90 protein-coding genes, 2 tRNA genes and 2 pseudogenes (1 of these 94 running past the window's edge) are annotated in these 115,343 nt (G+C 67.6%); 36 read left to right on the top strand and 58 right to left on the bottom strand.

The annotated features are described in order from the left end of the window. Positions 1-73 precede the first annotated feature (73 nt). The 7 genes from AC5Y5B_RS15065 to AC5Y5B_RS15095 all read left to right on the top strand — a co-directional run bounded on the left by AC5Y5B_RS15065 (position 74) and on the right by AC5Y5B_RS15095 (position 8,083). A protein-coding gene (locus tag AC5Y5B_RS15065) for an IS3 family transposase (protein WP_500005725.1) occupies positions 74-1,344 on the top strand; the annotation gives its coding sequence in 2 pieces (ribosomal slippage) (positions 74-347 and positions 347-1,344; 1,272 coding nt in all). 52 nt (positions 1,345-1,396) lie between these two features. Next, positions 1,397-2,392 carry an ERCC4 domain-containing protein gene (locus tag AC5Y5B_RS15070; protein ID WP_500005871.1) on the top strand — a complete coding sequence of 332 codons (996 nt, stop codon included), beginning with the start codon at positions 1,397-1,399 and terminating at the stop codon, positions 2,390-2,392. Positions 2,393-2,854: 462 nt separating this feature from the next. Continuing rightward, positions 2,855-3,859: an alpha/beta hydrolase gene (locus AC5Y5B_RS15075; protein WP_500005726.1), complete on the top strand. Its 1,005-nt coding sequence runs from the start codon at positions 2,855-2,857 to the stop codon at positions 3,857-3,859. Position 3,860: 1 nt separating this feature from the next. Beyond that, positions 3,861-4,709 carry an SDR family NAD(P)-dependent oxidoreductase gene (locus tag AC5Y5B_RS15080; RefSeq protein ID WP_500005727.1) on the top strand — a complete coding sequence of 283 codons (849 nt, stop codon included), beginning with the start codon at positions 3,861-3,863 and terminating at the stop codon, positions 4,707-4,709. A gap of 25 nt (positions 4,710-4,734) precedes the next feature. Further along, entirely contained in the window at positions 4,735-5,655 is a 921-nt protein-coding gene (locus tag AC5Y5B_RS15085) for a ferritin-like domain-containing protein (RefSeq protein WP_500005728.1), read from the top strand. Beyond that, entirely contained in the window at positions 5,652-7,154 is a 1,503-nt protein-coding gene (locus AC5Y5B_RS15090; RefSeq protein ID WP_500005730.1) for a flavin-containing monooxygenase, read from the top strand. Before AC5Y5B_RS15085 ends, AC5Y5B_RS15090 begins: the two co-directional genes overlap by 4 nt. Before the next feature lie 14 nt (positions 7,155-7,168). Further along, positions 7,169-8,083: a MerR family transcriptional regulator gene (locus AC5Y5B_RS15095; RefSeq protein ID WP_500005732.1), complete on the top strand. Its 915-nt coding sequence runs from the start codon at positions 7,169-7,171 to the stop codon at positions 8,081-8,083. Between the two features lie 332 nt (positions 8,084-8,415). Here AC5Y5B_RS15095 and AC5Y5B_RS15100 read toward each other — a convergent pair whose 3' ends face one another. Together AC5Y5B_RS15100 and AC5Y5B_RS15105 are read right to left on the bottom strand one after the other, a co-directional pair. Then, positions 8,416-9,432, bottom strand: coding sequence for an acyl-ACP desaturase (locus tag AC5Y5B_RS15100; RefSeq protein ID WP_500005733.1), 1,017 nt, complete (start codon positions 9,430-9,432; stop codon positions 8,416-8,418). A 172-nt stretch (positions 9,433-9,604) separates the two neighbouring features. Next, positions 9,605-10,957: a salicylate synthase gene (locus tag AC5Y5B_RS15105; RefSeq protein WP_112630542.1), complete on the bottom strand. Its 1,353-nt coding sequence runs from the start codon at positions 10,955-10,957 to the stop codon at positions 9,605-9,607. Between the two features lie 334 nt (positions 10,958-11,291). Between AC5Y5B_RS15105 and AC5Y5B_RS15110 the strand changes: the two genes are divergently transcribed. Next, positions 11,292-11,504 carry a hypothetical protein gene (locus tag AC5Y5B_RS15110; protein ID WP_500005734.1) on the top strand — a complete coding sequence of 71 codons (213 nt, stop codon included), beginning with the start codon at positions 11,292-11,294 and terminating at the stop codon, positions 11,502-11,504. 279 nt (positions 11,505-11,783) lie between these two features. Continuing rightward, the gene (locus AC5Y5B_RS15115) at positions 11,784-13,025 is read left to right on the top strand and encodes a sodium-dependent bicarbonate transport family permease (protein ID WP_112630546.1); all 1,242 of its coding nucleotides are present in this window, start codon (positions 11,784-11,786) and stop codon (positions 13,023-13,025) included. Between the two features lie 17 nt (positions 13,026-13,042). Here the strand turns inward: AC5Y5B_RS15115 and hemW are convergent, their stop codons facing one another. Beyond that, a complete protein-coding gene (gene hemW, locus AC5Y5B_RS15120; RefSeq protein WP_112630548.1) occupies positions 13,043-14,215 on the bottom strand; it encodes a radical SAM family heme chaperone HemW in 1,173 nt (390 codons plus the stop codon). 229 nt (positions 14,216-14,444) lie between these two features. Here hemW and AC5Y5B_RS15125 point away from each other — a divergent pair, with 229 nt between their 5' ends. The 3 genes from AC5Y5B_RS15125 to AC5Y5B_RS15135 all read left to right on the top strand — a co-directional run bounded on the left by AC5Y5B_RS15125 (position 14,445) and on the right by AC5Y5B_RS15135 (position 17,034). After that, positions 14,445-14,510, top strand: coding sequence for an Ms4527A family Cys-rich leader peptide (locus AC5Y5B_RS15125; RefSeq protein ID WP_353852123.1), 66 nt, complete (start codon positions 14,445-14,447; stop codon positions 14,508-14,510). 116 nt (positions 14,511-14,626) lie between these two features. Beyond that, a complete protein-coding gene (locus tag AC5Y5B_RS15130; RefSeq protein WP_500005735.1) occupies positions 14,627-16,294 on the top strand; it encodes a nitrite/sulfite reductase in 1,668 nt (555 codons plus the stop codon). Further along, complete coding sequence (locus AC5Y5B_RS15135) at positions 16,291-17,034, top strand: phosphoadenylyl-sulfate reductase (protein ID WP_112630552.1); 744 nt, start codon at positions 16,291-16,293, stop codon at positions 17,032-17,034. The genes AC5Y5B_RS15130 and AC5Y5B_RS15135 overlap by 4 nt, the downstream gene beginning before the upstream one ends. Positions 17,035-17,162: 128 nt before the next feature. Here the strand turns inward: AC5Y5B_RS15135 and AC5Y5B_RS15140 are convergent, their stop codons facing one another. From AC5Y5B_RS15140 to AC5Y5B_RS15160, 5 genes are all read right to left on the bottom strand, one after another. Further along, positions 17,163-18,248 (bottom strand): sulfate/molybdate ABC transporter ATP-binding protein, encoded by a 1,086-nt coding sequence (locus AC5Y5B_RS15140; protein WP_112630554.1) that lies wholly within the window; start codon positions 18,246-18,248, stop codon positions 17,163-17,165. 8 nt (positions 18,249-18,256) lie between these two features. Then, on the bottom strand, positions 18,257-19,075 hold the full coding sequence (cysW, locus tag AC5Y5B_RS15145) for a sulfate ABC transporter permease subunit CysW (RefSeq protein ID WP_500005737.1): 819 nt from the start codon (positions 19,073-19,075) through the stop codon (positions 18,257-18,259). After that, positions 19,072-19,944 carry a sulfate ABC transporter permease subunit CysT gene (gene cysT / locus AC5Y5B_RS15150; protein WP_112630558.1) on the bottom strand — a complete coding sequence of 291 codons (873 nt, stop codon included), beginning with the start codon at positions 19,942-19,944 and terminating at the stop codon, positions 19,072-19,074. Before cysT ends, cysW begins: the two co-directional genes overlap by 4 nt. Continuing rightward, positions 19,941-20,972 carry a sulfate ABC transporter substrate-binding protein gene (locus AC5Y5B_RS15155; protein ID WP_500005739.1) on the bottom strand — a complete coding sequence of 344 codons (1,032 nt, stop codon included), beginning with the start codon at positions 20,970-20,972 and terminating at the stop codon, positions 19,941-19,943. The genes cysT and AC5Y5B_RS15155 overlap by 4 nt, the downstream gene beginning before the upstream one ends. 333 nt (positions 20,973-21,305) lie before the next feature. Beyond that, a complete protein-coding gene (locus tag AC5Y5B_RS15160; protein WP_112630856.1) occupies positions 21,306-21,497 on the bottom strand; it encodes a hypothetical protein in 192 nt (63 codons plus the stop codon). Between the two features lie 148 nt (positions 21,498-21,645). On the opposite strand from AC5Y5B_RS15160, the gene AC5Y5B_RS15165 reads away from it, so the two are divergent. After that, entirely contained in the window at positions 21,646-23,694 is a 2,049-nt protein-coding gene (locus tag AC5Y5B_RS15165) for a glycoside hydrolase family 15 protein (RefSeq protein WP_112630562.1), read from the top strand. 59 nt (positions 23,695-23,753) lie between these two features. Here AC5Y5B_RS15165 and AC5Y5B_RS15170 read toward each other — a convergent pair whose 3' ends face one another. The 3 genes from AC5Y5B_RS15170 to lepA are packed head-to-tail and all read right to left on the bottom strand — an operon-like array spanning position 23,754 to position 27,140. Further along, entirely contained in the window at positions 23,754-24,497 is a 744-nt protein-coding gene (locus AC5Y5B_RS15170) for a sensor domain-containing protein (protein ID WP_500005741.1), read from the bottom strand. Positions 24,498-24,531: 34 nt separating this feature from the next. Beyond that, positions 24,532-25,290, bottom strand: a complete 759-nt coding sequence (locus AC5Y5B_RS15175) for a sensor domain-containing protein (RefSeq protein WP_112630566.1) — start codon at positions 25,288-25,290, stop codon at positions 24,532-24,534. A 2-nt stretch (positions 25,291-25,292) separates the two neighbouring features. Continuing rightward, entirely contained in the window at positions 25,293-27,140 is a 1,848-nt protein-coding gene (lepA, locus tag AC5Y5B_RS15180; protein WP_500005872.1) for a translation elongation factor 4, read from the bottom strand. 140 nt (positions 27,141-27,280) lie between these two features. Between lepA and AC5Y5B_RS15185 the strand changes: the two genes are divergently transcribed. Continuing rightward, positions 27,281-27,883, top strand: coding sequence for a type II toxin-antitoxin system PemK/MazF family toxin (locus tag AC5Y5B_RS15185; RefSeq protein WP_500005742.1), 603 nt, complete (start codon positions 27,281-27,283; stop codon positions 27,881-27,883). Positions 27,884-27,916: 33 nt separating this feature from the next. Here AC5Y5B_RS15185 and AC5Y5B_RS15190 read toward each other — a convergent pair whose 3' ends face one another. After that, a complete protein-coding gene (locus AC5Y5B_RS15190; protein ID WP_112630874.1) occupies positions 27,917-28,345 on the bottom strand; it encodes a CBS domain-containing protein in 429 nt (142 codons plus the stop codon). A 168-nt stretch (positions 28,346-28,513) separates the two neighbouring features. On the opposite strand from AC5Y5B_RS15190, the gene AC5Y5B_RS15195 reads away from it, so the two are divergent. Beyond that, positions 28,514-29,356: a ribonuclease Z gene (locus AC5Y5B_RS15195; protein WP_500005744.1), complete on the top strand. Its 843-nt coding sequence runs from the start codon at positions 28,514-28,516 to the stop codon at positions 29,354-29,356. 17 nt (positions 29,357-29,373) lie between these two features. On the opposite strand, the gene AC5Y5B_RS15200 is transcribed toward AC5Y5B_RS15195, so the two are convergent. Genes AC5Y5B_RS15200 through AC5Y5B_RS15215 form a run of 4 tightly spaced genes read right to left on the bottom strand, consistent with a single transcriptional unit; the run spans position 29,374 to position 33,611 of the window. Beyond that, complete coding sequence (locus AC5Y5B_RS15200; protein ID WP_500005745.1) at positions 29,374-30,078, bottom strand: hypothetical protein; 705 nt, start codon at positions 30,076-30,078, stop codon at positions 29,374-29,376. A gap of 41 nt (positions 30,079-30,119) precedes the next feature. Continuing rightward, on the bottom strand, positions 30,120-30,959 hold the full coding sequence (locus AC5Y5B_RS15205; RefSeq protein WP_112630726.1) for a transglutaminase family protein: 840 nt from the start codon (positions 30,957-30,959) through the stop codon (positions 30,120-30,122). Further along, a complete protein-coding gene (locus tag AC5Y5B_RS15210; RefSeq protein WP_112630728.1) occupies positions 30,959-31,936 on the bottom strand; it encodes an alpha-E domain-containing protein in 978 nt (325 codons plus the stop codon). The genes AC5Y5B_RS15205 and AC5Y5B_RS15210 overlap by 1 nt, the downstream gene beginning before the upstream one ends. Further along, positions 31,923-33,611: a circularly permuted type 2 ATP-grasp protein gene (locus AC5Y5B_RS15215; protein ID WP_112630730.1), complete on the bottom strand. Its 1,689-nt coding sequence runs from the start codon at positions 33,609-33,611 to the stop codon at positions 31,923-31,925. Before AC5Y5B_RS15215 ends, AC5Y5B_RS15210 begins: the two co-directional genes overlap by 14 nt. Positions 33,612-33,756: 145 nt before the next feature. On the opposite strand from AC5Y5B_RS15215, the gene rpsT reads away from it, so the two are divergent. Further along, positions 33,757-34,017 (top strand): 30S ribosomal protein S20, encoded by a 261-nt coding sequence (gene rpsT / locus AC5Y5B_RS15220; RefSeq protein ID WP_112630732.1) that lies wholly within the window; start codon positions 33,757-33,759, stop codon positions 34,015-34,017. 23 nt (positions 34,018-34,040) lie between these two features. Here the strand turns inward: rpsT and holA are convergent, their stop codons facing one another. The 3 genes from holA to AC5Y5B_RS15235 are packed head-to-tail and all read right to left on the bottom strand — an operon-like array spanning position 34,041 to position 37,477. Continuing rightward, the gene (gene holA / locus AC5Y5B_RS15225) at positions 34,041-35,009 is read right to left on the bottom strand and encodes a DNA polymerase III subunit delta (protein ID WP_500005746.1); all 969 of its coding nucleotides are present in this window, start codon (positions 35,007-35,009) and stop codon (positions 34,041-34,043) included. Between the two features lie 51 nt (positions 35,010-35,060). Next, positions 35,061-36,557, bottom strand: a complete 1,497-nt coding sequence (locus AC5Y5B_RS15230) for a ComEC/Rec2 family competence protein (RefSeq protein ID WP_500005873.1) — start codon at positions 36,555-36,557, stop codon at positions 35,061-35,063. A gap of 50 nt (positions 36,558-36,607) precedes the next feature. Next, positions 36,608-37,477, bottom strand: a complete 870-nt coding sequence (locus AC5Y5B_RS15235) for a ComEA family DNA-binding protein (RefSeq protein ID WP_500005748.1) — start codon at positions 37,475-37,477, stop codon at positions 36,608-36,610. A 190-nt stretch (positions 37,478-37,667) separates the two neighbouring features. Here AC5Y5B_RS15235 and AC5Y5B_RS15240 point away from each other — a divergent pair, with 190 nt between their 5' ends. The 3 genes from AC5Y5B_RS15240 to AC5Y5B_RS15250 are packed head-to-tail and all read left to right on the top strand — an operon-like array spanning position 37,668 to position 40,368. Continuing rightward, on the top strand, positions 37,668-38,828 hold the full coding sequence (locus AC5Y5B_RS15240; protein ID WP_500005749.1) for an acyl-CoA dehydrogenase family protein: 1,161 nt from the start codon (positions 37,668-37,670) through the stop codon (positions 38,826-38,828). A 7-nt stretch (positions 38,829-38,835) separates the two neighbouring features. Further along, on the top strand, positions 38,836-39,942 hold the full coding sequence (locus AC5Y5B_RS15245) for an acyl-CoA dehydrogenase family protein (protein ID WP_112630738.1): 1,107 nt from the start codon (positions 38,836-38,838) through the stop codon (positions 39,940-39,942). Positions 39,943-39,945: 3 nt separating this feature from the next. Next, positions 39,946-40,368, top strand: coding sequence for a PPOX class F420-dependent oxidoreductase (locus AC5Y5B_RS15250; RefSeq protein ID WP_500005751.1), 423 nt, complete (start codon positions 39,946-39,948; stop codon positions 40,366-40,368). 2 nt (positions 40,369-40,370) lie between these two features. Here the strand turns inward: AC5Y5B_RS15250 and AC5Y5B_RS15255 are convergent. Then, a pseudogene (locus AC5Y5B_RS15255) lies at positions 40,371-51,390 on the bottom strand (SDR family NAD(P)-dependent oxidoreductase). 294 nt (positions 51,391-51,684) lie between these two features. On the opposite strand from AC5Y5B_RS15255, the gene AC5Y5B_RS15260 reads away from it, so the two are divergent. The 8 genes from AC5Y5B_RS15260 to AC5Y5B_RS15295 all read left to right on the top strand — a co-directional run bounded on the left by AC5Y5B_RS15260 (position 51,685) and on the right by AC5Y5B_RS15295 (position 64,478). After that, positions 51,685-53,106, top strand: a complete 1,422-nt coding sequence (locus AC5Y5B_RS15260; protein ID WP_500005752.1) for a condensation domain-containing protein — start codon at positions 51,685-51,687, stop codon at positions 53,104-53,106. Positions 53,107-53,224: 118 nt separating this feature from the next. Next, positions 53,225-56,248 carry an MMPL/RND family transporter gene (locus tag AC5Y5B_RS15265; protein ID WP_500005754.1) on the top strand — a complete coding sequence of 1,008 codons (3,024 nt, stop codon included), beginning with the start codon at positions 53,225-53,227 and terminating at the stop codon, positions 56,246-56,248. A 57-nt stretch (positions 56,249-56,305) separates the two neighbouring features. Then, positions 56,306-57,418: an acyltransferase PE gene (gene pe, locus AC5Y5B_RS15270; protein ID WP_112630748.1), complete on the top strand. Its 1,113-nt coding sequence runs from the start codon at positions 56,306-56,308 to the stop codon at positions 57,416-57,418. A gap of 11 nt (positions 57,419-57,429) precedes the next feature. Further along, the gene (locus AC5Y5B_RS15275) at positions 57,430-59,166 is read left to right on the top strand and encodes an AMP-binding protein (protein ID WP_112630750.1); all 1,737 of its coding nucleotides are present in this window, start codon (positions 57,430-57,432) and stop codon (positions 59,164-59,166) included. Between the two features lie 30 nt (positions 59,167-59,196). Next, positions 59,197-59,847, top strand: a complete 651-nt coding sequence (locus AC5Y5B_RS15280; RefSeq protein WP_112630880.1) for a GAP family protein — start codon at positions 59,197-59,199, stop codon at positions 59,845-59,847. 70 nt (positions 59,848-59,917) lie between these two features. Beyond that, positions 59,918-60,976, top strand: a complete 1,059-nt coding sequence (locus tag AC5Y5B_RS15285; protein WP_500005756.1) for an NAD(P)H-dependent amine dehydrogenase family protein — start codon at positions 59,918-59,920, stop codon at positions 60,974-60,976. A 185-nt stretch (positions 60,977-61,161) separates the two neighbouring features. After that, entirely contained in the window at positions 61,162-61,581 is a 420-nt protein-coding gene (locus AC5Y5B_RS15290; protein ID WP_112630882.1) for an MmpS family transport accessory protein, read from the top strand. Continuing rightward, positions 61,578-64,478: an MMPL/RND family transporter gene (locus tag AC5Y5B_RS15295; RefSeq protein WP_112630754.1), complete on the top strand. Its 2,901-nt coding sequence runs from the start codon at positions 61,578-61,580 to the stop codon at positions 64,476-64,478. The genes AC5Y5B_RS15290 and AC5Y5B_RS15295 overlap by 4 nt, the downstream gene beginning before the upstream one ends. Before the next feature lie 106 nt (positions 64,479-64,584). Here AC5Y5B_RS15295 and AC5Y5B_RS15300 read toward each other — a convergent pair whose 3' ends face one another. The 10 genes from AC5Y5B_RS15300 to AC5Y5B_RS15345 all read right to left on the bottom strand — a co-directional run bounded on the left by AC5Y5B_RS15300 (position 64,585) and on the right by AC5Y5B_RS15345 (position 75,328). Beyond that, complete coding sequence (locus AC5Y5B_RS15300; RefSeq protein WP_112630756.1) at positions 64,585-65,418, bottom strand: DegV family protein; 834 nt, start codon at positions 65,416-65,418, stop codon at positions 64,585-64,587. A gap of 5 nt (positions 65,419-65,423) precedes the next feature. Next, the gene (octT, locus tag AC5Y5B_RS15305) at positions 65,424-66,224 is read right to left on the bottom strand and encodes a diglucosylglycerate octanoyltransferase (protein ID WP_112630758.1); all 801 of its coding nucleotides are present in this window, start codon (positions 66,222-66,224) and stop codon (positions 65,424-65,426) included. After that, on the bottom strand, positions 66,214-66,888 hold the full coding sequence (gene gpgP, locus AC5Y5B_RS15310; protein WP_112630760.1) for a glucosyl-3-phosphoglycerate phosphatase: 675 nt from the start codon (positions 66,886-66,888) through the stop codon (positions 66,214-66,216). The genes octT and gpgP overlap by 11 nt, the downstream gene beginning before the upstream one ends. Further along, positions 66,885-67,277, bottom strand: coding sequence for a ribosome silencing factor (gene rsfS, locus AC5Y5B_RS15315; protein WP_112630761.1), 393 nt, complete (start codon positions 67,275-67,277; stop codon positions 66,885-66,887). The genes gpgP and rsfS overlap by 4 nt, the downstream gene beginning before the upstream one ends. Beyond that, entirely contained in the window at positions 67,274-67,942 is a 669-nt protein-coding gene (gene nadD / locus AC5Y5B_RS15320; protein WP_112630763.1) for a nicotinate-nucleotide adenylyltransferase, read from the bottom strand. Before nadD ends, rsfS begins: the two co-directional genes overlap by 4 nt. 52 nt (positions 67,943-67,994) lie before the next feature. Further along, positions 67,995-69,443 (bottom strand): vWA domain-containing protein, encoded by a 1,449-nt coding sequence (locus tag AC5Y5B_RS15325; protein WP_112630765.1) that lies wholly within the window; start codon positions 69,441-69,443, stop codon positions 67,995-67,997. Positions 69,444-69,453: 10 nt separating this feature from the next. Further along, complete coding sequence (locus tag AC5Y5B_RS15330; RefSeq protein ID WP_007769847.1) at positions 69,454-70,329, bottom strand: AAA family ATPase; 876 nt, start codon at positions 70,327-70,329, stop codon at positions 69,454-69,456. 36 nt (positions 70,330-70,365) lie between these two features. Further along, entirely contained in the window at positions 70,366-71,625 is a 1,260-nt protein-coding gene (locus AC5Y5B_RS15335; RefSeq protein WP_165821721.1) for a glutamate-5-semialdehyde dehydrogenase, read from the bottom strand. A gap of 107 nt (positions 71,626-71,732) precedes the next feature. Beyond that, positions 71,733-73,136, bottom strand: a complete 1,404-nt coding sequence (locus AC5Y5B_RS15340; RefSeq protein ID WP_112630771.1) for a mechanosensitive ion channel family protein — start codon at positions 73,134-73,136, stop codon at positions 71,733-71,735. Beyond that, a complete protein-coding gene (locus AC5Y5B_RS15345) occupies positions 73,136-75,328 on the bottom strand; it encodes an adenylate/guanylate cyclase domain-containing protein (RefSeq protein WP_500005758.1) in 2,193 nt (730 codons plus the stop codon). Before AC5Y5B_RS15345 ends, AC5Y5B_RS15340 begins: the two co-directional genes overlap by 1 nt. Positions 75,329-75,484: 156 nt before the next feature. Between AC5Y5B_RS15345 and AC5Y5B_RS15350 the strand changes: the two genes are divergently transcribed. Both AC5Y5B_RS15350 and AC5Y5B_RS15355 read left to right on the top strand, forming a co-directional pair. After that, positions 75,485-76,363: a ribokinase gene (locus tag AC5Y5B_RS15350; protein ID WP_500005759.1), complete on the top strand. Its 879-nt coding sequence runs from the start codon at positions 75,485-75,487 to the stop codon at positions 76,361-76,363. Positions 76,364-76,568: 205 nt separating this feature from the next. Next, positions 76,569-76,976, top strand: coding sequence for a hypothetical protein (locus AC5Y5B_RS15355; RefSeq protein ID WP_112630777.1), 408 nt, complete (start codon positions 76,569-76,571; stop codon positions 76,974-76,976). A gap of 54 nt (positions 76,977-77,030) precedes the next feature. Here the strand turns inward: AC5Y5B_RS15355 and AC5Y5B_RS15360 are convergent, their stop codons facing one another. Next, a complete protein-coding gene (locus tag AC5Y5B_RS15360) occupies positions 77,031-79,073 on the bottom strand; it encodes an NAD(+) synthase (RefSeq protein ID WP_112630779.1) in 2,043 nt (680 codons plus the stop codon). Positions 79,074-79,132: 59 nt separating this feature from the next. Between AC5Y5B_RS15360 and AC5Y5B_RS15365 the strand changes: the two genes are divergently transcribed. Further along, a complete protein-coding gene (locus AC5Y5B_RS15365) occupies positions 79,133-79,678 on the top strand; it encodes a cysteine hydrolase family protein (RefSeq protein ID WP_500005760.1) in 546 nt (181 codons plus the stop codon). A 55-nt stretch (positions 79,679-79,733) separates the two neighbouring features. Further along, positions 79,734-80,582, top strand: a complete 849-nt coding sequence (locus tag AC5Y5B_RS15370) for an SIR2 family NAD-dependent protein deacylase (RefSeq protein ID WP_112630783.1) — start codon at positions 79,734-79,736, stop codon at positions 80,580-80,582. Here the strand turns inward: AC5Y5B_RS15370 and AC5Y5B_RS15375 are convergent. Continuing rightward, complete coding sequence (locus AC5Y5B_RS15375) at positions 80,579-81,856, bottom strand: cytochrome P450 (RefSeq protein WP_500005761.1); 1,278 nt, start codon at positions 81,854-81,856, stop codon at positions 80,579-80,581. The genes AC5Y5B_RS15370 and AC5Y5B_RS15375 overlap by 4 nt on opposite strands. A 106-nt stretch (positions 81,857-81,962) precedes the next feature. Between AC5Y5B_RS15375 and AC5Y5B_RS15380 the strand changes: the two genes are divergently transcribed. Beyond that, positions 81,963-82,613, top strand: a complete 651-nt coding sequence (locus AC5Y5B_RS15380; RefSeq protein ID WP_500005762.1) for a TetR/AcrR family transcriptional regulator — start codon at positions 81,963-81,965, stop codon at positions 82,611-82,613. Between the two features lie 30 nt (positions 82,614-82,643). Here AC5Y5B_RS15380 and proB read toward each other — a convergent pair whose 3' ends face one another. From proB to clpX, 16 genes and pseudogenes are all read right to left on the bottom strand, one after another. Next, entirely contained in the window at positions 82,644-83,747 is a 1,104-nt protein-coding gene (gene proB, locus AC5Y5B_RS15385) for a glutamate 5-kinase (protein WP_500005763.1), read from the bottom strand. Continuing rightward, positions 83,744-85,192, bottom strand: a complete 1,449-nt coding sequence (gene obgE / locus AC5Y5B_RS15390; RefSeq protein WP_500005767.1) for a GTPase ObgE — start codon at positions 85,190-85,192, stop codon at positions 83,744-83,746. Before obgE ends, proB begins: the two co-directional genes overlap by 4 nt. A 62-nt stretch (positions 85,193-85,254) precedes the next feature. Next, the gene (gene rpmA, locus AC5Y5B_RS15395; RefSeq protein ID WP_007769830.1) at positions 85,255-85,521 is read right to left on the bottom strand and encodes a 50S ribosomal protein L27; all 267 of its coding nucleotides are present in this window, start codon (positions 85,519-85,521) and stop codon (positions 85,255-85,257) included. 15 nt (positions 85,522-85,536) lie between these two features. Further along, positions 85,537-85,848, bottom strand: coding sequence for a 50S ribosomal protein L21 (gene rplU / locus AC5Y5B_RS15400; protein ID WP_007769829.1), 312 nt, complete (start codon positions 85,846-85,848; stop codon positions 85,537-85,539). 202 nt (positions 85,849-86,050) lie between these two features. Then, complete coding sequence (gene rne, locus AC5Y5B_RS15405; protein WP_500005770.1) at positions 86,051-88,885, bottom strand: ribonuclease E; 2,835 nt, start codon at positions 88,883-88,885, stop codon at positions 86,051-86,053. Between the two features lie 344 nt (positions 88,886-89,229). Continuing rightward, entirely contained in the window at positions 89,230-89,640 is a 411-nt protein-coding gene (ndk, locus tag AC5Y5B_RS15410) for a nucleoside-diphosphate kinase (protein ID WP_112630794.1), read from the bottom strand. Positions 89,641-89,715: 75 nt separating this feature from the next. Next, a complete protein-coding gene (locus AC5Y5B_RS15415; RefSeq protein ID WP_112630796.1) occupies positions 89,716-90,096 on the bottom strand; it encodes a DUF4233 domain-containing protein in 381 nt (126 codons plus the stop codon). After that, positions 90,093-91,544 (bottom strand): bifunctional tetrahydrofolate synthase/dihydrofolate synthase, encoded by a 1,452-nt coding sequence (gene folC, locus AC5Y5B_RS15420; protein WP_500005773.1) that lies wholly within the window; start codon positions 91,542-91,544, stop codon positions 90,093-90,095. Before folC ends, AC5Y5B_RS15415 begins: the two co-directional genes overlap by 4 nt. Positions 91,545-91,550: 6 nt before the next feature. Then, positions 91,551-94,211, bottom strand: a complete 2,661-nt coding sequence (locus AC5Y5B_RS15425) for a valine--tRNA ligase (RefSeq protein WP_500005777.1) — start codon at positions 94,209-94,211, stop codon at positions 91,551-91,553. A gap of 62 nt (positions 94,212-94,273) precedes the next feature. After that, positions 94,274-95,530: a saccharopine dehydrogenase family protein gene (locus AC5Y5B_RS15430; protein WP_500005779.1), complete on the bottom strand. Its 1,257-nt coding sequence runs from the start codon at positions 95,528-95,530 to the stop codon at positions 94,274-94,276. Between the two features lie 105 nt (positions 95,531-95,635). Then, a complete protein-coding gene (locus AC5Y5B_RS15435) occupies positions 95,636-96,196 on the bottom strand; it encodes a transglycosylase family protein (RefSeq protein ID WP_500005781.1) in 561 nt (186 codons plus the stop codon). Between the two features lie 1,112 nt (positions 96,197-97,308). Beyond that, complete coding sequence (mobA, locus tag AC5Y5B_RS15440) at positions 97,309-97,926, bottom strand: molybdenum cofactor guanylyltransferase (RefSeq protein WP_112630806.1); 618 nt, start codon at positions 97,924-97,926, stop codon at positions 97,309-97,311. A 1-nt stretch (position 97,927) separates the two neighbouring features. After that, a complete protein-coding gene (locus AC5Y5B_RS15445; RefSeq protein WP_112630808.1) occupies positions 97,928-99,028 on the bottom strand; it encodes a 2-oxoacid:ferredoxin oxidoreductase subunit beta in 1,101 nt (366 codons plus the stop codon). Between the two features lie 48 nt (positions 99,029-99,076). Beyond that, positions 99,077-101,029 carry a 2-oxoacid:acceptor oxidoreductase subunit alpha gene (locus AC5Y5B_RS15450; protein ID WP_112630884.1) on the bottom strand — a complete coding sequence of 651 codons (1,953 nt, stop codon included), beginning with the start codon at positions 101,027-101,029 and terminating at the stop codon, positions 99,077-99,079. A gap of 246 nt (positions 101,030-101,275) precedes the next feature. Continuing rightward, a pseudogene (locus tag AC5Y5B_RS15455) lies at positions 101,276-102,542 on the bottom strand (MFS transporter). Positions 102,543-102,564: 22 nt separating this feature from the next. Next, positions 102,565-103,845, bottom strand: coding sequence for an ATP-dependent Clp protease ATP-binding subunit ClpX (clpX, locus tag AC5Y5B_RS15460; protein ID WP_112630812.1), 1,281 nt, complete (start codon positions 103,843-103,845; stop codon positions 102,565-102,567). A gap of 341 nt (positions 103,846-104,186) precedes the next feature. Between clpX and mmuM the strand changes: the two genes are divergently transcribed. After that, entirely contained in the window at positions 104,187-105,110 is a 924-nt protein-coding gene (gene mmuM, locus AC5Y5B_RS15465; protein WP_500005785.1) for a homocysteine S-methyltransferase, read from the top strand. 28 nt (positions 105,111-105,138) lie between these two features. Here the strand turns inward: mmuM and clpP2 are convergent, their stop codons facing one another. The 4 genes from clpP2 to AC5Y5B_RS15485 all read right to left on the bottom strand — a co-directional run bounded on the left by clpP2 (position 105,139) and on the right by AC5Y5B_RS15485 (position 108,069). Next, positions 105,139-105,774: an ATP-dependent CLP protease proteolytic subunit ClpP2 gene (gene clpP2 / locus AC5Y5B_RS15470; protein ID WP_066860217.1), complete on the bottom strand. Its 636-nt coding sequence runs from the start codon at positions 105,772-105,774 to the stop codon at positions 105,139-105,141. Continuing rightward, entirely contained in the window at positions 105,771-106,361 is a 591-nt protein-coding gene (locus tag AC5Y5B_RS15475) for an ATP-dependent Clp protease proteolytic subunit (protein WP_112630816.1), read from the bottom strand. Before AC5Y5B_RS15475 ends, clpP2 begins: the two co-directional genes overlap by 4 nt. Before the next feature lie 114 nt (positions 106,362-106,475). Continuing rightward, positions 106,476-107,915, bottom strand: a complete 1,440-nt coding sequence (gene tig / locus AC5Y5B_RS15480) for a trigger factor (RefSeq protein WP_500005787.1) — start codon at positions 107,913-107,915, stop codon at positions 106,476-106,478. 77 nt (positions 107,916-107,992) lie between these two features. Continuing rightward, positions 107,993-108,069 (bottom strand) — tRNA-Pro (locus AC5Y5B_RS15485). Between the two features lie 149 nt (positions 108,070-108,218). Here AC5Y5B_RS15485 and AC5Y5B_RS15490 point away from each other — a divergent pair. Continuing rightward, a tRNA-Gly gene (locus AC5Y5B_RS15490) sits at positions 108,219-108,289 on the top strand. Between the two features lie 32 nt (positions 108,290-108,321). Further along, positions 108,322-109,512 carry a serine hydrolase domain-containing protein gene (locus AC5Y5B_RS15495; protein WP_112630820.1) on the top strand — a complete coding sequence of 397 codons (1,191 nt, stop codon included), beginning with the start codon at positions 108,322-108,324 and terminating at the stop codon, positions 109,510-109,512. 59 nt (positions 109,513-109,571) lie between these two features. On the opposite strand, the gene AC5Y5B_RS15500 is transcribed toward AC5Y5B_RS15495, so the two are convergent. The 4 genes from AC5Y5B_RS15500 to AC5Y5B_RS15515 all read right to left on the bottom strand — a co-directional run bounded on the left by AC5Y5B_RS15500 (position 109,572) and on the right by AC5Y5B_RS15515 (position 111,986). Next, a complete protein-coding gene (locus AC5Y5B_RS15500) occupies positions 109,572-109,865 on the bottom strand; it encodes an Mtp family mycobacterial-type pilin (protein ID WP_112630822.1) in 294 nt (97 codons plus the stop codon). A gap of 121 nt (positions 109,866-109,986) precedes the next feature. Then, positions 109,987-110,793 carry an Fpg/Nei family DNA glycosylase gene (locus tag AC5Y5B_RS15505; protein WP_500005790.1) on the bottom strand — a complete coding sequence of 269 codons (807 nt, stop codon included), beginning with the start codon at positions 110,791-110,793 and terminating at the stop codon, positions 109,987-109,989. A gap of 18 nt (positions 110,794-110,811) precedes the next feature. Further along, complete coding sequence (locus AC5Y5B_RS15510; RefSeq protein WP_500005792.1) at positions 110,812-111,291, bottom strand: ribose-5-phosphate isomerase; 480 nt, start codon at positions 111,289-111,291, stop codon at positions 110,812-110,814. A 71-nt stretch (positions 111,292-111,362) separates the two neighbouring features. Further along, on the bottom strand, positions 111,363-111,986 hold the full coding sequence (locus tag AC5Y5B_RS15515) for a mycothiol-dependent nitroreductase Rv2466c family protein (RefSeq protein ID WP_112630826.1): 624 nt from the start codon (positions 111,984-111,986) through the stop codon (positions 111,363-111,365). A 91-nt stretch (positions 111,987-112,077) separates the two neighbouring features. On the opposite strand from AC5Y5B_RS15515, the gene pepN reads away from it, so the two are divergent. Beyond that, positions 112,078-114,705, top strand: coding sequence for an aminopeptidase N (gene pepN / locus AC5Y5B_RS15520; protein WP_500005794.1), 2,628 nt, complete (start codon positions 112,078-112,080; stop codon positions 114,703-114,705). Between the two features lie 2 nt (positions 114,706-114,707). On the opposite strand, the gene AC5Y5B_RS15525 is transcribed toward pepN, so the two are convergent. After that, the gene (locus AC5Y5B_RS15525) at positions 114,708-115,175 is read right to left on the bottom strand and encodes a DUF5130 domain-containing protein (RefSeq protein WP_500005797.1); all 468 of its coding nucleotides are present in this window, start codon (positions 115,173-115,175) and stop codon (positions 114,708-114,710) included. Then, positions 115,162-115,343, bottom strand: the 3' portion of a protein-coding gene (gene ctaJ / locus AC5Y5B_RS15530; protein ID WP_112630832.1) for an aa3-type cytochrome oxidase subunit CtaJ. Its footprint extends 55 nt past the window's final position; the window shows 182 of its 237 coding nt (coding positions 56-237); the start codon falls outside the window, past its right edge; its stop codon occupies positions 115,162-115,164. The genes AC5Y5B_RS15525 and ctaJ overlap by 14 nt, the downstream gene beginning before the upstream one ends.

A 115,343-nucleotide genomic window follows, 5' to 3' on the forward strand; every position in this document is an offset into this window, starting at 1 on the left:
AACGCGGTTGACGCAAGTTGAATGAACCGTCCCGGGTTTCGTGCACACCTTCTTCTGAGGGAAGGATGGCACGATGCCGAGCAAGTACGACGAGAACACCAAGGCCAAGGCGGTGCGGTTGGTCCGAGAGCATCGCGATGACTACGAGACCGAGTGGGCGGCGATGCGCGCGATCTCGGCGCGGTTGGGGATGAGCGCGGAGACGCTGCGCAAGTGGGTGCGCCAGGCCGAGGTGGACGACGGTGAGACTGCGGGTGTGCCGACTGAGACCGCACGCGAGCTGCGGGAGCTGCGCCGCAAAACAAAGGAACTTGAGCAAACGATCGAAATACTAAAGGCCGCAACAACTTTCTTCGCGCGGGAGTGCGACCCGCTACACCGCTGATCTCCGAGTTCATCGACGAACACAAGGACCGGTTCGGGGTCATAGCGATCTGCCGCGCCCTGGGTATCCAGGGCGTGGCGATCGCCCCACGCACCTACTGGGCACATCGGTCGTCGGCGCCGTCGAAACAGGCCCTGTGGGACACCACGATCACCGAGATCCTCGCCGGTGTCTACGAGCCCGACGAGCACGGCAAACGCCCACCGGAGTGCCTGTACGGCAGCCTGAAGATGTGGGCGCATCTGCAGCGCCATGGCATCCCGGTGGCGCGGTGCACGGTCGAACGGATCATGCGCAAGCACGGCTGGCGCGGGGCCACGCGCGCCCGGACGATACGCACCACCGAGCGCGATCCGGCCGCCGCGAGAGCGCCGGACCTGGTGCGGCGGCGCTTCCATGCATCGCGGCCTAATGAGCTTGACGTGGCCGACTTCACCTACGTGCCGCTCGATGGCGGCGGGTTCGGCTACACCGCATTCGTAATCGACGCCTTCGCCGGGCTGATCGCGGGTTGGGAGTGCGCGTTGACGAAGAACACCGCGTTCGTCGTGCGGGCGATCCGCCAAGCCACGGCATACCGGGCGCGGCAGGGACATCGGTTCACCGGTGACACGATTCATCACAGCGATGCCGGATCACAATACACTGCAACACATTTCACTGAGACACTGATGCTGTCCGGGCTTGTCCCGTCGATCGGGACCGTCGGGGACGCCCTCGATAACGCGTTGGCTGAAACCACGATCGGGCTCTACAAAACCGAGTGCGTGCGCGAGGGCTCCCCGTTCCGCACCGGACCGATCCGCACCCTCGCCGACCTGGAGAACATCACCTCGGCGTGGGTGCACTGGTATAACACCGCCAGGCTCATGCACCGCCTTGGCCGCCGCCCGCCAGCCGAAGCGGAGGCCGATTACTACGTCCGGCTGCAAGCCGGTGACCCCATCAGCAGTCCGTAGGCTCGGGTCGCGACGAGGGTGTCACCGAACACCGATGGCAGACTCGGGACTTGTGGCGGAGTTGTTGATCGCGGTCAACCCGGACGACGAATCCCGGCTGCGGCTGCTGCTGCGGGTTCCGCTGGCTGGCGGTGACCTGCTGTTTCGCACGTCGGGGACTTGGCCGCGGGAAAAGGCTTTGTTCGCCTACCCGGTAGGGCTGGACGAGTGGCCCGATGATCCGGTGATCGTCGAACGAGTGCCGCTGCGGTCGTGTGCACGGCGCGGCGCGGCGATCGACGTGATCGCTGACCGGTCCCGGCACAACCGCTCCCAGCTCGTGTTCACTCAGGCTCGTGGCCGCGACGTGGTGTTTTGGCAGTCGCCGCGCACCCGCAAGCAGGCGCGCCCGAACGTGCGCACCCCGACCGCCCGCGCCCACGGCATCGAGGAGCTGCAGATCGTTGTCGACAGTCACGAGCAATATGCCTACCGGTTCGCAACCCAGCAGGTCACCACGGTCAAGCGGGCGCTGCCATGTGGGGACTACGGGATCGTCGTCGATGGTCAGCTTGTCGCCAGCGTGGAACGCAAGTCACTGGTTGATCTGGTAGCCAGCCTCACCGGCGGCAAGCTGCGCTACCAGGTCGGCGACCTCGCCGCGCTCCCGCGCGCGGCGGTGGTCATCGAGGATCGCTACTCGCAGCTGTTCAAGCTTGACCGCGTCCGTCCCGCGATGGTCGCCGACGGACTCGCCGAACTTCAGATCCGCTGGCCGAACGTGCCCGTCGTGTTCTGCGAGACCCGCCAGCTCGCCGAGGAATGGACCTACCGGTTCCTCGCCGCCGCCAACGCCTGGGCGATCACCGAACACGCTGCCATGCAACGTATCTCACCGATCAGAGTCGACATCGCTCACCTCGAACAGGCACTCGCAGCCCCGGTCCCATCCACCGCGGAAGTCCGCGCCTGGGCTCGCAGCGCCGGCTTGCCGGTACCCGACCGCGGCCGGCTCCGCCCCGAGATCTGGGCTGCCTGGCACGACACCAACCCGCCGAACCGGACCTAGCGTCTACGGCCGCGTACTACGCTCACCATCAGATCGGGAAGCACACCGGTCACACGAAACGAGGTGTGCATCAAACCCGGGATGGTTCAGAATGCGGTTGACGCAAGCCGCTGACCTGCCCTCGATGATGCGCAGCAATGTCTCTGATGCAAAACATACTTCGCGCGTCCACCAGGGCAAGCCGGGGAGCAAAAGGGGCGTGACAGACGCTCCAGAATCAGCCTGATCAGCGGTTTCTTGGGTAGGCCCAGGTCTGTATCGGCTGACGACTGATCATGTGCCGTTATAGCACCACCACACCAAGGCCTGTCTCATATTCATGTCATATAAGTGACATTGGAATGACACGCAGATTGAGACAGTGACATCGCATTTGAGAACTGACACGAACCGCTTTGTTCCTCGCACACCTACCCAAAGCTGCCATTGACTAATGTCACCATTTGGTGTTGACTGCGTTCTATGACGGACGGCGTTCCGGCTCGCGGATCGTTGCGATCCCGCGGCGCGGCAGCGGTAAGTACGTACACCCTTCGGCCGATCACCCGCGTGATCCCGCCCGAACGGGCATGGGGTCTGTGGCTCTCGCGCCAGATCATCGCCAGCATCATGGGGACGTTCGGCCCCTCGCTCGCAGGCACCCGCGTCGAATCCGTCGACACCAAACTGCCCGACGGCCGCCGCGTCAAGGGTGAATGGGTCTACGGTCCCCGAACACCCACCAGTGACACCGCCCGCTCGTCGACGAGCGAGGGTGCGATCTACTACGTACACGGCAGCGGGTACGCCGTGTGTTCGCCAAAGACGCACCGCCGGTTGACATCCTGGCTTTCGTCCTTGACCGGCCTTCCGGTGTTCTGCATCGACTACCGACTCGCCCCAAAGCATCGCTTCCCCAGCGCGGCCGACGACGTCCGCACGGGCTGGGACTGGCTGGTCGATACGTGCGGCGTTGCGCCGAAACATATTGTGATTGCGGGAGATTCGGCGGGCGGTCACCTGTCCGTCGATCTGCTGCTACAAACCGGGGTCGAGCACCCCGCCGCCATGGTGCTGTTCTCTCCCCTGTACGACCTCACGTTCGAACTGGCGCTCGCCCGTGAGCGAATACGCCCCGACCCCGCCACCCGCGCCGCCAGCGCGGTCCGCCTGGTCGGCCTCTACCACCGCGGCATCGACCTCACCCATCAACGGCTGACGCTCGACGTCGCCGGCGGCCCCGCGCTCCCCCCGACGCTGATTCAGGCCGGTGGCGCCGAGATGCTGCAGGAGGATGCTCGACAGCTCGCCGCCGACATCCGAACTGCCGGTGGCAGATGCGAACTGCAGATCTGGCCCCATCAAGTGCACGTCTTTCAGGCGCTGCCACGCATGACACCGGAAGCCGCCAAGGCGATGGCCTACGTGGCGCGGTTCATCGCGCACGCCCTGCAGGATGCGCGCGCCGTCACCGAGGGAGCCCGCTGACATGCTGGACAGACTTTTCAACCGGTCGAAGACCAGCCGCGGCGCGTTGGCCGTGGTGACCGGCGCCGGAAGCGGCATCGGTGCCGCGTTCGCCGTCGAACTGGCCACCCGTGGCGGCGCGGTGGTGTGCAGCGACATCGACGAGGCGGCTGCGCAGCGCACGGCCGACACCGTCACCGAGCAGGGCGCCAAGGCGGTGGCAATCCGTTGCGATGTATCGCGATTCGAAGACGTGCTGGCGCTGGCCGAACAGTCTCAATCCTGGTTCGCGGCGCCACCCACACTGGTGATCAACAATGCTGGCGTCGGCGCGGGCGGTGCCGCCATCGGCGAAGCGCCGCTCGACGATTGGCTGTGGACGTTGGGCATCAACCTCTGGGGGCCCATCCACGGCTGCCATGTGTTCGCCCCCGTGCTGCGCGAGGCAGAACGGTTACGCGCCCCGCGCGGCATCATCAACGTGGCCTCGGCCGCCGCGTTCGGAGCGGCGCCCGGCATGGCCGCCTACAACGTCAGCAAGGCCGGTGTGCTTTCACTCTCCGAGACCCTTGCCGCCGAACTGGCCGGCACGCCGGTGCGGGTCACGGTGCTGTGCCCCACGTTCGTCAAGACCAACATCCTCGAAACCGGCCGCATCAGCGAGCAATCCAGTGAACTGGCCGCAAAACTGATGCGCTGGACTGGGTTATCCGCCGAGAAGGTCGCGCGGGACTGCCTGGACGCCCACGACCGCGGCGAGCTGTACTGCATGCCGCAAATCGACGCCAAGATCGGCTGGAACATCAAACGCCTTGCCCCGCAGACCTATACGCGTGTCGCCGGCCTGGTATCCCGCATCAACCTGCCCTGATCACCGGAACGAAAAGGAGCCCCCAATGGCCATCGACATGGAAGCCATGCTCGCCAAGATCAAGGATCGCCAGTGGGCGCTCGCCGACATCGACTGGGACGCGCCTGGTGCCGACATGATCACTGATGAACAGCGGCCACAGCTCAAGGCATTTATGGCCGACCTGTGCTGGATCGAGAACATCGGCGCCAGGGGCTTCGCGGCGCTGGCGAAGAAGGCACCCAACCCGACCATCGCCGAGATCTACCGCTACTTCCACGCCGAGGAGCAGCGCCACGCCAATGCCGAACTGGCGCTGATGAAGCGCTGGGGCATGCTCGAGGACGGCGAGATTCCCGAGCCGAACGTCAACATCCGCCTGGCGATCGACTGGCTGGACCGCTGGGCCGATGACATGCCGCTGTCTCTGCTCGGCACCGTCATTCCGATGCTCGAAGTCGCACTGGATGGCGCCCTGTTGAAATTCCTCCTCGATGAGGTGCACGACCCCATTTGTCACCAGGTCTTCGAGAAGATCAACAATGACGAATCGCGGCATCTGGTCGTCGATTTCGAAGTCCTCGACATGATCGGGCACGCGAAGATCCGACGATTGCTAATCGACTTCGTCGGTCACAACGCCACTCCGGGTCTCATCATCGGTGCGATCACCGGTGCCCCGCTGATCAACAGGATCCGCAACGAGATCACCGCCATGGGTATGGAGCCCGAGCGACTTTACCGGGCCGTGAAGCGGTTCAAAGAGCTCGGCGACCGCGGCGAACGTACCAGGCGGGTACCGACTTATCGGTTCCTGAGGCGCTACGCCGGAGTGGTCACCAATCCACGCCACCCGTACCACCTGCTGGCGAATTCGATGGTGTGGCTTTCCGACCGATATCCGCGGCCTCTGCTTCCGCCGGTACCGACTTGGGTTGGAGAACTCACCCACGAGCCGGCGGCGTGACCGTGGCGAACGACCGCGCCCATGCGGCGCTCATCATCGGGGCAGGCTTCACCGGACTGGGGGCGGCGATCCGCTTGGCCGAGGCCGGGGTCGACGACATCGTGATGCTCGAGCGTGCCGACCGCGTCGGCGGGACCTGGCGCGACACAACGTATCCCGGTGCCAGCTGCGACGTCCCATCGCTGCTGTACTCGTACTCGTTTGTCAAGAACCCGACCTGGTCACGGACCTACTCCCCCGCGCCTGAGATCTACCGGCACCTCGAGGACATGGCGGACAGGTTCGGCATCCGCAGCCGCATCAGGTTCGGCCACGAGGTCAAGGGCTTGGCCTTCGACGAGGAAGCAGGCGTCTGGACCGCGACCACCAAGAACCGCAAGAGGTTTCGGGCCCGCACGGTCGTGCTCGCCTCGGGTCCGCTGTCCGACGTCAGCTTCCCCGACATCCGGGGCCTGGATAGCTACCGCGGACACAAGATCCACAGCGCACGCTGGGATCACGACTACGACTTCACCGGCAAGCGGGTCGCGGTCATCGGTACCGGCGCCAGCGCCATCCAGATCATCCCGGAGCTGGTCAAGCGGGCCGGGTTCGTCAAGGTCTTTCAGCGCACCCCGTGCTGGGTGTTACCACGCCTGGACGTCGCCACCCCACCGGCCGTGCAATCGTTGTTCACCAAAGTTCCTGCTGTCCAACAACTTGCGCGCCAGGCGCTGTACTGGGGCCACGAGGCGAGCGCCACGGCGCTGGTATGGGACACACCGCTGACGTCGCTGGTCGCCCGGCTGGGCCGGGCCCACCTGCGCGCCCAGGTGAAAGACCCCTGGCTGCGCCGTCAGCTGACGCCGGACTTCAGGCCGGGGTGTAAACGCATGCTGGTGTCCAGCGACTACTACCCCGCGGTGCAGCGCGACAACTGCAAGCTCATCGACTGGCCGATCGCCACGTTGAGCCCGGTCGGCATTCGCACCAGCGATGGCATCGAACACCACCTCGACTGCATCGTGTTCGCCACCGGCTACGACGTGCATCTGACCGGACCGCCCTTTCCCGTCACCGGGCTCGGCGGCCGGTCGCTGGCCGCCGAATGGACCGGCGGCGCACAGGCTTACAAGAGCATCAACGTGCACGGGTATCCGAACCTGTTCGTCATGACCGGCCCCAACTCCGGGCCCGGCCACAACTCGCTGCTGGTCTACATCGAGGGCCAGCTCGACTACGCCGTGCGGGGCATCACCACCATCCTCAACGACGACCTGCGTTATCTCGATGTCCGTGACGAGGTCCAGCGTCGGCACAACGAGGAACTACAGCGTCGGCTCACCAGGACGACGTGGATGTCGGGGTGCCGCAGCTGGTACCTCACCAAGGACGGCTTCAACGGGTCGATGTACCCCGGCTTCGCCACGCAGTATCTTCGCCAGATGAGGAATTTCCGCTACGAGGACTACCAGGCGGTGGCACGCCGCGCCCCAACGCCGGCCACTGCGTCGGCCTGAAATGCCGCACTGACATGGCCACCGAGCGCGCATCGCGGCCCGAACCCGGCACCATCGGCGGCGTGCTGCACAACGTGCGGCGCGCACCCAAGCGCGTGCGGCGCCAATCGCGGGAATACCGCCAACTCATCGAGGGGGCGGTGTCCCAGCTTTTCGAGTCGGCCGCCCGACACCCGCACGGCGCAGCGAACTCCGGTGAATACCGCATCGACGACCTGGCCCGGCTGGCGGGCACCACGACGCGCAACATCCGCGTGTACCGCGACCGCGGGCTGCTGCCGCCCCCGCTGCGGGTGGGGCGCATCGCTCTGTTCAACGACACCCACCTGACCCGGCTGCGGCTCATCACCTCGATGCTCGACCGCGGTTACAACATCGCACATGTGCGAGAAATGCTCAGCGCATGGGAGGAAGGCAAAAACCTCGGCGACGTGCTGGGCCTCGAAACGGCGATCGCGGGCCCGTGGACCACCGAGAAGCCGGAGAGCATGCCGCTGTCGGAGGCGCAGCGATTGGTCGACGACGCCGATGCGTTCGAACGTCTGGTCGCGCTGCAGGTGATCCGGATCGATGGGACGCAGGCCACCGTCACCCGCCCGAAACTCATCGAGGCGTTCAACGAAATCCGCGGCTACGGCGTCAAATTGGACAAGCTCATCGACCTCCACGAACAGATCGTCCCCGAGATCGACAAGATCAGCGACATGCTGGTGCGCGCCGGCGCGGAACACGTGCTCGACCGGATCAAGCCCGGCGAACCGCTGCCGGAAGACGCCGAGATCGCCGAGCTGATCACCATGTTGGTGCGCTTCCGCACTCAAGCGGTGGCGACCGTCACCGCCACACTCGCATCCTCGATCGAATCCAACATCGAGTCGCTCGTCGGCCGCATCTTGGCCGACTACCTCGAATCGGGCTCGTCGGTCTGAGTCTGGTTCGCGCGCACCTCGGGCCGTGCGCGCGCAAACTAGACGGCGGGCAGCATCAAATAGGAGTACTGACCACCGTGCAGGTTAAGCACGTGTAAGTGCCCGTGCAGGCCGCAGCCGTCGGGTAAGTGAGGGCCAGCATTATGGCAAGAATGACTTTGGACTTACGGCCAGACACAAATACTCCATCCCGTTGAAGTTGGCACAGATGCTAAGCGGGGCACCGTCGGAAAACCGGAAAATGATAGATTTTCGCTGCAAATCCGCAGCAGCCATACAGAATGGCGCGTCGCACCGGCCCGACGGCGGGCGTCAGCAGCGCATGACCGGCGTCAGTGTTGGCTCAGCGTCAGCGTTCCTTTTGTCTGCAACACTTTGCTAGCGGTGATCTTCTCGGTTCTGCGCGCCTCACGCTCGAGGTAGCGCTGCTTGGACTCGTCGAATTTCACCGAAGCGTCCTCGAGTTCCTTGACCAGCAGCGCGAGATCGTCGCGCATCGCGGCGGCCTCACCGGTGAAGTCTTCGCGTTCGAAAATCCGCCACTTCTTCAGGACGGGCAGCACGACTTCCTCGAGATGAATGCGCGGGTCGTAGACGCCACCAACGGCGATGATCACCGCCTTGCGGCGGAACTCGGGCACCGTGAATCCGGGCATCTTGAAATTGCGCAGAATCCGATGCACGGACCTCATCGCCTGATCGGGTGCGATGTCCAAACCCGCGGCGCTGATATCGCGGTAGCAGAGCATGTGCAGGTTCTCGTCGTGCGACACCCTGGCCATCAACTGCTCGGCGATGGTGTCATTGCTGGCTTTGCCCGTGTTGCGGTGTGAGACGCGGGTGGCGAGTTCCTGAAACGAGACGTACATGACCGAGTCGAACAGGCTCTCAGCGAACATGTCGCCCTGCTGATTCTGTCCCGGACTGAAGCCTCTGGTCATTTGCTCGAGCCGGAGCTTCTCGAGCTCCACCGGGTCGACGGCGCGGGTCACCACGAGGTAGTCGCGCAGCGCCGTGCTGTGCCGGGCCTCCTCGGCGGTCCACCGATTCACCCACTGTCCCCACGGACCGTCCATGCTGAAATTCATCGCGATCTCACGGTGGTACGACGGCAAATTGTCTTCGGTCAGCAGGTTTTGCACCATCGCCACCTGCGCGACGTCGGGCAGCGTGCTCTGCCCGGGCTGCCAATCCTGGCCGTCGGGCCCGTAGAAATTCTTCCCGTCCGACCAGGGCACATAATCGTGCGGGCTCCACTCTTTGAACATCGAGAGATGGCGATTGAGCAGGCGCTCGACCACCGGCTCGAGCTCGTGAAGTAGCTGCAGGTTGGTCAGGGGTTTGGACACTTAGCCCTCCCGGTTATCCGTCGCGGTCGTAACGCGCATGTATCTGTGTCATGCGGTTACATAAAGATGGCACGCGAGCGGACCGGGCAAATAGGGCCGAAAGTCCCCACGGCGCCAACCGTGACGCAGAGAACACCCGACCGCCGATCGGGACCGGCTTATCGATTAAAAGCTATTGGCGCGCAATCAAATACGGGGCCAGGGTGGACAGCTTCTCGCAGGTCTCTTCGAACTCGCGATCGGGTGTGGACTCTTCGATGATGCCGGCGCCCGCCCGCAGCCACGTCTTGCCATCGCGCTCGTAGGCCGCCCGCAACGTCAGCGCCGCGTCCAGGCCGCCGTCGGCCGAAATCATCACGACCGCACCCGAATACAGACCGCGTGGTCCCTCGTCGAGGCGCATGATCGCTTCGACGCCACCGGCTTTCGGGATGCCCGACGCGGTGACGGCCGGGAACAGCGCTTCGAGCGCGTCCATCCGGTCGTTCGAGGTGTCGAGCCGGCCGCTGACCGTGGACCCGAGATGCTGCACGCTCCCCCGTTCGCGCACCGTCATGAAGTCGGTGACGACGGCAGTACCGGGCTCGGCGATCTCGGCCATTTCCTGCAGCGAGCTGCGTACCGAAATAGCATGCTCGACAATCTCTTTGGAATTCGATTCCAAGTCGTCGCGGGCTTGACGGTCGCGGACCGCGCCACGGCCGAGCGCTCGGGTGCCCGCCAGCGGTTCGGTCACCACGACGCCGTCGTGGTGGACGGCCGCAACCAGTTCGGGGCTATAACCGACGGCGCGAATTCCGCCCAGCCGCAGCAGAAATGACCTCACCGGTGTGTTGTGCCGGCGAGCCAAGCGATAGGTGGATGGGAAGTCAAGCGGGAAAGGCACTTCGAGAGAGCGCGAAAGGATGACCTTGTGGTAGCGGCCCGCGGCGATCTCGCCGACGGCCGACGCGACCCGATCGCGGTAGCCGGACGGGTCAGCGACCACGTCGACCGCCGAGGCGTCGCGCACGTCGGGCACACCGTCGCCGAGCACGCCCAGGACCTCGTCCCGGTGGTCGGCCGATGTGCCGAACAGGCGGATCCCCTCCCGGGTCACCACGATGCGCCCATGCGGCCAAAACACCCGGGCCAGTGGGGTTCCCGGTGCCAGCCGCTGCTGCAGCCCGTAGCGATACACGCCGAATTCGAAGGCAATCCAGCCGAAGAGCTGGTCGGTCTCCAGCAGCAGCCGGTCAATGGCTTCGCCGAGAACCGGCCCCGGCCGGCCCGACCACTGTTGGCACTGGGTCACGCCGTCGCGGATCACCCGCAGCTCGTCACTGTCCAGCTCGATCATGGCGCGCACGCCGGTGGCGAGCACCCATTCACCGCCGCGCTCGTAGAGCAGATACTCGTCCCCTACGCGCTCGGACAGCACCACGGCCAGCTCGGCCGCCAGGTCCGCGGGATCGATATGCACGGGAAGCGGGATCGACGGCGACTCACAGCCGGCGGAACTTGTCTCGACGCTGACCTCGGTCACGGTTAGTAAATGTAGCCTAACCTATGTAGCTACGCGCAACCGATCCCGCCAACTGATCCCTCGATCGCCGCGTTCAGCTAAAACTTCCGCGGAGTTAAAGCCCCGGCCGGTCCGTGTCCAGCGGGCCAAGTCGGCTGACATGCGGTGGCCTCCGTCGCGTTCCCGCAGGTAATTGGCGCTACGGGGCGCCGACCAGGGGCCCGCCTGTGAAGATCGCCACTCCAAAGGTTTCCCTACCGTTTACGTCGTGGCCGCACAACGTGGCGCTTTGGCGGCCAGACTTTTCCTAGCGCACATTGCACCCTGCCCACACCCGCCGGATTGGAGGAACACGGTGTTCATCATTCGGCTTTTCAACGGCGAGGAAGTGCATGCGAGCGAGGGCGACGAGCTCGAAATCAATCCACAGACCGGGGTGCTTTCGGTTTCCCGGGTCGATGGCTTCGAGGAAATCACTACGCATTTCTCGCCGTCGGCGTGGCTGTCGGTGACGCACCGCAAAAAAGGGGCCGGCGTGCGGCCCTCACTCGTCCCGTCGGCGCGTTGATCCGAATTTGACTGCACAGTAAATGCACAGCACCTTCACACCAAACTCGCGGCACCCGATGCACACCCGTGCGCGGGATTCCTCGCGGTTAATTTCGCTCTGACCAGCACTTTTACCGGGCATTAGCGGATCCCGACACGGCCTTCGCCCTGTGAGCGTTGAACTGGCGACGAGTCGGCCGCGGGGATAAATTCTTGACGGTCGTCGGGATGTTTCGTGGTTGCTCCGCTTGCGGACGGTGCTTCCCCCAGATCAGCGCGCTAACCAACGGAGGCATCGATGCTGCAAGAGTTTTGGCACAACTTCACCCATAACCTGTTCAAACCGCTTCTGTTGTTCTTTTACTTCGGGTTCCTGATTCCGATCCTCAAGGTGCGGTTCGAATTCCCGTATGTCATCTATCAGGGATTGACCATGTACCTGTTGCTGGCCATCGGCTGGCACGGCGGGGAAGAACTAGCGCAAGTCAAGGCATCCAGCGTCGGGGTCATCGTGGGCTTCATGGTGCTGGGCTTCGTGCTGAACTGTGCGATCGGCGGCCTGGCTTACCTGGGCCTCGGCCGCCTGAAATCACTGCGAAAGGTCGACCGCGCAACGGTCGCCGGCTACTACGGGTCGGACTCGGCGGGAACGTTCGCCACCTGCGTGGCCGTCCTGACCGCGGTGGGCATCGCGTTCAACGCGTACATGCCGGTGATGCTGGCCGTGATGGAGATCCCGGGCTGCTTGGTGGCGCTGTATTTCGTTGCCCGACTGCGGCATCGGGGCATGGACTCCGCCGGCTACATGCCCGACGAGGCCGGCTATACGCCGCCGGTCAAGGTCGGCGTGGGACCCGGGACCGCCGCGCGTCCTCCGCAGGGGCAGAGTCTCGAGAGTCAAGAGGAAGCCGGGATCGAGCAGGAGCTGGAGCTCTCGCTGGAAAAGCTGGAGCACCCGGATTGGGAGCCCGACCAGAGCCCGCCGCGCCCCAAGGGCAAGAAGGTGCCCATCTTCTCCCGGGAACTGTTCCAGGAGGTCTTCCTCAACCCCGGCCTCGTCCTTTTGATGGGGGGCATCATCATTGGCCTCGTCAGTGGGCTGCAGGGGCAGAAGGTCGTCGCCGACGACGACAAGTTCTTCGTGATGGCCTTCCAGGGCGTGCTGTGTCTGTTCCTGCTCGAGATGGGGATGACGGCGTCGCGCAAGTTGAAGGACCTGCGCGCGGCCGGTCCCGGATTCATCGTCTTCGGCCTCGTGGCACCGAATGTCTTTGCGACGCTGGGCATTATCGTCGCCTGCAGCTATGCGTCGCTGACCCACACCGACTTCAAGACCGGAACCTACGTGCTGTTCGCGGTGCTGTGCGGTGCGGCGTCCTACATCGCCGTTCCGGCGGTGCAGCGCCTGGCGATCCCCGAAGCGAGCCCGACGTTGCCGCTGGCCGCCTCACTGGGCCTGACGTTTTCCTACAACGTCACCGTGGGGATCCCGCTCTACATCGAGATCGCCCGCATCTTCGAGCGTCTGTTCGGAGTGTGACCACGCCCGGAAGGCCGCTACCCCAATAGCGTTCGCACCACAGCGTCGGCCAGCAGCCGTCCGCGCGGCGTCAGCACCAGCCTGTCACCCTCGGACACCAACAAGCCGTCGACCACCACGCTCTCGGCGCGGCCGCGCTCGGCGGCACTGAGCAGGTCAACCAGAAGTCCTTGGCGCAGACGCGTTTTCAACAGCACGTCTTCGGTGTGCAAGGCGTCGGCATCGAGCCGCTCGAATCCGGCCACCGGCAGCTCCCCGGCGCCCAGCCTCTCCGCATACGCGTTGGGATGCTTGACGTTCCACCACCGCGTCGTGCCGAGGTAGCCGTGCGCGCCCGGTCCGGCGCCCCACCACTGACCGCCGTCCCAGTAGCCCAGGTTGTGGCGGCATTCACCGCCGGGCCGCGACCAGTTGGAGACTTCGTACCAAGACATCCCGGCCTGCGACAACCGCGCATCGACCAATTCGTAGCGGTGGGCCAGCACGTCGTCGTCGGGTGGGGCCAATTCGCCGCGACGGACCCGCCGGGCCAGCGCGGTGCCCTCCTCGACGACGAGCGCGTAGGCGGAGACGTGATCCACGCCGGTCTCCACCGCCGTGTCGACCGACCGCAGCAGGTCGTCGTCGGACTCCCCCGGCGTGCCGTAGATCAAATCGAGGCTGACGTGCTCGAAGCCCGCCGCCAAGGCCTCGCGGGCGGCGGCCGCCGACCGGTTCGGGGTGTGGATGCGGTCGAGGACACCCAGCACCCTCGGCGCCACGGACTGCATCCCCAGCGATACCCGGGTGAAGCCGGCCGCGCGAATGGCGTCGAAGAAATCCGGCCAGGCCGACTCGGGGTTGGCCTCGGTGGTGACCTCGGCGCCGGGAGCCAGCGTGAAGTGGCGACGCAGCATGTCCAGCAGTGTGGCCATCCGGGCACCCCCCAGCAGCGACGGCGTTCCGCCCCCCACGAACACGGTGTTCACCGGGGGCGCCTGCAATCGCGCGGCCGCCAGTTCGAGTTCGGTCCCCAGCGCGCCGAGCCAGGCGTCCGGGTTGACGCCGCCCAATTCGGCCGGGGTGTACGTATTGAAATCGCAATAACCGCAACGTGTTACGCAAAACGGAACGTGCACATAGATGCCGAATGGCCGCCCGGCGACCACCCCGACGCCGGGGAGCTCGACCGGTTTTTCGCGAATGGCCATGCCAAATGATCCCACGACAGGCGGAGTGACCCGGGGTCGTCGATGGCCACTAGGGAACCGGCCCGCACGCAAGGGAACAGTCGCATCAACTTCTAAGGGTTTGCCGGGGAGATTTCCCAGGCTCGGCCGGTAGTTTTAATCACCGTGAGCCAAGATTTGACCTGCTCGCACGGCCCTTCGGCATCCGTGGCACAATGGTGGCGTGACTGTCGACCGGCCCGGCCCCCACATGGTGCTCGTGGCGCGACGGCACATTGATCTCAAGCGCGTTTGCAGCTGTATCTGTCTGCCTTGACGTGGTAGACCCAGGCCCCCTGTGTCTCCAGCTGGCCGATGGTTCCGCGCCGCCTGAAAGTGCCGGTGAACTGTGCTGGCCGCGCTGGCGATCTTTTTAAAGGAGAGAACTTCCCGATGACCACCGCCAGAGCCGCGAAGCCCCGTAACGAGGGCCAATGGGCACTGGGAAATCGTGAGCCGCTGAACCCGAACGAGGAGATGAAGCAGGCCGGCGCCCCGCTGGACGTGCGGGAGCGCATCGAGACGATCTACGCCCAGAACGGCTTCGACAGCATCGACAAGAGCGACCTGCGTGGGCGTTTCCGCTGGTGGGGGCTCTACACCCAGCGCGAACAGGGCTACGACGGGTCGTTCACCGGCGACGACAACGCCGAGTTGCTGGAAGCCAAGTACTTCATGATGCGGCTGCGCTGCGACGGCGGAGCCCTGTCGGCGGCCGCGCTGCGCACCGTCGGCCAGATTTCCACCGAATTCGGCCGCGACACCGCCGACATCACCGACCGTGAGAACGTCCAGTACCACTGGATCGAGGTCGAAAACGTCCCCGAGATCTGGCGGCGGCTGGCCGCGGTCGGCCTGCAGACCGCCGAGGCGTGCGGTGACTGCCCCCGCGTGATCCTGGGCTCGCCGCTGGCCGGTGAGTCGCTCGACGAGGTGCTGGACCCCAGCTGGGCGATCGAGGAGATCGCGCGCCGCTACATCGGCCAACCCGACTTCGCCGACCTGCCGCGCAAGTACAAGACCGCGATCTCGGGTCTGCAAGACGTGGTGCACGAGGTGAACGACATCGCGTTCATCGGCGTCAACCACCCCGAGCATGGCCCGGGGCTGGACCTGTGGGTCGGCGGTGGCCTGTCGACCAACCCGATGCTGGCCCAGCGGGTCGGCGCCTGGGTGCCGCTCGACGAGGTTCCCGAGGTGTGGCACGCGGTGACGTCGATCTTCCGCGACTACGGCTACCGCCGGCTGCGGTCCAAGGCGCGGCTGAAGTTCCTGGTCAAAGACTGGGGCATTGCCAAATTCCGGGAAGTTCTCGAAACCGAGTACCTCAAGCGTCCGCTGATCGACGGCCCGGCCCCCGAGCCGCTCAAGCACCCGATCGACCACGTGGGCGTGCAGCGTCTCAAGAACGGGCTCAACGCGGTGGGCGTCGCCTCGATCGCGGGCCGGGTGTCGGGCACCATCCTCACCGCGGTGGCCGACCTCGCCGAGCAAGCCGGCTCGGACCGGATCCGGCTCACGCCCTACCAGAAGCTGGTCATCCTCGACGTGCCCGACGACAAGCTCGACGAGCTGGTCGTCGGCCTGGAGGCGCTGGGCCTGCAGTCGCGGCCGTCGCATTGGCGGCGGAATGTGATGGCGTGCACGGGGATCGAGTTCTGCAAGCTGTCCTTCGCCGAAACCCGGGTCAAGGCGCAGTCTTTGGTGCCCGAGCTGGAGCGCCGGCTCGCCGACGTCAACGAGCAGCTCGACGTGCCCATCACTGTCAACATCAACGGCTGCCCCAATTCCTGCGCCCGCATTCAGGTCGCCGACATCGGGCTCAAGGGCCAGATGGTCGATGACGGAGAGGGCGGCTCGGTCGAGGGTTTCCAGGTTCACCTGGGCGGAAGCCTGGGCCTGGACAGCGGGTTCGGCCGAAAACTGCGCCAGCACAAGGTCACCAGCGACGAGCTCGGCGACTACATCGAGCGCGTCACACGCAACTTCCTGAAATATCGCGGTGAGGGTGAACGTTTCGCACAGTGGGCTATGAGGGCAGACGAGGACGATTTGCGATGAGCGAACGAACAACCAAGCTTCCAGAAGCCGAATTGCGGGCGCTCGCCGCCCGCGGCGCGGCCGAGCTGGAGGGCGCCAGCGCCGCCGAGGTGTTGCGCTGGACTGACGAGACATTCGGCGGCATCAACGGGCCCCGCGGCTGGGCCACCTGCAATTACGTGGTGGCCTCCAGCATGCAGGAGGCCGTATTGATCGACCTGGCGGCAAAGGTGCGCCCGGGCGTGCCGGTGGTCTTCTTGGACACCGGCTATCACTTCGTGGAGACCATCGGTACCCGAGACGCGATCGAATCCGTATACGACATCCGGGTGCTCAACGTCACTCCCGAACACAGCGTCGCCGAGCAGGACAGGCTGCTGGGCAAGGACCTGTTCGCCCGGGATCCCGGCGAGTGCTGCCGGCTGCGCAAGGTCGCGCCGCTGGGCAAGACGCTGCAGGGGTACTCGGCGTGGGTGACGGGGTTGCGCCGGTCTGAGGCCGCGACGCGCGCGAACGCGCCGGTGGTCGGCTTCGATGAGGGCTTCAAGCTCGTCAAGGTCAACCCGATGGCGACCTGGTCCGACGAGGACGTGCAGAACTACATCGACGAGCACAGCGTGCTGGTCAATCCGCTTATCTACGAAGGCTATTCATCGATCGGCTGCCAGCCCTGCACGGCCAAGCCGCTGGCCGGCGCCGACCCGCGCAGCGGCCGCTGGCAGGGCCGGGCCAAGACCGAATGCGGTTTGCACGCCTCGTAAGAGGCTCACGGTCAACGTGTTTCGCCGCCCCCGGCCGGGTGAGAACCGGGCCGGTGAAAAGCGATAGCGCGTTCGCGGAAAGCAACGGTCGGCCCGGGGTTACCCACGCGGGATAAGGGGCCCATGCATCACGCGGAGGTCAGCGTGCTCTCATCCTGGTCAGCCTCGTCCGCGCCACTTGCGTTGTCGGCCAAGGCGATCGGCGGGACCCTGGTGGCACGCACGTAGACGGTGTCGCCCTCGCGAAGGGCCAGGGCCTCGGCGTCGCCGCGGGTGATCTGGGCGGTGAAGAATCCACCGGTGGCCGCGCTGGTCAACTCGACCCGCACCTCGAAGCCCAGCGTCACCACCCGGTCGACGATGGCGCGCACCACCCCCACGGACTCGGCCGTGCCGTCGCCGCCGGCGATCGCCATCTCGGGGTTGCGGCCCACCCGGATATCGTGCGGCCGCACCAGGGTGCCGTTCAGGGTGGACACCGCACCGAGGAACGACATCACGAACGCGTTCGCCGGGGTGTCGTAGACGTCGGTCGGGGATCCGATCTGTTCGACGCGGCCCTTGTTCAGCACCGCGATGCGGTCGGCGACGTCCAGCGCCTCGGCCTGGTCGTGGGTGACAAGCACCGTGGTCACGTGCACCTCGTCGTGCAGGCGCCGCAACCACGCGCGCAGATCCTCGCGCACCTTGGCGTCCAGCGCGCCGAACGGCTCGTCGAGCAGCAACACCTGCGGGTCGACGGCCAACGCCCGCGCCAGCGCCATCCGCTGCCGCTGACCACCGGACAGCTGGTTGGGATAGCGGGCCTGAAACCCGCTCAGTCCCACCACTTCCAGCAGGTTGTCGACTTTGGCTTTGATCTCGGCCTTGGGTCGCTTGCGGACCTTGAGTCCGTAGGCCACGTTGTCGCGGACGGTCAGGTGCTTGAACGCCGCGTAGTGCTGGAACACGAACCCGATGCCGCGGCGCTGCGGCGGCACCCGGGTCACGTCCCGACCGTAGATGGTCACGGTTCCGGTGTCGGGTTGGTCGAGGCCGGCGATGGTGCGCAGCAGGGTCGACTTGCCCGAGCCGCTGGGACCCAACAGCGCGGTCAGCGAGCCGGTGGGCACGACGAAGTCCACATGGTCCAGCGCGACGAAATCGCCATAACGTTTGTTGGCGTCGCGCACGACGATGGCGATGTCGTCCCGGTTGGCGTGAGTCACGGTCATTCTCCTCGTCAGGCCTGCCTGGCCGCTCGTGCGCGTCGCGCGTCCAGCACCACTTGGAAAACCAGCACCAGCACGGCCACCCCCATCAGCAGTGTGGACAGCGCGTAGGCGCCGTATTCCGCACCGCGGTTGTACCGGTCGGAGACAAGCAATGTCAGTGTCTGCGACTTCCCCGGCAGGTTCGACGACACCATCAGCACGGCGCCGTACTCCCCCAGGGTACGTGCAATCGTCAACACGATGCCGTAGGTCAGACCCCACCGGATGGACGGCAGGGTGATCCGCCAAAAGGTCTGCCACCAGCCCGAACCCAGGGTGGCCGCGGCCTCCTCCTGGTCGGTTCCCAGCTCGTGCAGCACCGGCTCCACTTCGCGCACCACGAAGGGCAGCGTGACGAAGATGCTGGCGAGCACGATGCCCGGCAGGCCGAAGATGATCTTGAACCCGAGGTCTTGTTCCACGAACCCCAGGGCACCGGCCGACCCCCACAACACGATCAACGCGACGCCCACGATGACGGGTGAGACCGCGAACGGCAGATCGATGACCGCCTGCAGCATGCCCTTGCCGCGAAACCTGTTGCGCGCCAGGACCAACGCGGTGGGGATGCCGAAGACGACGTTCAGCGGCACCACGATGGCCACCACCAGCAGCGTCAGGTTCAGCGCCGATATCGCCGCGGGGGTGCTGACCCAGGCGTAGAACTGCCCCAGTCCGGGTTGGAACGTCCGCCACAGAATCAACGCCACCGGAATGACCAGCAGCACGAAGATGTAGGCGAGCGCGACGAATCGCAACCAATAACGCACTCCCGCAGACGATGTCATGCGGACAGCTCCTCCCGCTTGGCCGCATGGCCTCCCACGATCCGCAGGACGAGCAGCACGACAAACGAAATGCCCAACAGCACAATCGATATCGCGGCCGCGCCGGTGCGGTCGTCGTTCTCGATCAACGTGCGAATCCACTGCGACGACACTTCGGTCTTGCCGGGCACCGCACCGCCGATGAGCACCACCGAACCGAACTCGCCGATCGCCCGCGAGAAAGCCAGGCCCGCCCCGGACAACAACGCGGGCAACAGCGACGGCAGCACCACCGAGGTGAAGATCTTGGGGCCGCTGGCACCCAGCGACGCCGCCGCCTCCTCGGCTTCACGATCGAGTTCCAGCAGCACCGGCTGCACGGCGCGCACCACGAACGGCAGCGTGACGAAGGCCAGGGCCACCGCCACACCCCACGACGTGTGCTGCAGTTGCAGACCGATGGGGCTGTGGTTGCCGTACAACGCCAGCATCACCAGGCTGGCGACGATGGTCGGCAGCGCGAAGGGCAGATCGATGATCGCGTCGACGAGGCGTTTGCCCGGAAAGTCGTCCCGCACCAGCACCCACGCGATCACCAGGCCGAAAACCAGGTTGAGCACGGTGACCCCGGCCGAGATCGTCAGGGTGACCCGAAACGATTCCAGCGCGGCATTCGAGGTGACGGCGAGCCAGAAAGCCTGCCAGCCGCCGCTCGCGGATTGCCACGCGATCGCGGCCAGCGGCAGCAACACGATCACCGAGAGCCAGATTGTGGCCGCGCCGACCCGAAGGGCGGTGGTGCCGCGGCCGCGCTCGGGAAGCGGGCCCCCTGGCACGTCGCCGCCGAGCTCAGGTCGGACTGCCAGCGGGTCCGGCGTGATGGCCGTCATCCGGTGGCCTTCGTGTAGATCTTCGTGATGCTGCCGGAGTTCTTGTCGAACAGCTGCGGATCCGCTGTGGCCCAGCCGCCCAGGTCGGCGATGGTCCACAGTTTCGCCGGCACGGGGTACTGGTTGCGGAAGTCGGCGACCACGGCCGGGTCGACCGGGCGGAAACCGGCTTGCGCCCAGACCTTTTGGGCCGCGGCCGTGTATTGGAAGTTTTTGAAGGCGACGGCGGCGTCCAGGTGCCGGCTGGTGTTGACCACCGCCACCGGATTGTCGATCTTGAAGGTCTGCGCCAAGTTGATGTGTTCGACCGGCTTTCCGGCCCGCTCGGTGGCGATGGCCTCGTTCTCGTAGCTGATCAACACGTCACCGCTGCCCTGGACGAAGACGTCGGTGGCTTCCCGGCCCGATCCGGGTCGCAGTTTCACGTGTTCGGTGACCAGCTTCTTGATGAAATCCACCCCGGCGTCGCTGTGTGCGCCGCCTTCGCTCTTGACGGCGTACGGCGCGAGCAGGTTCCACTTGGCCGAGCCGGAACTCAGCGGACTGGGGGTGATGACCTCCACACCGGGGCGCAGCAGGTCATCCCAATCCTTGATGTTCTTCGGATTGCCCTTGCGCACCATCAGCGTGACCACCGAACCGAACGGAATTCCCTTGGTGGCGTCGGTATTCCATTCCTTGGAGACCTTGCCGGCCTTGACCAGTCGAGCGATGTCGGGTTCGACGGAGAAATTCACGACGTCGGCCGGCTTGCCGTCGACGACGCCGCGGGACTGGTCACCGGAGGCGCCGTAGGAGGTGACCACCTGGACGCCCTTGCCTTCGTCGGAGGCGTTGAACGCCGGAATTATCTTGCTCCAACCGGGTTCTGGGACCGAATAGGCGACCAGGGTGATGCTGGTGCGCGCGTTGGCCAGACCACCGCCGCCGACGGCATCACTGGCCCCGCCATGGCACCCGGCGATCAGGCCGGCGACGACGGCGAGGGCGAGGACGGGCCGCCAGCTTGATGCGGTCCTGGTGTCCATGGAGGGCCTTCCGGTGCGAGACGTATGGGAGTCGTGTCCCGTTTCTGCGGAAAGGCACCTAGAACTTCAGGAGAATTCGAAAACTCCAGACCAGACCGCGCACGGGTGTGGGAGTCAGCGACAACAGTGCACGAAGGCATGGCACTCCGAGATGCTCATCGCCACGCGCATGGCGGGAAGCCTAACAGGAATTGACGTTGCCGCCACCGCAGCGGTGGCTGTGCAGACGGCCCATGGCCGTTAGCGGTGCATCGCGTGGGTCACCAGCCACGTGACGACCACCAGCGCCACCAGGATGACCAGAATCAGGGTCACGTGTGACCGAGGCATGCGCTACCCGGGCGTCCCGTCGTGGCGGGCACGGCGCATCAGCTCGATGCCCTTTCCGAGCACGCCATCCAGCAGTGCCGCCGTGGCGTAGGCCACCACCAGCACAGCGGGCATCACCACCAGGGCCTGCAGCACGAAAGGCAGCCCCGACAGCCACAGCTCGTTGCCGTCCCACCAATTGAGGAACGCGTTCACGTGGCTCACCCTATTCGGCCGGGCCGCCGAAGACCATCGGCCCGGCGGGAACGCGCACCGGCACAGGCCCGACGCAACGGACGGCGGCGCGGCACGCCAGCTCGGCGAAACGTTGGACGCGAGACCGCTGAGCAGCGATGATGTCCAGATGGTTCTGCATGCCCAGCCCGAAGACCAGCCGGCCGCACCGCTCGACGCCCTGCCCGGGGAAGAGCGTCAGGCCGCCTCCGCCACGTCGATGTCGTCGTCCATCGACCTGCGCACACCCGGGCCCCTCGCTCCCAGCGCTGCCCTGCGGAACCCGTTCCCGCCGATCGCCGACTACGCGTTCCTGTCGGACTGGGAAACCACCTGCCTGATCTCCCCCGCCGGCTCGGTGGAATGGCTCTGCGTGCCCCGCCCGGACTCGCCCAGTGTGTTTGGGGCGATCCTGGACCGCAGCGCCGGTCATTTCCGGCTGGGGCCCTACGGGGTCTCGGTGCCCTCGGCCCGCCGCTATTTGCCCGGCAGCCTGATCATGGAAACCACCTGGCAGACCCACACCGGGTGGCTGATCGTGCGCGATGCGCTGGTGATGGGCCCGTGGCACGATCTGGAGCGGCGGTCGCGCACACACCGCCGCACCCCGATGGACTGGGACGCCGAGCACATCCTGCTGCGCACGGTGCGCTGCGTCAGCGGCACCGTCGAGCTGATGATGAGCTGCGAACCGGCGTTCGACTACCACCGCGTCGGCGCCACCTGGGAGTACTCGGCCAACGCGTACGGCGAGGCCGTCGCCCGGGCCACCAAGGATCCCGACGCCCACCCGACGATGCGGCTGACCTCCAACCTGAGGATCGGGTTGGAAGGCCGCGAGGCGCGCGCACGCACCCGGATGAAAGAGGGTGACGACGTGTTCGTCGCCCTGAGCTGGACCAAGCACCCGGCGCCGCAGACCTACGAAGAGGCCGCCGAGAAGATGTGGCAGACCACCGAGTGCTGGCGGCAGTGGATCAACATCGGGAACTTCCCCGACCATCCCTGGCGGGCGTATCTGCAGCGCAGCGCGCTGACGCTGAAGGGCCTGACGTACTCGCCCACCGGTGCGCTGCTGGCGGCCAGCACCACGTCGTTGCCGGAAACGCCTCAGGGCGAACGCAACTGGGATTACCGCTACGCCTGGGTGCGCGACTCCACCTTCGCGCTGTGGGGCCTGTACACGCTCGGACTGGATCGCGAGGCCGACGACTTCTTCGCCTTCATCGCCGACGTCTCCGGCGCCAACAACAACGAGCGCCATCCGCTGCAGGTCATGTACGGCGTGGGCGGCGAGCGCAGCCTGGTCGAAGAGGAACTGCATCACCTGTCCGGCTACGACCATGCCCGGCCGGTGCGGATCGGCAATGGCGCCTACGACCAGATCCAGCACGACATCTGGGGCTCCATCCTGGACTCCTTCTACCTGCACGCCAAGTCGCGCGAGCAAGTGCCCGAGACGTTGTGGCCGGTGCTGAAGAAGCAGGTGGAGGAGGCGATCAAGCACTGGCGCGAGCCGGACCGCGGCATCTGGGAGGTGCGCGGGGAGCCGCAGCACTTCACGTCGTCGAAGGTGATGTGCTGGGTGGCGCTCGACCGCGGCGCCAAGCTGGCCGAGCGGCAGGGCGAGAAGAGCTACGCCCAGCAGTGGCGGGCGATCGCCGAGGAGATCAAGAACGACATCCTGGCGCACGGCGTGGACGCCCGCGGGGTGTTCACCCAGCGCTACGGCAGCGACGCGCTGGACGCCTCGCTGCTGTTGGTGGTGCTGACGCGGTTCTTGCCGCCGGACGACCCGCGGGTGCGCAACACGGTCCTGGCGATCGCCGACGAACTCACCCAGGAGGGCCTGGTGTTGCGCTACCGGGTCGAGGAAACCGACGACGGGCTGTCCGGCGAGGAGGGCACCTTTACGATCTGCTCGTTCTGGCTGGTGTCGGCGCTCGTCGAGATCGGCGAGGTGGCGCGCGCCAAACGACTGTGCGAGCGGCTGCTGTCCTACGCCAGCCCACTGCACCTCTACGCCGAGGAGATCGAGCCGCGCACCGGTCGGCAACTAGGCAACTTCCCGCAGGCCTTCACCCACCTGGCGCTGATCAACGCGGTGGTGCACGTCATCCGCGCCGAGGAGGAAGCCGACGGCTCCGGGGGGTTCCAGCCGGCCAACGCGCCCATGTAGCGGCGATCGCGAGGGCGGCGCAGCCGGACGAAGCGGGTCGCCGCCATCAGGTAAGCGCGTTAGCCGCGGGCGTTGAGCTTGTCCATGAGCGCATGGGTGAGATCGATGGCGGTGGTGTTGATGTCGGCGTTGCCCGCATCTCCCGGACCGTAAAAGGGACGGAATTCGACCCTGACGTCGACCAGGTAAGGTCCCTTGACGCCAAGGGCCCGGGCCTCGGGGATGGCGTTCAAACCATCGTGTGGGCCCGACCCCCTCGAAACCGTGGCCGCGACAACCGAATCCGAGACGCGCACGTCGGAGATGGCGTCCGCCCCCCATGCGTCGATCGGCTCCACCATCAACGTGGTCCCGTCGCATCTCTGCCACTGCGCGCTGAACTTCACGAAGAGCGCATCGGCGTCCGCGACCGTTCGCAACTCGACGATGCCTTGCTCGACGCTGTCGACCTTCACGAAATCGCCTTTGTGCACCCATATTTCGGCGGCCGTCTCCTGGATAGGTGCCGAGGCGTACGTGACCCGCTGCATCGGGTGAACGACCCCGATGCAGTCGGCCGGCCGCCCGTTGTCCCAGTTGGACCCCAGTGTGTCGAGTCCGCCGAACTCCGAGTAATGCGGGTAGGGCTGGAACGGCTGCCCGAGCAGCCTCGCCAGCGCGGTGCCGTCGAACAATACCCGTTTGATGGGCGGTACCCGCCCCGCGGACGGCGCCAGAACTGCGGTGCCGGAGGTGGTTTCGGTGCACCCGGCCGTCAGCAGCACCGCGATCAAAGCGGCCAGCGAACGCCAGCTGCTCTTCACTTCGTCCCTGCCCTTCCCGGCGCCCGGCGCGACGTCAGCCCAGGGCGCTGACCCTGTCCATCAGGGCGTGCGCAACGTCGATGGCGCTGGAGTTGATGTCGGCCGAACCGGGATCCGACGACCGCCGCCCGCCGAAGAACACGACCTGCACCTCGACGAGGCAGTTCGACCGGATGCCGATGGCGCGCGCCTGTGGGGTGGGCCGCAGCGGCGGCATGTTGGGCAGTATCGATGTCGCGGTTTTGGTCGCGGCGATGGTGGAGTCCGTGACGCGGACGTCGCTGATGACGTTCGTGGTGCTGATCGGGCCGGACTGTTCCGACGTCGTCATGCCGTTGCACTGCTGCCACTGCCCCGAGAACTGCGCGAACAGCGCCTGGGCCTGCCCGGCCGACGGGAGCGTGACCACACCCTCCTCGACCACGATCACCTGCGCCGGTTCACCGTTGTTCCACCACGATTCGGACGCCACCTCTTGCACGTCGGCGGACCGGTACACGCCCTGCTGCAGCATCGCCGTCACGCCCAGGCAGCCGGCCTGCGACATCGTCCGCTGGACCTGATAAAGCCTTTCGGGCCCACCGAATTCGGCCGGATCCCGCGCCACGAAGGGCTGATTGAGCATCCGCGACAGCGTCGGGCCGTCGAGAAGCACCTGCTTGACCGTCGCGCCGCTGAGCGGTCGGGGCTTCAGGGTGGGCGCCGGCTTCGCCGTGCCCGCCACCACCCCACCGCAGCCCGTCGCCAGCACGGCGACCGCCATCAGCGCCGTCGCTATCCCCCGAATCCGCATGGCTATTTCTTGCCCTTGTCCCCCGCGGCGTCGGCGGACAGCGCCGCGACGAACGCCTCCTGCGGCACATCGACCCGCCCGATGGTCTTCATCCGCTTCTTGCCTTCCTTCTGCTTTTCGAGAAGTTTGCGTTTACGGGTGATGTCACCGCCGTAGCACTTGGACAACACGTCCTTGCGGATCGCGCGAATGTTCTCGCGCGCAATGATTTTCGATCCGATGGCCGCCTGAACGGGCACCTCGAACTGCTGGCGCGGAATCAGCTCTTTGAGCTTGGTGGTCATCTTGTTGCCGTAGGCGAACGCCGAATCCTTGTGCACGATGGCGCTGAACGCGTCGACCGCCTCGCCCTGCAACAGGATGTCGACCTTGACCAATTGCGCCTCCTGCTCGCCGGCCTCCTCGTAGTCGAGGCTGGCGTAACCGCGGGTGCGTGACTTCAGCGAATCGAAGAAGTCGAAGATGATCTCGCCCAGCGGCATCGTGTAGCGCAACTCGACGCGTTCCGGCGACAGGTAATCCATGCCGCCCAGCTCGCCGCGGCGCGACTGGCACAGTTCCATGATGGTGCCGATGAATTCGCTCGGCGCGATGATGGTGGTCTTGACCACCGGCTCGTAGACATCCCGGATCTTGCCTTCCGGCCAGTCCGACGGGTTGGTCACCACGATCTCGGTGTTGTCCTCCTTGACCACGCGATAGACGACGTTGGGTGACGTCGAGATCAGGTCCAGGTTGAACTCTCGCTCCAGGCGTTCACGGGTGATCTCCATGTGCAGCAAACCCAAGAAGCCGCAACGGAATCCGAAGCCGAGCGCCACCGACGTCTCCGGCTCGTAGGTCAGGGCCGCGTCGTTGAGTTGCAACCTGTCCAGCGCGTCGCGCAGATCCGGGTAGTCGGAGCCGTCCACCGGATACAGACCCGAGTAGACCATCGGCTTGGGCTCGCGGTATCCGGTCAGCGCTTCGGCGGCACCGTGCCGCGCCGTCGTCACCGTGTCCCCCACCTTGGATTGGCGGACGTCCTTGACGCCGGTGATCAGGTAGCCCACCTCGCCCACGCCCAGGCCGTCGCTGGCCTTCGGTTCGGGCGAGACGATGCCGACCTCGAGCAGTTCGTGGGTGGCGCCGGTGGACATCATCGCGATGCGTTCGCGCGGGGTGATCTTGCCGTCGACCACGCGCACATAGGTCACCACGCCGCGGTAGATGTCGTAGACCGAGTCGAAGATCATCGCCCGCAGCGGCGCGTCGGCCCTGCCCTGCGGCGGCGGCACCTCGCGCACCACGTGGTCGAGCAGGTCGGCGACGCCGTCTCCGGTCTTGCCCGAAACCCGCAGCACGTCGCCCGGCTCGCAGCCGATGATGTGGGCGATCTCGGCCGCGTAGCGGTCGGGGTCGGCGGCGGGCAGGTCGATCTTATTGAGCACCGGGATGATGTGCAGGTCGCGGTCGAGCGCCAGATAGAGGTTGGCCAGGGTCTGCGCCTCGATGCCCTGGGCGGCGTCGACCAGCAGCACCGCGCCCTCGCAGGCCTCCAGCGCGCGGGACACCTCGTAGGTGAAGTCGACGTGGCCGGGGGTGTCGATCAGGTGCAGCACGTACTCGGTGTCTGCGACCTTCCACGGCAGGCGCACGTTCTGGGCCTTGATGGTGATCCCGCGTTCGCGTTCGATGTCCATCCGGTCCAGGTACTGCGCGCGCATGGACCGCTCGTCGACGACGCCGGTGAGCTGGAGCATCCGGTCGGCCAGCGTGGACTTTCCGTGGTCGATGTGGGCGATGATGCAGAAGTTCCGAATCTGCGCCGGCGCAGTGAAGGTCTTGTCGGCGAAACTGCTGATGGGAATCTCCTGGTGCGTGCAAGCTTGACGGGCGCTTTGCGGCCGTTTCCGGCGCGGTTAGCGGGTATGTCCAGCGTATCCAGACAGGGCCGCCGGGACCTAGTTGGACACAATCGCACCCCGCGGCTCGCGTCTATGCTGCGAATATGTCGTCTCCCCGGAAATCCCAGTGGAGGACGTTTCAGCGGTTCGCGGAGAATTTGGTGTTCAACGGCGCACCGCGCCTGGTCCGGACCGTGCAGAATTCGCAGACCGTGCTGCGCGAGCTGCAGCAGGCCGTGAAGATCACCGCCAACGTCATCGCCGCGGTGGCGCCACCTCCCCCTGACGCGCCCGTCACCGGCCGGCCGGTGACCAGCGGCAGCCTGCCGACCGCGCAGCGGGCCCGCAAACTGGTGTACGCGCCGAGCCTGGACGGTCGGGCCGATCCGGGTGAGATCGTCTGGACGTGGGTGGTCCACGAGGACGACCCGACTCGGGGCAAGGACCGGCCCGTCCTGGTCGTGGGCCGGGACCGCAGCGTCCTGTTGGGGTTGATGGTGTCCAGCCAGGAGCGCCACGCCACCGACCCCGAATGGGTTGGAATCGGTTCTGGCTCTTGGGATTACGAGGGCAGGCAGAGCTGGGTTCGGCTGGACCGGGTGCTCGACGTGCCCGAGGAGGGCATCCGCCGCGAGGGCGCCATCCTGGATCGCGAGATCTTCGACGTGGTGGCCGCGCGGCTGCGGGCCGACTACTCCTGGCGCTGAACTCGTCGCGGGCGTCGCGCCGAGCGGAACCGATCAGCCCTGGGTGATGTAGGACTGCAGCTGCTGCTGCTCGGCCTCGAGTTCTTCCAGTCGGCTCTTGACCACGTCACCGATGCTGACGATGCCGATCAGCTTCTTGCCGTCCAGCACCGGCACGTGCCGCACCCGGTTCTTGGTCATCAACACGCTGATCGCGTCGACCTCGTCGGTCTTCGTGCACGTCGCCAGCATGGACGTCATGATCTTCGACACCGGGCGTGACAGCACGCTGGCGCCGTGGGTATGCAGCTGGCGCACGACGTCGCGCTCCGACACGATGCCGACCACACCCTCGTCGCCGACCACCACCATGGCGCCGATGTTCTGGTCGCTCAGCCCCGCAAGCAGCTCGCGTACGGTCGCGTCCGGGTTGATGGTCACCACCGCCGCGCCCTTGTTCCGCAAGACGTCCGCTATCCGCATCGAGGCCTCCAGCCGGGTTGTGATCCGCTTCACATCAGGCTACGGCTTCCTCGCGCGGCGCAAAAGCCACCAATAGAAGCTGCAAACAGATCGTGTCCTACCGGTGAAGGCCGCGCCGGATCGCGCGATTGGGCCACTGCGAGCACCGCGGGACTGCAAGATAAGGCCATGATCGAGGTCACGCTGCTGGGAACCGGAAGTCCGATCCCCGATCCGAACCGCGCCGGGCCGTCAACTCTGGTGCGCGCCGGCGGACAGGTGTTCTTGGTGGATTGCGGGCGCGGCGTGCTGCAGCGCGCCGCCGCGGTTGGGGTGGGCGCCGCCGGATTGTCGGCGTTGCTGCTGACCCATCTGCACAGCGACCACATCGGCGACCTGGGCGATGTGCTCATCACCCGGTGGATCAGCACCTTCACGCCCGATCCCGAGCCGCTGCCGATCATCGGGCCGCCCGGCACGGCCGAGGCGGTCGCGGCGACGCTCAACGCGTTCCGCCACGACATCGGCTACCGGATCGCCCATCACGCCGACATCAACGAGCCGCCGGCGGTGGATGTCCACGAATACACCGAGGGCGCCGTCTGGTACCGCGACGGCGTCGCCATCCGGGTGGCGCCCACCGATCACCGGCCGGTGGCTCCGACCATCGGCTTTCGCATCGACTATCAGGGCGCCTCGGTGGCGCTCGCCGGCGACACCGTCCCGTGCGCCGGCCTGGACGAACTGGCCGCGGGGGCGGGCGCGCTGGTGCACACCGTGATCCGCAAGGACATCGTCGCCACCATCCCCCAGCAGCGGTTGCAGGACATCTGCGATTACCACTCGTCGGTGGAGGAAGCGGCGGCGACCGCGGCGCGGGCGGGGGTGGGCACCCTGGTCATGACGCACTACGTGCCGGCACTGGTGCCCGGCCAGGAGGAGCAGTGGCGGGCCTTGGCGGCCACGCAGTTCGGGGGGCACGTCGAACTCGGTGACGACCTGCACCGCGTCCAGGTCGACGCAGCCTCGTGACCGCCGGCCGCGGCCGCTCAGTCGGCCGCCGAATCTCGTTGCGCCGCATGGGATAGGGCAACGCCCGCCACCATCAGCCAGGTCAGCGCCAGCACCCGGGCGATGGGCAAGATGACGCCCAGCGCCGGCCAGATCAGCACCGCCGCCGCCAATTCGGCGAGGACGGCCGTCGCCACGCCCATCCGCGCGAGCGGTCCCGGCATCAACCCCCGGGTGAGACCGGGCGCGGCGATCCCGCCGACCAGCAGCCCCAGCGCCACGATGTGCCCCGGGCCGCCGGTGAGAAAGACCAACAAGTAGAGCGCCCGGACCACCGCCGCGTCCGCGGCGACATCCGGTATGGACAACGTCCAACCGAGCAACCCCGCCAGGCCGAGCGCACCGGCGGCCAACGTGCCGCCGCTCAGCGCGACCGCGCCGGAGCCGACCCCGAGTTGACGCAACCGGGCGCCGGCGATCGCCGCGTAGATCGCCAGCGGCACCGCCGACGCGAACGTCGCGACGGCGATGATGCGCACGGCCGCCGGCTGCGCGCGCACGTAGGCGCTGACGGCGCTTGCCGGACCGTAGGGCAACGGCATGACCCCGCCCACCGCTACGCCGACGGCGATGCCCCCGATGAGCAGCCCGATGCACAGCAGCGACAGCGCCGCCAGGGCCGAGCCGCCCCGCCCCGGCCGGTGCGCATCGAGCCGCGCGGCGGCTTTGGCCGAATCGTTCATTCCTGCAACGGTATCCCTGTGTCGACGGACCTCACCCCCGGCTAGGCGAGCCGGGTCACCTCCACGATCACGTCGAGGTCGGTGGCGCCCTCCCCGGAGTAGATGCCCTTCAGCGGGGAAACGTCGGCGTAGTCGCGGCCCACGCCCACGCCGACGTACTGCTCGGTGATCTCGGTGTCGTTGGTGGGGTCATAACTCCACCAGGCGCCCGTCCATGCCTCAATCCAGGCGTGGCTTCGCCCGTCGACGGTGTCGCCCACGACGGCGTCGCGCTTGGGGTGCAGGTAGCCCGAGACGTAGTGCGCCGGAATTCCCATGCTGCGCAACAACATCAGTGACAAATGCACGAAATCCTGGCAGACGCCCTTGCCCGCTTTGAGCGCATCCAGCCCGGACGAGTGCACGCTGGTGGTGCCCGGAAGGTACTCCAGTTCCTCGCGCACCCAATTGGCCGCGGCGACGACGGCTTCGGCCGGCTTGTGCGTCTTGCTGATCTTTTTGCCTACCGCCGCCACCCGCTTGCTGGCCGGGGCGTGCTGGGTGGGGCGCAGCAGATCGTCGTAGCGGTCGATCACCGCCTCGGATTGCAGGTCGCTCCAGCCCGCCTCCGCCGAGAGTGGCTCGGCCCGTTCCGTTTCCACGACCGATGACGACATCACCGTGAGATCGGTGTGCGGTGCGTGCAGGTCGAACGCGGTGACAGCAGTGCCCCAGTAGTCGATGTAGCGGTAGGACCGGGTCGCCGGGATGGTTTCGACGCGGTTGAGGATGACGTTCTGCCGGCTGTTCGAGCGCGGGGTCAAGCGCGCCTCGTTGTAGGAGGCGGTCACCGGCGATTGGTAGGCGTATCCCGTGGTGTGCACCACCCGCAGCCGCCACATCAGGCGTCCCCCTTCCTGCTGATCAACCGGGCGCGCTGGCCCGCGTCCGACCACGCCACCCAGGGCGTCACGTGGAAGTACTGCAGCGCCAACGCCTCTCCGACGTCGCGGCAGGTGCGCTGCAGCCCCGCCAGGCGGTTCTCCAATGATTCCAGCAGCACGCCGGGCTGCACGAATTCCAGTTCGCTGCGGGCCTGGCCGAGCAGTCGCTGCGCCTCGGCGGTGGACCCGATCCGGCTCTGCCGGTGGTGGACGAGCTCATCGAGGTTGTGTTCGGCCAGTCGCAGCGAATAGAACACCGAACGTGGAAACAGCCTGTCCAACAACATGAATTCGACCACGCGGCCCGCGTCCAGCACACCGCGGTAGGTGCGCAGGTAGGTGTCGTGCGCCCCCGCCGAACGCAACAGCGTCACCCACGCCGGGGACGAGGCGCTGTCGCCGACCCGCGACAGCAGCAGCCGCACCGTCATGTCGACCCGTTCGATCGCCCGGCCCAGCACCATGAACCGGTAGCCGTCGTCGCGGGACAGCGTCGAGTCGGCCAGGCCGGCGAACATCGCCGCCCGCCGCTCGATGAACGACAGAAAATCGTGTGGCCCAAGGCGTTTGGCGGCACGCTCGCGTTCGGGCAGGGCGTGGTAGGTGGTGTTGAGGCACTCCCAGATCTCGCTGGACGTCACCTCGCGGGCCGACTTGGCGTTTTCACGCGCCGAGGTGATGGCGTCGACGATCGAGCAGCCGCCCTGGGTGTTGGTGCTGTAGGCCACCAGATCGGTCAGCGACCACACGTCCAGGTCGTGATCCGGCGGGTCGATCCCGAGCACGCGGAGCAGCAGGCGCGACGCCTGGTCCGGGTCGACGCTGGAATCCTCGAGCAATTGGTGTAGCGCCACGTCCAGGATGCGGGCGGTGTCGTCGGCGCGTTCGACGTAGCGGCCGATCCAGTAGAGCGCCTCGGCGTTACGTGCCAACATCGCGGGCCGCCCTTTGCTGTTGTTGTTGCTCGAGCTGTTCGCGCTTGGGCAGTTCGGTGGGCTGCGCCTGCTGAGACGTCAACCGCGGGGCGTCGTCGAGCATCGGGTCCGGCATGGAGGTGGGCAATGACCGCACCACCTCCGCCGCCTCGAGCTCGTGGTCACCGGCCGACGCCCGCGACGCCAGCACCCAGGTGTCCTTGGAGCCGCCGCCCTGGCTGGAGTTGACCACCCGCGACCCCTCGACCAGGGCCACCCGGCTCAGCCCGCCCGGCAGCACCCAGACCTCGTTGCCGTCGTTGACCGCGAACGGCCGCAGGTCGACGTAGCGCGGCGCCAGCGTGTTGCCGATCTGCGTCGGCACCGTCGACAGCTCCATCATCGGCTGCGCGATCCAGCTGCGCGGATCGTCGCGCACCTTCTTGGCCACGGCGGCCAACTCCTTCTCCGAGGCCTCCGGACCGAAGACGATGCCGTAGCCGCCGGACCCCTCCACCGGCTTGAGCACCAGCTCGTCGATGCGGTCCAGCACCTCTTCGCGCTCGTCGTCGAGCCAGCAGCGCAGCGTCTCCACGTTGGCCAGCAGTGGCTTCTCCCCGAGGTAGTACTCGATCATCGTGGGCACGTAGGTGTAGACGAGTTTGTCGTCACCGACGCCGTTGCCGATCGCGCTCGAGATGGACACGTTGCCCGCGCGGGCGGCGTTGACCAGCCCGGCCACCCCCAGCATCGAATCGGCGCGGAACTGCAGCGGGTCCAGGAAGGCGTCGTCGATGCGCCGATAGATGACGTCGACCTGACGCTCCCCCTCGGTGGTGCGCATGTACACCTGGTTGTCCCGGCAGAACAGGTCGCGCCCTTCGACCAGCTCGACACCCATCTGGCGGGCCAGCAGCGAATGCTCGAAATAGGCCGAGTTGTAGACACCCGGGGTCAGCACCACCACCGTCGGGTCGGCCTCGTTGGTGGCCGCGGAGTTGCGCAGCGCCCGCAGCAGATGCGAGGCGTAGTCGTCGACCGCGCGCACGCGGTGGCTGGCAAACAGGTTGGGGAACACGCGCGCCATGGTGCGCCGGTTCTCCATGACGTAGGACACACCCGACGGCGACCGCAGGTTGTCCTCGAGCACCCGCCAGGTGCCCTTGTCGTCGCGGATCAAATCGATGCCGGCGACGTGGATCCGCACGCCGTTGGGCGGGACGATGCCCATCGCCTGGCGGTGGAAGTGCTCGCACGACGTGATCAGGCGGCGCGGGATGACCCCGTCGTTCAATATTTCCTGGTCACCGTAGATGTCATCGAGGTACATCTCGAGCGCCTTGACCCGCTGGGTGATGCCGCGCTCTAGGCGGGTCCACTCGGCGGCCGAGATGACCCGCGGCACCAGGTCCAGCGGGAACGGCCGCTCCTGGCCCGATAACGAGAAGGTGATCCCCTGGTCGAGAAAGGCGCGGGACAGCGCTTCCGCGCGAGCTTTCAGCTCCGAGGCGTCCGACGGCGCGAGTTCGGCATAAATGCCCTTGTACGGGCCGCGCACGGCGCCCTGCGCGTCGAACATCTCGTCGAACGCCATGTCGTAGGCGTCCGAGGACACGTTGTATCCGCCGAAGATGCGCTCAGAACGTGCAGCGCGAAAACCCCGCTTGGTGTGGTCAAGCTGGTCCGGAAGACTCACTGTTCAGATGCTGCCTCAAGTCGACGTTCTGGCAGCCCACGTGTTCCCGTTTTGGGAGAAAACGTAACTCACTGATAACCTGGGCAATCGCTGTGGTGATATCCGGCGCCCCACAAAAACGTCGAATCGAAGAAGGAACTCCCGCGTGGCCAACATCAAGTCGCAGCAGAAGCGCAACAAGACGAACGAGCGCGCTCGCCTGCGCAACAAGTCGGTGAAGTCGTCGCTGCGTACCGCTGTCCGCGCGTTCCGCGAGGCCGCCCACGCCGGCGACAAGGAGAAGGCCGCCGAGTTGCTGGTGGCGACCAACCGCAAGCTGGACAAGGCGGCCAGCAAGGGCGTGATCCACAAGAACCAGGCGGCCAACAAGAAGTCGGCCTTGGCGCAGGCCCTCAACAAGATCTGACGCTGTACCGGCCGGCGCCGCCTCTAGTGGTGGCGCTGCGCGGCTAGCTCGGCGACCTGCCTGACCGCCGATTCCAGGGCGTAGTCGGCGTCCACCACCGCCCCCTTGACGTTCGCATTCAGCGCGGCCACCACCTTCATCGCCGTCGCCACCGAGTCACGCGACCAACGCCGGGCCTGTTTCTGGGCCTTCTGCACCCGCCACGGCGGCATCCCCAGCTGTGACGCCAGCCGGTAGGGGTCGCCCGACAGCGGGCCGACCCGGCCGATCGTGTGGATCGCTTCGGCCAGCGCATCCGCCAGGACGACCAACGGCTCGCCGCGCATCATCGCCCACCGCAGAGCCTCGGCGGCGCCTTCGACGTCGCCGGCCACCGCCTTGTCCGCGATGTCGAAACCCTTCACCTCGGCCTTGCCGCTGTGATAGCGGTGCACCGCGTCGGCGTCGACCGCCCCGCCGGTGTCCGCGACCAACTGGGAGCAGGCGGAGGCCAACTCCCGCAGATCGGAACCGACCGAATCCAGCAGCGCGGTCACCGTCTGCTCGTCGGCCTTCACCCGCAGGCCGCGAAACTCCTTGCGGACGAAATCGACGCGTTCGCTCAGCTTGGTGATCCGCGCGCACGAATGCACCACGGCGCCAAGGGATTGCAGCTCGGTGGCCAGCGCCTTGGCGCGCCCGCCGCCCGAATGCACCACGACCAGCACCACGCCGGTCGGCATGTCACTCGCGGCCGAAACGATCACCGCGGCAGCGTCTTTGCCCGCTTCACCGGCGGCCTCCAGCACGACGATGCGCTCGTCGGCGAACAGCGACGGACTCAGCAGCTCGGCGAGCTCATAGGTGCTGACGTCGCCCGCCCGCATCCGGTTGACCGGAACGTCGTCGGTGCCGGCCCGCTTGCGCGCCGCCCGCAGCACGTCGGCCACCGCCCGCTCGACCAGCAGTTCCTCGTCTCCCAGGACCAGGTGCAACGGCGAAACCTCGCTCACCCCACGATGGTGTCACGCCCCACCGACCGCGCCGCTCGGGGGACACCGGCCCTACCCCAGTCCGGACAGGGCCCACGCCAGCCCCGCGAGCGCCCCCACCCCGGCCACCACGCGAAACGGCCGCCACCGCCACAGCACCACCGCCAGCACCGTGACACCGCCGACGATCAGCGTGCCGGGCATCCCCTCCGGGACCGGCATCGTGGCGCCGGGCATGTTGGCCGCCCAGTGGGCCACGCCGTCCACCCACCACAACTCCGGACCGGTGAACCGGATCAGCAGCCGCGCGGCGCCCGGCCAGATCGCGCAGAGCGTGGCCGCCCCGGTGCCCAGCACGGTGATCGGGGCGATCACTGCGGCCACCACCAGGTTCGCCAGCGCGGCGACCACGCTGAACCGCCCGGAGATCGCCGCAACCAGCGGCGCGGTCACCACCTGCGCGGCCCACGCGACGGCGAGCGCGTCGGCCAGCGGCCTCGGCCACCCCTTGGCCGCCAGGCGCCGCGACCAGACCGGCGCGACGACGATCAGCGCGGCCGTGGCCAGCACCGACAACGCGAACCCCACGTCCACGGCCAGCGCGGGGGCGACCGCCAGCAACACCAACACGCTGGCGGCGAGGGCCGGAATGGCTTGCCGCCGGCGCGAAGTCAGCATTCCCGTCAACGCGATGGCGCCCATCACGGCCGCCCGCAACACGCTCGCCGTCGGCTGCACGACGATGACGAAGGCCACCAACGCCAGCGCGGCGAGCACGACGGCCCCGCGGGGGCCGATCAACCGGGCCGAGAACAGCACGGCGGCACACACGATCGTCACGTTGGCACCCGACACGGCCATCAGGTGCGTCATGCCGGCCGCACGAAAATCGCGGCTGGTGTCACTCGGCACCGCCGACGTGTCACCGAGCACGAGCGCGGGCAGCATCGCCGCCTGCTCGCCGGGCAGCGTGGCGCGGGCGGCGGCGGCGAAGCGGCTGCGCACGCCGTGCGCGGCCGACTGCACCACGCCCGCGGTGCCCATGGTCGGCGGGCCCGACGCGTTGAGCACCGCGACGGTCAGGTCCCGGCGGGTCGGCCGGGTGATCCGCGCGGTGAACCGCACCGGCTGGCCCACCGTCACGGCGGCGAAGTCCGAGGCGCGCGCGAAAACGACGACCCGGCCCGTTATTTCGTCGGCGCGCAGCCGTTGCAGGGCGGCCCGAAACATCAAGCGGCTGCTGCCCAGCGACACCGGGCTCTCGGTGGGGGTGACCGTCACCGGGGCACTGGTGCCGAAGGCCGCGGTGATCGGGTGGTGACCGACCGCGTCGGCGCGCAGCGCGATCGCGAAGCCGTATCCCGTCCCGACCACACCGACAGCGGCGAGGCCCGCGCTGATCGTGCGCAGCCGCGCCGGCCGGCCGGGCCGGCGCGGCGCACGCCATACCAGCGCCCCGGCGGCGACGGTCAACCCGACGCAGCACCAGGCGAGGATCCGTCCGGCCGACCACCAGATGCCACCGGCGGTCACCGCCCAGCAGGCCAGCGCGGCCGGCACCAGGCGCACGTCGACCTGCCCGGACGGCGCTCCGTCCGGACCGGGATTGCGCACGGGGGTCAGACACGGACCAGCGCGCGCAGCTTCTCCAGCCGCGACGGACCGATGCCCTCGACGTCGGCGAGCTGGTCGACGCTGGTGAATTTGCCGTTGGCCTGCCGCCAGGCCACGATCGCGGCGGCGGTGACCGGCCCCACGCCGGGCAAAGCGTCGAGCTCCGCAGCGGTCGCGGTATTCAGGTCGACCGCCTGGCCGGGCTTCGGCTTGACGGATCCCGACCCGGGCGGTGGCGCCTTGGAGGTCGGCGTCGTTGCGGTGGCCACCGAACTACCCAGCGCCGCCGGCTGGCCCGGAACGGGAGCGAGGCCGACCACGATCTGTTCGCCGTCCCCGAGCGGGCGGGCCATGTTCAGGCCGATCGTGTCGGCGCCGTTCACCGCGCCGCCGGCGGCCTGCAGCGCATCGGCGATGCGTGCCCCCGGCGCCAGGGTCACCAACCCCGGCGTGCGCACCAGGCCGACCACGCTGACCACCACCGGGCGGTCGGGGCTCGCTGATTGCACAGCACTCGGGCTCGCCGACGACCTGGGGCCGGCCGTCGACACCTTCTCCACCGGTGGCAGCTTGGCCGACATCACCGGCGCAGGCCGGTCGCGCAGCAAGGTGAACACCGTGACCAGCACCGCCAGCGCCGCCACGATCGCCAGCCCGATGGCGCCGGCCCGTCCGGGGTCGGCCCGCACCCGGGCCACCCAGCCCCGATCCCGCGACGCGTCGGGAAGCCACCGCGGTAGCAGCGAGTTCTGGTCGTCGTCCGGGGCATCCCCCGTCGAGCCCGACCCGGCGTCCCCGGACTCGGCGGCGCCATCGGTCTGGGGTTCGGCGTTGAGCCGCCGGTGCAGGCGCTCCGCCGGAAGTTCTGTTCGCATGGGCCGACGGTAGGTCCGCGGACCGTCACAACGGCACCGCGTCACGGCGATCTGTGCATTAACCCGAGGCTGTGCACGATGCCCACGCGGGATGGGTCAAGATGGAAGTCGAGCGAACGACCAGCACCGCCGGAAAACAGCTCTGGGCGCTGCGTCGTCACGGTCACCGAAGAAACGACAGGAGGCTGCCATGCAACTGGCGCTCACGCCCGAGGAAGCCGCGTTCCGCGACGAACTCCGCACCATCTACACGACCAAGATTCCCGAGGAGCTGCGCGAGCGGGTACGCCGCGGCTCGGCCGAGGTGAACCACGACGACATCGTCACCAGCCACAAGATCCTGCACGAGCACGGCCTGGCGGTGCCGAACTGGCCGGTCGAGTGGGGCGGCAAGGACTGGACGCCGACCCAGCATCAGATCTGGGCCGACGAGATGCAGCTGGCGTGCGTCCCCGAGCCGCTGAACTTCAACACCAAGATGGTGGGCCCGGTGATCGCCGAATTCGGTTCGGAGGAGGTCAAACAACGCTTCCTGCCCCCGACGGCCAGCCTCGACATCTGGTGGTGCCAGGGCTTCTCCGAACCCGAGGCGGGCTCGGACCTGGCGTCGCTGCGCACCACTGCGGTGCGCGACGGCGACGACTACGTCGTCAACGGCCAGAAGACCTGGACCACGCTCGGCCAGTACGCGGACTGGATCTTCTGCCTGGTCCGCACCGACCCGCAGGCACCCAAGCGGCAGGCCGGCATCTCCTTCCTGCTCTTCGACATGAAGACGCCGGGCATCACCCTGCGGCCCATCAAGACGATCGACGGCGGCCACGAGATCAACGAGGTCTTCTTCGAGGACGTCCGGGTTCCCGCGAATCAGCTTGTCGGAGAAGAGAATCAGGGCTGGATGTACGCGAAGTTCCTGCTGGGCAACGAGCGCACCGGCATCGCCGGGGTGGGGCGGACCAAGGTGCGCCTCGCCGAGGTGAAGAAACACGCCAAGGCCACCGGGGTGCTCAACGACCCGCTGTTCGCGGCGCGGCTGGCCGAGGCCGAAAACGAGCTGCTGGCACTGGAACTCACCCAGTCGCGAGTCGTCACCGACTCCGCGGACGGGCAGCCCAACCCGGCGTCGTCGGTGCTCAAGCTGCGCGGCAGCCAGTTGCAGCAGGCGGCCACCGAACTGCTCGTCGAGGTGGCCGGGCCGGATGCGCTGCCGGCCAACGGCGAAGACATCGCCTCGCCCGACTGGGCCCAACACAGTGCGCCGCACTACCTCAACTACCGCAAGACGTCGATCTACGGCGGCAGCAGCGAGGTGCAGCGCAACATCATCGCGTCGACGATTCTGGGATTGTGAGGCAGTCATGGACTTTCAGCTGAGCGACGAGCAGGCCCTGCTCCGCGACACCACCCGCGACCTGCTGTCGCGCACCTACGACCCGGAAAGCCGCAACAAGATCATCGGTTCCGATCTCGGCTGGAGCCGCGAGGTCTGGAGTCAGCTCGCCGACACCGGGATCCTCGGCCTCGGCTTCGATCCGGACGAGTCCGGCCAGATCGAGATCATGGTGGTGCTCAACGAGGTCGGGCGCCGGCTCGCCCCCGAACCGGTGCTGCACGCCGCGCTGGGGCCCGGTGCGCTGATCGCCGAGCTGGGCACCGATGCGCAGAAGGAACTGCTCGACGAGGTCGCGGGCGGGCAGCGGCTGCTGGCGTTCGCCCACCTCGAGCCGGGGCAGCGCGATCCGTCCGCCGAGGTGAGCACCAAGGCTGCGCAGCAAGGTGATTCGTGGACCGTGAGCGGTCGCAAGAACCCGGTGCTGGCCGGGGACTCCGCCGACACCTTGGTCGTCAGCGCCGCCCTGCCGAGCGGCGGCACCGGGCTGTTCCTCGTCGATGCGGCGTCGGTGACCAGGCACCCGTTCCGAACCTTCGACGGACAGCGCGGCGCCCAGATCGACCTGGACTCCACGGCCGCCGAGCCCCTCGGCGAGGCGGCGGACGCATCGGGCGCCATCGGCGACGCGATCGTGCGCATCCAGTCGGCCCTGTGCGCCGAAGCGCTGGGCGCGATGGAGGAATCGCTACGCCTGACGACCGATTACCTCAAGACCCGCAAGCAATTCGGCGTCACGCTCAACAAATTCCAGGCGCTCACGCAGCGCGCGGCCGACATGTACGTCTCGCTGGAATTGGCCCGCAGCATGACCCTGTACGCGGCCATGTCGATCGCCGACGGCACCATCGACCCGGTGATCGCCTCGCGCGCCAAGCTGCAGATCGGCCGTTCGGGCCGGCACATCGCGCAGGAGTCGGTCCAGATGCACGGGGGCATCGGGGTGACCGCCGAATACCCGGTCAGCCACTACGCCGCCCGGCTCACCGCGATCGAGCACACGCTGGGCACCTCGGGTGAGCACCTGCACAACCTGATCGACCACCTCGGCGACTACGACCTGGTTCGCCTCTAGCGCATGGCCGAGCTGAGCGAAAAGGTCGTCGAGTTCCTGTCGGCCGGCACCCGTACCGGGATGCTGGGGTATGTCGCCGCCGACGGGAGACCCTTGGTCGCTCCGGTGTGGTTCGTCGTCGACGACGGGCAGCTGGCGTTCAACACCGGTCGCGACACGTCGAAAGGCCGTGCGCTGGACCGTGATCCGCGAGTGGTGATCTGCGTCGACGATCCTCATCCGCCGTATTCGTTCGTCCAGGTGCAGGGCGTCGCCGCGGTCAGCGAGGATCCGGCCGACGTGCTCGACATCGCGACCCGCACCGGTGGCCGCTACATGGGCGCCGACCGCGCCGACGAATTCGGCCGGCGCAACGCCGTTCCCGGCGAACTAGTGGTGCGGCTGCGTCCGACCAAGGTCATCACCGGATTCGACGTCAGCGCCTGAGCTCATCGCCGCTCCGGCGCGGCAACCGATTCCGCTTCGCCCGCTGGCGGGCCCGGCTCCGAGTCCGCGTCGGGCAGCTGACCCACGAGGTATTCGGCGAGCCCCCCGATGGTCGGATAGTCGAAGACCGCCGTCGCGTTGATGGTGAACTTGCCGCCGAACTGACTGTGCAGCCGGTTGCGGAGCTCGATCGCCATCAACGAATCCGTGCCCAGGTCCAGGAACCGGCTACTCGCCGCCGGCGGCGACGCGAGCCGCAGGAAGTTCTGCACCTCGCGCTGCAGGAACTCCGTCACGAAGCCGGCGCGCTGCGGCACCGGAATCTCCATGAGCTGCTTGAGCAACTCGCTGTCGCCGGTCACCTCCCCGACGGCACTGGGCAACACCAGGTCGAGGATCGGTGGACGCGAACTGCCCAGCACCTTCGCGGCGCGCTGCCAGTTGGCCTTGAGGACGGTGGCCTGGCCGGTTCCGTTCGCGACGACCTCGGCGAGCGCACCCAGGGCCGCCGATGGTTCCAGCGGAATCAGGCCCTGCGCACTGATGTTGGCGGTCGCGGCCTCCGAGGAGGCCATGCCACCTTGGGCCCAGGGACCGAAGTTGACGCCGGTGGCCGGTAGGCCCCGCGCCCTTCGCTGTGCGACCAGCCCGTCGAGCAGCGCATTGGCGGTGGCGTAGTTGGACTGACCGGGCGAACCGAACAAGCTCGACACCGACGAGGACACGATGAAGAAGTCCAGCTGGTCATCGCGGGTCAGCCTGTCCAGGTGGCATGCGCCGAACGCCTTGGGCGCCAACGTTGTCCGGAACCGTTCCAGGTTCTGCTGGGACAGCAGCGCATCGTCGAGCACGCCTGCCAGATGCACCACACCGGCCAGCGGTGGCAGCTCCGCGCGGATGCGCCCCAGCAGCTCGGTGACCTCGGACTCGTCGCCGACATCGGCGGCGAAGACGTGGATGCGGCACTTGTAGCGCTCGGTGATCTCCTCGATCGACCGTTGCGCGTCCGCGTCCGGCGCCCGCCGGCTGGTCAGCACGAGGTCACCGGCGCCGAGTTGGGCCAGATACGACGCCGTGTGCAGACCGATAGCACCGAGCCCCCCGGTGATCAGGTAGCTCCGATCGGGCCGCGGCTGCAGCGGATTCGGTATCTGCACCACGATCTTTCCGATGTGCCGCGCCTGCTGCATGCGGCGGAACGCGGCCCGCGCCTCGGTCAGGGGGTAGATTTCGGCCGGCAGCGGTGTCCATTCGCCGTTGGCCAAGCCCTGCGACACCTCGGTCAGCAAGCTCCGAATGCGTTCGGGCTCGGACAAGGTCACCGTGTCCAGTGCGACGATCTCGTAGGCGATGTCGGGACGGGCCTGCGCCATCTGCTCGGGTGTCCAGATGTCGCGCTTGGCGATCTCGGCGAAGCGGCCGTTCTGGGCCGTCGCCCGCACGGTCGCTTCGAGGTACCCCTCACTGGTCAGGCTGTTGAGTACCACGTCGACGCCGGCGCCGTCGGTGTCGGCGAGGATCTGGTCGGCGAAATCGGTTGTGCGCGAATCGTAGACGTACTGCACACCCAACTCGCGCAGCGTCGCCCGCTTGAAGGTGCTCGCGGTGGCGAAGACGGTGGCACCGCACTGCTGTGCCATCTGGATCGCCGCGAGGCCCACACCACCGCTGGCGGCGTGGATGAGCACGCGGTCGCCGGGCTGCAGGCGCGCCCAGTCGAATGCGAGCCGAACCGTCAGCGCCGCGGCGGGAATGGTGGCCGCCTCGACCGCACTCACTCCGGCTGGGATTGGTGCGAGCAGCTGGGCCGGCACGTTGAACCGGCTGGAGAACGCCCCCTGCATGAAGCCGTAGACGCGCTGGCCGACCTCGAGTCCGGTGACGCCCGCGCCCAATTGGGTGACGACGCCGGCGAAGTCACCGCCGATCGGGCCCGGGTCGCCCGGGTAGAGGCCGAGGACGTTGAGCACATCACGGAAGTTGAGGCCCGAGGCTTCCACCCGGACCTGCACATAGCCCTCGGCCGGGGGTGTCACGTCCACTTCGGTGAGCCGCAGGTTGTCGATCGCGCCGCGTTCGGTGGGCGCCAGGGCGTAGTCGCCCGCCCGCGGCACCGTGAGATGACCGCTGCGTGCCCATGGCAGCAACCGGGATGCCAGCAGCTTCCCTTGTCGCACGGCGAGTTCCGGTTCGTCGATCGCGGTGGCCAACAAGTTGGCTACCGCGTGCACGGCCTCCGGTGATCCGTCGCAGTCGACCAACTTGGCGCGCAGCGCCGGTTCCTCGTTGATCGTGGTGCGCCCGAGGCCCCACAGCGCGGCCTGCACCGGATCGACCGGCTCGCCGGATTCGCATGCCACGGCCCGCTCGGTGACGATCCACAGTCCCCCAGGCAGTTTCACGTCACCGCCCTGCACCGCGTGCACGGCGTCGAGCAGATTGGCGATCTCGCTCTCGAGGCGCGCCGCGGCGTCCGCGCTGGACTCGTTCCCGTTCGGCGCCTTGCTGCGCCACACCACGCCGGAGAACGGGAGCCCCCGCTCGGCGGCCTGAGTCAGCACCCGCCCCAAGGGCTCCGGATCAGTGCGGCGATCGAACGGCACGCAGCCCGGCACCTTGGCGGCCAGTTCGTCGAATCCGGCGATCAGCCAGGTACCGCTGGTCTCTCCGGCTTCCTGGCCCGAGGGCGCCGGAACCTCGTGCCAGCCAAGGGTGTACAGCAGCCGGGTGGCATCGCCGCCGAGCCCGCGCAGCAGCGCCTCGCGGGGAGCGCGTTTGACCGTGAACTCACGGATCCCGCCCAGCTGGCGGCCGTCCCGATCGACGAAATCGAGGTCGAAGACCTGGGTTTCGCTGTTGAGTTCGCTGCTGTGCCACCGCGCACGGCAGTAGAACCGCCGGGGCATCTTCTCCCGCAACGTCACCTGTCCGTACCGCAGCGGCAGGAACAGATCGTTGACGCCATGTTCGGCGGCCAGCAGCGCCGGGAAGGCAGGGAAGGCAACCCCTGTGCACAGGTCCATCAGCACCGGGTGCATCGGCTCGCTGCCGAGCTGTTCCGCGAGTTCCGCACCGACGAGGATGTCGCCGACGGCCTCGCCGTCGCCGAGCCACAGCGACTTCAGGGAACCGGACCAGGTCGGCCCCCAGGCCAGCTCCAGGTCGGCGAAGGTCTCGAACAACTCCTGGGGACGCATGCGGTTCAGCCGCTCGAGCTCTTCGTCGAGCGGGTCACCGTCGGACTCCGGCTCGTCGGTGACGTCGTCCACACCCGCGACCACGGTGCCTTCGGCGTTCAACGACCACTCGGCGCCGCGTTCCCCGTAGGGGCGGCTGTGCACCTGGAAGGTGGACTCGCGGCCGTCCTGCAGCGGGTGCAAGGTCAGCTGTACCTCGCGAGAACTCTTCTCCGGCAAGATGATCGGTTCGTAGAAGAAGACGTCCTTTGCCCGCGCCGGTGTGCCCACCGCGGCCAACGCCATCGCCGCGTACGTCGCCCCCGGCACGACGACGGTGCCGTAGATGACGTGATCGGATAGCCACGGCTGGGATTTGACCGACAACCTGCTGGTGTAGACGCAGTCACCCGAGGCGAGGTCTTTCGCGCTGCCGAGGATGCCCGAAGACGGGCCCGCACCGCCGGCCACTTCGATCCCGGATGTCTTGGGCCAAAACCGCCGGCGTTGGAACGGATAGGTGGGCAGTTCGATGCTGCGGCCTGGTTGACCATGCAGCGCAGCAAAATCCGGACGATGGCCACCGACGTAGGCCGCGGCCAGCGCGTCGGCCATCTGGCGCCGATCGCCGACGCCCTTGCGCAGCGAGACGATCGCCCGCGGTGCGGTCAGGTGCTCCGGCCAGACCTGCACCGCAGCACCGGTCAGCACCGGTTGCGGGCCCATCTCCATCAACACCGAGCAACCCAGCGCCGCCGCGGTGCGCACGCTTTCGGCGAACTGCACCGGCTGCCGGGAATGGCGCCGCCAGTAGGCCGCGTCGAGCGGGGTCTGGCCCGTGAGCACGGCGCCGGTGCGGTTGCAGATCAGCGGCATCGTCGGGGCGGCGAACTGCAATTGCGCTGCGTAGGACTCGAATTCGTCGAGCACCGGATCCAACAGCTCGGAGTGGAAGGCGTGGCTGGTCTGCAGCCAGGTGCACCGGATCGCCTCGTCACCGAACCTGGCGACGATCTGTTCGAGATCCTCCCCCGGCCCCGACAGCACCGTGTTCGGTCCGTTGTACGCGCCGACCGACACTCGCGGGAATCCGCCGGCGATCTCCTCGACGTGTTTGGCGTCGGCGAACACCGCCACCATCCGCCCGCCGTCGGGCAGGCTGCCGAACATCCGGCCGCGCTCGGCCATCAGCCGGGCGCCGTCCTCGAGACTGAACACCCCGGCCACGCACGCCGCCGCGTATTGGCCGACGCTGTGCCCGAGCACCACATCGGGTTCGATCCCCCACGACTGCCACAGCCGGGCCAGGCCCATCTCGACGGCGAACAGCGCCGGCTGCGCAAACGACGTGTGCCGCAGCCTTTCTCCGGCTTTCCCACCGGTTTCGCGATCGGTGGCGAACAGCACCTCGAGCAAGGGGGGCGGCACGATGTCGCTGACCGCGTCCGCGCACCGCGTCACGGTTTCGGCGAAAACCGGTTCGGTGTCGAACAACTCACGCGCCATTCCCGGGTACTGGCTGCCCTGCCCGGTGAACAACCATGCCGTCATCGGGCGGTGCGTGTGCTCGCCACGGACGACACCGGGCCGCAGGCGATTCTCGGCCAACTCGGCGAGGGCCTCGCGCGCACCCTGGACCGAGTCCACGACGAGCGCGGCGCGGTGTTCGAAGTGCGAACGGCCCGTCCCGGCGGTGAGGCACACGTCGGCGAGGTCCGCATCCGGGTGGGCGGCCAGCCAGGCCTCGTAACGCTGCGCCAAAGCCACCAGCGCTTCGGGTGACCGCGCGGAGCGCCAGCACCGCGACCTGGCCGGCGTGAGCTTGCGCCGCCGGCCGCGTCGCGGCGTCGTCGGCGGATACGGCGCGCGCCGGCGCCTCCTCCACCACGACGTGCGCGTTGGTTCCGGTGAACCCGAACGAGCTCACGCCCGCGCGCCGCGGTCTGCCGTCGGGCTGCCAGGGCATCGCGTGGTCGACGACCCGCACCGGCAGTGAATCCCACGGAATGTGCGGCGAGGGCTGCTCGAAGTGCAGGCTCGGCGGCAGGACCCCGTGCTGCAGCGACAGCACGACTTTGATCAGACCCGCCGCGCCCGAGGCCGATTCAGTATGACCGATGTTGGTCTTCACCGATCCCATCAGCAGCGGCCGGTCGGCGTCGCGCGAGGCGCCGTAGGCGGCGGCGGCCGCCTGTACCTCGATCGGATCACCCAGCGGGGTGCCCGTCCCGTGCGCCTCGAGGTAATCGACGTCCCCGCCGGCCAGGCCCGCGCGAGCCAGCGCCGTTCCGATAAGTCGTTGCTGCGCACCACCATTGGGCACGGTCAAACCGCTGGACGCCCCATCCTGGTTGACCGCGGTGCTGGCGATGACCGCGCAGATCCGGTCGCCGTCGCGCTCGGCGTCGCTCAACCTCTTCAGTACGAGGACGCCGCAGCCCTCGCTGCGCACGTAACCGTCGGCCGAGGCGTCGAACGTCTTGCATCGTCCCACCGGGGAAAGCATCCGCGCGCGCGAGGCCGCGATGACCGTCACCGGACTCAACAAGACATTCACGCCGCCGGCCAGCGCCATGTCGCAGTCACCGAAGCGCAACGCCTGGCAAGCCTGGTGCACGGCCACCAGCGCCGAACTGCATGCGGTGTCGATCGCCACCGCCGGCCCTTCGAGTCCCAGCGCGAAGGCGACCCGGCCGGAGATGGCGTTGAGCGCATTGCCGGTGATGAAATGCGGTTCGATCTTGTCGATCGACTCCGAGGACAGCAGATGGGCGTACTCGTTGGCCGCCACGCCGGTGAAAACTCCGGTCCGGCTGCCGCGCAAGGCGGCCGGCGAGTATCCGGCGCGTTCCAGGCCCTCCCATACCGTTTCCAGGATCAGCCGTTGTTGCGGCTCGATCCAGACCGCCTCGCGGGGTGAGATGCCGAAGAATTCGGGGTCGAACCCGTCGATCTCGTCGAGGAACCCGCCGAAGCGCGTGTAGGTCTTGCCCGCGGCGTCCGGATCCGGGTCGTAGAACTCGTCGATGTCGAATCGGTCCTCCGGGACCTCCCGGATCGCATCCACACCCCCGGACAGCAGCTGCCAGAACGCTTCCGGGTCGGGCGCGCCGGGGAAGCGGCACGACACCGCGACGATCGCGATCGGTTCGTCCGTGCGCGTCGGCGCCGCTGCCGCCGGCTGGGTTCGTGTTCTCGACGACGCCTGATCGCTGAGCTCGAGTACGTCGCCGAGCAGGTAGTCGGCCACGTCGGACAGCCGTGGGTGATCCATCGCCAGGGTGGCCGGGACCTGCTTACCCACCCCTTGCTCGATGCGCCGACGCAATTCGACCGCCATCAACGAATCCATACCGAGATCGAAAAAGCCCGCATCCTCACGGATTTCGATGGGATCGACGCGGGTCACCTCCGCAACGGCATCACGCAGATAGTCGGTCAGAATTTTCTTGCGCTGCTGCACCGGCGCCCCCGTGAGCTGCTCGACCAACGGGGTCTTTCCGGCCGGTGTCACCGCTGGTACCGCATCGGGGACCTCGCGCTCCAGCTCCGCCAGGAACGCCCGCCTACCCGCTTGCTGGTAGAGCGGCAAGAAGCGGGCCCAGTCGACCCGGGCCACCACCCCGTGGGCGGGGCCCCGCGCCGAAGCGGCCGCCGCCACATCGGAGAGGCCCGCAAGCGCATCGGCCGGTGCCAGCGTGCGGATTCCACGCTGGTCCAGGCGCGCACGGGATTCCGCGTCGGCCATGCCGGCCGACCACGGCCCGAAATTGACGCTGACGCCGAGGATGCCTTGCTCACGCAGGCGCCACGCCAGCCCGTCGAGGAAGGCGTTCGCCGCGCCGTAAGCGCTCTGGCCGAATCCACCCCATACCGAGGCGATCGAGGACGTGCTGAGGAAGAAGTCGAGCTTCAGGTCGGCCGCCGCCTCGCTCAAATGCCATGCGCCCCAAACTTTCCCGGCAAAGACGCGATCGATCTCATCATCCTGCAGGGCGCTCAGGGGGGTGGTGCCGATCTCCCCCGCGGCGTGGACGATGCCGGCCAACGGCGGCAGCTCGGCCTGCACGCCTGCCAGCAGGCGTGCGACGTCGTGCGCATCGGCGACATCGGCGGCCACGACCCGGATTTCGCAGCCGTGCGCCTCACCGAGCGCGTCGATGCGCTGCCGGACGGCATCGGTCGGCGCCCGGCGGCCGGTCAGAACCAGATGCCCGGCGCCGTTCGCGGCCAGGTGCCCGGCGATCTCCAGCCCGACCGCGCCCAGCCCCCCGGTCACCAGATACGTTGCCTCATTGCGCAGTTGCAGCGACGCGCCGCTCGGGCTCTCGGTGCGCCGGACCAACCGGGGAACGTAGACCGCCTGATCACGCAACGCGAGCTGGTCTTCTTTGACCGCCGGGTCGTCTGTGCCGATCCGGTCGATGAGCCGAGACCATTCGCCGGCGGTCCCCGCTGACAAGTCCGCGAGCCCACCCCAAACCTGCGGCAGCTCCAGCGATGCGGCCCGACTGAATCCCCATAGGCTGCTCTGCTGCGGCGCAACGGAATCCGTATCGGTGACGCGCTGCGCGCCGCGCGTGACCACCCAGATGGGGCTGCGCAGCTCGGCGGCGGCCGCGGCCCGAAACAGCCGCCGCGTTCCGCCGAGGATCCGGTGTTGCATGCGCAGCAGCGAGCGCATCGATGGCGTGGTCCCGGCATCCAGGCCCGCGGCATGCACGATGCGTAGCGTCGAATCCTGCGCGGCGGTGCGCAGCACGCCCGCCAGCCGTTCCTCGTCCGCGTCGGACACCGGCAGGCCGGTGACCTCGAATCGGTGGTTGCGAGCGGTCAGCGCGTCGATCAGCGGCTGAATCGGGTCGGTTTCGTCGGCGACGACGATCCAGCGCGCTTCCCCGCCCACGTCCGCCGGGGAAAGCTCGGCGGTCGATGTGTCCCAGCGGATCTCGTAGCGGTCATTCTCGATGGACCTGGTGCTGCGCTGTTGATTGTGTTGCGCGGCAAGCTTGGTGAGCACCTGCAAGGTCTGATGATCGTCGCTGCCACCGTCGAGCATGGTCGCGAGTTCCTCGATCCGGCCGTCCTCGAGAAGGCGGACCGCCTCGGTGCGCGGTCCACCGACGTCGCGCCGTTGGTCGGTGCGCTCGCGATCCTGGAACCAGTACTGACGGCGCTCGAAGGGATAGGTGGGCAAGTCGAGCTTGCGCGCGTGGGCCTGCCCGAAGGCGGCGAAGTCGGGCAGGTGGCCCGCGACATACGCATCGGCGAGCGCTTCGGTGATCTGGCGGTGGTCGGCGGCGTTGCGGCGCAGCGACGCGATCGCCCGCGGTGCGGTCGCCGGGTCGGGCCACGCGCTCAGCGCCGAGGCGGTAAGCACCGGTCGCGGGCCGATCTCGAGCAACACCTTGCAGCTCAGCTCCGCAAGGGTGCGCACGCTCTTGGCGAATTCGACCGGCTGGCGCGCGTGCCGGCGCCAGTAAGCGCCGTCGAGCTTCACGCTGCGGCCGAGCGCGGCGCCGGTGCGGTTGTCGATCAGTATTCGTTGCGGCGCTGTGAACTCGAACCGCCCCGCATACGATTCGAATTCGTCGAGAATCGGGTCCAGCAGCGCCGAGTGGAAGGCGTGGCTGGTGTCCAGCCAGTCGCACCGGACACCGTCGGCCGACACCGCGGCCACCGCCCGCTCCAAGTCCGTTGCGGGCCCCGACAGTACCGTGTTGGCGCCGTTGTAGGCGGCCACCGACAGGCTCGGGTAGTCGTCGGTGAGCCGCTCGACCCGCTCGGCGGCGGTGAACACCGCGACCATCCGGCCACCGGAAGGCAGGCTGCCGAACAGGCGACCCCGTTCGGCCATCAGCAAGGCGCCGTCTTCGAGACTGAACACGCCCGCCACGCAGGCCGCCGAATACTGGCCAACGCTGTGGCCCAACACCACGTCGGGCTCAAATCCCCACGACTGCCATAGCCGGGCCAGGCCCATCTCCACCGCGAACAGCGCGGGTTGCGCGTAGGAGGTTTGCTGCAGCGCCCCTTCGGCGTCCGGGCCGTCCGCGTCGAAAACGACGTCCAGCAACGGCCTTTCGAGAACGTCTGCGACCGCGGCGGCGCAACGGTTCAGCGTCTCGGCGAACACCGGCTCGGTGTCGAACAACTCGCGGGCCATGCCGGGATATTGGCTGCCCTGACCGGTGAACAGCCACGCCGTCTTCGGTGGCTCATGGGATTCTCCGCGGAACAACCCCGGCGCTGGGCGGTCTTCCGCGAGGGCGCCGAGTAGCTCCATTGCAGATTCTCGCGAGTTGACCACCAGCGCGGCCCGCTGCTCCAGGTGAGCCCGGCCCGCCCCGGCGGTGAAACACACGTCGGCGAGGGTGGCTTCCGGGTGCGCGCCCAACCAGCTGCGGTAGTCGGCCGCGAGCTGTGCCAGCGCGGCGGGCGTGCGCGCCGAAAGCGGGAGGATGCTGAACCGGCGGTTGCCGGAATGCTCGACCGGAAGCGGTGCAGGGGAAACCCGTTCCGTTTGCTCGGGCGCTTCGGAGAGGATGACGTGAGCGTTGGTGCCGGCGAATCCAAACGAGCTGACTCCGGCGATCCGCGGCTCTCCGTTGCGTTCCCAGGCCGTGGCCCGCTCGACAACCTGCACCGCAAGCCGGTCCCACGGGATGTGGGGCGAGGGGTTCTGGAAGTGAAGGTGTTGCGGCAGCAGCTCGTTCTCGAGCGACAGGATGACCTTGATGACCCCGGCGATGCCCGCGGCCGCTTCCAGGTGACCGATGTTCGTCTTCACCGAGCCCATCAGCAGCGGCCGGCCGGGGTCGCGACCGGCGCCGAGCACCGCACCCGCGGCCTGAGCTTCGATGGGGTCACCCAGCGAGGTCCCGGTGCCGTGCGCTTCCAGGTAGCCGACGTCACGGGGTTCGAGGTCGGCCCGCTTGAGCGCATCGGCGATAACCCTTTGCTGGGCAACGCCGTTGGGCACGGTCAAGCCGCCCGAAGCGCCGTCCTGGTTGATCGCGCTGCCGCGGATCACGGCGCGGATCCGGTCGCTGTCGCGGATCGCGTCCTCGAGGCGCTTGATCACGATGACACCGCAGCCCTCGCCGCGCACGTAGCCGTCCGCGGCAGCGTCGAATGTCTTGCATCGCCCGTCGGGGGCGAGCATGTGCGCGCTGGAGAACGTGATCATGGTCGCCGGGGTGAGCAGGACGTTCGCACCGCCGGCCAGCGCCAGGTCGCATTCCCCCAGGCGCAGCGCCTGGCAGGCCTGATGGATGGCCACCAGTGACGAGCTGCACGCCGTGTCGACGGCGACGGCCGGACCCTGCAGCCCCAGCCGATAGCTGATCCGGCCGGCCGCCGCGGCGTTCGATGTCCCGATGGCCAGGTAGGCCTCGATTTCGGGGTAGGTCAGCGCGTCGGATGCCATTCCCAGGTAGTCGTGCGTGGCCAAACCGACGAAGACACCGGTATTACTGTCCGCCAAATCGGTTGGCGCAGTGCCTGAATGCTCCACCGCGCGCCATGCCGTTTCCAGCAAGATGCGGTGCTGCGGGTCCATCAACCTGACCTCGCGGGTCGACATGCCGAAGAACGGCGCGTCGAATCCCGTGACGTCGTCGACGAAACCGGCACGACGGGTGACGACCTTGCCGGGCGCGCCCGGTTCCGGGTCGAAGAATTCGTCGACGTCCCAGCGGTCCTGCGGCACTTCGGATATCGCGTCGCGCCCGTGCCGCAACACATCCCAGAACTCATCGGCGTCGGCGGCTCCCGGGAATCGAGCCGCGTAACCGATGATCGCAAAACCCGATACCGGCTCTCCCGGACCTTCGACGGATGCCATGCGCTTGTCCTCTCTTGGCCGGTCACGATCGATCCCCACGGGAGGCCGGTTGCGCCCGGAGAATCGTTTCCTGAGGCCGGCACTGCCACCGCAGCGCCCGCACCGCGCAACGACGGCCGGTGCGGCCGCCGCCCTGCGTCCCGTCCGGCCGTTCGATCGCTACAACGGCCCGCCGGATCCGTGAGCGAGTGTAGGCGGTGGCCGCGCACGCCTGCGACGGCGATCACCCCGAGGGTTTATCTTGGTCTCGCCGCCAGGGTGGCCGTGGTCGTTTGAACCGAGGAGGACGAAGTTTTGCGCATCGGGAAGATTACGATCGGCGCACTCGGCGACTGGAAGCTCACCCCGGGATCGGTCATTTCCTGGCATCCGACGGCCGCGGCGGCCGAAAAGGTCCGACAGGCGCCGGTCAGCTCGGTGCCGGTCAGCTACATGCAGAGCCAACATCTCCGCAATTACTGTGAACGGACCGCCGCGGGGCTGAATTTCTCCCGGCAGATCATCGCCACCTGTGAAGTGCCCGGGAAGTGCGACGTTGCCGCCATGAACCACGCCGTCAACGCGTATCTGCGTCGGCACGACACATTCCGCAGCTGGTTCGAGCACACCGGCGACGGAGAGTTCGTCAGGCACACCCTCAGCGATCCCGCCGATATCGAGTTCGCTCCGATCGAGCAGGGCGAGATGACGGCCGACGAAATACACGCTCACGTCGTGGCCATTCCGAATCCGCTGGAGTGGGGCTGCTTTACCTTCGGGATCATTCAAAGCGAAAGCCACTTCACCTTCTTTGCCGCCATGGATCACGTCCACGGTGACGCCACGTTGATCGGCACCACGATGATGGAGGCCAACGGCATGTACACGGCGTTGAGCGGCGGCGGTGAGGCCCTCGCTCTTACCGATGCCGGCAGCTTCGATGACTTCTGCACCCGCGAACGCGAATACACGTCAGCGCTGACCGTGGATTCCCCGGAGGTGCGCGCGTGGATTGACTTCGCCGAGAACAACGATGGCGGCTTTCCCGAGTTCCCGCTCCCGCTCGGTGACCCGCGGGAGTCTCATAGCAGCGACATGACCTCCCAACTGCTGATGGACGCGGCGCAGACGGAACGGTTCGAATCGGCCTGCGCGGCGGTCGGTGCGCGCTTCGTCGGTGGCCTGTTCGCCTGCCTTGCCTTGGTGGAGCACGAATTCACGGGTGCCCTCACCTACCACGGGCTCACTCCCAGGGATTCCCGCAAAGCCACGGACAATTTCATGACGCAGGGCTGGTTCACCGGTTTGATCCCCATCACCGTGCCCATAGCCGCCGCCTCGTTCGGCGAAGCCGCGTGGGCGGCGCAGGCGTCCTTCGATTCGAATCTGGACATGGCGAAGGTTCCCTATTACCGCGTGATGGAACTAGCGCCGTGGTTGCGCTGGCCGCAACCGAACTTTCCGGTGTCGAATTTCTTTCATGGCGGCGCCGCTCCGCTCAACGCCATTCTCGCCGCGGCCGATCTGGGACTCGCGAACAACATCGGAATTTATCCCGACGGCCGCTATTCCTACCAACTGACTATTTACATATTCCGGTACGGGGAAGGCACGTTCATGGCGATCATGCATCCGGACAACCCGGTCGCCCGCAAATCGGTGGTCCGCTATATGGAAGCTATGAAGTCGGTCTGCGTGCGGGTCGCCGGCAGCGGGAGCTGGGGACGCGTCGCGTAGCGTGGAGCACTTCGATGGCTCGTGAGGCGAATGTGCGTGGTGTGACCGGGCTCGGGCGAACGCGGCCGAGAGTCCCCGGCGGGCACACCCGACGGCGCCGAACGGGGATGAGGGCGATATGCGGCGGCTAGCCGATTTCGTGGTGCGCTGGCCCTGGGCGGTAGTGGGGATCTGGATCGCGATTGCGGTCGCGCTACCTCTGAGCTTCCCGTCGCTGGGCGAGATGGCCGAGAAGCATCCGCTGGCGATCCTGCCCAGCGACGCGCCGTCGAGCGTCACCGCCCGCAAGATGACCGAAGCGTTTCACGAATCGGGGTCGGAGAACCTGTTGTTGGTCGTGTTGACCGACGACAAGGGGCTCGGCCCGGCCGACGAAGCCGCCTACGGCAAACTCGTGGACGCGCTGCGCCGCGACACGCGAGATGTGTTGATGCTGCAGGACTTCGCCAGCACGCCGGCGTTGCGCTCCGTCGTCACCAGCAAGGATCACAAGGCGTGGGTGCTGCCGGTCGGCGTTGCGGGCGAGTTGGGCACCCCCCGCTCGTACGCCGCCTTCAACCGGATCGGCGACATCGTCAAGCAGGCTCTCGCCGGCACAGCGCTGACGGCGAACCTAACCGGCCCGGCGGCGACCGTCGCTGACCTCACGGCCGCGGGCGCTCGGGATCGCCTCCCGATCGAGCTGGCGATCGCGGTCATGGTGCTCATCGTCCTGCTGGTGATCTACCGCAGCGCGGTCACCATGCTGCTGCCGTTGCTGACCATCGGGATATCCCTGGTGATCGCGCAGGCGGTGGTAGCGGGCTACTCCCAACTGACCGGGTCGGGCGTCTCGAACCAGGCCGTCGTGTTCTTGAGCGCCATCATGGCCGGAGCCGGAACGGATTACGCGGTCTTTCTCATCAGCCGCTATCACGACTACCTGCGGTCGGGTGCGACGTCCGACCAGGCGGTCAGGCGCGCGATGTTCTCGATCGGAAAGGTGATCGCCGCATCCGCCGCCACCGTCGGGGTCACGTTCCTGCTGATCAGCTTCGCCCGAATGGGTGTGTTCAAAACGGTCGGGGCGTCGTCGGCGATCGGGATCGGTGTGGCGTTCCTCGCCGCGTTGACGTTGCTGCCGGCGATTCTGGTGCTTGCGGGGCGGCGCGGCTTGGTCAAGCCGCGGCGCGAGCTGACCGCCCGATTCTGGCGGCGTTCCGGCATCCGCATCGTGCGACGCCCGAGGGTCAACCTGGTCGCCAGCGTGCTCGTGTTGATCGTCCTGGCCAGCTGCGCCGGCCTGGTGCGTTACAACTACGACGACCGCAAGGCGCTGCGGCCTTCCGCGCCGAGCTCCATCGGATACACCGCGCTGGAGCGGCACTTCCCGGTCAACCAGTCCATCCCGCAGTACATCCTGGTCCAGTCCCCGCGCGACCTGCGCACGCCCAAGGCACTCGCGGACTTGGAGCAAATGGCGGACCGGGTCAGTCAACTGCCGAATGTGGCTGCGGTCAGCGGCATTACGCGTCCCACCGGCAACGTGCCGGAACAATTCAGAGCCACCTACCAGGCGGGTGCTATCGGCACGCTGCTGGCCGGCGGGTCCACCCTGATCAAAGACCACACCAACGACCTGAATCGCCTGGTAGACGGGGCCGGCACGTTGGCCGACAACCTCGGCGACATGCGGGGACAGGTGATTCAGCTCGCCGCCGGCGTCCAGGAGCTCGAGACCGCGTTCTCGTCGACGAAGAACCAGTACACCGGCGATGCGCTGGTGAAAGAGGTCGATCTCGCGGCCCAGCTCGTGGACCACGTCAACGCGCTCAGCAACGCCATGGGCTGGAATTTCTCGGCGGCCAAGAACATGTTCGCCTGGATCGGCCCGGTGCTGGGGGCGCTGCAGGGGAACCCCCGATGCGACGTCGACCCGTCGTGCAGCGCCACCCGCGGGACATTCGAGCAACTCGTCGGCTCGCGCGACCAAGCAGACCTCGACGCGATCAATGACTTGGCTCACCAACTGCAGGAATACCCGGACAAGCACGCGCTGAAAGCGTCGTCAGACCGCCTGCGCGCCGCGTTGGCAAAGCTCACCAACGTGCTGCATTCGCTGGGCATGGACAAACCCGGTGGCCTGCAATCGAACCTGAACACCTTGCAAGACGGCGCAAACCGGTTCGCCGGTGGCAGCCGCCAAATCGCCGACGCGGTGGCTCAGGTCGTCGACCAGGTCAAGCAGCTCGGCAGCGGCCTCAACGAGTCGGCGGCGTTTCTGCTGTCGCTGAAACGCGACGCGGCGCAAACCTCGATGGCCGGATTCAACATCCCGCCCCAGCTCCTGCACCTGGCGGAGTTCCAGAAGGCCGCCAAGGCATTCATCTCGCCGGACGGTCACTCGGTGCGGTACCTGGTTCAGACGAAACTCAATCCGTTCAGCACCGACGCCATGGATCAGGTCAACGCGATCGAAGCGGCCGCGCGGGGTGCCCAGCCGAATACCGCACTGGCGGACGCGACGGTGTCGATGGCCGGGTACACCGTGGCCCTCAAGGACACGCGCGACTACTACCAGCACGACATCCGGTTCATCATCGCCGTAACCCTCTTGGTCGTGCTGGTGACCCTGGTCGCGCTGCTGCGTGCGATCGTTGCCCCGCTGTATCTCGTTGCCTCCGTGGTCATTTCGTATTTGTCCGCGGTGGGAATCGGGGTGCTGGTAATCCAGTACCTGCTGGGGCAGCAATTACATTGGAGTGTGCCCCCGCTGGCGTTCGTGGTGCTGGTCGCGGTGGGAGCCGACTACAACATGCTGCTCGTCTCGCGGATGCGGGAGGAGTCGCCGCACAGCATGCGGTACGGCATCATCCGGACCCTGGGTTCGACGGGCGGCGTGATCACGGCGGCGGGTCTGATCTTTGCCGCCTCGATGTGCGGCCTGTTGTTTTCCAGCATCAGCACCGTGGTCCAGGGCGGTTTCGTGATCGGGGTGGGAATTTTGCTGGACACCTTCTTGGTGCGCACCATCACGGTTCCCGCGATCGCCGCCCTGGTCGGACGCGCGAATTGGTGGCCCTCCCGAGCGGCCGCGCCGGCGGGCGGGCGGCTCGCGGCCTCGCCGCTACCCCAGGGACGCGCCGAGCCGCAGCCCGGTTAGCACCCGCAGGGGATGTGTGTGAGACTACGAGGCGAATTCGAGCGGTCAGGAGTAGGGATGAAGAAGCTGCTCGCAGGAGTTACGACGCTGGTAACCGTAGCTGCCACAGGCTGTTTCGGCGTCAACACCGCGACGGCTGACGACGCGCCGATCGGCGGTCCGCCGACCCCGGGGGCACCGGGCGACCAGACGGCGTTCGCCCTCGGCGGCGCTCACGTTGCGGGCATCCCCTACGACGAATACATCCGTCAGGAAGGCGCCCAATGGTTCCCCGGCCAGAAGCGCCAGATCGTTCCCTACCCCGCGGGCCAGATCCAGGGGCACGTCCTCGAGCGACTCTTCCCGGGCATCGGCAAGCTCGATGAGCAGTTCCCGGGCCTGGGTGTGGACGGCCCCAGCATCGGCGAGTCGGTCGTCGAGGGCATAGACAACCTCGATGCGGCGGTCCGCACCGGCCGCCCGGGCACGGCGATCGGCTTGTCCGAGGGCGGGTTCGTGGTCGACGGCGAACAGGCCCGGCTGGCGACTGACCCGGCCGCTCCCCCGCCGGACAAGCTGAACTTCGCCACGTTCGGCGACCCGATCGGGCATCACGCCTTCGGCCAGAGCTTTCTGACCGCCATGTTCCCGGTCGGCAGCGTCGTTCCCGCGCTCGACTACACCATGCCACCGCAGTACGAAAGTCAATACGACACAAACAGATTCGTGGCCGCCTACGATTTGATCGCCGACTTCCCCGACCGGCCCGACAACATGTTCGCTCTGGCGAACACGCTGCTGGGCCTGGCCACCGGCCACACGGCGGTGGCCTTCACCAACCCGAGCATGGTGCCCCCGCAGAACATCAGGACGACGATCAACTCGAGGGGCGCCAAAGACACGACGATCATGGTCCCCGAAAAGCACCTGCCGCTCGTCATGCCGCTGAAATACATCGGGATCGACGAAGGCACGCTGGACAAGCTCGACGCGATCCTGATTCCCCGGGTGAATGCGGGCTACTCGCGCAACGACGACCCGGCGACCGCGCCGGTCCAGGTGGACCCGGTGCACGGCTTCGACCCCGCGGAAGTCATCGCGCCGGTCAACCAGGCCGCACTGGGCAGCGGCGACCCGCTGTCACAGCTCGTCAGCGGCGCCACGTCCGCGCTGTCCCAGGGCACCGGCTAGACGACGCGCCTATGTCTGGATCATCGATTCTCGCCATGCTGCACGGGCGTGCCAGCCTGCGGCCCAACGATGTGGCATACACGTTCACCGATTACCAGGAGGACTGGGAGGGCATCCGCCAGACCCTCACGTGGGCACAAATATCCCGCCGAACCTTCAACGTGGCGGGCGACCTCGGCCAGCACGGGTCGGTCGGCGACAGGGCGGTGATCCTGGCGCCGCAGGGTCTTGACTACATCACGGCGTTCCTCGGGTCGATGCAGGCCGGGCTCATCGCCGTTCCGCTTCCGCTGCCGCACCGCGGCTCCAGCGACGAGCGGGTGAGTGCGGTCCTCGCCGACACGTCGCCGTCGGTCATCCTCACGACGTCCGCGGTCGCCGAAGATGTCGCCGAGTACGTCGACCGGGCGCGCTTGGACGATGTCCCGAAGATCGTCGAAATCGATTCGATGAATCTGGACGCCGATCGCGGAACCACAGTGCTTGCAACCGATTTGCCTGACGTCGCGTATCTGCAATACAGCTCCGGTTCGACCCGGACCCCGACGGGTGTGATGATTTCGCACCGCAATCTGCAGGTGAATTTCGAGCAGCTGATGCGCAGCTTCTTCGCCGACTCCCACACGAAAGCCCCGTCGGACACCACGATCGTTTCGTGGCTGCCCTTCTATCACGACATGGGTTTGGTGCTGGGGGTCTGCGCGCCGATCCTGGGCGGCTGGCGGGGCGAGCTGACGAGTCCCGTTGCGTTCCTGGAACGGCCGGCCCGATGGATGCGATCCCTGGCCGCGAATACGTCTTCATGGTCGGCGGCCCCCAACTTCGCCTTCGACCTGGCCGCCCGCAAGACGGGTGACCGCGATCTGGCCGGACTCGACCTCGGCGGTGTGCTGGGCATCATCAGCGGTGCCGAACGCGTCGAGCCGGCCACCCTGAGTCGCTTCGTTGATCGGTTTGCGCACTTCAACTTTCGGGACAACATGATGCGCCCGTCGTACGGGTTGGCGGAGGCCACTGTCTTCGTAGCCAGTGGCACCTGGAGTGACTCGTCGACGGTTCACTTCGATATCGACGAGCTGTCCGCGGGCCGCGCCGTGCCCTGCGCGGCCGGGACCGGCTCGTCGCTGGTGAAGTACGAACTGCCGCACTCGCCGGCGCTGCGAATCGTCGACGGCGACACCGGCCGCGAGTGCCCGCCGGGGGTGGTCGGCGAGATCTGGGTACGCGGCGCCAACGTGGCCGAGGGCTACTGGCGCAAGCCTCCGGCAGAACAGCGCTGCTTCGGCGCGACGCTCATCGAGCCGTCGCCGGGTACCCCGGACGGGCCGTGGCTGAAGACCGGTGACCTGGGTTTCGTCCACGACGGCGGGCTGTTCATCGTCGGCCGTATCAAGGATCTGCTGATCATCCGCGGACGCAATCACCATCCCGAGGACATCGAGGCGACGGTCCAAGAGATCACCGGCGGCCGGGTCGCGGCGATATCGGTTCCGGTGAACAGCACCGAGAAGCTGGTCACCGTCATCGAGTTCAAGAAGCGGGGCGATTCCACCGAGGCGGCCATGCACGCGCTGACCTGCGTCAAACGCGATGTCACCTCGGCGATTTCCAATGCGCACGGCGTGAATGTGGGAGACCTCGTGCTGGTACCGCCCGGCTCGATTCCCACCACCACCAGCGGCAAGATCCGCCGCGCCGCCTGTGTCGAGCAGTACCGCCGGCAGCAGTTCGCCCGGTTGGACGCCTGAGCCGGGGTACGGGCGCACTCCACCATGCCGATGTTGGTCACCGTCCTGGTGATGGCCCTCGCCGTCAGCGTCGAACCCTTCCGCGTCGGCATGACCGTGCTCATGCTGAACAGGCCGCGACCGGCGCTGCAACTGCTCGCGTTCCTGTCCGGCGGTTTCGCCATGGGAACGGCGGTGGGTCTGGTTGTCTTGTTCGCCTTCCGACGCGCCATGGGCGGCTCGAACTACTTCGCGCTGCCCACGGTGCAGATTCTGGTCGGCCTGCTGGCGCTGACCGTCGCCGCGGTCGTGGCCGCCAATCTCCCCGCGCGGTTGGGTGTGCGCCCGACAGGACTGCCGTCGCCGATCCGACGATTGCTGAGCCGGCATTCGCTGACGGTTGCCGGCATCGCCGGTCTCGGCATCGCCTTGCCGTCGGTCGACTACCTGGCCGCGCTGGCCGTCATCCTGGCGTCCGGGGCGACGGCCCTGACGCAAGTGGTCGTGCTGTTGATGTTCAACGCCGTGGCCTTCGCGCTGATCGAGATTCCACTGCTGGCCCACCTGCTGGCGCCCCAGGCAACCGCCGCGTGGGTGGCGGCGCTGCACGGCTGGATCCGTTCGCGCCGACGCGTCGACGTCGCGCTCCTGCTGGCCGCCGCCGGCTGCGCTTTCCTCGCCGTCGGCGCGGCCGGGCTTTGAAACCCTTCGTCAAATGCCGCGTCACCGCTGAGGCAATAATGAGTCCAATCCGACCGGCAAAGGAGCCGCGATGAGCAAGGCAAGCACCGACCGTCCGCTGCGTGTGATCCAGTGGACGACCGGCAACATCGGTCGGCGTTCGCTGCACGCCATCATCGGACGACCCGACCTGGAACTGGCCGGGGTGTACGCGCATGGCGCCGACAAGGTCGGCGTCGACGCCGCCGACCTGGCGGGCTGGCCGGAGCCGACCGGGGTGCGCGCGACCAACGACATCGACGCGCTGCTGGCCCTGGGCGCCGACGCGTGTTGCTATAACCCGTTGTGGCCCAACATCGATGAGTTGGTGCGGCTGCTGGAATCGGGAGTCAACGTGTGCACCAGCGCCGCGTGGATCACCGGCGGAAAACAGACCCCGCAGGACCGCAAACGCATCGAAGATGCTTGCCGGAAAGGCAATTCGACGATCTTCGGCAGCGGCGCGCACCCGGGCATGACGAACATGGTGGGCATGGTGCTGTCCGCCTCGTGCGAGCGAGTCGACGAGATCCGAATCACCGAGTCGGTGGATTGCTCGACCTACGAATCGGCGGAAACCCAGACGGCCATGGGCTTCTCGCAGGATCCCGACACCCCGGGGCTGGCGGAGAACGTCCGGCGCGAAAGCGAGGTCTTCGCGGAATCGGCGGCGATGATGGCCGACGCGATCGGGGCGAAGCTGGACAGGATGACCTTCGACGTCACCTTCACCGCGGCCACCGACGACTCCGATCTGGGCTTCATGAAAATCCCCGCCGGAACGGTCGGCAGCGTGTACGGCTACCACCGCGGCTGGGTCGGCGATCGCAACGTTGTCAGCGTCGGATTCAACTGGACGATGGGCAGGCACGTCGTCCCGCCCAAGCCCCTCGAGCACGGGCACGTCATCCAGGTGTTCGGGCTGCCCAACATGCGGACCGTGCTGCACTGCCTGCCACCCAACGACTGGACCGAGCCCGGGTTCATGGGACTGGGAATGATCTACACCGCGATGCCGGTTACCAACGCCGTCCCGGCGGTGGTCGCCGCCGAGCCCGGGATCGTGACCCTGGCGGATCTGCCCCCGGTCACCGGGCGAGCAGCCCGCTGACGGGTATGCCGTTCGCCACAAGTGGCGCCCCGGGAGGAACGCTTGCGTCCACTAAGGTTACTATCCCTAACTGAGCAAAAGTTCCGTTGACAGTGGTGTCGTCGCGACGGTTGGTGAGCTTTGCGGAAGGCGGTCAGGTGGTGACTAGTTCAGACTCGGGCACCCGCCCCGGCCTTCTCACCCGGGTGCTGAAACGAGCGTGGATCCCGCTGGTGCTGGTGGTCGTTCTGGCGACCTCGGCGCTCATCGTGTCGCGACTGCACAAGATCTTCGGCTCGGAAGATCTCAACGCAAACGCCGGCAAGGGGATCGAGATCGTGCAGTTCAACCCGAAGGTCGTCGTCTACGAAATCTCCGGCGCCCCGGGCACCACGGCGAACATCAACTACTGGGACGAGAACGCCAACACGCACCAGGTCAACAACGCCCCGCTGCCCTGGTCGACCACCATCTCGACCACGCTGCCCTCGGTGAGCGCGAACATCATGGCGCAGAGCGACGGCAGCACGATCAGCTGCAAGATCACCGTGGACGGCGTCCTGCGCGACAATCAGAACTCCGCCGGCCATAACGCCCAGACCTTCTGCCTGGTGAAGTCCGCATGAGCGACGCGGGCAATCAGACCGAGCGCGACCTGAGCGCCGCCGACACCGGCCCCATCACGACCCGGGGCTTGTCGAAGGCCGAACGCGGCCATCGGCCCTACCTTCCCCACGCGATCCGCATCTTCGCGATCCCGATCATCATCGGCTGGGTCGCGATCACCGTGTTGGTGAACGTCATCGTCCCCACGCTGGAAAAAGTCGGCGAGGCGCACTCGGCGCCGATGACACCGCTGGACGCGCCGTCGATGAAGGCGATGATGCGCCTGGGCCACAACTTTCACGAGTTCGACTCCAACAGCACCATCATGATCGTGCTGGAGGGTCAGCACCCGCTGGGCCCCGATGCGCACCAGTACTACGACAAGCTGATCCGGCAACTCCGCCAGGACCCCAAGCACATTCAGCACATTCAGGACTTCTGGGGCGACAGGCTGACGGCCGCGGGCGCGCAGAGCGCCGACGCCAAAAGCGCCTACGTGCAGGTGAACCTCGCCGGTAACCAGGGCACCACGCTGGCCAACGAATCCGTGGACGCCGTGCGCAAGGTCATCGACGAGAACAGGGCACCGCCCGGTGTGAAGGCCTACGTCACCGGCCCCGCGGCGCTGTCCGACGACATGCACATCATCGGTAACGCCAGCCTGGCCAAGATCACGCTGTTCACCCTGGGCGCGATCGCGATCATGCTGCTGCTGGTCTACCGGTCCATCGTCACCACGCTCGTGCAGCTGTTCATGACCTTTGTCGCGCTGGCCTGTTCGCGCGGGGTGGTCGCGGTTCTCGCCTATCACAACGCATTCGGGCTCACCACGTTCGCCGCCAACATCCTCACCATGTTGGCGATCGCCGCGGGGACGGACTACGGCATCTTCCTGATCGGCCGCTATCAGGAGGCGTTGGCCGCGGGCGAGGACCGAGAAACCGCGTACTACACCACATTCAAGGGCGTCGCCCCGGTCGTCTTAGGCTCGGGCCTGACGATCGCGGGCGCGACCTATTGCCTCAGTTTTACCCGGCTGCCGTGGTTCAACACCATGGGCGCGCCCGTGGCGATCGGGATGATCGTCGTGGTGCTGGCCGGCGTCACGCTGGGGCCAGCGGTGGTGTTCGCCGGCAGCCGCTTCCACCTGTTCGAAAAGCAGGCCAAGCGTGGCCGGCTGTGGCGCCGGGTGGGTACCGCCGTAGTACGCTGGCCGGCACCAATTCTGGCCGTGAGCGCCGCGGTCGTGCTGGTCGGCATGATCGCCCTGCCGAGCTTTCACACGAGCTACAACGACCGCCATTACCTGCCGTTGTCAGCCCCGTCCAATAAAGGACAAGAGGCCGCGAACCGGCATTTCTCCGAGGCCCGAATGAACCCCGATCTGCTGATGATCGAGTCCGATCACGACATGCGGAACCCAGCCGACATGCTGGTGTTGGACCGGGTCGCCAAGAACGAGATGCGCACACTCGGGATCGCCATGGTCCAGGACATCACCAGACCGCTGGGCATCCCGATCCAGCACAGCTCGATACCGTTCCAGAACAGCGCCCAAAGCCAGACGACGATGCAGAACATGAGCTTTCTCAAGGAGCGCATGAACGACATCCTCAAGATGGCCGACGATCTGCAAACCCAGATCGACACCACCCAGCGCCAGTACGAGGTATCGCTGGACCTGGCCAACGCCGCCGACGACAGCGCGAAGACCACGGCGGTGACCTCGCAGATCACCGACAGCCTGCGCGACCACATCGCCGACTTCGACGACACCTTCCGGCCGATCCGCAGCATTTTCTATTGGGAGAAGCACTGCTATGACATCCCGGTGTGCTTCGGGCTGCGGTCCCTGTTCGACACACTCGACGGGTTCGACCAGCTCGCCGAGCAGTTCCACTACCTCACAGCCGACATCCAGCACACCGCCAAGGCCTCACGCGATTTGACCGCGCTGTTTCCCACGCTGATCACCACGCTGAAGACCACGCGGGGCATCACGCTGACCCTGTATCAGACGTTCAAGGCGATGATCGATCAGATGGAGGCGATGAGCAACACCGCGATCGTCATGGGTCAAAGCTTCGACGCATCGAAGAACGACGACTTCTTCTACCTGCCGCCCGAGGCCTTCGACAACCCGGATTTCCAGACCGGGCTCCGGATGTTCTTATCGCCGGACGGTAAATCGGCCCGGTTCTTCATCACGCATCAGGGCGACCCGATGTCGCCGGAGGGCATCGCGCAAGTCGACGCCGAACGCACCGCCGCGCAGGAGGGACTCAAGCAATCGTCGCTGTCCGACGCCCGCGTCTATCTCGGCGGAACCGCCGCGACGTTCAAGGACATGGCCGACGGCGAGAAGTACGACCTGATGATCGCCGTGGTGTCGGCCCTGACGCTGATCTTCATGATCATGCTGCTACTTACCCGGAGCGTGGTGGCCGCGTTGGTGATCGTCGGCACCGCGGCCAGCTCGATCGCGGCGTCATTCGGCCTGTCCGTGCTGATTTGGCAGGACCTGTTCGGCATCAGGATCCACTGGATCGTGATGGCGCTGTCCGTGATCATCCTGCTGGCCGTTGGATCCGACTACAACCTGTTGCTGGTCTCCCGGTTCAAGGAAGAGATCCATGCCGGCCTCAAGACGGGGATCATCCGGTCGATGGCCGGCACCGGTGGTGTGGTGACGGCGGCGGGTCTGGTGTTCGCCTTCACCATGGCGTCCATGTTGGGCAGCGATCTGCGGGTGCTCGGCCAGTTCGGCTCGACCGTGTGCATCGGTCTGCTGCTCGACACGCTGATCGTGCGCACGCTGCTGATGCCCTCGATCGCCGTCCTGCTCGGACGGTGGTTCTGGTGGCCGCAGGTGGTGCACCCCCGCGGTGACAACGCCCGACGGCCGGTGAGCGCCTAGCCAGATGGTGGCGACCCGCCGCGCCCGGCTACGCCGCGCTTGCGATCGCCACTAGCCAGATGGTGGCGACCCGCCGCGCCCGGCTACGCCGCGCTTGCGATCGCCACTAGCCTTCGGCCAGCGCCACGCTCACCGCCACCGCGCCGGCGCCGACATGTAGCGCGAGCACCGGTCCCAGCTCGGTGATGATCGCCGGTTCGCACGCCGGCAGCCGCTCGCCCAGCGCCGTCGCCACCTCCCGCGCGCCATCCGGGTTGTTGACGTGATGCACCGCCAGGGCGGCGGCGTCGTGGCCGACGACCTGGCAGACCCGATCGATCATCGCCTCGGTGGCGTGGCTGACGGTGCGTACCCGTTGGGCCAGAACGAGTTTGCCGTCGTCGATACGCAACAGGGGCTTGAGCGCCAGCGCGGTGCCCAGCCATGCCTTCGCCCCGCCGATGCGTCCGCTGCGGCGCAGGTTGTCCAGTCGGTGCACCACGATGAACGCATGCCCGCGGTCCACGGCCGCGCGTGCGGCGTCCGCGACGGCGTCGAGGTCTGCCCCGTCGGCCGCGGCCCGCGCCGCGGCCAATGCGACGAAGCCGGTGCCCATCGCGGCCGATTTGGAGTCGACGACGCGCACGTTCGGATCCAGGTCGGCCGCGGTGCGTTCGGCGGCCCGGCAGGTTCCCGACAGCGCCGACGAAATGTGCACGGCCACAACGCCGTCGGCGCCGCTGTCGGCCAGCGCCTGCTGATAGGCGTCGGCGAGTTCGGCGGGGGTGGCGGCCGCGGTGGTGGCCGCGAGCTTGTAGATGTCGTCGGGGACGTCGTCCACACCGTCACGCAGGTCGGCGCCGTCGAGCAAGATGTGCAGCGGAACGACGCGTATCCCCCACTTTTCGAGCAGGTCGGCGGGCAGACGTGCCGACGAGTCGGTCACCACCAGGACGGTCACGAGAGCTACCCGCGGGGCTTCCCGTGCGGCACGCCGGCCTGATTGCGCGGCTTCTCCTCATCGCGCTGCGCGCGCTGCATCGTCGCCACGCCGGCTTCGGCGAGCGCCTTGAGCATCAACTCCGCGACCGCCTGGTGGGCTTCGAAATTCCAGTGGATGCCGTCGGGGTTTCCCCGTCCGCTCATCACCTGTTCGGCGACGGCGGCTTTCAGATCGACCAGGGGGACGTTGTGGTTTTGCGCCCAATCGGTGATCGCGGCCGCCGTCCCGGCGCGGCCGTGGTGGGCCCGGCCGTAGGTGTCGGCGATGTGCACCGACGGCAGCGAGGCCACGATCGGGATGCCGGGTCGGTTGAAATCGATTGCGCCGCGGGTCTGTTCGAGGTAGTCCGCGCTCAGGTGCGGCGGCAGCGCCGATCTGGCCACCGGTGAAAGCCTCGGCTGCAGCCAGCCATAACCGTCGCGGACCCAGCGCCGCAGCCACGGCGGGCGCACATAGCGGATCAGCTCGCGCAGCGCGGTGGGCAGCACCGACGGCAGTGAATCCATGCCGCCGGTCGCGAAGATGACCGCGCCCGCCCTGGGCAGCGCCGCCCAGGCCCGCGGATCCTGGGTCGCCGCCCACCAGATGTCGCGGCACGTCCAACCAATGCGGCCGATTAGCTCGACGTCCCAACCCAGGTGCGCCGCAACGATGTTCGGCCAGATCCGGGGATCGTCGGCGGGCAGCCCGCCGGTCGGCCCGTAGTAGGCCAGGGAGTCGGCGAAAATCAGCAGGGTCGGCTTCGACGGCCGTTCAGAGGACATCGTTGGACACCTGCGCCGAAGCGTTCCACACATCCAGACGCCAACGGATGCTGTCGAATTCGTCGGCCGGATCGTCGTTGTGGCCGGAGAGCTGGACCCAGCTGGCATTGCCCATGCCGCCCAGGATCGGCCAGTTGGCGACCGGAAGCTTCAGCAGCGCGGCCGACAAAGCGGCGATCAGCCCGCCGTGGGCCACCAGCACCACCGGGCGGTCGGGCCCGTCGGGCTGGCCCCATTCCGGCTCACCGGACACCAGTTCGGCGACCAATGGCACGCTGCGCGCGGCGACGTCGACCCTGCTCTCGCCGCCGTGCGGGGCCCAGGTGGCGTCTTCGCGCCAGGCCAGCCGGGCGCCGGGGGCCTGCGCGTCGACCTCGGTGTGCGTCATTCCCTGCCAGTCGCCGAGATGGGTTTCGCGCAAGCGCTGGTCGACCCGGATCGGCAGCCCGGTCAGCTCCCCCAGCCGGACGGCCGTGTCGTAGGCGCGATGCAGATCCGACGACACGATGAGCAACGGCTGCAGCTTGCCCAGCACCTCGGCGGCCGCGATCGCCTGCGCCCGGCCGAGTTCGCTGAGTTCGGAATCCAGCTGACCCTGCATGCGGCTGCCCGCGTTGAACTCGGTTTGCCCGTGCCGCAACATGATCAGACGACGAACCCTCATGACGCGCCCTCATCGGAGTTGGCGCGGTCCTCGTCCAGGTTTACCGGCACCACCGGGCAGTCGCTCCACAGCCGGTCGAGGGCATAGAAGTCGCGGTCCTCCTGGTGCTGAATGTGCACGACGATGTCGCGATAGTCCAGCAACGTCCAGCGGCCTTCCCGCGTGCCCTCGCGGCGCGCCGGCTTGTACCCGGCCTTGCGCATCTTCTCCTCGACCTCGTCGACGATGGCGTTGACCTGTCGCTCGTTGGACGCCGAGGCGATCACGAAGCAGTCCGTGATGGCCAGTTGCGCGGAGACGTCGATGACGATGACATCGTCGGCAAGCTTCGAGGCGGCGGCGCCGGCGGCCACCGTCGCCATGTCGATGGCCTCCTGGGTGGCGCTCATGGGTGATCCCCTGCGCTCATGCGTGTTTCGCTGTCCGGCACCGACGGCGCCACGTCGTCGCGGTAGAGCCGGCGCTTGGAGACGTACTGTACGACGCCGTCGGGCATCAGGTACCACAGCGGGCGGCGTTGCGCCGCGCGGCGACGGCAATCGGTCGAGGAGATGGCCAGCGCCGGGATCTCGACCAGGGTCAGCGCGTCCTCGGGCAGCTCACCGAGCACGCCGGTGACGTGTTCGCGGCGCAGCTCGTAGCCGGGCCGGCTGACCCCGATGAAGCGGGCCAGCTCGAAGGCCGTCTCCCAGCCCTGCCACGACAGGATGGAGGCCAGCGCGTCGGCGCCGGTGATGAAGTACAGCTCGGAGTCCGGATTGAGGGCGTGCAGGTCGCGCAGGGTGTCCTTGGTGTAGGTGGGGCCGGCGCGGTCGATGTCGACCCGGCTGACCGTGAAACGGGGATTGGACGCCGTGGCGATCACCGTCATCAGGTACCGGTCCTCGGCGGCCGAGACGTGCCGATCCTTCTGCCAGGGCTGACCGCTGGGCACGAACACCACTTGGTCGAGGTCGAACAGGTCAGCGACCTCGCTGGCGGCAACCAGGTGGCCGTAATGGATGGGGTCGAACGTCCCACCCATCACTCCTAACCTGCGAAGCTGCTTTTGCACGATGTGCCAGCTTACTTGAGCCGGTGTTACGGCCCGATTTCCCAGGTGGTGGTCACACGGGCAGCAGCTGGTCGATCACCGCGGCCAGCTGCTTGGCGGACCGGCACTCGTGCATCGTGATGACCTCCTGATAGCGCGGCACCGCCGAGTCGCCGCTGCCCCACAGGTGCTTGGGCTCGGGATTCAGCCAGTGCGCGTGCCGGCTGGCGGTCACCATGTGGCTCAGCAGCTCGATCTCCGGATTGCGGTAATTGGTGCGGCCATCGCCGAGGACCAGCAGCGAGGTGCGCGGGGATAGCACGTTGGGGAACGCCTGCACGAACGACGCGAACGCGTTGCCGTAGTCGGAGTGCCCGTCGCGACTGTAAACGCCGGACTCGCGGGTGATCCGCTGAATCGCCACGGCCAGGTCGGCTTCCGGGCCGAACATGTGGGTCACCTCGTCGGTCGTGTCGATGAAGGCGAACACGCGCACGCGTGAGAACTGTTGGCGCAGAGCGTGAACCAGCAGAAGGGTGAAATGGCTGAATCCGGCGACCGAGCCGGACACGTCGCAGAGCACCACCAGTTCGGGCCGCGCCGGGCGGGGCTTGGCCAGCACGACGTCGATCGGCACCCCGCCGGTGGACATCGACTTGCGCAGGGTCTTGCGCAGATCGATCGTCCCGGTCCGGCTGCGTCGCCGCCGCGCGGCCAGCCGGGTCGCCAGCGTCCGGGCCAGCGGCGCCACCACCCGGCGCATCTGGCGCAGCTGCTCACCGGAGGCGCGCAGGAATTCCACGTTCTCGGAAAGCTGTGGGATGCCGTACATCTGAACGTGATCGCGGCCCAGCTGCTCCGCGGTGCGCCGTTTGGTCTCGGCGTCGACCAGCTTACGCAATTGGGTGATGCGCTGCGCGGCAAGCGCTTTGGCGATCTCTTCCTGGCTGGGTGTCGGTTCGTCGCCGTACGAGACGAGCAGCCCGGCCAGCAGCTTGCCCTCGAGTTCGTCGAGCGCCATCGCCTTGAGCGCCTGATAGGACGAGAAGGACGGGCCGCGGCTGGAGCTGTATTTGCCGTAGGCCTCGACGATCCGGGCGATCATCGCGACCAGGCGCTCGTCCATGTCGGCGAGGTCGGGGTTCTGCGTCAGCAGATCCGCGAGCATCTGGCGCATCGCCTCGACGTCGTCGGGCGGCAACGCGCCGTCGTCGGGCGAGCCGTCGGCCTCGTCGTCGGTGACCACCGCGCGTGCGCCCAGCGCCGCCGGAAACCACAGGTCGAACATCGCGTCGTAGGTCTCGCGGTGATCCGGGCGGCGCAGCACGGCGCACGCGAGGCCCTCGCGCAGCACCATGCGGTCGCCCAAGCCGAGCGTCGCCATCACCCGGCCGGCGTCCACCGTCTCCGAGGGGCCGACCGAAATCCCCGCCCCGCGAAGCGCTTCCACGAATCCCACCAGATGGCCCGGCAGCCCGTGCGGGGCGAGCGGCCGGCTGGGTCGGACACGGCGGGTGGCCATCGCAGACTTCCTAATTCAGCCGCAGCTCGCCGGTCGCGCGCTGCTGGTCGGATTGATGTTTGAGCACCACGCCCAGCGTGGCCGCGACGACGGCGTCGTCGATGGTGTCCAGGCCCAGCGCGAGCAGCGTGCGGCCCCAGTCGATGGTCTCGGCGATCGACGGGACCTTCTTGAGCTGCATCCCGCGCAGCACGCCGATGATGCGGACGAGCTCCTCGGCCAGGTGCGCCGGCAGCTCGGGGACCCGCGACAGCAGAATGCGGCGTTCCAGGTCGGGACTGGGAAAGTCGATGTGCAAGAACAGACACCGACGCTTGAGCGCCTCGGACAGTTCGCGGGTGGCGTTGGAGGTCAGCACCACCAGCGGTGTCCGCTCGGCGGTGATGGTGCCCAATTCGGGGACGGTCACGGCGAAGTCCGACAGCACCTCCAGCAGCAGGCCCTCGATCTCGATGTCGGCCTTGTCGGTCTCGTCGATGAGCAGCACCGTGGGCTCGGTGCGCCGGATGGCGGTCAGCAACGGCCGCTGCAGCAGGAACTCCTCGCTGAACACGTCGTCTTTGGTCTGGTCCCAGTCCCCCGAACCGGCCTGGATGCGCAGGATCTGCTTGGCGTGGTTCCACTCGTAGAGCGCGCGGGCCTCGTCGACGCCCTCGTAGCACTGCAGGCGCACCAGGCCCGAGCCGGTGGCCTGGGCGATGGCGCGGGCCAACTCGGTCTTGCCTACGCCGGCCGGCCCTTCCACCAGCAACGGCTTGCCGAGCCGGTCGGCCAGAAACACCGCCGTCGCGGTGGCGGTGTCGGGCAGGTAGCCGGTCTCGGCCAGCCGCCGCGAGACGTCGTCGATGTCGTCGAACAACGGCTTGGACCGGGCGGGCACACTCACAATCGGTTCTCCTAAAGCACTTCCTGGACGCGGGTTTCAGACCGGACGGGTCTGTCCATCTCCCCACGCGATCCATTTGGTCGAGGTCAATTCGGGCAGCCCCATCGGGCCGCGGGCATGCAGTTTCTGGGTGGAGATGCCGATTTCGGCGCCGAAGCCGAACTGCTCACCGTCGGTGAAGGCGGTGGACGCGTTCACCATCACCGCGGCGGCGTCGACGCCGTCGGTAAACTTTTGCGCCGCAGCCATATTGGTGGTGACGATGGCCTCGGTGTGTCCGGTGCCGTACTCGTTGATGTGGGCGATCGCGGCGTCGATGCCGTCGACCACGGCCACCGCGATGTCCATCGACAGGTATTCGCGGCGCAGGTCGTCCTCGTGCGCATCCTTGGAGAATCCGCCGTGCACCGTCACGCCGGCGTCTTGCAGGGCGTTCACCAGCCGGGGCAGTGCCTCGTCAGCGATCGCGACGTCGACCAGCAGCGTCTCGGCGGCGTTGCAGACGCTGGGCCGACGGGTCTTGGAATTCAGCAGGATTCGCTCCGCCACATCCAAGTCGGCGCCGTCGTGCACGTAGACGTGGCAGTTGCCGACGCCGGTCTCGATGGTGGGCACCTGCGCGTCGCGAACCACCGCGTCGATCAGGCTCGCGCCGCCGCGCGGAATCACCACGTCGACCAGGCCGCGGGCCTGGATCAGATGCGTCACGGTCGAGCGGTCCTCGGCCGAAAGGAGTTGCACCGCATCGGCGGGCAGATCCTCGCTGACCAGCGACGCCCGCAGCACCTGGACCAGCGCCTGATTGGACCGGGCCGCCGACGAACTTCCGCGCAGCAGCACGGCGTTGCCGGACTTCAGCGCCAAACCGAAGGCGTCGACGGTCACGTTGGGCCGGCCCTCGTAGATCATGCCGACGACCCCGAGCGGAACCCGCTGCTGACGCAGCTGCAGCCCGTTGGGCAATGTGTAACCGCGCAACACCTCCCCGACCGGGTCCGGCAGGCCCGCGACCTGACGCAGGCCGGCGGCGATGCCCTCAACGCGCTTGGCGTCCAATGCCAACCGGTCCAGCATCGCGGCGGGCGTGCCGGCCGCCCGGGCGGCCTCGAGGTCTTCGGCGTTGGCCGACAGGATCAACTCGGTGTGCGCGGTGATCGCGTCGGCCGCAGAGCTCAGCGCCTGGTCCTTGGCAACCGTCGGCAACAACGCGAGGACTCGGGATGCGGCCCGGGCGCGGCGCGCCGCGTTGTGCACCTCCTGGCGCAAGTCAGGAAGCGATGGTGCTTGCAGACTCATTGAACCAGGGTATCCGGCGGAAAAAGCCAGGGTGAGGCGGCCCGGTGCGGGCTAGCCCCGAGGATGGCGACCCGCTTCGCCCGGCGCCGCCGCGCTCGCGATCGCCACTACCCCACCCGCTCACCGCGCCGGACGCTGCGCACCTTGCTGCGCCGCTCCTCGATGATGTTGCCGAAGTTCTGCAGCAGCAGCGGCGCCCGCGTCACCAGGTGCTCGATGTGTTCCCGGTCGATCTCCAGCGCCGTGACCTCTTCCAACGCATACGCGCTGGCCAGGTTCGGTTGCCGGGTCAGCGCCGTGAGCCCCAGGAACGACCCCTCGTCCAGCGTGCTGATCGGCACCATCGACCCGTCGTCGGCGGTCGCGGTGAGCTGCACGCGCCCGGCGACCAGGAATGTCATGGTCGTGGGCACCTGGCCGGCGTACTCGACCACCTCGTCGGCGCCGTATCGCACGATCCTCGCGGCGGACCGCAGCGAGCGCTGCTCCTCGGCGCCGATCCGCAGCGCCGGAGCCACCACCGTGTGCAACGCATGCTCGACCCGTTCGATCGTGGAGAAGTCGTCGTCGGCGTCGTCGAGGTGCAGCTCCTCCCGTCGCGCCGCATACCAGGCCCAGCGCAGGAAGATGGCCTTGGCCGCGCCGGCATCCGCCGGCGAGTTCAGCCCGATGGTCGTGCGGTACTCGCCCGCCCCCACCGGGACCGTCCGCGGCACACTTCCGGCCCTGAGTTGAGGCAGCCCCTCGGCGATCCGCGACAGCAGCGCACACACCCGGTCCGGCGGGTCGACGCTGGAGAACGTCGTCGTCACCGCCAACTTGTGCGCGCCCGGCGGGCGGCTCAGATTCGTGAACGCAGTGCTGGCGAGCATGGCGTTCGGCATGACCCGAATCCCGCTGCCGGTATCGATGTGCACGGCGCGCCAGTTGACCTCGACCACCCTTCCGCGCGCGGTGCCGGTGTCCAGCCATTCGTCGATGCGGAAGGGCTGCTCGAACAGCATGAACAAGCCCGACACGATCTGGCCGACGGAGTTCTGCAACATCAGACCGATGACGACCGAGGTGACGCCCAGCGCGGTGAAGATGCCGCCGATCCGCACACCCCAGATGTAGGACGACATCACCGCCAGGCCGACGCCGATCACCACCAAGCGGGCGCAGTCGAGAAAGATGCCGGGTAGCCTTTTGCGCCAACTCGTTTCGGGTGCGCCCGCGAACATCGTGGCGTTGAGACCGGACAGCACGAGGACGAGCACGAGCAGGCCGAAAACCGTGGTGAGGACGCGCACCGGAACGTCGCCGGCCGGCACCTGCGAGGCCTGGACCAGCAGCAGCAACAGCGCACCGAGCGGCAGCAGGTAGTTGCGCAGCAGGCCCACCTGCCTGGCCAGCGGACTGTTCCTGCGCAGCAGGGCGTCGTGCAACTCGGTGAGGACGATCAACCCGAGCGGCAACCCGACCGCGATGCCGATCGCCCAGTAGAACCACGACGAGTTGAAGAGGTTCATCAGCGCTCCAGTAACCGGTAGATGGCCTGATCGGTACCGCCGACGGAGATGGTGCCGGCGGGGGTGAACTGCCGAACGTCCCGCATCGCCTCGTACACCTGGGAGCTGACGTAGATGCCCGGTTGCGGTGCGCCACTGTGCATTTGATAGGCCAGGCTGACCGCGCCGCCCCACATGTCATAGACCAGGCCGGACCGTCCGACTAGCCCGCTGACCACGTTGCCCGTGTTGACTCCGACGCGCAGACCCAGCTGGTGCGCCGCCTGGCTGTTGAACCGATCGATGATGCGACCGATCTCCAGGGCGAAGTCGACGGCGCGGTGGATGCTGTCCAGCCGCGGTGTGACCACGCCACAACTGGCGAGATAGCCGTTGTGGAACGTGCGGATCCGTTCGACGCCAAGGGCTTCGGCGGCCGAATCGAATTGCCGGAAGAGGTCGTTGACGGTCGCGACCAATTCGTCTTCCGGCACGTCGCTGGAGACCTCGTCCAGGCCGACGATGTCGGCATAGATGACGGCCACATCCTGATGTTTCTGGGCGATGGTCTCCTCGCCCTCGCGGTAGCGTCGCACCACCGACTCGGGCATCAGCGCCAGCAACAGCCGGTCGTTTTCCCGGCGCTGCTCGTTGAGCAGCTCCTCCTTGATGGCCAGGTTTCGGCTCATCTCGTTGAAAGCGGCTGTGAGGTCACCGATTTCGTCGCGTCGCACGACGGGGATGTTGATCTCGTAGTCACCGGAGCTGATCTTGCGGGTGCCTTCCTCGAGGCGTCGGACCGGCCGTACCGCGGCCTGGGCGACCAACATCGAGGCGACGCAGATGGCGAAGATCATCGCGGCGACCGCGATCACCAGCGTCTTGCTGAACCTGCCGAGCCGGGCGAACGCGTCGGAGTTGTCGCGGGTCGCGAGGATCGACCAGTGCAGGTCGGAATTGGGGATGCTCAGCGGCGCATAGGCTTCCAGCTCCCTGTTGCCCAGGTAATCGGTGGCGCTCACCACCCCCGTGTCGCCGCGCTGGGCGGCGCGCAGGCCGGCCGTGTCGACGGGTTGCACCAGGGTGGTGGTGCCCAGCCGCAGCGCCCGGTCCGCCACGTCGGGCGGCGTGCCGGCGTCGATCGCCTGGCGCCGGTAGTCCTTCGGGTCCTCGATGAAATCCCGTGAATCGGAACGCATCAGGTCGTCGGGGCCCGCCAGATAGGTCTCCGTCGCGGGCCCCATCCCGGCGGCGTCCCAGCGTTTGTCGGCGGTCATGATCTTGTTGATCTTTGCGACCGGAACCGGCAGTGCCATAACGCCTTCGAATTTGCCGTTCATGCCGACCGGTGACACCACCCAGGCGGTGGGGGTGTCGAGTGCCGGCTGATACTGCTGGAAGTCGGTGATCCAGACGAAGTCCAGATCGTTGGAGGCCAACGCTTTCTGGTACGCCTCCTGCAGCTTCGATTCGCGGTACGGGCCGGTCAGGATGTTGGTCCCGAGATCGGGACCCTTCAATACGCTGTACACGACATTGCCCTGCATGTCCAACAGCAGCGCGTCCCGATAGTCGAAACGATTGACGATCCCGCGCATGTAGAAGTCGAAGCGCGCGTTCGCCGCCGACCAGGCACTGCCGTCGCCGGCGTCGAGGACTGGCAGGCCATCGGGGTTCGTTCGGGGGCCGGCGGTGTAGTGCGCCTGAATGTATTTCTGCGCGTTGGAACTTGGCAGGACGGCCCTGATGTCGATGGTGTCCCCGGTGATCTGCTTGATCGGCTTGACCATGTCGTTGTCGTAGTAATTGACCAGCGACTGCTGTTGTTCCGGCGTGATCGTCGCGTTGTTCAATTGAGCGAAGTCCGCTGTGAGGGCCGTCGTCGCCTGGGTGATGCCGAATCCGCCGCTCCAGGTGACCAGCGAATTCGACACCTCGCGGAACAGCGACTGCACCGCTCGCTTCTGCAGTTCGCGCATCTCGATCAAGCGTTCGGACTCGACCTGCCGCAACGCGTTACGGCCGGAGACGGCCCCGATGAGGCCGATCACCGCCACACCCAAAATGCTCGACAGCAGCATGGTGATCAAGATCTTGGACTGGATGCCGAACCGGAAGCGGTCCAGGGCGCGCCGCCGCGCGCGCTTTGCGGCCGGTTGCGCCGGGCCGGGATCGGTATGGGGTTCAGCGTCCGTTAACTCGCTCGTGGTCAATCGCCTGCCCTTTTCTCATTCGATCCAGCACCCCTAACGCAGCAGAATATCGCGCGGACATCGAGATATTCGGCGTTTGCCGTGACGCGATTCCGCGTCGAAAGTGGCGGCGACTCTGGCGTGCTTTGCCCTCCCGGCCCGACTAACGTCGGCGGCATGGCGCGCGTTTGTGTAGTGGGCAGCGTGAATCTCGATCTGTCGCTGGGCGTCGACGCCCTTCCACGGCCTGGCGAAACGGTTTTGGCGTCGTCGTTGACGCACGCCCCCGGCGGCAAGGGCGGCAATCAGGCGGTGGCGGCGGCGCGCGCGGGCGCGCGGGTGCAGTTCGTCGGGGCGCTCGGCGACGACGCGGCCGCCGGTCAACTGCGCTCGCATCTCGAGGCCAACGGCGTGGGGTTGGACGGAGTCGTCGAAATCCCCGGGCCCAGCGGCACGGCCATCGTGGTGGTCGACGCCAACGCCGAGAACACCATCGTGGTGGCCCCGGGCGCCAACGGTCGTTTCACGCTCAGCGGCGACCGCGCCCGCTCGGTCGTCGGCGACTGCGATGTGATGTTGACCCAGCTGGAGATTCCGGTGCCCACGGCGGTCGCAGCCGCGCAACACGCGCGTTCGGCCGGGGCGGTCGTCCTCGTGAACGCGTCGCCGGCCGGTCAGGACCACGACTCGTTGAGTGACCTGGCGGCCGCCGCGGACGTGGTGATCACCAACGAAGAGGAAGCCGACGAATGGTCATGGCGTCCAGATCATTTGGTGGTCACGCTGGGCGCGCGCGGCGCCCGCTACGTGGGCACGGACGGCGAGTACACCGTCCCGGCTCCGGCAGTCGATCCGGTGGACACCACCGGGGCCGGCGACGTGTTCGCCGGCGTGCTGGCCGCGCATTGGCCATCCCATCCAGGTTCGCGGGATCAGCGTCGGCTCGCGTTGCAGCGTGCGTGCGCGGCGGGTGCGCTGGCGACGCTGGTCGCGGGCGCCGGTGATTGCGCACCGGACGCCGGCGCGATCGAGAAGGCACTGCGGGGTCCGTACTAGCCGTTCCGACCGCCCAGTCACCGCGGCTGCGCGGGGCCACGGCTGATCCCGGGTCATGGGCCACACCACTACCGCGTTCAGGTGGCCAGCGAAGCCACCGCGCTGGCCTGCGGTTGGCAGTGTTTGGCAGCGGGCGGCGTCGATCTGGCAGCGGCTTGGGAGCAGCGTCGATGGTGATCGCAGTCCGCCTTGAGAAAGGAACATCATGTCCGCTATCACGATTGACCGCACGGGTACCCGGGACGGCTTGCTTCGCCTCGCCATGCGCGCCGACGCCGCCATCAGCGGGCTGGTCGGGCTGGCCGGGCTCCCGTTCGCCGGTTGGCTCGCCGACCTTTCGGGCACCACAAAGGCCTTCGAGTACGGCATGGCCGCGTTCTTGATCGCTTACGGCGTGGTGGTCTTCGGGCTGGCCACGTTGCCCTCGGTGCGGCGCGCCGGCATGGCCGTCATCATCGGCAACGTGGCATACACGGTGGCCGCAATCGTTCTGGTGCTCGCGGACGTCTTCCCGCTGACATCGGCCGGTGTGGTGCTGAACCTGGCGGCCGGCGTGGGCACCCTGGTGTTCGCCGAAGTGCAGTACCAGGGCTGGCGTCGCGCCAGGGCCTGAACCGAAACGCCTCGGGCCCGCCCGGTGATCCGGGCGGGCTCGTGAGCCCGCAGGCTAATCCTTGGGGACTTCGCGTTCGATCTCGTCGAGCCAGATGCGTGCGGACATGTCGGATGGCGCGCGCCAATCCCCCCGCGGCGACAGCGAACCGCCGTGCGACACCTTGGGCCCATTGGGCAGCGCCGAGCGTTTGAACTGGCTGAACGAATAGAACCGCTGCACGAACACCTGCAGCCAGTGCCGGATTTCCTTGAGCGTGTAGGACGGCCGCTTGTCCTCGGGGAAGCCGGGCGGCCAGATGCCGTGGTCGGGATCGTGCCAGGCGTGCCAGGCCAAAAACGCGATCTTGGACGGCCGGAATCCGAAGCGCAGCACGTGGAACAGCGAAAAGTCTTGCAGGGCAAACGGTCCCACCTTTGCCTCGCTGCTCTGCAGCTCTTCTTCCTCGCCGCTGGGAACCAGTTCCGGGGTGATCTCGGTGTCGAGCACCGACTGCAGCACCTCGCTGACCTCCGGCTCGAACTGTTCCGACGAGATCACCCAACGGATCAAGTGCTGGACGAGCGTTTTGGGCACTCCGGCATTGACGTTGTAGTGCGACATCTGGTCGCCCACACCGTATGTCGACCAGCCCAGCCCCAGCTCGGACAGATCACCGGTGCCCAGCACGATGCCGCCGCGCTGGTTGGCCAGCCGGAACAGGTAATCGGTGCGCAAACCGGCCTGAACGTTTTCGAAGGTGACGTCGTACACCTTCTCGCCGCGCGCGAAGGGGTGATCCATCTCCTTGAGCATCAGCTCCGCGCTCTGGCGAATGTCGATCTCGGCGAACGTCACACCCAGCGTGCGGCACAACTCGGACGCGTTGCGCTTGGTGCGGTCGCCGGTGGCGAAGCCGGGCAGCGTGAACGCCAGAATGTCGCTGCGCGGCCGTTGTTCGCGATCCATCGCGCGGGCGGCCACGATCAGGGCGTGCGTCGAGTCCAGCCCACCGGAAATCCCGATGACCACCTTCGGGAAATCCAGCGCGCGCAACCGCTGTTCGAGGCCGGCTACCTGGATGTTGTAGCCCTCGAAGCAATCCTGTTCCAGCCGTTGCGGATCGGCCGGCACGAAGGGGAAGCGCTCGATGTCGCGCCGCAGTCCGATGTCGCCGCCGGGTGGGTCCAACCGGAACTCGATGTGCCGGTACGCGTCCGTCGTCGTCCGGTGGTGGAGCCGGTTGTCGTCGAAGGTGCCCATCCGCAGCCGCTCCGAGCGGAGCAATTCGACGTCGACGTCGGCGATGCTGCGCCGCTCCCCCTTGGGGAAGCGCTCCGACTGGGCCAGCATCACGCCGTTTTCGAACACCATGGTCTGACCGTCCCAGGCCAGATCCGTCGTCGATTCGCCTTCCCCGGCAGCCGAATAGACGTAGGCGGCCAGGCAGCGCGACGACGCTGAACGCGCCAGCAGGCAGCGGTCCTCGGCGCGCCCGATGGTGATCGGGCTGCCGGACAGGTTGGCCAGCACCGTCGCGCCCGCCAGCGCGGCCTCGGCGCTGGGCGGAATCGGGACGAACATGTCCTCGCAGATCTCCACGTGCAGCACGAAGCCGGGCACGTCGGAAGCCGCGAAGAGCAGGTCGGGACCGAACGGCGCCTCGACGCCCGCCAGCCGGATGGTGCCGCGCTCGTCGTCGCCGGGTGCGATCTGGCGGCGCTCGTAGAACTCCCGATAGGTGGGCAGGTAGGACTTCGGCGCCACCCCGAGCACGGCGCCGCGGTGGATCACCACGGCCGTGTTGTAGATCCGGTGCCGATGACGCAGCGGGGCGCCGACGACCAGCACCGGCAGCAGCTCGGCCGACGCCGCAACGATCTCGTCGATGGCCTTTTCGACGTCATCGAGCAAGAGATCCTGCAGCACGATGTCCTCGATGGAATACCCGGACAGCGTCAGCTCCGGGAAGACGGCTAGCGCGACCGCGTCGTCGTGGCACTCCTGGGCGATCCGCAGGACGGTCTCGGCGTTGGCGGCCGGGTCACTGATGGCGGTGTGGTGGGTGCATGCGGCGACGCGGACGAAGCCCTGGCTGTAAGCGTTGTAAAAGTCCATCGCCCTTCCATTGTCGTCGCGGGCGTGTCAACTCGCCGCCGCCGGGTATCCCCGACGACATGAGCGACACTGCGGTCCTGGTAGTCGACATGATGAACACGTATCAGCATCCCGACGCTGAAAATCTAATACCCAATGTCGAGAAGATCATCGAGCCTTTGAGCGATTTGGTTCGCCGGGCCCGCGAAGCCGACGGCGTCGACCTGGTCTACGTCAACGACAACTACGGTGATTTCACCGCGCAGTTCTCCGACATCGTCCGGTCCGCATGCGACGGGGCCAGGCCCGATCTGGTGAAGCCGATCCTGCCGTCCGACGAGTGCCGCGTGATGACCAAGGTCCGCCACAGCGCGTTTTATGCCACGGCGCTGGCGTATCTGCTGGGCAGGCTGGAGACCAAGCGGTTGATCATCGCCGGGCAGGTCACCGAGCAATGCATCCTCTACACCGCCCTGGACGCGTACGTGCGCCACTTCCCCGTGGTGATCCCGACCGATGCCGTCGCGCACATCGATCCCGACCTGGGCGCCGCGGCCTGCAAGATGATGGAACAGAACATGTCCGCCGAGCTCACGACGGCCGCGGACTGCCTCGGCTCGGCCTGATCGTCCTCTTCGGCGGTCAGACATCGTCGCACGACGACTCCGTACTCTGGACAAGGTGACCGCCGCCTGCGCAGAATCCCCGGAACTGGTCACGGTGTTGGCCGGGCGCCGGATTGCGGTGCTGACGGGCGCGGGCATGTCCACCGATTCGGGCATCCCCGATTACCGCGGGCCCGATTCGCCGCCCGGCAATCCCATGACCATCCGCCAGTTCACCGGCGATCCGGCGTTTCGGCAGCGATATTGGGCACGCAACCACGTCGGTTGGCGCCACATGGACGACACGCTGCCCAACGCCGGCCACCGGGCGCTGGCCGCGCTGGAGGACGCGTCGGTGGTCACCGGCGTGATCACCCAGAACGTCGACCTGTTGCACTCCAAGGCGGGCAGCCGAAACGTCATCAACCTGCACGGCACCTACGCGCAGGTGATCTGCTTGAGCTGCGGATCCACCGTGGCCCGCGCCGCGTTGGCCGAACGGCTCGAAGCGCTCAACCCCGGATTCATCGAGCGCGCCGAAGCCATCGGCGGGCTGGCGGTGGCACCCGACGCCGACGCCGTCGTCGCGGATACCGCGTCGTTCCGGTATCTGGATTGCGAGCGCTGCGGCGGCATGCTCAAGCCCGACATCGTCTACTTCGGCGAAAGCGTCCCCAAAGACGTTGTGGCACAAGCATATACATTGGTCGAGGAGGCGGATGCGCTGCTGGTCGCCGGCTCGTCGCTGACCGTGTTCTCCGGCTACCGGTTTGTGCGGCACGCCGCCGCGCTGGGCATCCCGGTGGCCATCGTCAACCGCGGCGGTACCCGCGGCGACGACCTGGCCACCGTCAAGGTCGATGGCGGCTGCTCGGAGCTGATGGTCCTGCTCGCCGACGAGTTAGCGCCGCTGGCAACGCATTAGAAGGTGCACGGCATGCTGCGGATGGCGTGCACGAAGTTGCCCGCCAGGTAGGACGGCTCGCCCGCCTGGATGTCGGGCAGTTGACGGAACAGCTCGCCGAACACGGCCCGCAGCTGCGCGCGGGCGACGTGCGCACCGAGGCAGAAATGCAGCCCGCCGCCGCCGAAGCCGACGTGGGGATTGGGGTCGCGGCTCAAGTCCAGACGCTCCGGATGGTCGAACACCTCGGTGTCCCAGTTGCCGGACGGATAGAACATGACCACCTTCTCCCCCGCCCGGATGGTCTGACCGCCCAGCTCGATATCCGTTGCCGCGGTGCGGCGGAAGGTCATGACCGGCGTCGCCCAGCGGATGAACTCCTCGATAGCCGTGCCGATTCGGTTGTCGAAATCCTCGAGCAGCCATGCCTTTTGGTCGGGAAAATCGGTGAGTGCCCGCAGGGTATGACTGATGGTCTGGCGGGTGGTGTCGTTGCCCGCCACGGAGAGCAGGACGAAGAACGCCGCCACCTCCGCGTCCTGAAGCCGGTCGCCGTCGACTTCGGCGGTGACGAGGCTGCTGATCAGGTCGTCGCCCGGGTGCTCGCGACGCTCGGTGGCCAGCGCGCCGACGACTTGATGCAGGTACAGCTGGTTTTCCACCAGGACTTCCATCGCCGGGCGGCCGCCGAGGAATTCCGGGTCCGCCCAGGAGACCAGGGCGTCGGTGGCGTGCGCCATGCGCTCGCGCTCGGATTCCGGGATCCCCATCATGTCCGAGAGGGTGCGGATGGGCAGTTCCTTGGCGGAGTGGTCGACGAAATCGGCGCCGCTGCCGGCGGATCGCAGCTCTTTCACGATGGTGGTGGCGTTGGCCTTGATCGAGTCCTCGATGCGGCGGACCTGGCGGGGGCTCAGCGCGGCGTGGGCGAGCTTGCGCAGCTTGGTGTGTCGCGGCGGGTCCATCGCCAGAAAGGATTGCGACGCCTCGAGCAACTCGACCGGGATGCTCTCGAACATCACGCCCTGGCCGGACAGGAAGACGTCGTTGTTGCGGCTCACCGCGACGATGTCGGCGCGCCGGGTGACCGCCCAGAAGCCGGGATCGGCCGGATCGGGCATCAGCGAATCCTCGACCGGGGGATGCCAGCTGACCGGCCGCTCGGCCCGCAGCACCGCGAAGGAGCGTTCCCGATCCGCGGCCGTGGTGGACCAGAACGCCCGCGACGACAGATCGATCTCGTCGTAGGCCCGACCGGACTTGTCGGTCCCGGACTTACCCGTCAGCACGGCCATGGTGGTGATCCTCCGTCTCGTATGACCCCGGTCACAGGCTCCCCGCGACGATATGCCTAGACACTGCGTCTAGTCAACGTGTCAATATCTCGGTTATGCTCGGCCCATGCCGTCGCTCACCCGTAAGCCGCCAGGCCACCGGAGCCTGGGCCGCGAGCAGCGACGCGAACAGATGGAGCGCCGGCTGCTGGACGCCACCGAACGGCTGATGCGCGAGGGCGCCAGCTTCACCGAGCTCAGCGTGGATCGGTTGTCGAGCGAGGCCGGCATTTCGCGGGCCAGCTTCTACATCTACTTCGAGGACAAGGGTCACCTGCTGCGCCGGCTCGCGGGACAGGTGTTCGGCGATCTGACCGACGGCGCGCGGAGCTGGTGGAGCGTGGCCGGGCGGCATGACCCCGACGACGCGCGGACCGCGATGAGCCGCATCATCGCCACCTACCGGCGGCATCAGGCGGTGCTGGTCGCGCTCAACGAAATGGCCGCCTACGATCCGCCGACGGCGGACACGTATCGCGAACTGCTGACCGGGATTTCGGAGCAGCTCACCCGCGTCATCGAAGACGGCCAGGCCGACGGCTCGATCCGCCCCGGGCTGGTTGCGCTGACCACCGCCAGCGCGCTGACCTGGATGGTCGAGCGGGCCTGCCAGCAGAACCTGCCGGCCAAGCCTCCCGACTACGACGCCGAACTGGCCGCTACCCTCGCCGAGATCGTCTGGGGCGCACTGTATCTCAAGCCCATCTCGGAGCATTGATCGCGTCGGTCCGGTCCGCGCCGGGCTCTGCTACACCGCCACCAGATCGTCGGCGTGCACCGCGGGCCGGCGCAGCTCACCGGGCAGCTCAGAGGTCGACCGGCCCATCATGGTGACCAGTTCGGTCGCGTCGTAGGCGACCACGCCGCGCGCCACCATCACCGCGTCCGGGCCGCGCAATTCGACGACATCGCCGGCGTAGAAGCGGCCGGCGACCGCGGTGATCCCCGCGGGCAGCAGCGAGCGACGCTGCCGCACCACCGCGCGCACCGCCCCCTCGTCCAGCGTCAGCTCACCGGCCGCCTCGGCGGCGTAACGCACCCAGAACCGGCGCGCCGACATCCGCACCGGGCGCGCGGCGAACACCGTGCCGACGGAGGCGTCGGTGAGCGCGGTCGTGGCGTCGGCCGCCGCGGCCAGCAACACCGGCACACCGGCGTCGGCGGCCAGCAGCGCCGATGACATCTTCGAAGTCATCCCGCCGGTACCCAAAGCGCTTCCGGGCCCGGCGATTACACCGATCAGATCCGCGGAGTTCGACACCTCCGGGATGAACCTGGCGCCGTCGGTCTTGCGCGGATCCGAGTCGTAGAGGCCATCGATGTCGGACAGCAACACCAACGCCTCGGCGCCGACCAGGTGCGCCACCAGCGCCGACAGCCGGTCATTGTCACCAAAACGGATCTCGTTGGTGGCCACCGTGTCGTTCTCGTTGACGATCGCCACCGCGTGCAGTGCGCGCAGCCGATCCAGCGTGCGCTGGGCGTTGGTGTGCTGGGCACGCATCGAGATGTCGTGCGCGCTGAGCAGCACCTGCCCCACCGTGCGGCCATAGCGGGCGAACGCGGCGCTCCACGAATTCACCAACGCCACCTGGCCGACGCTGGCCGCGGCCTGCTTCGTCGCCAAATCCCTGGGGCGACGCGATAATCCGAGCGGCTCGATGCCGGCGGCGATGGCTCCCGACGACACGATGACGACGTCGGTGCCCGCCTTCATCCGCGCCTCGATCGCGTCGACGAGTCCGGCCAGCCGGCCGGCGTCGAACACTCCCGCCGGCGTGGTCAGCGCGTTGGTCCCCACCTTGACGACCAGGCTGCGCGCAGTGCGGATGGCGTCGCGGTGCTCGCTCACGACTCCTCGCCGTGTTCGCGGCGCTGGCGCCGGGCCGCCTTGCGTTCGGCGGCGCCGATGCGCTCGGTGCGCTCCAGCCGCGCGTCGGTGCCTCTCCCGGACAGCGCAACCTGTTGCCCGGCGGGCGTTTGCGGTTCCCAATCGAACGTCATATCCCCGATGGTCACTTCGCAGCCCGGTCGCGCACCCAGCCGCAGCAATTCCTCTTCGACGCCCAGGCGCGCCAGCCGGTCGGCGAGGTAACCGACGGCCTCGTCGTTGTCGAAGTTGGTCTGGCGGATCCACCGCTCGGGGCGCGCGCCGCTGACCACGAACGCGCCCGGTTGCCGGGGATCGGGCTCGACGGAAAAACCGCTGTCGTCGACGGCTACCGGGCGAATCACCGGACGGCGCGGCACGATCTCGGGCTGGGCGGCCTTGTACTCCAAGATGATCTGCCACAACCCGAAGATCAACGGCTGCAAGCCTTCTCGCGCGACCGTCGACACCAGAAACACCGGCCAGCCGCGCTCGGCGATCTCGTCGCGGACGAACTCGGCGAGCTCGCGCGCCTCGGGCACGTCGATCTTGTTGAGCACCACGGCGCGGGGCCGCTCGGCCAGGTCACCCAGCGTCGCGTCCCCTTGCAGGGTGGGCGTATACGCGGCGAGTTCGGCCTCCAGCGCGTCGATGTCGGAGATCGGGTCCCGGCCGGGTTCCGCGGTGGCGCAGTCGACGACGTGCACCAGCACGGCGCACCGTTCGATGTGCCGGAGGAAGTCCAGACCCAGGCCGCGCCCCTGCGATGCGCCCGGGATCAGGCCGGGCACGTCGGCAACGGTGAAGGTGTGCTCACCGGCCGACACCACGCCCAGGTTGGGAACCAGCGTGGTGAACGGATAGTCGGCGATCTTGGGCTTGGCCGCCGAGATCGTCGACACCAGCGACGACTTGCCCGCCGAGGGGAAACCGATCAGGCCGGCGTCGGCCACGGTCTTGAGTTCCAGCGTCAGGTCGCGGGTCTGGCCCTGCTCGCCCAACAGCGCAAAGCCGGGAGCCTTGCGGGCCCGTGAGGCGAGCGCGGCGTTGCCCAGCCCGCCGCGTCCACCCGCGGCCGCTTCGAAGCGGGTGCCCGCGCCGACCAGGTCGGCGAGCAACCGACCGTTCTCGTCGAACACGACGGTACCGTCGGGCACCTTGACTTCCAGGTCGGCCCCGGCGGCGCCGTCGCGGTTGTTGCCCATCCCCTGCTTGCCCGAGGGCGCGGTGACGTGCGGATGGAAATGGAAGTCGAGCAGGGTGTGCACCTGCGGATCGACGACGAGCATGATGCTGCCGCCGCGCCCGCCGTTGCCGCCGTCCGGGCCGCCGAGCGGCTTGAACTTCTCGCGATGGACAGAGGCGCAGCCGTTACCTCCGGCACCGGCGCGCGCATGGATGACGACGCGGTCGACGAACCGAGGCATCGTGGGTCCTCTCACCTACCACCGGGCGCCGAAATCACCGGGCTTGGCCCGGAAAACACACCTCAGTCGGTGGCTTGTCCGGCGGCCACGATGTTGACGGTCTTGCGGCCGCGCTTGACGCCGAACTCGACGGCGCCGGCTTCCTTGGCGAACAGCGTGTCGTCCCCGCCCCGCCCGACGCCCACGCCCGGGTGGAACTTGGTGCCGCGCTGCCGGACGATGATCTCGCCGGCCTTGACGACCTGGCCGCCGAATCGCTTCACGCCGAGCCGCTGTGCGGCGGAATCGCGACCGTTGCGCGAGCTGGAAGCGCCCTTCTTGTGTGCCATGTTGTGTCGCCCTCGCTACTTGATTCCGGTGACCTTCAGGACCGTCAGCTGCTGACGGTGTCCCTGACGCTTGTGGTAGCCGGTCTTGTTCCTGAACTTGTGGATACGGATCTTGGGGCCCTTGGTGTGCTCGAGCACCTCGCCGGTCACCGCGACTTTGGCCAGGGCGGCCGCGTCGGTGGTCACCTTGGCGCCGTCCACCACCAGGGCGACCGGCAGCGACACGTTCGAGCCGGGCTCGGATTCGAGCTTCTCGACCTTGACGACGTCCCCGACGGCGACTTTGTACTGCTTGCCGCCCGTCTTCACGATTGCGTAGGTCGCCATCGTCGCTCCTGCTCCTTCTTCTAGCCGCTGCTCTGCGCGTCGGGCGCGAACCAGCCGCGGTGCACGTGGTGGGTCTGGGTTGCGGGCCTGCGCCGATTACCCGGGAGTCCCGCTGCCGCCGGCCGAAGTTTTCCGCGCCCGGCCTGACGACAACTGTCCAAGGGTACGTGACCAGCGGCTACAGGGTCAAACTGACACCGGCTCAGTCCGCGTGGATCGGCGGTCCGGCCGGCCTGCCCGCAGCGCGCCGTCGGCGGGGGCGGGCCGGGCCCGCCTGCTCGGGCCCAGCGGAGCCCTGCCCGTCGGTGTCCTCGGCATCGTCGTCTTCGGTGTCCAGCTCGTCGTCGTCGAGCTCGAGATCCTCGTCGTCGTCGCCGAGGTCCTCTTCGTCATCGATGTCCTCGTCGTCGTCATCGAGGTCTTCGTCGTCCGAGTCTTCGTCGTCCGAGTCCTCGTCGTCGATGTCCTCGTCGTCGGAGTCCTCGTCGTCGGAGTCCTCGTCGTCGGAGTCCTCATCATCAATGTCCTCGTCGGTGTCATCGAAGTCCTCTTGATCGGTCTCTTCGACGCCGCCGGCGCGCGCCGCCTTCTTCTGGTCGAGGTCGTCGGTGGCGTCAGTGGTCTCGTCGGATTCGTCCTCGGAGTCCTCCTGCGTCGAGAAGCCCGCCGCCATGGCCTTGAACATCGGGTGCTCGCCGGGAGCGTGGGCGGGCACCTTGGCCACCACCGGCTCTTCGGCCTTGCTCTTCTTGCGCCTGCCCCGGCGGCCGCCCCCACCGGATTCGGACTTGCGCCCGTTCGACGAGGCCGAATCCACCGGGTCGGTGTGCAGCAGAATCCCGCGGCCACCGCAGTTCGGGCAGGACGTCGAAAACGCCTCGATCAGGCCGGTGCCCAGCCGCTTGCGGGTCAGCTGGACCAGGCCCAGCGACGTCACCTCGGACACCTGATGGCGGGTGCGGTCACGGGCCAGCGCCTCGGTCAGCCGCCGCAACACGAGATCGCGGTTGGACTCGAGCACCATGTCGATGAAGTCGATCACCACGATGCCGCCGATGTCGCGCAGCCGCAGCTGGCGCACGATCTCCTCGGCCGCCTCGAGGTTGTTCTTGGTGACGGTCTGCTCGAGGTTGCCGCCGGACCCGGTGAACTTGCCGGTATTGACGTCGACCACCGTCATGGCCTCGGTCCGGTCGATCACCAGCGTGCCGCCCGACGGCAGCCACACCTTGCGCTCCATCGCCTTGGCCAGCTGCTCATCGATGCGATGCACCGCGAACACGTCCGGCCCGGCCTGTCCTTCCGGCCCGGCGGGCGCCTCGTACTTGGTCAACTTCGAAACAAGGTCGGGCGCAACGGAATTCACGTAGTCGTTGATGGTGGTCCAGGCTTCGTCACCGGAGACGATCAGGCCGGCGAAGTCCTCGTTGAACAGGTCGCGAATGACCTTGACCAGCACGTCGGGCTCTTCGTAGAGGGCCACCGCGGCGCCGGCGGCCTTCTCCTTGATCTCGATCGCCTTGGCCTCGATCTGTTGCCAGCGCTCCTGCAGGCGGGTGACGTCGCTGCGGATGTCCTCTTCCTTGACGCCCTCGGACGCCGTGCGGATGATCACCCCGGCGTCGGAAGGCACGACTTCCCGCAGGATCTCTTTGAGCCGCTGCCGTTCGGTGTCGGGCAGCTTGCGGCTGATCCCGGTCGACGACGCCCCCGGCACATAGACCAGGTAGCGGCCCGCCAGTGACACCTGGGTGGTCAGCCGCGCGCCCTTGTGCCCGACCGGGTCCTTGCTGACCTGGACGACGACATAGTCGCCCGGTTTGAGCGCTTGTTCGATCTTGCGGTCGGATCCGCCGAGCCCCGCGGCTTCCCAGTTGACCTCGCCGGCATAGAGCACGCCGTTGCGGCCGCGGCCGATGTCGACGAACGCCGCCTCCATCGACGGCAGCACGTTCTGCACGATGCCCAGGTAGATGTTGCCCACCAGGGAGGCCGACGCTGCCGACGTGACGAAGTGCTCGACGACGATGCCGTCCTCGAGCACCGCGATCTGGGTGTAGCGCGCCCCCTGATGCGGCGGCTCGGTGCGGACCCGGTCGCGCACGACCATCATCCGCTCGACGGCCTCGCGGCGCGCCAGGAACTCGGCCTCGGTCAGCACCGGCGGGCGGCGCCGCCCGGCGTCGCGGCCGTCGCGGCGCCGCTGCCGCTTGGCCTCCAGCCGGGTGGAGCCGTTGATGCCCTTGATCTCGTTGTTCGCGCTGGCGGAGTCGTCTCCGCCGCCCTTGCCGCTGCGCGGTGCCCGCTCGTGCACCACCGTGTTGGGCGGGTCGTCGGGCGACGAGCTCCCGTCGTTGTCGTCACCGGATCCGGATTTGCGGCGGCGGCGCCGACGGCGCCGGCGGTTGCCGCCGTCCGCCGAACCGTCATCACCGTTGTCAGAGTCGTCGGAATCGTCGGAATCGTCCGAGTCGTCGGTGTCGGGGCCGTCGGAGTCCTCGGAGTCCGCGGAGTCCGCCTGGCCGCCCTTCCTGCCCCGCGGCGGGCCCTCGTCCTCGTCGCCGTCGTCGCCCTGGCCGTCCGATCCGCCCTGCTCACCGCGTCCACGACCGCGACCGCGGCGGCCCCGGCGGCGCCGCTTGTTCGACGGACGGTCGGCTTGCTCGTCATCGTCGGTGTCGGCGTCATCCGAGTCGTCGCCCTCGTCGGTGCCGGCGTCGTCCTCGCGGGCATCGATCGGCTGCGGTGCGACGAACAACGGCATGTAATGCGGCCGCTCGGCGGCGGTGTCCGGATTCTCCTGGGTTTCGGAGGGCTCGGCGGCCGCCAGCAGGTCTCGCACGCGTACCGCATCGTCGCGGTCCACCGTGGAATGCGCGCTGCGGATTCGCCCGTCGAGCTCGCTAAGTGCATCGAGCACCCGTTTGCTGGTGGTCCCCAGCGTCCGGGCCAGCGAATGAACTCTCAAGCGGTCCGGCAGTTCCTCGGGCCGAGTCGATTCTTCTGATGGGTCTGCAGTCGGTGCACCGTCTACCACGTATTCTCCTCAAGCCCCCGGGCGCGTCGTTGCGACGCGGCCACGCGAGGGCTTCGCTATGGGCCCGGGTCACTTCTCCCGGGCTTGTGATGGTCTCGCCCCGAGCGGCCCAGGATTAGGACCCACTCGGCGCCGTGCTGAATGACGGCCTGACATGCAGCGAACCAAGGCGACGGGGCTATGGTCGCGCTTGTCTAAGTCTTCATTCGGGTGTCTGTCACCGGTCCGGCGACGTTCACCCGAGACCAGTATCCCACATCACGCGGCGGTCCCAGCCACACCTGAGGAAGCCCGCGTCGGCGACGTTGCTCCGGCACCGCGCCGCCGCGGCTATCGCCGCAGGTCTACGCGTTGGGAAACCAGAGCGCGATTTCACGCTTCGCGGACTCGACCGAATCCGACCCGTGCACCAGATTGAGTTGCGTCTCGAGCCCGAAGTCGCCGCGGATGGTGCCGGGGATCGCCTTTTCCACCGGGTCGGTACCGCCCGCGAGCTGCCGGAACGCGGCGATCGCGCGGGGGCCCTCGACGATGGCCGCCACCACCGGTCCCGAGGTGATGAACTCCAGCAGGGAGTCGAAGAACGGCTTGCCCTCGTGTTCCGCGTAGTGCTGGGCGGCGAGGTCGCGGCCGACCGCCCGCAGCTCCAGCGCGGTGATCAAGAGGCCTTTGCGCTCGATGCGGCCGATGATCTCCCCCACCAGCTGCCGCCGGACGCCATCGGGCTTGATCAGTACCAATGTCCGTTCGGTCACGGCGGACAGCGTACATAACCAGGCGGCGAAGGGTCGGGCGGCGGCGGTCGGGAGGCCGTCGCCGTCCCGTCGCCGCTATCCCTGCCGGCGCCGGACCTCGGCCCGGAAGTAGGCGATCAGGCCCCACAGCCCGCTGAACAGCACGCCGATGAAGCCCACCCCCGGGTAGACCGCGAAGCCCGCGAGCAAAATCACCTGCACGCCCAGGTTGGCCCAGATCGCCCAGGGTTTGCGCTGCACGCCGGTCATCAGGATCAGCAGCACGGCCAGCCCGACCAGGTAGGCCAGGGACAGCGTGGTCAGGCCGCCGCCGACCGCACCCACCACCGGGATCGCCAGCAGCACCACGATCGCTTCCAGAAACAGCGTCAACGCCATCACGGCGCCGAAGCTGCGCCACGGGTCGCCCGGTGGCGCCGGGGTGCGCTCGTCGGGGTTCTCGGGGACGTCAGTCATTGCGGATCATGACCAAACAGGGTCCGGGCCGCCCCGGCGGTGACCACCGAGCCGGTGATGACGATGCCGGTGCCGGAGAACGCTTCGGCCGTCCCGTCCGCGGCGGCGTCGTCCACCAGCGCGGTCGCGACGTCGATGGCGTCGCGCAGGTTCTCGGCGGTGCTCACCCGATCGGGCCCGAACCGCTCGCGCGCGGCCAGGGCCAGCGATTCGACGTCCAGCGCCCGCGGGGACCCGTTGTGCGTCACCACGACGGCGTCGAACACCGGCTGCAGAGCGGCGAGGATGCCGTCGACGTCCTTGTCGGCGAGCACGCTGAGCACCCCGACGAGATAGCGGAAGTCGAACTCGGCGGCCAGGGTCTGCGCGAGCGCGGCCGCACCGGCCGGATTGTGCGCCGCGTCGATGAATACCGTTGGGGCGCTGCGCATCCGCTCGAGCCGACCGGGGCTGGCGACGGCGGCGAAACCGGCGCGCACCGCCTCGACGTCGAGCTGACGCTGGGCCCCGGCGCCGAAAAACGCCTCGACCGCGGCCAACGCCAGCACCGCGTTGTGCGCCTGATGTTCGCCGTGCAGCGGCAGGTAGACGTCCGAATACACGCCGCCGAGGCCCTGCAGCTGCAGCACCTGGCCGCCGATCGCGACCTGACGGCCCAGCACGGCGAACTCCGAATCCTCGCGGGCCACCGCGGCATCGGCCTGCACGGTTCGGTCCAACAGCACTTCCATCGCCTCGGGCGACTGGCGTGCGATGACCGCGACGGTATCGGGGGCGCCCTCGGGCGCGCGGGTGATGATGCCGGCCTTCTCCCGCGCGATCCCGGCGAGATCGTCGCCCAGGTACTCGACGTGGTCGATGGAGACCGGGGTGATGACGGCGACGGGGGCGTTGATCACGTTGGTGGCGTCCCAGCGTCCCCCCATCCCCACCTCGACGACGGCGACGTCGACCGGGGCGTCGGCGAACGCGGCGAAGGCCATCGCGGTCAGCACCTCGAACTTGCTCATCGCGGGCCCGCCGTCGGCTTGCGACTGCGCGTCGACAATCTGGACGAACGGCTCGATCTCGCGGTAGGTCGCCACGTACTGGGCCGGGCTGATCGGCTTGGAGTCGATCGAGATGCGTTCCACCGCCGATTGCAGGTGCGGGCTGGTGGTGCGCCCGGTGCGCCGTTGCAGCGCGGTGATCAGCGCGTCGATCATGCGGGCGACCGACGTCTTGCCGTTGGTGCCCGCCACGTGGATCGACGGGTAGGCCAGCTGCGGTGAGCCCAGCAGGTCCATCAGCGCGCTGATCCGGGTCAGGCTCGGCTCGATCTTGGTCTCCGGCCAGCGCTGGTCGAGCAGGTGCTCGACCTGCAGCAGCGACGCGATCTCGTCCGGGGTGGGGACCGGGTCGGGAAGCTCGGTGGGAACCTCGTCCTGCGGCCACTCGGGCTCAGTCATCGGCGCTCACTGCAGTCCGGCTAGCCGCGCGTTGATCCGCTCGGTTTCCTCCTGGGCCAGCCGCTGACGGTCCCGGATCTTGTCGACGACGTTTTGCGGGGCCTTGCCCAGGAAGTCCTCGTTGGCCAGTTTGGCGGTGGTCGACGCCAGCTCCTTGTGCGCGGCGGCCAGATCCTTTTCCAGGCGGCGGCGTTCTGCGGCGACGTCGATGGTGCCCGAGGTGTCGAGCTCGACGACGACGGTGCCGCCGCGCAGCCGCACTTCCACCGACGCCGACGGGCGGAACTGCGGGCCCGCGTCGGTGAGCCACGCCAGCGATGTCACCGCGCTCACCTGGGTGCCCAGATCGGATGCGTCGACGCCGGCCAGCCGGGCCGGCACCTTCTGCCGGTCCGCCAGGCCTTGGTCGCTGCGGAACCGCCGCACCTCGGTCACCAGCTTCTGCATGTCGGTAATGCGCTGCGCGGCAACGTGCTCCAGGCTGATCCCGGACGGCTGCGGCCAGTCGGCGATCACCAGCGACTCGTGCTGGGCCTCCTCGCCGGTCAGCGCCTGCCACAGGGCCTCGGTGATGAAGGGAATCACCGGGTGCAGCAACCGCAGCAGGGTGTCCAGTGTGGCGGCCAGGACGGCGGTGGTGTGCGTGATCCCTTCGGCCAGCTGGGTTTTGGCCAATTCCACGTACCAGTCGCAGAATTCGTCCCACGCGAAGTGGTAGAGCGCCTCACAGGCGCGACTGAACTCGTAGCTGTCGAAGGCCGAATCGACTTCGGCGCGAACCTCTTCCAGCCGCCCCAGGATCCAGCGGTCGGCGTCGGTCAGCTCGGCCGTCGGGGGCAGCGGGGCCAGCTTGGCGCCGTTGAGCAGCGCGTAGCGGGTGGCGTTGAACAGCTTGGTGCAGAAGTTGCGCGACGCCCGGACATGGTCCTCGCCGATCGCCAGGTCACCACCGGGGCTGGCGCCGCGGGCCAGCGTGAACCGCAGGGCGTCGGCCCCGAAGAGGTCCACCCAGTCCAGCGGGTCGATGACGTTGCCCTTGGATTTGCTCATCTTGCGGCCGGACTCGTCGCGGATCAGCCCGTGCAGGAAGACATCGGTGAACGGCACCTGCGGGCCCCGGCGCCCGTCCAGGGTGATGGCCTCGTCATCGCCGACAAAAGTGCCGAACATCATCATCCTGGCCACCCAGAAGAACAGGATGTCGTAGCCGGTGACCAGAACGCTTGTGGGATAGAACTTCTCGAGCTCCGGGGTCTTGTCCGGCCAGCCCAACGTGGAGAACGGCCACAGGCCCGAGGAGAACCAGGTGTCCAGCACGTCGGGGTCCTGCTCCCAGCCGTCCGGCGGGGTTTCGTCGGGACCGACGCAACGCTGTTCGCCGTTGGGGCCGTACCAGATCGGGATCCGGTGTCCCCACCACAGCTGACGCGAGATGCACCAGTCGTGCATGTCGTCGACCCAGGCGAACCACCGCGGCTCCAGGCTGGCCGGGTGAATCACGGTGTCGCCGTTGCGCACCGCGTCGCCGGCGGCCTTGGCCAGCGATTCCACCCGCACCCACCATTGCAGTGACAGCCGCGGTTCGATCGGCTCGCCGCTGCGCTCGGAGTGCCCGACGCTGTGCAGGTAGGGCCGCTTCTCCTCGGTGATCCGGCCCTCGGCCGCCAGCGCCTCGCGCACCGCGACCCTTGCCTCGAATCGGTCCATGCCGTCGAATTGCGTTCCGGTGTCGGTGATCCGGCCCTTGGTGTCCATGATCGAGATCATCGGCAGCTGATGGCGCAGTCCGATCTCGAAGTCATTGGGGTCGTGAGCGGGCGTGACTTTGACTGCGCCAGTGCCGAATTCGGGATCCACATGCTCGTCGGCGACCACCACGAGCTGACGATCCACGAACGGGTGCGGCAGGGTGGTGCCGACCAGGTGCCGGTAGCGCCCGTCGTCGGGATGCACCGCGATCGCGGTGTCGCCGAGCATCGTTTCCATCCGGGTGGTGGCCACCACGATGTGTGGCTGCGAGTCGTCCATCGATCCGTACCGGAACGACACCAGCTCGCCTTCGACCTCCTGATAGTCGACCTCGATGTCCGAGATCGCCGTCTGCAGCACCGGCGACCAGTTGACCAGCCGTTCGGCCCGATAGATCAGCCCGGCGTCGTAGAGCCGCTTGAAGATCGCCCGGACCGCGCGCGACAGACCCTCGTCCATGGTGAACCGGTCACGGCTCCAGTCCACGCCGTCGCCAAGCCGGCGCATCTGGCCACCGATGGCGCCGCCGGACTCCCGCTTCCAGTCCCAGACCTTCTCGATGAACAGCTCTCGGCCGAAGTCCTCTTTGGTCTTGCCGTCCACGGCGAGCTGCTTTTCCACCACGCTCTGCGTCGCGATGCCGGCGTGGTCCATGCCCGGCTGCCACAGCACCTCATAACCCTGCATCCGCTTGCGGCGGGTCAGGGCGTCCATCATGGTGTGTTCGAGCGCGTGGCCCATGTGCAGGCTGCCGGTCACATTCGGCGGCGGCAGCACGATCGAGTAGCCGGGCTTGGCGCTGTTCGGGTCCGCCGCGAAGTACCCCGCGTCCACCCATCTCTGGTAGATCGCGCTCTCGGCCGCAGCGGGATCCCACGACTTGGGCAGGTCGGTGGCGGGGCTGCGGCTGGCGGTCACCCGTCAATTCTAGGGAGCGGTGTTTACCCTCGTGTAAGCGCCCAAATGCGTGAGCCGGGTCACTAACCCAGCCGTTCGACCTCCAATGTGACGCCCGCGGCTGGGAAACGGTCCAGCAGTGCGTCGCCCATCGCGGCCGCGGGGGTGAGAACGCCATGCAGATCCGGGAGCTTGTCGCGGTCCAGCGCCAGCGCGAGGCCGCACTCCCCCAGCAGCACCGAGGTCGCCTTGTAGCCAGGGTCGCCGCGCTGCTCCATGCGCGCCACGAACCGCGCGCCGGTGGTCGTGGTGGTGAACGTCTCGATGCGGTAGTAGCCGCGCTCCCGGGCGGCCTCGCTCGGGCCGGTGCCGGGCTTGGGCACGATGCGCTCCACCAGCCGGCGTGGCAGCAGCCGGAAGTAGCGGCTACCCAGCCCGAAGGTCGCGGCGCCCACCCCGCCCACCACGGCCGAGGCCACCGGCGCCAGCGGCGAGGAGCCCAGGCTCATGCTCTCGCTGTACCGCAGCTGGCGGCCGTAGGCCCAGTCCAGCAGGGCGTTGCTGCGCCGCACGATTCGGGTGTTGTAGGGCGCCATCAGGAAACCCGCCGTCCACAACCCGCTCAGCTCCGGCGCGATCCGGCCCCCTCGGCGCAAGGGTAGATCGGGCTGGGGGCCGATCTCGGGCTCGGCGCTGCGGTCGGTGGTCAGCGTGTAGGGATCGGCGAGTTGCCGGCGGGCGTCGGGATCGCGGGAGGCGGTGTCCAGCACTTCCAGCATCGAGGCGACCGTTCCGCCGGATACGCCGCCGGAGAAGGAGCGAACCACCAGGTCGGTATCGACGAGCTCGCCCGCGCCGGCGTCGCGCGCGGCCCGATACAGCGCATACACGCTGAGGTCCGAAGGGACGGAATCGAATCCGCACGCGTGCACGATGCGGGCGCCGGTATCGGCGGCCTGCTTGTGATACTGGTCGATGCTGTCGCGAACGAACATGGCCTCGCCGGTCAGGTCGGCGTAGTCGGTGCCGGCGGCGGCGCAGGCGGCCACCAGCGGCAACCCGTAGCGGGTGTAGGGCCCGACGGTGGTGATGACGACCTGGGTGCGGGCCGCCATCTCATTGAGCGTCGAGGGCGACGACGCGTCGGCGTTGACAATGGGCCACGACTGCGCGGCGTCGCCCAGCGTGTCGCGGATGGTGCGCAGCCGGTCGGCCGATCGGCCGGCCAGCGCGATCCGCTTGTCCGGCGCCGAGCGGGCCAGGTATTCGGCGGTGAGTTTCCCGACGAAGCCCGTCGCCCCATAGAGCACAATGTCGAATTCGCGCGGCGTTGCGGTCACGGGCCCGACGCTACCCGACGCCGGGGTGCAACCCCCTGGAGCGAAGAAGTGCCGGGCACGAGGGCCCGGCACTTCTTCTATGTACGACTACCGTCGCTTGTCGGCTCAGCCGCGGCGTCCGCAGACGGGCCACGCGCCGATGCCCTGCGAGTGCAGCACGTTCTCGGCGACCCGGATCTGCTCCTCGCGGCTCGCGCCGGCCGGGGAGCCACTGCCGCCGTTGGCGTGCCAGGTGCTCGGGGTGAACTGCAGGCCACCGGAGAACCCGTTACCGGTGCTGATGCCCCAGTTGCCACCCGACTCGCACTGCGCGATGGCATCCCAGTTCACGCTGTACGCGCGGTGGGCGGGAGGCGGCGGGACGTCCGGGCCGGGCGGCGGAGCGTCCGGAGCCGGCGGCGGCGGAGCGTCCGGAGCCGGCGGCGGCGGAGCGTCCGGAGCCGGCGGCGGCGGAGCGTCGGGAGCCGGCGGCGGCGGAGCGTCCGGCGCCGGGGGCGGCGGAGCGTCGGGAGCCGGCGGCGGCGGAGCGTCCGGCGCGGGGCCGGCGACCGGCGCGTTCGGGTCGAAGCCCACCGCTTCCGGGTCTGCGTGAGCGGTGGCAGATGGGATGGTCACGAGCGTGCCCGTGACCGCGGCAAGAATGAGCGTCTTTCGGACGTTCTTCAAGTCGTGTCTTCCTTTCGCGGTGCGCGCGCCAAAGCAAGCCCACGGAGGTGGGCTGAAGCTGTTGATTGATGCCTGCTTTGAAACGTGCCGTCTGGGTCAGGCACGGCAGCGGCGGGCCAAGTCTGCCCGGCGGGTGTTACCCACCGACCACGGTCGGGCTTTCGCCGTCCGTAGCGCCGCTCACACGCGGGTCCGTGGATTCAATTATCTGATTACTTTTCCGTAACCCGTTGTGGGCTAACAGGGACCGTAGAAGACGTCGGCGCGTTCGTCATCCTGGGAAATCGGATATCTCGTTTCGGTAACGGGCCGATCACGCCGCGGTACCGGGGTCATTCATGCAGGTCATAAGTGACTTTGGGCGATCGTCACTCGGACGGCACAGGCAAACGAATGGTGAGCCGAATCACCTGCGTTTTGTGAGCTGGCGCACGTTTATTTGCGGGGTTTTGCGCGGATTCGCCAGCGCTATCAGCGGATCCGAACCCCTTCGGCGAGCCGCGCAGCGTACCCCAACATGTGCTCGCTGCATCGATCCCATGCCACGCGGGCGATGAAATTTTTCCCCGCGCCGAATTGCCTTATATACCAACGTGATACGGGAACCGCTCGACGGGGACCGGATGCTGGACCCGTGGATATGCGGGCGTGCGTATTGCGTTGTACCACAATATGTTTCATCTAATTAGGCACAGTGACAACAACTTCCGCGACCAAAGCGACGACGCGCCCGTGGCGTCGACACTGGGTGGGGCGTCGGCGCCCGGGGCGCTACCCCGCCAGGGAGAAACGGCGCGACTTTAACCGCGTGAATTTGCCAGAAATGCCGCGCCCCTAATAGCGAAGGCCTAGGCGGCCGCGTCCTCACCGTCGTCACGGCGTTCGCAGGATATCGTCAGATCGCCACTGCCCCAACAGATCACGGGACAGGTTCAAAAAACGGCATTGACGCGCGCCCGATCCCCGGGGTCTCGCCACACGGCAATGCGCGATTGCCATTTCGGATTTCAGAAAATCGCACTCACCCTTTGCGGCATGAGGGATTATTGCTCGCGCCGAATTTCACCGAGAAAAGGCGGAATTCGGCGCGGCCGACGGGCGCCGCGCTCGGCTCAGCCCCGGGATTGCGCCAGAGCGAGCAGGTCGCTCTCGGTGTTGACGTTGGCCAGGAAGCGCGATTCCGGCAACACGATCTGCTGGGCGTCGGAGGCGTCGATCAGCGCACGCATGGAGCGGGCACCGCGCGCCACCAGGCCGCTGATCCGCTCGGCCAGATCGGTGCGGTACACCGCGGCCAGGTAGTGGCTGCGACCGTCCCAGGGCAGCACGATTTCGGCGTTGGTCTCGGCGGCCAACCGCACCAGGTCGTCGATCAAGTCCGCGGATAGCAGCGGCATGTCGACCGCGCTGACAAAGGCATACCGGGCGCCCGCCTCGGCGGCCGCCCGCAGCCCGCGGCCGGTCGCCGGCAGCGGCCCCTGCCCGCGCACCTCGTCGCGGATGACTTGCGCCTGCACCGCGGGCAGCGGTTGCCCCGGCGCGGCCATCACGAAAACCGGGTCGCAACGCTGCGCGAGAACGCCGGCGACGTATTCGAGGAGAGTGGCGGCACCGCCCGGGCCGGGCAAGGTGGCCTTGTCACGGCCCATGCGCCGCGATTCACCACCGGCCAGCACCACACCTGCTAACGACCCGGCCGTAGCCGCTGTGTCGGGCACCTGGTCGCCCACGTCAGTCGACGGTCCAGGTGTCGCGCCCGCGCAGCAGCGATTGCAGCGCGGCGGAGTCGAACGCCTTCGCCGACTGGGCCGCCTGCACCTGGGCGCGTGCCGCGTCGTCGTAGGTGGGCCGGCTGATGTTGCGGAAGATGCCCAGCACGGTGTGATCGAGGTTCTGATCCGACAGCCGGGACAGGGCGAACGCGTAGGCCGAGTTGTCGCTGTGCGCGTCGTGCACCACGATCTCGTCCACCGACACGTCGGCGGTCTTGGCCACCTCCAGCCCGAAGCCCGACTGCACCACGCAGTATTCGCCGTTGGCGCCGAACACAATTGGCTCGCCGTGGCGGACGTTGATGACCCGCTCCTCGGCACCTTCCTTGCGCAGCGCGTCGAAGGAGCCGTCGTTGAAGATCGGGCAGTCCTGCAGGATCTCGACGACGGCGGCGCCGCGATGCCCGGCCGCGGCGCGCAGCACCTCGGTCAGTCCGTTGCGGTCGGAGTCCAGCGCGCGGCCGACGAAGGTCGCCTCGGCACCCAGGGCCAACGAGACCGGGTTGAACGGGTGATCCAGCGACCCCATCGGGGTCGACTTGGTGACCTTGCCGACCTCTGACGTCGGCGAGTACTGCCCCTTGGTCAGGCCGTAGATCCGGTTGTTGAACAGCAGGATCGTGATGTTGACGTTGCGGCGCAGCGCGTGGATCAGGTGGTTACCGCCGATCGACAAGGCGTCGCCGTCACCGGTGACCACCCACACCGACAGATCCTCGCGGGCCAGCGCCAAACCGGTCGCGATGGCCGGCGCCCGGCCGTGGATCGAGTGGAAGCCGTAGGTCTCGAGGTAGTACGGGAACCGGCTCGAGCAGCCGATGCCGCTGATGAACACGATGTTTTCGCGGCGCAGCCCGAGGTCGGGCAGGAAGTTGCGGATGGTGTTGAGGATGACGTAGTCCCCGCAGCCCGGGCACCAACGGACCTCTTGGTCACTGGTGAAGTCCTTGGACTTCTGCGGCTGGTCCTCAGCAGACAGCGTGGGGACCCCGTCGTTTTTGGTCAACTTCGCGGTCACACCGAGGTCTTTGCCCGCCAAGTTGCCGATCAGGTCAGTCACGAGCGTCGCTCCTCCTCATCGCTTCGCTCTGCATTGGCGCCGGCACCATCATGCGCCCGCTCCAACCGTTGCTGCCGCCATTCTGGCGACCATCGTCTTGTCGTTCTCGACTTCGGCCAGCGTCCCGCCCAGCGCGGCGCGGATGACGCGGCCGATCTCGTCGGCCAGGAACGCGACGCCTTGCACCTTGCTGACCGATTGCACGTCGACCAGGTACTTGCCCCGCAGCAGGAACGCGAGCTGCCCCAGGTTCATTTCGGGCGCCACCACCTGCGGATAGCGCCGCAGTACCTCACCCAGGTTGGCCGGGAAGGGGTTCAGGTAGCGCAGGTGGGCGTGGGCGACCTTGATGCCCTTGCGCCGCGCGCGCCGGCAGGCCTCGCCGATCGGGCCGTAGGAACTGCCCCAGCCGATCAGCAGCAGCTCGGCATCGCCGGTCGGGTCGTCGACCTCCAGATCCGGGACGGCGATCCCGTCGATCTTGGCCTGGCGCAACCGGACCATCAGGTCGTGGTTGACCGGCTCGTAGGAGATGTTGCCCGAGCCGTTGGCCGCTTCCAGGCCGCCGATGCGGTGCTCGAGGCCCGGGGTGCCGGGCACGGCGAACTGGCGCGCCAGCGTCTCCGGGTCGCGGGCGTACGGCTGGAACGGCTCGTCGGGCTTGGCGAACGTGTGCGTGATGCGCGGCAGCGCGCCGACGTCCGGAATGCGCCACGGCTCCGACCCGTTGGCGATGGCGCCGTCGGACAACACGATTACCGGCGTGTGGTACGACACCGCGATGCGCGCCGCCTCGAGCGCGGTTTCGAAGCAGTCCGAGGGCGAGCGCGGGGCCAGCACCGCGACCGGTGACTCCCCGTTGCGGCCGAACAACGCCTGCAGCAGGTCGGCCTGTTCGGTCTTGGTGGGCAGTCCGGTCGAGGGGCCGCCGCGCTGCACGTCGACGACGAGCAGGGGCAGCTCGGTCATCACGGCCAGCCCGAGTGCTTCGGACTTCAGCGAGATGCCCGGGCCGGAGGTGGTGGTGACGCCCAGCGCGCCGCCGTAGGAGGCACCGATGGCGGCGCAGATGCCGCCGATCTCGTCCTCGGCCTGGAACGTCATGACGTTGAAGTTCTTGTGCTTGGACAGTTCGTGCAGGATGTCGGACGCCGGGGTGATCGGGTAGCTGCCGAGCATGACCGGGATGTCGGCCAGCTGGCCGGCCGCCACGATGCCGTAGGCCAGGGCGGTGTTGCCCGAGATCTGGCGGTATTCGCCCGACGGCAGCGTCGCCCGGGAGACCTCGTAGGTGGTGCCGAAGGCCTCGGTCGTCTCGCCGTAGTTCCAGCCCGCCTTCAGCGCCAGCACGTTGGTCTCGGCGACCTCGGGCTTGCGGGCGAACTTCTCCCGGATGAACTTCTCGCTGGTTTCGATCGGTCGCCCGTACATCCACGACAACAGGCCCAGCGCGAACATGTTCTTGGCGCGCTGGCCGTCCTTCTTCGTGGCGCCGATCGTCTCGACGGCCCCAAGCGTCAGCGTCGTCATGGCGACGGAATGCACCACGTAGTCCGACAACTCGTCGGTCTCGAGCGGGTTGGTGACGTAGCCGACCTTGGTCAGGTTGCGCTTGGTGAACTCGTCGGAGTTCGCGATCACCATGCCGCCGCGGGGCAGGTCACCGATATTGGCCTTGAGCGCAGCGGGATTCATCGCGACGAGGACGTCGGGCCGGTCACCGGCGGTCAGGATGTCGTAGTCGGCGATCTGAATCTGGAACGACGAGACCCCGGGAAGCGTGCCTGCGGGGGCGCGGATCTCCGCGGGATAGTTGGGCTGGGTCGCCAGGTCGTTGCCGAAAAGCGCTGCCTCGGAGGTGAACCGGTCCCCGGTGAGCTGCATGCCGTCGCCGGAGTCGCCGGCAAAGCGGATGACGACCTGCTCGAGGCGTTGACGGGCAGATCCGTTGGGGGAAGCCCCATGTGAGTCTGATCCGGCTCCGCTGCCGTTCGGATCCACCTCGCTGCCCTCCACTTTGTTCACCGCGCGGACACCGCGCGCAAACTAGATTACGCCCGTGAAAGTGACTTTCCGGCCGTGTCGGTTTGATGTCACTGGAAGTATCAATTATGGCACTGATTTTCGGTCGCCATGGCCGTGTCTGCGCCGTCATCTCGGCCGCGTGCGCGGCCAAAAGGCGACGTCAGCGACATCTACTAACGAGTAGCAGGGCAAACTGTGGCGTTGGTCACGTCTTGCGCGTTATCAACCGTCGTTCATACCGTGTCGGCCACCGGGCGACACATTTTCGGCCGCGATTTTCGTCGCGGCCGTCTCTGGCATCGCGAACAGATACAGCGCGAAGCCGGCACCCGCGAGCACACCGAGGAAGATGAATGCGGCGTCGTAGCCGGCGGCGACCACGATCGAGCCCGCGACCAGGTTCGACACCGCCGCGCCGGCGCCCGACGCCGCCGTCACCGCCCCCAGGCTGACGTTGAAGCGTCCACTCCCGTGGGTCACGTCCTGCACGACCAGGGGAAACAGAGCGCCGAACACGCCGGCGCCGACGCCGTCCAGCAGCTGCACCCCCACCAGCCAGTACGGGTTGTCGGACCAGGTGTAGAGGAAGCCGCGGGCGGCCAGCACCGCGAAACCGGCCAGGAAGATCGGCTTTCGGCCCCACGAATCGGCCTTGGCCCCGGCCAGGTAGGCCACCGGCACCATGACGACCTGCGCGGCCACGATGCAGCCCGCCATCAGGGCGGTCCCCACGTCCTTGTTGTGCAGCGCGAGCAGCTGGCCGACCAGCGGCAGCATCGCCGCGTTGGCGAAGTGAAAGGCGATGACCGTCGCGGCGAAGATCATCAGGCGGCGGTTGCCCAGCAGCACCGTCAGCCTCGACGGCGCCTGGTGTGGCGCCCCGGCGAGATGGTCCATCCCCCGGGCCACGTCGTGGTCGATCGCGTCGCCCGGGATCCACAGCGTCGCAATCACGCTGGCGGCCGCCATGGTGGCCAGCACCCAGAACACGACCACCGGCCCGAAGAAGTAGGCCAGTGCGCCGGTGATCGCCGCGGCGCAGGCGTTCCCGGCGTGGTTGAACGACTCGTTTCGTCCGATCCGCCGGGAGAAGCGCCGGGGCCCGACGACGCCCAGGGTGATCGCGGCCAACGCGGGCGCGAACACGGGTCCGGCGATCCCGGTGAGCGCTTGCAGCACGGAGATCGAATAGAAGCCGGGCAACAGCGGCATCGCCAGCGACGCCGTGGCGACGGTCAACGCGCCCCCGACGATCAGCGCCCGCTTGGCCGTGCTCCTGTCCACCAGGGCGCCGGCCGGGGCCTGGGCGACGATCGCCCCGATGCCCCCGACCGCCATGACGAACCCGATCGACCCCTGGTCCCAAATGATGGGTCAGCAGCAGATAGATCGACAGGTACGGGCCCAGGCCGTCACGAACGTCGGCCAGGAGAAAGTTCAGCAGGTCCAGGCCATACCCAAGACGCCGTGGGACGGCGTCGCTGGGGATGGCGGTGCGCTCCGGGACCTAGTTAAGCGCTTTTGTCCCGACGCTCGGAGCGGGAGGGCTTGCGCGGCACGATGGTCGGCAGCACGTTGTCCTGGACGGTCTCCTTGGTCACGACGACCTTGGCGACGTCGTCGCGGCTCGGGATGTCGTACATCACCGGCAGCAGGACCTCTTCCATGATGGCCCGCAGGCCGCGGGCCCCGGTGCCGCGGTGAATCGCCTGGTCGGCGATCGCTTCCAGGGCGTCGTCGGTGAATTCCAGCTCGACGTTGTCCATCTCGAAGAGCCGGGTGTACTGCTTGACCAGCGCGTTCTTCGGCTCGGAGAGAATCTTGACCAGCGACTCGCGGTCCAGGTTGGTCACCGAGGCGACGACCGGGAGCCGGCCGATGAACTCGGGGATCAGGCCGAACTTGATCAGGTCTTCGGGCATCACGTCGGAGAAGTGGTCGGTGGTGTCGATCTCGGCCTTGGAGCGCACCTCGGCGCCGAAGCCCAGGCCGCGCTTGCCGACGCGCTCGTAGATGATCTTCTCCAGGCCCGCGAAGGCCCCGGCGACGATGAACAGCACGTTGGTGGTGTCGATCTGGATGAACTCTTGGTGCGGGTGCTTGCGGCCGCCCTGTGGGGGAACCGAGGCCTGGGTGCCTTCCAGGATCTTCAGCAGCGCCTGTTGGACGCCCTCACCGGAGACGTCGCGGGTGATCGACGGGTTTTCGCTCTTGCGGGCGATCTTGTCGACCTCGTCGATGTAGATGATCCCGGTCTCGGCGCGCTTGACGTCGTAGTCGGCGGCCTGGATCAGCTTGAGCAAGATGTTCTCGACGTCCTCACCGACGTATCCGGCCTCGGTCAGGGCGGTGGCGTCGGCGATGGCGAACGGGACATTGAGCATCTTGGCGAGGGTCTGGGCCAGGTAGGTCTTTCCGCAACCGGTCGGCCCGAGCATCAAGATGTTGGACTTGGTCAGCTCGACCGGCTCGTGCCGCGAGTCCCGGCCCTTTTCACCGGCCTGAATCCGCTTGTAGTGGTTGTAGACGGCGACGGCCAGGGTCCGCTTGGCGGTGTCCTGCCCGATGACGTAGCCCTCGAGGAACTCCCGGATCTCGACCGGCTTGGGGAGCTCATCGAGCTTCACGTCGTCGGCGTCGGCGAGCTCCTCTTCGATGATCTCGTTGCACAGGTCGATGCATTCATCGCAGATGTACACACCGGGGCCCGCAATGAGCTTCTTGACCTGCTTCTGGCTCTTCCCGCAGAACGAGCACTTCAGCAGGTCACCGCCGTCTCCGATCCGTGCCATGGTGCGTCAGCGCCTACTTCCTGTTCGCCGTTGCTGTTGCCTGTCCCCGCATGTATTCACCGACGCTACCCGCTTGATCGGGCCCGCCGCGACCATAAGCGCCGAATCGCGCCGATGGTATTTGCGGGAGTTCATGCCTCTTCCGTATGGATGAAACATATAGCCACACGGTGCCCCTCACTCGCGAAAGGCGCGCTTTGCGTGTCTTTGGCGTGTCGCGGCCGTGATGCGACCGAGGCTGAACTGCCCCCCGATCCCGCTACCGGTGGAGGTGCCAACCCGACGCCGACGATCGCGCGAGGTCTGGGCGGACCCCCGAGAAATCACCCTACAGTGGCGAGGTGGGTGTGGCTGGGGGCTTCGACTGGCCCGGCGGATCCGTGCTGCTCGACGGCGGGTTGGCCACCGAGCTCGAAGCGCGCGGCCATGACCTATCCGATTCCCTGTGGTCGGCCAGGCTGCTCGCGGACGCTCCTCAGGACATCGTCGACGTGCACGCCGCCTACTTTCGCGCCGGAGCGACGATCGCGACGACGGCCAGCTACCAGGCCTCGTTCGAGGGCTTTGCGGCCCGCGGGTTCGATCGCCGGGAGACCGCCGGGTTGTTGCGCCGCAGCGTCGCGCTTGCCCGGGCGGCGCGGGACGACGCCGGGGTCGACGGCCTGCTCGTCGCCGCGTCGATCGGGCCGTACGGCGCGGCGCTGGCCGACGGCTCCGAATACCGCGGCCGCTACGGCCTGTCGGTTGCGGCGTTGGCGCGCTGGCATCGGCCCCGCCTGGAGCTCCTGGCCGCCGCCGGCGCCGACGTGCTCGCGTGCGAAACAGTGCCCGACGTCGACGAGGCGCAGGCGCTGGTGGATTCGGTGCGCGCGGTCGGCGTGCCGGCGTGGCTGAGCTACACCATCGACGGGGACCACACCCGCGCCGGGCAGCCGCTGGCCGAGGCGTTCTCGGTGGCCGCCGGCGTGGACGAGATCGTCGCGATCGGCGTGAACTGCTGCGCGCCCGACGACGTGTTGCCCGCGATTGCGCGCGCCGCGGCCACAGGCAAACCCGTCATCGTCTACCCGAACAGCGGTGAACGCTGGGATGCCTTGCGGCGCAAATGGATCGGACCGTCGCGGTTCGACGCGAGCCTGGCCGCGCAATGGATCGCGGCAGGTGCCCGCATCGTCGGCGGATGCTGCCGGGTCGGACCCGGCGATATCGCGGCGATTCGCCGAACGTGCAGTCAGGGCGGAAAATCGGACGAAAACTCGCCGTGAGTGCACGTTCGGCGACGGACCGAAAACGTCAGGCGGTCTGCGCCGAGAGCTTCCGGTACTCGAGCACGGTGTCGATGATCCCGTAATCCTTGGCCTCTTCGGCGGTCAGGATCTTGTCCCGGTCGGTGTCCTTGCGGACCGTCGCGGCGTCCTTGCCGGTGTGGCGGGCCAGGGTGGTCTCCATCAGCGTGCGCATCCGCTCGATCTCGGCGGCCTGGATCTCCAGGTCGGAGAACTGCCCCTGGATCACACCCTGCAGCGAAGGCTGGTGGATGAGCACCCGGGCGTTGGGCAGCGCCATCCGCTTGCCCGGCGTCCCGGCGGCCAGCAGCACCGCCGCGGCCGAGGCGGCCTGGCCCAGGCACACCGTCTGGATGTCGGCGCGCACGTACTGCATGGTGTCGTAAATCGCCATCAGCGAGGTGAATCCGCCACCGGGCGAGTTGATGTACATGGTGATGTCACGGTCGGGGTCCAGCGACTCGAGCACCAGCAGCTGGGCCATGATGTCGTTCGCCGACGCGTCGTCGACCTGGACGCCGAGGAAGATGATGCGTTCCTCGAACAGCTTGTTGTAGGGATTGGATTCCTTGATCCCGAAGCTGGAGTGCTCGATGAACGACGGCAGGATGTAGCGCGCCTGGGGCTGGGTTTCGGGGTTCACTGGGCTTCTCCATTGGTGATGTGGGCGGCGCGGGTGATGATGTGGTCGACGAAGCCGTATTCGAGGGCTTCCTGCGCGGTGAACCAACGGTCGCGATCGGAATCCGCCTCGATGCGCTCGATCGACTGGCCGGTGAACTCGGCGTTGAGCCGGAACATCTCCTTCTTGATGACGTGGAACTGCTCGGCCTGGATGGCGATGTCGGCCGCGCTACCGGTCACGCCACCCAGCGGCTGGTGCATCAGGATGCGGGCATGCGGCAACGCGAACCGCTTGCCCTTGGTGCCGGCGGCCAACAGGAACTCCCCCATCGAGGCGGCCATGCCCATCGCGTAGGTGGCGATGTCACACGGCGCCAGCACCATGGTGTCGTAGATCGCCATCCCGGCGCTGATCGATCCGCCCGGGGAGTTGATGTAGAGGCTGATGTCTTTGTCGCTGTCCTCGGCGGCGAGCAGCAGAATCTGCGCGCACAGCCGGTTGGCGACTTCGTCGTTCACCTCTGAACCCAGGAAGATGATGCGCTCGGAGAGCAAGCGCTCATAGACCGAATCTGTGAGGTTGAGACCCACCGAATTCGAACGCATGTCAGTCACGACTGGGTTACCTGCTTTCTTCAGACCTGTATTCACGACACTAACCAACCAAGGCCGCCGTTTCGCGGCACGCACCCCGCGTTCGCTCAGAGCGTCACGGCGCGGTCACTCCCCGGCGTCGGCCTCGTCGGACTCGCCGGCCTCCGAAGTTGAATTGTCGGCCTCCTCAGCCTCGCCCGCCGGCTCGGCATCGTCGGCCTCCGAAGTTGAATCGTCGGCCTCCGAATGCTTGCCGAAGAATTCACTGGTGTCGATGGCGTTTCCGGAGGTATCCGTGACGGTCGCCGCCCGGATCACCTCCGCGATGGCCAGCGCCCGGCGCACATCGGCGAACATCGCCGGCAGCTGGTTGTTCTCCTGGAGGTAGGCCAACAGCTGCTGGGGCTCGATGCCGTATTGCCGCGACGTCGCCACCAGCCGCTCGGTCAGGTCGTCCTGGCCGACCTGGACGTCTAGCTCGTCGGCCAGGGCGTCCAGCAGCAGCTGCCGTTTCACGTCCGTCTCGGCGGCGGTGCGCGTCTCGGTCTCGAACTCTTCGCGCGACTTGCCTTGCTGGGCCAGCACCTCCTCGAGCTTGGATTCGTCGTGGTTGAGGCTGTGCAAGGCGTTGTGCAGGGCGCTGTCCACCTGCGCCTTGACGATCGCTTCGGGCAGCGGCACCTCGACCTGCTCGAGCAGCGCGTCGAGCGCGGCCTCCCGAATGTTTTCGGCCTGCTGGGCGCGCTTGGTCCGGCCGACCTGGTCGCGCAGGTTGGCCTTCAGCTCCTCGATGGTGTCGAACTCGCTGGCCAGTTGGGCGAACTCGTCGTCGGCCTCGGGCAGCTCCCGTTCCTTGATCGACTTGACCGTGACGGTGACCTGCGCGTCCTTGCCCGCGTGCTCGCCGGTCGCCAGCTGCGCGGTGAACTCCTTGGATTCGTCGACGGACAGCCCGACCAGGGCCTCGTCGAGGCCCGCGATCAGCCGGCCCGAACCGACCTCGTGGGACAGGCCCTGCGCGGCGGCCCCCGGGACCTCTTCCCCGTCGATGGTGGCCGACAGGTCGATCGAGACGAAGTCGCCGTCGGCGATGGGGCGGTCCACCCCGGTCAGCGTCCCGAATCGGGCACGCAGAGACTGCAGTTCGGCGTCGACGTCGTCGTCGCTGACCTCGATCGGGTCCACCGAGACCTTGAGCTCACCGGGGTCCGGCAGGGTCAGCTTGGGGCGCACGTCGACCTCGGCGGTGAACGCCAGCTCCTCGCCGTACTCCTTTTTGGTGACCTCGATCTCGGGCTGGCCCAGCGGGTGCACCTCCGACTCGGCGACGGCCTGCCCGTATCGCGCCGGCAGCGCCTCGCTGACGACCTGATCCAGCATGGCCTCGCGACCGAACCGGGCCTCCAGCAACTTCGCCGGCGCTTTGCCCGGCCGGAATCCGGGCAGCCGCACCTGGCGGGCCAGCTCCTTGTACGCGCGCTGGAAGTCGGGTTCGAGTTCTGAGAAGGGGACCTCCACGTTGATGCGCACCCGGGTGGGGCTCAACTGCTCGACGGTGCTCTTCACGGGTGTGCTCCTCAGTGCTCGTTCTTGGTTCGTTCTCGGTGTCGGTGGGCCGTGCGAAAGCACGGGGCCAGTCGTGCTGGTCGGGGTGACAGGATTTGAACCTGCGGCCTTCCGCTCCCAAAGCGGATGCGCTACCAAGCTGCGCTACACCCCGCGCTGACCTCGATGATCCTAAGGCCCCTGAAACACTGGGTTGGTCACGGGCTTCGCAGCGACGTCGCAGACCTTACGGAGCGATCACAAAACCGAGTCGATTAGATTTGATCTTCGTCGCCAGCTACAGTCACGCTCGACTGAACACATGCGGGCGTAGCTCAATGGTAGAGCCCTAGTCTTCCAAACTAGCTACGCGGGTTCGATTCCCGTCGCCCGCTCGGGCTAACTATCTGCTCGATAGAGAGGCGCCATGAGCGACCTGAAGACCGACGTGTCGATTCATGGCTCATGCGCGTCGGACTTCGTCGGGGTTCGCGACGCATTCGAGCGCAATTTCACCCTGGGCGATGAAGTCGGCGCCGCCGTCGCGGTGTGGGTCGACGGGTCGCTGGTCGTCAATCTGTGGGGTGGCTGGGCCGACGCGGCCCGTACCCGGCCGTGGCAGCAGAACACCCTGACCACGGTGTTGTCCGGCACGAAGGGCCTGTCGGCCACCTGCGTGCACCAGCTCGCCGACCGCGGCGAGCTGGACCTGCAGGCTCCCGTCGCCCACTACTGGCCCGAGTTCGCCCAGGCGGGCAAACAGGACATCACGCTGGCGATGGTGATGAGCCACCGATCCGGGGTGATCGGCCCCCGCACCCGCATGCGGTGGGAGCAGGTCGCCGACTGGGACTACGTCTGCGAACAGCTGGCCGCCGCCGAGCCGTGGTGGGAGCCGGGCACCGCGCAGGGCTACCACATGACCACCTTCGGTTTCATCACCGGCGAGGTGTTCCGGCGGGTGACGGGCCGGACCATCGGCCAGTACCTGCGCACCGAGATCGCCGAACCGTTCGGCGCCGACGTGCACATCGGGCTGCCGCTGAGCGAGCAACACCGGTGCGCCGAGCGGGTCAACAAGCCGCATGCCCGCGACCTGCTGGCCGACGCGAACGCCCCCGGCTATCCCACCAGCCTCGCGGAGCATCCCAAGGCGGGGCTGTCGATCTCGATGGGGTTCGCCCCCGACGACGAACTCGGCTCGCACGACCTGAACCTGTGGCGCGAGCTCGAGTTCCCGGGCACCAATGGTCAGGTCTCGGCGCTGGGACTGGCGACGTTCTACAACGCGCTCGCCCAGGAAAAGGTGCTCAGCCGCGAGCACATGGATTTGGTGCGGGTCTGCCAGGGCGGCCTAGAGACCGATCTGGTGCTGGGGCCGCGGGTGGCCGACCACGGCTGGGGTTTGGGCTACATGCTCAATCAGCGCTGCGTCAACGGGCCGAATCCGCGCATCTTCGGCCACGGCGGGCTGGGCGGCTCGTTCGGGTTCGTCGACCTAGAGCACCGCATCGGCTACGCCTATGTGGCCAACCACTTCGACCCGACCAAGGCCAACGCCGATCCGCGCAGCCTGGTGCTGTCCAACGAGGTCTACTCCGTGCTGGGAGTCATCTGACAACACAAATGCGCCCCGCCGGTATCGGCAGGGCGCATTTGGTTGCGTGACCTATCGGATCAGGGGTGCCAGCCGGGAGGCGGCGGCCCGCCCGGGCCCCACGGGCCACCCGGGTGCGGCGGCGGTCCCTCGGGACCCCAGCCCGGGCCGCCGGCCGGACCGGGCGGATTCCAGCCGCCGGGTCCGCCCCGCCAGTCGTGGCAGTTGTTCCAGTCCCAGTTGTTGCCCCAGCCCGGGTCCCACCACTCACCCGGACACCATTGCGGGAAGGGGCCTGGGTGGGCCTGCGCCTCGGTTGCGACGCCCAAGCCCGCCAAACCCAGCCCACCGATCGCGAGAGCCGTTGCGGCCAAACGTGGAAGAGTTTTCACGTGGTCGCTGGTACCCGTTTTGGTGCTTTGGCTAAACAATTGGCGCCGGCGGTTCGAGCCGAGAGTTCCTACCCACCGCGCCGACCCCGGTCGGCCCGCTAGCTCATTGCTGGCATGCCGGGCACCAGAAGACGTTTCGGCCCTCGAGCACCGTCGTGCGGATCGGATCGCCGGACACGCGGCAGGGCTCGCCGGCCCGCCGGTAAACGTAGGTCCGGGGTCGATCGGGTCGGTACGACGGCGCACCGTGGTCGTGTTCGGGCCGCACTACGATGATCTTGCCGCGGCGCAGGCCGACCTTCATCAGGGCGACCAGATCGATCCAGGCCGCGTCGAACTCGTCCTCTCCGACGTCGCGGCCGGGCCGGAACGGGTCGATCCGGTGGCGGAAGAGCAACTCGCTGCGATAGACATTGCCCACCCCGGCCATCACGGTCTGGTCCATCAACAGTGCCCCAATAGGCCTGCGCGACTTGGCGATTCGCTTCCACGCCCACGATGGGTCGGCGTCGCTGCGCAACGGATCGGGGCCGAGCCTGGCCAGGACGTCGCTGACCTGGCCCTCGTCGATGACTTCGCACACCGTCGGCCCGCGCAGGTCGGTGCCGTGGCCCGCGCCGATCATGCGCATCCGCACCTGCCCGACCGCTTCGGGAAACGGTTCGTCGCCGGGCCGTTCCCATTCGGTGAAGGCGCCGTACAGCCCGAGATGCACGTGGACGATCGGCCCGCCGGCGTAGTGATGAAACAGGTGCTTGCCCCATGCGCTGGTGCGCTGCAACACCCGGCCGTCGACCACGGCGGCCGAATCAGCGAAGCGACCCTGCGGGCTCGACACCGCGACGGGGGCGCCGGCGTAGCGGCGTTGGTGCAGCCGGGCCAACCGGTGCAGGGTATGCCCCTCGGGCACGCGCAGACCTTTCCGGCGTCAGCTCGCCGCGCCGGGCACCGGCGGGGCCTGGTGGGTGCGTTCGTATTCGGCGAGTATGTCGATACGCCGTTGGTGGCGTTCGGCTTTCGACCAGGGCGTGGTCAAGAAGGCGTCGACGATGGCCAGCGCCTCGGCCACGGTGTGCATGCGGCCGCCGATGCCGATCAGTTGCGCGTTGTTGTGTTCGCGGGCCAGCGCCGCCGTTTCGACGCTCCAGGCCAGCGCGCAGCGCGCGCCGGGCACCTTGTTCGCCGCGATCTGCTCGCCGTTGCCCGAGCCGCCCAGCACGATGCCCAGGCTGTCCGGGTCGTCCACCGTCCGCGCCGCGGCCGCGATGCAAAACGCCGGGTAGTCGTCTTCGGCGTCGTAGGTGAAGGCGCCGCAATCGATCGGCTCGTGCCCGGATTTGGTGAGGTGATCGATGATCTGCTGCTTGAGCTCGAATCCGGCGTGGTCAGAGCCGAGGTAGACGCGCATGCCCGCAATCCTTACACAGCCACCCGCGGCCCTGACGTCGGCGATGGCAAGCCGAGCAGCCCCCTACCGGTCTAGTCGAATTCGGGCTTCTCGTTGCGGCTGCGCTTGAGCTCGAAGAAGTGCGGGTAGGACGCGAAGGCCACCGAGGCGTCCCACAGCTTGCCCGCTTCCTCGCCACGCGGGATCTTGGAGAGCACCGGCCCGAAGAACGCCACATTGTTGACGTGGATGGTCGGCGTGCCGACGTCGTCGCCCACCGCGTCCATGCCGGCGTGGTGGCTCTTGCGCAGCGCCTCGTCGTAGGCGTCGCTGTTCGCGGCGTCCGCCAACTCCGACGGCAAGCCCACCTCGTCCAACGACTGCTTGATGACGTCGTCCAGGTCTTTGTTGCCCTTGTTGTGAATCTGGGTGCCCATCGCGGTGTACAGCGGCGCGAGCACCTCGGAGCCGTGGGCCTGCTCGGCGGCGATCGCCACCCGCACCGGGCCGAAGGCCTTCGACAACCGTTCGCGGTACTCGTCGGGCAGGCCCTCGCGGTTTTCGTTGAGCACCGCCAGGCTCATCACGTGAAAGTTGACCTCGATGTCGCGGACCTTCTCCACCTCGAGGATCCAGCGCGAGGTGATCCACGCCCACGGACACAGCGGATCGAACCAGAAATCGGCTTTGTTCTTCGCGGCGGCGGTGTCAGGCATGGCTGATCCTCTCGTTGGTTGAAAGTCCGATGTGCACAACCGTAGGCCTGCGCATCCTGTTCCCGGAGTGCCCGACCCGTAAGTTGGACACGTGGCACTTCCCAATCTCACCCGCGAACAAGCCATCGAGCGCGCGTCGCTGATCACCGTCGCCAGCTATCAGATCGACCTCGATCTCACCGACGGCTCCGGTCCCGGTGGCCCTCCCGGGGAACGGACCTTCCGCTCGATCACCACCGTGGTGTTCGACGCGCTCGCCGGCGCCGACTCGGTCATCGACATCGCCGCCGACACCATCCGCGGCGCCACCCTCAACGGGCGCGACGTGGACGTCTCCGGGTACGACGAGTCGACCGGCATCCCGCTGCGCGGGCTGGCCGACCGCAACGTCGTCGTGGTCGACGCGGAATGCCGCTACTCCAACACCGGCGAGGGTTTGCACCGGTTCGTCGACCCGGTCGACAACGAGACCTACCTGTACTCGCAGTTCGAAACCGCCGACGCCAAGCGGATGTTCGCGTGCTTCGACCAGCCCGATATGAAGGCGACCTTCGACGTGCGGGTGGCCGCGCCTACCCATTGGAAGGTGATCTCCAACGGCGCGCCGGTGTCGGTGAACGACGGCCTGCACACCTTCGCCACCACGCCGCGGATGAGCACCTATCTGGTCGCGTTGATCGCCGGCCCGTACGCCGAGTGGAACGACTCCTACACCGACGAGCACGGCGAGATCCCGCTGGGCATCTACTGCCGCTCGTCGCTGGCGCAATACATGGACGCCGAGCGGCTGTTCACCCAGACCAAGCAGGGATTCGGCTTCTACCACCGCAACTTCGGCATGCCCTATGCATTCGGAAAATACGATCAGCTGTTCGTTCCCGAATTCAACGCCGGCGCAATGGAAAACGCGGGCGCGGTGACCTTTTTGGAGGACTACGTCTTCCGCAGCAAGGTCACCCGGGCTTCCTATGAGCGCCGCGCCGAGACCGTGCTGCACGAGATGGCGCACATGTGGTTCGGGGACCTGGTCACCATGGCGTGGTGGGACGACCTGTGGCTGAACGAGTCGTTCGCGACGTTCGCCTCGGTGCTGTGCCAAAGCGAGGCAACCGAATTCACCGAGGCCTGGACGACGTTCGCCACGGTCGAGAAGTCGTGGGCCTATCGCCAGGACCAGCTGCCCTCGACGCATCCGATCGCCGCCGACATCCCCGACCTGGAAGCGGTCGAGGTGAATTTCGACGGCATCACCTACGCCAAAGGCGCTTCGGTGCTCAAACAGCTGGTCGCCTACGTCGGGTTGGAGCACTTCCTGGCCGGGCTGCGGGATTACTTCCGCGCCCACGCCTTCGGCAACGCCACGTTCGACGATCTGGTCGCCGCGCTGGAGAAGGCGTCGGGACGTGACCTGTCGGACTGGGGTCAGCAGTGGCTGAAAACGACCGGGCTGAACACGCTTCGGCCGGAGTTCGACGTCGACGGCCCGGGCGCTGGGGGCAGGTTCACCCGGTTCGCGGTGACCCAGAGCGGCGCCGCCCCGGGTGCCGGCGAGACCCGGGTGCACCGGCTGGCGGTCGGGATCTACGACTCCGAGAATTCAGACGGAACCGGAAAGCTGGTGCGGGTGCACCGCGAGGAACTCGATGTCGAAGGCCCGGTCACCGAAGTCCCTGCGCTGGTTGGCGTTTCGCGGGGTCAGCTGGTCCTGGTCAACGACGACGACCTGACGTATTGCTCGTTGCGGCTCGACGCCGAGTCGCTGCGCACCGCGCTGGACCGCATCGCCGACATCGCCGAGCCGCTGCCGCGCTCGCTGGTCTGGTCGGCCGCCTGGGAGATGACGCGCGAGGCGGAACTGCGGGCCCGCGACTTCGTGGCCCTGATCACCGGCGGCGTGCACGCCGAATCCGAGGTCGGGGTGGCGCAGCGGCTGTTGCTGCAGGCGCAGACGGCGCTGACCTCCTACGCCGAGCAGGGCTGGGCGCGCGAGCAGGGCTGGCCGCAGTTCGCCGACCGGCTGCTGGAGTTGGCGCGGGCCGCGCAACCCGGCTCGGATCACCAGCTCGCCTTCGTCAACACGCTGTGCTCGTCGGTGCTGTCGGCCGGCCACGTCGCGACGCTGGCCGAGCTGCTGGACCGCGACCCCGCCGAGTTGGGCCTCGCCGGCCTCGACATCGACACGGATTTGCGGTGGCGGATCGTCACGGCGCTGGCCACCGCCGGCGCGATCGACGCCGACGGGCCCGCGACGCCGGTCATCGACGCCGAGATCGAACGCGACCCGACCGCCGCCGGCAAGCGGCACGGCGCCCAGGCCGCGACGGCACGACCTCAGCCGCGGGTCAAGGAGGAAGCCTGGACGAAGGTGGTCGAGGACGACACCCTGGCCAACATCACCGCACGTTCGATCATCGCGGGCATCGCCCCCGCGGGCCAGGCCGAGTTGCTCAAGCCGTTCACCGCGCGCTATTTCGAGGCGATCTCCGGCGTCTGGGCGCGCCGGTCCAGCGAAGTGGCCCAGACGGTGGTGATCGGCCTGTACCCGCACTGGGACATCAGCGACGACGGCATCGCCGCCGCGGACAGGTTCCTGTCGAATCCCGAGATGCCGGCGGCGCTGCGCCGGTTGGTGCTCGAGGGTCAGGCCGGGGTGAAGCGTTCGTTGCGGGCGCGCCGGTTCGACGCCGGCGAGGGCTCAGCCCCCACCGACGAAGGCTGAGGCTAGGCCGGCGAAATGCCGGCGCTGAGCACCCGGATCGCGCTGACCAGGCCGTCGACCAGGTCGCCGCGCTCGAACGCCGAGGACGCGGCCGCCACTCCCAGCGGGGCGGCCGACTCGGCACCACGGCCACGAACCTGCGTGCCGTAAACCACCTCGATGACCCTCTGGTCGGGCGAGACGGCCAGCAGCACCGCATTGTCCGGCGTCGGCACGTTGGCCAGGATCTCGCGGGCCCGCGCGGCGGTGTCGCTGCCCAGGTCGCCCAGATAGATCGCGAACCGCGTCTTGGATGCCCGCGAGCCGAATTTCAGCGCGTCATCCACGGCGACGAGATCTTTGGTCGAGAACGGGAACTGCACCGACAGCTCGCCGGGCTCGGTGACGCCGGAGATCCGTCCGCTGGTGGTGATGACCCAGCCGGGGGCCAGTTCGGCGGGTTCTCGCGTCGCTACCTCACCACGTGCCACTGGCGCCACCTCCAACTGAGAATTCCGACGTGCCGTGCCCACCATGTCCGCCGTGCGCGTGGCCGACGTCCTCGCCGGTGGCAGCCCACAGGATCGGCGGATGCGTCCACTTCTCACCCAGCTTGTAGGACGCCGGGTGCGGACCCTTGCGGGACCAGATCAGCACCG

This window comes from Mycobacterium sp. NGS33, assembly GCF_059812885.1.

Coding starts and splice junctions, on each gene's coding strand:
- hemW (WP_112630548.1), bottom strand. CDS start 14,215: ATGGCCATTCGCGAAAAACCGGTCGAGCTCCCCGGCGTCGGGGTGGTC.
- AC5Y5B_RS15175 (WP_112630566.1), bottom strand. CDS start 25,290: ATGCGGATTCGGGGGATAGCGACGGCGCTGATGGCGGTCGCCGTGCTG.
- AC5Y5B_RS15325 (WP_112630765.1), bottom strand. CDS start 69,443: ATGGCCACCCGCCGTGTCCGACCCAGCCGGCCGCTCGCCCCGCACGGG.
- rpmA (WP_007769830.1), bottom strand. CDS start 85,521: ATGGCACACAAGAAGGGCGCTTCCAGCTCGCGCAACGGTCGCGATTCC.
- AC5Y5B_RS15195 (WP_500005744.1), top strand. CDS start 28,514: ATGATCGAGGTCACGCTGCTGGGAACCGGAAGTCCGATCCCCGATCCG.
- AC5Y5B_RS15280 (WP_112630880.1), top strand. CDS start 59,197: ATGTTGGTCACCGTCCTGGTGATGGCCCTCGCCGTCAGCGTCGAACCC.
- AC5Y5B_RS15355 (WP_112630777.1), top strand. CDS start 76,569: ATGTCCGCTATCACGATTGACCGCACGGGTACCCGGGACGGCTTGCTT.
- gpgP (WP_112630760.1), bottom strand. CDS start 66,888: ATGAGGGTTCGTCGTCTGATCATGTTGCGGCACGGGCAAACCGAGTTC.
- AC5Y5B_RS15285 (WP_500005756.1), top strand. CDS start 59,918: ATGAGCAAGGCAAGCACCGACCGTCCGCTGCGTGTGATCCAGTGGACG.
- AC5Y5B_RS15235 (WP_500005748.1), bottom strand. CDS start 37,477: ATGCGAACAGAACTTCCGGCGGAGCGCCTGCACCGGCGGCTCAACGCC.
- AC5Y5B_RS15275 (WP_112630750.1), top strand. CDS start 57,430: ATGTCTGGATCATCGATTCTCGCCATGCTGCACGGGCGTGCCAGCCTG.
- AC5Y5B_RS15515 (WP_112630826.1), bottom strand. CDS start 111,986: ATGCCTGACACCGCCGCCGCGAAGAACAAAGCCGATTTCTGGTTCGAT.
- AC5Y5B_RS15360 (WP_112630779.1), bottom strand. CDS start 79,073: ATGGACTTTTACAACGCTTACAGCCAGGGCTTCGTCCGCGTCGCCGCA.
- AC5Y5B_RS15210 (WP_112630728.1), bottom strand. CDS start 31,936: ATGTTGGCACGTAACGCCGAGGCGCTCTACTGGATCGGCCGCTACGTC.
- rsfS (WP_112630761.1), bottom strand. CDS start 67,277: ATGAGCGCCACCCAGGAGGCCATCGACATGGCGACGGTGGCCGCCGGC.
- AC5Y5B_RS15075 (WP_500005726.1), top strand. CDS start 2,855: ATGACGGACGGCGTTCCGGCTCGCGGATCGTTGCGATCCCGCGGCGCG.
- AC5Y5B_RS15245 (WP_112630738.1), top strand. CDS start 38,836: ATGGACTTTCAGCTGAGCGACGAGCAGGCCCTGCTCCGCGACACCACC.
- AC5Y5B_RS15140 (WP_112630554.1), bottom strand. CDS start 18,248: ATGACCGTGACTCACGCCAACCGGGACGACATCGCCATCGTCGTGCGC.
- AC5Y5B_RS15365 (WP_500005760.1), top strand. CDS start 79,133: ATGAGCGACACTGCGGTCCTGGTAGTCGACATGATGAACACGTATCAG.
- AC5Y5B_RS15130 (WP_500005735.1), top strand. CDS start 14,627: ATGACCACCGCCAGAGCCGCGAAGCCCCGTAACGAGGGCCAATGGGCA.
- cysW (WP_500005737.1), bottom strand. CDS start 19,075: ATGACATCGTCTGCGGGAGTGCGTTATTGGTTGCGATTCGTCGCGCTC.
- folC (WP_500005773.1), bottom strand. CDS start 91,544: ATGACTGAGCCCGAGTGGCCGCAGGACGAGGTTCCCACCGAGCTTCCC.
- octT (WP_112630758.1), bottom strand. CDS start 66,224: ATGTCCTCTGAACGGCCGTCGAAGCCGACCCTGCTGATTTTCGCCGAC.
- cysT (WP_112630558.1), bottom strand. CDS start 19,944: ATGACGGCCATCACGCCGGACCCGCTGGCAGTCCGACCTGAGCTCGGC.
- AC5Y5B_RS15200 (WP_500005745.1), bottom strand. CDS start 30,078: ATGAACGATTCGGCCAAAGCCGCCGCGCGGCTCGATGCGCACCGGCCG.
- AC5Y5B_RS15080 (WP_500005727.1), top strand. CDS start 3,861: ATGCTGGACAGACTTTTCAACCGGTCGAAGACCAGCCGCGGCGCGTTG.
- AC5Y5B_RS15085 (WP_500005728.1), top strand. CDS start 4,735: ATGGCCATCGACATGGAAGCCATGCTCGCCAAGATCAAGGATCGCCAG.
- AC5Y5B_RS15295 (WP_112630754.1), top strand. CDS start 61,578: ATGAGCGACGCGGGCAATCAGACCGAGCGCGACCTGAGCGCCGCCGAC.
- clpX (WP_112630812.1), bottom strand. CDS start 103,845: ATGGCACGGATCGGAGACGGCGGTGACCTGCTGAAGTGCTCGTTCTGC.
- AC5Y5B_RS15240 (WP_500005749.1), top strand. CDS start 37,668: ATGCAACTGGCGCTCACGCCCGAGGAAGCCGCGTTCCGCGACGAACTC.
- AC5Y5B_RS15095 (WP_500005732.1), top strand. CDS start 7,169: ATGGCCACCGAGCGCGCATCGCGGCCCGAACCCGGCACCATCGGCGGC.
- AC5Y5B_RS15115 (WP_112630546.1), top strand. CDS start 11,784: ATGCTGCAAGAGTTTTGGCACAACTTCACCCATAACCTGTTCAAACCG.
- AC5Y5B_RS15375 (WP_500005761.1), bottom strand. CDS start 81,856: ATGGCCGTGCTGACGGGTAAGTCCGGGACCGACAAGTCCGGTCGGGCC.
- AC5Y5B_RS15250 (WP_500005751.1), top strand. CDS start 39,946: ATGGCCGAGCTGAGCGAAAAGGTCGTCGAGTTCCTGTCGGCCGGCACC.
- AC5Y5B_RS15185 (WP_500005742.1), top strand. CDS start 27,281: ATGTCGTCTCCCCGGAAATCCCAGTGGAGGACGTTTCAGCGGTTCGCG.
- AC5Y5B_RS15165 (WP_112630562.1), top strand. CDS start 21,646: ATGGTTCTGCATGCCCAGCCCGAAGACCAGCCGGCCGCACCGCTCGAC.
- AC5Y5B_RS15135 (WP_112630552.1), top strand. CDS start 16,291: ATGAGCGAACGAACAACCAAGCTTCCAGAAGCCGAATTGCGGGCGCTC.
- AC5Y5B_RS15475 (WP_112630816.1), bottom strand. CDS start 106,361: ATGCGTTCGAATTCGGTGGGTCTCAACCTCACAGATTCGGTCTATGAG.
- rplU (WP_007769829.1), bottom strand. CDS start 85,848: ATGGCGACCTACGCAATCGTGAAGACGGGCGGCAAGCAGTACAAAGTC.
- pe (WP_112630748.1), top strand. CDS start 56,306: ATGAAGAAGCTGCTCGCAGGAGTTACGACGCTGGTAACCGTAGCTGCC.
- AC5Y5B_RS15335 (WP_165821721.1), bottom strand. CDS start 71,625: ATGAGTCTGCAAGCACCATCGCTTCCTGACTTGCGCCAGGAGGTGCAC.
- obgE (WP_500005767.1), bottom strand. CDS start 85,192: ATGCCTCGGTTCGTCGACCGCGTCGTCATCCATGCGCGCGCCGGTGCC.
- AC5Y5B_RS15265 (WP_500005754.1), top strand. CDS start 53,225: ATGCGGCGGCTAGCCGATTTCGTGGTGCGCTGGCCCTGGGCGGTAGTG.
- AC5Y5B_RS15380 (WP_500005762.1), top strand. CDS start 81,963: ATGCCGTCGCTCACCCGTAAGCCGCCAGGCCACCGGAGCCTGGGCCGC.
- AC5Y5B_RS15510 (WP_500005792.1), bottom strand. CDS start 111,291: ATGCGCGTCTACCTCGGCTCTGACCACGCCGGATTCGAGCTCAAGCAG.
- AC5Y5B_RS15495 (WP_112630820.1), top strand. CDS start 108,322: ATGAGCGACCTGAAGACCGACGTGTCGATTCATGGCTCATGCGCGTCG.
- AC5Y5B_RS15190 (WP_112630874.1), bottom strand. CDS start 28,345: ATGCGGATAGCGGACGTCTTGCGGAACAAGGGCGCGGCGGTGGTGACC.
- AC5Y5B_RS15340 (WP_112630771.1), bottom strand. CDS start 73,136: ATGAACCTCTTCAACTCGTCGTGGTTCTACTGGGCGATCGGCATCGCG.
- AC5Y5B_RS15155 (WP_500005739.1), bottom strand. CDS start 20,972: ATGGACACCAGGACCGCATCAAGCTGGCGGCCCGTCCTCGCCCTCGCC.
- AC5Y5B_RS15350 (WP_500005759.1), top strand. CDS start 75,485: ATGGCGCGCGTTTGTGTAGTGGGCAGCGTGAATCTCGATCTGTCGCTG.
- AC5Y5B_RS15415 (WP_112630796.1), bottom strand. CDS start 90,096: ATGACTGACGTCCCCGAGAACCCCGACGAGCGCACCCCGGCGCCACCG.
- AC5Y5B_RS15205 (WP_112630726.1), bottom strand. CDS start 30,959: ATGTGGCGGCTGCGGGTGGTGCACACCACGGGATACGCCTACCAATCG.